Origin of the sequence: Rhodopseudomonas palustris, assembly GCF_003591005.1 — a bacterium.
Classification (GTDB): Bacteria; Pseudomonadota; Alphaproteobacteria; order Rhizobiales; family Xanthobacteraceae; genus Rhodopseudomonas; species Rhodopseudomonas palustris_K.
In genome coordinates this window covers 1-82,374 of sequence record NZ_QYYD01000026.1, presented here as the reverse complement: position 1 = coordinate 82,374, position 82,374 = coordinate 1, and the positions used below count along the sequence as shown (strand labels likewise).

The window sequence follows — 82,374 nt, the reverse complement described above, 5'->3', positions numbered from 1 at the left end:
CCCCCCCCCCCCCCCCCCCCCCCCCCCCCCGCCCCCCCCCCCCCCCCCCCCCCCCCCCCCCCCCCCCCCCCCGGGGGGGGGGGGGGGGGGGGGGGCCCCCCTCCACAACGGGAGCCTTGCCTTGTGGCTACCCCCCACCCCGACCCTCCCCCGCAAGGGGGGAGGGAGCGCCAGCGCCGTGCCTGCTATCAGCATGAACCGAACTACTCCTCGCGCGGCGCCAAATCGCGCTTGCCGTGGTAGCGGCGAGCGGGGCCGCGCGAGGGGTCGCGGGGCTCGCCGCTGCCGGTGCGCTCGACCTTGACCTTGCGGCCCTTGCGGTCCTCAACGGCGCCGCGCTTGGTCGGCGGCTTCTTCTTCGGCGGCGCCGCGACCTCTTCGCCTGCGGCGACGGCGCGCGCCGGCCGCTTCGGCTTGATCTCGCTCGGCGACGGGCCGACGAAGTCACAGCCGGCGAGCTCGATGATTTTCTCGCCGAGCTGTTCGCGCAGCACCCGCGTCTTCACTTCCTCAACTTCGCCCTCGCCGAGTTCGAGCAGCTGGAACGGCCCGTAGGACACGCGGATCAGCCGGTTCACCTCGAGGCCGAGATGCGCCAGCACGTTGCGCACTTCGCGGTTCTTGCCTTCGCGGATCGCGAACACCAGCCAGACATTGGCGCCCTGGTCGCGCTCCAGCCGGGCGTCGATCTCACCATATTTGACGCCGTCGACCTCGATGCCGTTTTTGAGCTCGTCGAGCTGCGCCTGGGTGACTTCGCCATGGGCGCGGACGCGGTAGCGGCGCAGCCAGCCGGTCTCCGGCAATTCCAGCGCACGCGCCAGCCCGCCGTCATTGGTGAGCAGCAGCAAGCCCTCGGTGTTGAAGTCGAGCCGGCCGATCGAGATCAGCCGCGGCAGGTCTTCCGGCAGATGATCGAACACCGTCGGCCGGCCTTCCGGATCGGCATGCGTGGTCATCAGCCCGCGCGGCTTGTGATACAGGAACAGCCGCGTCCGTTCGCGCTCCGGCAACGGCTTGCCGTCGATGGTGATGACGTCGGACGGCAGCACGTCGAGCGCCGGTGAATCGATCACCTTGCCGTTGACGGTGACGCGGCCCTCGGTGATCCACGCTTCGGCGTCGCGGCGCGAGCACATGCCGGCGCGGGCCACGACCTTGGCGATGCGATCGCCCGGCTTGGCCGACGCCTTGGCGTCGCGGCGGTCGGGCTTGGCGCGACCGGGCTTCTTGTCGAACTTGCCGCGCTCGCCGGCGGGCCGCTCGCGATAGGCGCCGCGGCCGCCGAACGCCGGCCGCTTGGCGAACACCTTGCTGTCGTCTTCATTGTCGCGGCGCGGCCGCTCGAAACCGCGGCCTTCGCTGCGCGGGCGATCGGACGAACGGCTCTCGCTGCGCGGATGCTCGTGCCAGTCGCCGCCGCGCTCGCGGCGTTCGAAATTCGGCCGCTCGTCGCGCCCGAACCGCGGCCGCTCGCCGCCGCGGTCTTCGCGCGGCCGATCGGACCGCGGCTTGTCGAAGCGGCCGCGTTCGGCCCGGTCGCCGCGCGTCGCCGGCGCGCTGTCGCGCTTCTGCCAGGGTTTGTCGTCGCCGCGATCGGCGCCGCGCTGCGCGCGATCGCCAAAGCTCTTGCGCGGTCCGCGATCCGGCGCGCCGCGGCTGAACTTCTTGTCGCCACCGTCTCGCGGCGCGTACGGGCGCTTGTCGCCGTCTTCGCGGCGCTGATACGGCCGCTTGTCGCCGCCCTCGCGCGGCTTGCGATCGCCGAACGGTTTGTCGCCGAATTTCTTGTCGGCGAAGCGGCCGGCCGGGCGGGCATCGTCGCGGTCGCGGCGAGGCGCGCGGTCGTCGCGCTTGAACGGGCGATCACCACCACGATCGTCGCGCGGCGGACGCGGCGTGTAGGCCCGCTTTTCGCCGCCCTCGCGCGGGCCGAAGCTGCGCTTGTCGCCGAACTCCTTGCGCGGCCCGCGCTCAGGCCGATCGCCGCCGCGGGCGGGACGCTCATCGCGACCAAACCGCGGACGCGGCGCGGCGCCATCGCGGCGCGGCGCGCGATCGTCGCGTTTGAACGGACGGTCGCCGCCGCGATCGTCGCGCGGCGGACGCGGCGTATAGCTGCGTTTCTCACCGCCTTCGCGCGGGCCGAACGAGCGCTTGGTCTCACCGCCGAAGGATTTCTTGGCGTAGGGCCGATCGCCGCGTGCCTCGCCGCCGCCTTCGGCCCGCTTGGCAAATTTCTTCTCCGGCCCGCGTGCGGCGCCCGACCTGCCTTTGCCGCCGGCGCCCTTCGCGCCGAACCCACCCTTGTCGCCTAAACTCCTGCCGCCGCCCGCAGCCTTGCCGCCGCCGGGCCGATCGCGACGGCCGCGCGCTGAAGCGTTGTTTTTGTCGGTGTCGCGGGGCATGAGTGGTCTTTCTTCAGGGATCCGTCGGGATCGGCAATGGGGCTCAGGCAGGAAACGGGCTCGCGCCACGGTCGCTCGCGCTCTCCTCGAACGCGCAGGGGCCACGCTAAACCGGCATCCACATGTGCTGAATGGGCTCTCCTAGCAGAATTTTTCCGGCGAGACGAGCCATGACCACGCACTCTTTCATGGATTTGGCACTGCAGGCGGCGCAAACCGCCGCGGAGATGGGCGAAGTCCCGGTCGGCTGCGTCATCGTCCGCGCCGGCGCAGTGATCGCCACCGCCGCCAACCGCACCCTGACCGACCGCGACCCGACCGCCCACGCCGAACTGCTGGCGATCCGCCAGGCTGCTGCCATCCTCGGCAGCGAGCGGCTGACCGATTGCGATCTCTACGTCACACTCGAGCCGTGCACGATGTGCGCCGGCGCGATCTCCTTCGCCCGCATCCGGCGCCTCTACTTCGGCGCGTTCGATCCGAAAGGCGGCGCGGTCGAAAGCGGCGTCCGCTTCTTCGGCCAGCCAACCTGCCACCATGCACCGGAGATCTATTCCGGCGTCGGAGAACGTGAAGCCGCGGCGTTGCTGCGGGGGTTTTTTCAGGCAAGGCGGTGAGGACGGGGCGCGCCGCCTGGCGCAAGGTGATAGGTTCGCGATGGCTCGATGCCTCGCGAAGCGCCCCTCACGGATACGACAATGCGGACTGTAGTCATCACAGGACTAAATTCCATAGACCGATCGCCGCATTGCTGCGAGGCACTCAGCAACTAAGCTGAGCGCTTGCCAAAATCATTTTTGTATATACAGTAATTACTCAGAGCCCGTTTCATGAAGATCACCTTTGATCCGGTGAAGCGCGCCGTGACGCTGCGCGACCGAGACCTGGATTTCGCCGATGCCGCTGAGGTGTTTGCCGGGAAGTGCCTATACATACCCGACAACCGGTGACTATGGCGAGCTTCGCATCATCACTGTCGGTCTCCTGCGCGGACGGATGGTCATCGTTGTCTGGACACCGCGCAGCGAAGCTCGCCACATATTTTCGATGAGGAAGGCCAATGACCGTGAAAAAGCGACCTTTGGGCAGCGACTTGCAGAAGGTTGATACGCACGTCATCGCCGCCGAAGAATACGAAGAGATCCCGGAATTAACGGACGAAGATCTTGCCCGCGCCGACCTGTATCACGGCGGCAAGCTAATCAGTCGCGGCCGGCCGAAATCCGCAGCCCCTAAACAGGCAGTCTCGCTGCGGCTCGACGCCGAAGTGCTGCGCTGGTTCAAGAGCACCGGCCCCGGCTATCAAGCGCGGATGGGCGAGGTGTTAAAGCAGCACATAACGCGGAAGAAGGCGACGGGGAAGAAGGCGTAGCGCAGATGGAGCTGCGCCTCACCCAACCTGCGCGCTGCACCGCGTGCGGACACGAGGCTATGAATCGAGCGCCCGCTTGCTGCGCCGCTACAACCACTTCTTCCACTTGAAGAACATGTACGGCACGATCGCCGCGACCAGCATCATGCCGAGCGCCATGGTGTAGCCGTGGGCCCATTCGAGTTCGGGCATGAACTTGAAGTTCATGCCATAGATCGAGGCGATCAGCGTCGGCGGCATCAGCACCACGGCCATCACCGAGAACAGCTTGATGATGTTGTTCTGCTCGAGATTGACGACGCCCAGCATGGCGTCGAGCACAAAGGTGATCTTATTGGACAGATAGCTGGCGTGGTCGGTCAGCGAGATTACGTCGCGCTGCATGGTCTTGAGCTGGGTGCGGCTGTCCTTGGGCCATTTCAGGCCTTCACCCTCGACGGTGAGGAAGGCAACCAGGCGGCCTATGGATACCAGGCTTTCGCGGACCTTCGAGACCAGGTCGCCCTTGCGGCCGATCGCGATCAGGATATCGGAATAGCGTTTCTGGTGGCCGGTGCGGGCCGAGCCTTCCGGCTCGAAGATCTCGCGGCTGACGTCGTCGACATCGGCGCCGGCGCGCTCCAGAATGTCGGCGCAGCGATCGATGACGGCGTCGAGCAGTTCGAGCAGCACGGTTTCGCCGGTAGCGTTGTACGACGGGGTGCGAGCCAGCCGGTTCTCGATCACCGCGAATGGCCGCGGCTCGTCGTAGCGGACTGTCACCAGGCGGCGGCCGGCGAGGATGAAGGTGACCGGCGACAGCCGCGGCGAACTGGTGTCGGCACCGCACATCAGGCTGGCGGTCATGTAGCGCGCGCCGTTCTCGATATAGAGACGGCTGGAGATCTCGATTTCCTGCATGTCTTCGCGGGTCGGCACCGCGATCCCTGCCAGCTTCTCAACCGCCCGATCCTCGTCCGGAGTTGGCCGGTCAAGATCGATCCAGACTGCTTGTTCCGGCAGTTCGCCGTCCTCGAGCGGGGCGGCCCGCTTCAGCGCAGCGTCGAGGGGGGCGAAAAGTGCGAGCATGGCAACTCCGGGACAGAGACGGACGACGATCGCCGGCATCGTGCGACCGTCACTGCGCAACGCGACCGGGTTTGGCAAGCGTCAATGCACAGATGCCGCGAACCTTGCCGAAGCCGATGACGCGACTGTGACATGATCACGCCGTTTGCGACTGCATCTGCACAGCGATTAGCCAACCACCCATGCGTTTGAGGCATAAATATCACAGCTCGACTTCCGTTGCGCCACAGCGCGTTCTGCACGCTGGAAACCCTCGGTCATTCAGCGATAATCAAGATTGTGGAATCATGATTTCGCTGGAGTCGTGAAGCCGCTGGGGTCGCGCCGGGAACGGCCACCCAGCGCAGAAGATCGATTGGAAGAGAGAATGGCGTCGATTGCATCGAAACTGGGACTGCTGGCGGTAGGTTTGCTGCTGTCGGGCTGCATGCAGACCACCTACCAGGCTGCGCCGGAAGCGACGCTGAAGCCGAACGACAAGGCGCAACTCGCCAAGGCCCGCTACGCCAAGGTCTCGGTGCCGGAACCGTATCGCCGCGCCATTGTCGACTATCACCGCAAGGAGACGCCCGGCACGATCGTGGTCGATTCCGACAACCATTATCTCTATCTGGTGCAGGACGGCGGCAAAGCGATCCGCTACGGCGTGACCGTCGGCGAGGAAGCGCTGGCGTTCTCCGGCATCGCCCGCGTCGGCAACATGGCCGAATGGCCGAAGTGGACCCCGACCGCGGATATCCACAAGCGGATCGAAGGCCTGCCGGCCTCGGTCGCTGGCGGCGTCGATAATCCGCTCGGCGCCCGCGCGCTGTATCTCTATCAGGGCAACCGCGACACCCTGTTCCGCATTCACGGCACCAACCAGCCCGAATATATCGGCGCCTCGATTTCCTCCGGCTGCATCCGCATGACCAACGAGGATGTCATTGACCTGTACAGCCGGGTCAAGATGGGCACCATCGTGGTGGTGCTGGAGCCGAAGCAGGGCGACTCGCCCTACAATTCGAAGATGGCCCTACAGGGCGGCAGCGGCACCGCGACGCAGTAAAGCGCCGCCCCCGGCCAAGCCACAGATTTTCGAAAGGCGCCGGTTCTCCGGCGCTTTTTTATTGCGCAATCCCCCACCCGCACGGCGCGCCCCCTCTCCTGCTTGCGGGAGAGGGCTGGGGTGAGGGCGACGCAGGCATTGAACTCACGACTCGCGGAGCGGAGTGCCCTCACCCGCCGCGCTTCGCGCCGACCTCTCCCGCAAGCGGGAGAGGGCTGGGGTGAGGGCGACGCAGGCATTGAGCTTACGACTCGCGGAGCGGAGTGCCCTCACCCGCCGCGCTTCGCGCGTCGGCCTCTCCCGCAAGTGGGAGAGGTGCGCCGTGCGCGCGGCGCGGCTCTTTTCCGTCGCTCTTGCCGGCCGGGCTGAGGCTAGCGCCGCTCGGAATGCCGCTCGCCGCGCGGCTTTTTCGGCTTGGCTTTGGCTTTGGATTGTTTGGCCGCCGGCGGAGGCCCGGGCTGAGCAGCTTGCTCGCCCTGCTCCGACTCGGCCTGCTCCGGCGGTGCATTTTCGGGCTGAGCCTGCTGCGGCAAGCGGTTGCTGTCCTGCCGCTGGTCGGCGGCGACTTCGCGCGGCGGGGCCTCGTCCGGGCGTGGTGCCGGCAGCAGCGGCGCAATCTGCGGCATCGGCTCGTGCACGTCCCATTGGCACATCCGGTAATCATTACGCCGCTGTGCCAGGTCGATGTGGATGTGGTCCTCGTGATAGCCGTCGGAGCCGGGACCGAGCACGGTGGCGAAGCGATCGCACATCGACTGGCGCACGCTCTCGCGGACCCCGCGCGGGCTGACCGGATCGGTGAGCGACACCAGGCGCCCGCTGGCGAGCTTGAGGCCACGAATATCGATGGCGTTGGCTTTGCCGTGCTCGCTGAGCTTGGCGCCGCGCTGCCGGTTGCGGCCACGGCATTCGTAGGAATCGAAATTGTCGAGCGCGGCGAGCCGCGACTCCAGCGAACTTGCGAGCGGCGCCACGTCGGTGCGCACCCACTCCGCCAGCGCGCTCGCCATCGGGCAGCGCAGGATGGCCGCGGGCGTGACCGCGATCCGACTGCCATCTGGCAGCACCACTGCTTCGAGCTTGACGAGATCCGTGCCGCCACAACCGCCTGGGCCGGTGATATCCGGAATGCTCGGCGCGATTGCGATCTGCTCCGTCAGCGCCAGCCGGCACGCGCTCGGCGCCTGCGGCTGCGGTGCCGCGGTCTCGGCCTGCTGCGGCCCCCCGTTCGGCTCGCCGACATCCGGCTTGTCCGTCGCGGCGGCGCGCTCCGGCTGCGGCGCCGTGGCCGGGCGCGGCTGCGGCAGCGGAATCCGCTCGCGCGCCTCGGCCCCCGGCGCGCTCAGCGTCAGCACCGCGATCAGCAGGGCCAGCGCCGGCGCTTTGCCGCGGAACAGTTTGCAACAGAACAGTTTTCCGCGGCCCGGGAGCGCGCTAATGTCGCCCGCAATCCCGAGGGGATAACAATCAGGAGGAAATTTCGGATGCTGGGACTGATGCAAGACTGGCCTTTGCTGTGTCATCGGATCATCGAGCACGCGGCTCGGATCCACGGCAACCAGGAGGTGGTCACCCGATCGGTCGAGGGTCCGATCGTCCGCACCACCTATGCGCAGATCCATCAACGGGCGCTGAAAGTCAGCCAGATGCTGGACCGCGCTGGCATCAAGCTCGGCGACCGCGTTGCGACGATCGCCTGGAATACCGCCCGGCATTTGGAATGCTGGTACGGTATTATGGGAATCGGCGCGATTTGCCATACGGTCAATCCGCGGCTTTTTCCCGACCAGATCGCCTGGATCGTCAATCACGCCCAGGACCGGGTGATGATCACCGACCTCACCTTCGTGCCGATCCTGGAAAAGATCGCCGACCAGATGCCGAGCATCGAGCGCTTTGTGGTGCTCACCGACGCCGAGCACATGCCGCAGACCACGCTGAAGAACGCGGTGGCCTATGAGGAATGGCTGGAGGAAGCCGACGGCGATTTCGAGTGGAAGACGTTCGACGAGAACACCGCGGCGGCGATGTGCTACACCTCGGGCACCACCGGCGATCCCAAAGGCGTGCTGTATTCGCACCGCTCCAACGTGCTGCACGCGCTGATGGCCAACAACGGCGACTCGCTCGGCACCCGCGCAAGCGACACGATGCTGCCGGTTGTGCCGCTGTTCCACGCCAACAGCTGGGGCATCGCGTTCTCGGCGCCGTCGATGGGCACCAAGCTGGTGATGCCCGGCGCCAAGCTCGACGGCGCGTCTGTGTACGAACTGCTGTCGACCGAAAAGGTAACGCACACCGCCGGTGTTCCCACCGTGTGGCTGATGCTGCTGCAATACATGCAGAAGGAAAAGCTGACGCTGCCTCACCTCAAAATGGTGGTGTGCGGCGGCTCGGCGATGCCGCGCTCGATGATCAAGGCATTCGTCGACATGGGGGCGGAAGCCCGTCATGCCTGGGGCATGACCGAGATGAGCCCGATCGGCACGCTCGCGGCGCTGAAGCCGCCGTTCGACAAGCTCGAAGGCGACGCCCGGCTCGACCGGCTGTCGACCCAGGGCTACCCGCCGTTCGGTGTGCAGATGAAGATCACCGACGATTCCGACAACGATGTTGCGTGGGACGGCAAGACGTTCGGCCGGCTGAAAGTATCGGGCCCGGCGATTGCCAAGGCGTATTACCGGGTCGACAAGGAGATCCTCGACGACGAGGGCTTCTTCGACACCGGCGACGTCGCCACCATCGACCAGGACGGCTACATGCGGATCACCGACCGCTCCAAGGACGTGATCAAGTCCGGCGGCGAGTGGATCTCCTCGATCGACCTGGAAAACCTCGCGGTCGGCCACCCCAAGGTGGCGGAAGCCGCGGTGATCGGCGTGTATCACCCGAAATGGGACGAGCGCCCGCTGCTGATCTGCCAACTCAAGCCCGACGTCACCTGCTCGCGCGACGAGATCCTGCAATACATGGACGGCAAGATCGCCAAATGGTGGATGCCCGACGACATCGTCTTCGTCGACGCCATCCCGCACACGGCGACCGGCAAGATCCTGAAAACGGCGCTGCGCGACCAGTTTAAGACCTACACGCTGCCGGGCGCGGCGGCGTAACGACTATCTATCAGAGCGCGGGCTCACTGCCCGCGTCGCCCTCACCCCAGCCCTCTCCCGCAAGCGGGAGAGGGAGCGCGCTGTGCTCTGCTCCCCTCCCCCTTGCGGGGAGGGGTCGGGGGTGGGGGTCCCCAGGCACTGCTTGCGCGTCGCCCTCACCCCGGCCCTTTCCCACAAGCGGGAGAGGGGGCGTGCTGTGCTTGGGGCGGAGCTGCGTTGCGAGAATTGACGCTGTTAGTTCAGCCCAACACCGGCAGCGTCCGCACGTCGTAGCCGCTGCTGATGCTGCGATTCAGGACTGGGTCGCTGAGTTCGTAGTCGAAGTGCGTCGCCGGGCGGATGCCGCCTTTGGCGGCGAAGGTGCCGCCTAGCATGGCGGCGCCGTCGGGCATTCCGGCTTTGCCGAATTCGCGTTCGATCAATTCCATCGGCGGCAGCATGCCGGACAGGGTGCCTTCCTGATACAGCACGCGTTCGCCGCCAATCGTCGCCCATGAGCGCAGCACGAGTTGGTCCCAATGCGCCGCGACATCATCAAACGCCCACAACAGCGGCGCCACCGGCTTGTCGCACATCTGCTTGGACACGGTGATGTTGTAGGTCTCGACCTTGCGGTCAGTGTGGTCGGAGCCGACGCCGACATAGAGCTTGCCGCCGGACCTGATCAGCACGAATTCGACTTCGCCGCTGGAGTTCTCGTCGCTGACTTCGATCGCGGTGCGCGTGGTCAGGCGGGCGGCGGCAACGCGATAATAAATCGGCGTCGAGGCTGGCGGCGCGATGCCGAGTTCTTCGAGTTCCTTGATGTGCTTGTCGCGGGCCACCGGATCGCGGCCGGTCCAGCCGGCGATGATCAGATCGCCGATCTGGACCGATCGCGGCACTTCGCGACCCTGTTCGTGAACGACGAAGTCGATGGGAGCGGCATACATGAAGGGTTCTCACAGGATGAGGTGGGGAACGGCGCCGTGCGGGACTGATCGTTCCGCACGGCGCGCATGAGCCGGACGAGTAGACTACTCGCCCTTGCGGGTGTCGAGCAAAGTCCAGTGCTGATCCTTGGCCTCGACCACGTAGATCGGCTTGATCGAGTCGTGATCGTCGCCGAACGAGATCGCGCCTTCGAGCGCCGCAAAGCCCTTGATCTTGGCGAGCGCATCGCGGATCGCGGTGCGCTCCGCCGCGGCCTTGTCGGGCGCGCCGGTGACGGTCGCGGTCTTCATCGCTTCGGCGAACAGATAGACGATGTCGTAGGCCGAGGCATCCTGCTGGTTCGGCTCCTGCCGGGTCATGCCGGCAGCGGCAGTGCGCTTGGCGAACTCTTTCGCAAACGCCTTGGTCTGATCGTTGAGCTCGGCGAAGAAGGTGGTGCCGATGGTCATCAGCTCGCCGGCGCCGGCCATGCGCTTCGGCAGGTCGGGATCGGCGACGGTGGTTCCGGCGATCAGCCGCGCGGTGACGCCCTGGCGCTTCAGCTCCTTGGCGAGGTTGACGGCAGCCTCCGGCGGCGCGCCGAGGCCGATGATGTCCGGCTTCATCTGCGCGAGCTGCGAGACCTGCGGCGACAAGTCGAAGGCGTTGTACTGGAAGTCGACCGCGCCCTTGCTCTCGACGCCGTATTTGCTGAACAGAACCGGCAGCACGGCGGTGCCGACCGACTTCGACACGGTGTCGTCTGTAGCGAACGCGGTGGCGCCGGTCTTCATCGGCAGCTTCTTGTCGCGCAGCGTCGCCAGCACCTCGTCGATGACCGTTTTCTCGTCGCGGGTATTGCGGAACGCGTAGCTGAAGCCCTTGGTCAGGCCCGGCGCCGACGACGACATCGACATCTGCACGATGCCGAGACGCTCTCCGGCCGGGAACGCGACGCGGACTTCACCGGACGAGAACGGGCCGATCACCGCCAGCGCTTTGTTATCTTCGGCAAACTGCCGCACCGCGAGCGCGGCCTGCTTGGGATCGCCGCCGGTGTCGAACTTCACCAGCTTGATCTTGTTGCCGCCGACGCCGCCCTTGGCGTTGATCTCGTCGACCGCCATGTCGACCGCGACCTCGTTGGTGTTGGCGAGGCTGACATAGGGGCCGGTCTTGGCCATCGAGAAGCCGAGTACCAGATCGGCCGCCTGCGCGCCGCCTGCGATGCCGCCAATCAATCCGAGGGCGACACCTGCCGCCGCGACGCTATACGCTTTCATCAACCCCTGCTCCTGTTGTTGTTAGTGAGTGCCCGCTTGCATCTGCCGGGATGGTTCGGAAGTCTCGTCGCTGCCGCCGCCGAGATAGGCGTCGAGCAGCCGGCGATCGTTACGCAGCGTCTCGCACGGACCGGCCACCGCGACCTTGCCGAGTTCGAGCACCGTGGCGCTGTGCGCCACCGACAGCGCCTTGCCGGTGTTCTGCTCGACCAGCACGATGGTCAGCCCGCTGCGGTTCATCTCCTGGATCAGCTCGAACACTTTCGAGACAAACAACGGCGACAGGCCGAGCGACGGCTCGTCCAGCATCAGCACCTGCGGGCGCGCCACCATCGCGCGGCCAATCGCCAGCATCTGCTGCTCGCCGCCGGACAGCGTCGCCGCCGCGACGTGGCGGCGCTGGCCGAGATTGGGGAAGCGCTCGTAAATCGCATCGATCTCGCTGCGCACCGCGGCGCGGTCGCGGCGCAGATGCGCACCGAGTAACAAGTTTTCTTCGACCGTCAGCGACACCAGCACCTGGCGGCCTTCGGGGACCAGCACCAGGCCGCTTGCGAGCCGAGTGTGCGGGCGCGCGCGCGACAAATCAGTGTCGCGGAACTGGATGCGGCCGCGCGCGGCGGGCACCGCCCCCATGATGCCGAGCAGAAGCGTGGTCTTGCCGGCGCCGTTGGCGCCGAGCACGGTGACGATCTCGCCCTCCTCGACGGTCAGCGAGACGCCGTCCAGTGCCGTGACGCCGCCATAGGCGACGGTGAGATCGGAGACGGAAAGGATCGCGCTCATGCCGCCTGCTCCGCGCCGAGATAGGCGGTGCGCACCACCGCATCGTGCTGCACCACCGACAGCGGACCCTCGGCGATCTTGCTGCCAAAATTCAGCACCACGACGTGATCGCAGATGGTGCCGACGAAATGCATGTCGTGCTCGACGATGAGCAGCGTGATGCCGCGCGCCTTGAGCGCTTCGAGATGCGCGGTGAGCGCCTGGGTCTCGACCGGGTTGAGCCCGGCCGCCGGCTCGTCGAGCATCAGCAGCGAGGCGCCGGCGAGCGTGGCGCGGACGAGATCGATGCGCTTGCGGATGCCGTAGGGCAGTTCGCTGACCATCGAATCGGCGTAGGCGCCCAGCCCCATCTCGTCGAGCGCCGCGACGACTTCGCGCCGCCAGCGATGATTGGGGATCAGCCGGAACGGCATCAGCAGATTGAGCAGGCCGGAGGCGCGGACGTGCTGGCCGACCAAGAGGTTCTCCCACACGGTGAGATGCTGCATCAGCCGCACGTTCTGAAAGCTGCGGGCGATGCCGAGCCCGATGCGGCGACGCGACGCCATGTGGGTGATGTCGCGACCCTCGAACGACACCGTGCCCTGGTCCGGCAGGAACACGCCGCTGACCATGTTGAACGCGGTGGTCTTGCCGGCGCCGTTCGGGCCGATCAGCCCGACGGTCTGACCGCGCGCCACCGAGAAGCTGAGGTCGCGGATGACGTGCAGGCCGCCGAACGATTTCGAGACGTTCTGCAAGTCGAGCAGCGGAGCTTCCGCGGTCATGGCTGCACTCCTGCTGGCTTGCGCCTAAACAGCCGGCCGAGGCCGCGCAGCGACGACGGCGTCACCAGGCCCTGCGGCCGCACCGCCATGAAGCCGACGATCAGCACCGCGAACAGCACGTAGCGCCACGCCTCGCCGGCGCGCAGCAGCTCCGGCGCCAGACTGAAGAACAGCGCGCCGACCAGCGGGCCCCACACCGTCTGGGTGCCGCCGAGCAGCACGTACAGCACCGTGTAGATGCTGAGCTGCACGCTGAAATGCTGCGCCTCGATGAAGCTGAAATGATGCGCATAGAGTCCGCCGCCGATGCCGGCGATGGCGCCGCCGAGCACGAAGGCGGCGACCTGCAGGCCCCAGACTTTCAGGCCGAGCAGATCGGCGACCAGGCGGTCGTTCTTGATCGCGGTGAGATACAGCGTGAAGCGGGTCTGCGACAGCCCGACCACGAACAGCACGATCGCGGCAGTGACGGAGAACACCGCGACCGGCGACGCGTAGGTCGAGACCGGATAGCCGGCGGCGGCGCCGACCACTTCGAGATTGAGGAACACCGCCGAGATCACTTGGCCGAGCGCGAAGGTGGCGAGCGCGAGATAAATGCCGTGGGTGCGCAGGATCGGCACCGCGACCAACAGCGCCAGCGCACCGGCGGTGACGCCGCCGGCCGGGATTGCCGTGATCAGCGACCAGCCCATTTCATTGGTCAGGTACGCCGCCGTATAGGCGCCGATCGCCATGAAGCCGGCGATGCCGAGATTGAGCTGGCCGGCGACCAGCGGCAGATACACCGCATAGGCCGCCATGATGTTGAAGCACAGGATGATCAGAACGCCGGTCTGATAGCCGCTCATCACAGCTTCTCCCGGATCGCCGGCTTGCCGAACAGCCCGTGCGGCCGCAGGATCAGCAGCAGTAGCAGGGAGCCATAGACCGCAATGTTGACGGTGTCGGCGCCGAACGCCGAGATCGAGCCAACTTCGATCAGGCCGATAATCAGCCCGCCGATCACTGCGCCCCAGACGCTGCCCATGCCGCCGATGATCATCGCGGCGACGCCCTTGAAGCCGACGCCCTCGCCCATGAACGGCGACACCTGCAGATAGCTGAGCGCGAACATCACGCCGCCGAGCGCGGTGAACAGCGCGGTGAGTACGAAGATCTTCGGCACCAGCCGGCCGACATCGATGCCGAGCAGCACTGCGGTGGAGCGGCTCTCGGCGATCGAGCGGATCTGCCGGCCCAGATTGGTCTTGCCGAGCATGAACGACAGCCCGACCACCAGCGCGAAGGTCAGCACCAGGCTGATCGCCTGCGCGGCGCCGATGACGAGGCCGCCGATGCGGAAGTTGAAGTCGCCGAGCAGCGACGGAAACGTCTGCTGATCGGAGCCGACGCCGACCAGCGCCAGATTCTCCAACAGCACAAGGAAGCCGAGCGAGGACACCAGCGGCACTTCCGGATCGGCGCCGCGGGTGCGCCGATAGGACAACAGCTCAACCGCGAGCGACACCAGCGCCGCCGCGGCGAGCGCGCCGGCGATCGCGAACGCCCAATGCCAGCCCTTGGCGAGCAGTACCCAGCTCACCATGCCGCCGATCATGAACAGGCCGGGGATCGAGAAGTTGAGGAAGTTGAGGATGCCGATCGCCAGCGTGAACGACACCCCCACCAGCACATAGATCGAGCCGAGCATCAGGCCGTTGATGATCTGTTGGGTGATCATGTCAGGCCCCCGCGGCACCAATGACTTAAAGGCGTGCTGGTGAAGATGTCCGTCATCGCGCGCCTTACACCGGGTCGAAGTAGTGCAGTTCGAACAGCACGCAGCCGGTCTCGGACTTAAACGGACCGTGGAACGCGCCCGGCGGACGGCAGGCGTATGTGAACGGCTTGAAGCTCTCGCCGCCATTGCCGTTCTCGTCATTGCCGACCGTCAGGTCGCCGGACACCAGGAACACTTCTTCCCAATACTCGTGCACGAACGGCTTGGTGGTGAACTCACCCGGCTCGAACCGCAGCAGGCGGCTCCGCGAACCGCGGCGGTTCTCTTCATCGAGCCCGCCCGACAGGATCTTCTGCTGGATGCCCTTGGGATAGCCGGCCGGGACTTCCCAGCCCGTGCTCATGTCGACGGCACGGAATTCGTCATGGATCTTGTTGACAGGCATAGTGCGTTCCTTGGTTCAGGCGGCTTGCGAGGTCTTCAGCTCGTCGGCGAGCTGATAGCTGGACAGCATATTGCTGACGAGGCCGCCGGCGCTGTCCCAATCATAGGTGCGGAACGAGTGGTTCTTGGTGACGAAGGTCGCGCCCGCATAGAACATCTCGTATTGCTGATGCCGCGAGGCGAATTCCGAGCCGACTGCATCCCAGGCCAGCTTGTAGAACTTGACCTTGTCGAGCGCGCTCGCCGCCGGCGATTGCTGGGTCTTTTCGACCAGCGCGGCGATCTCCGGATTGGCGAGATCCTGCACCGAGGACGGCAACATGATCATGCCGCCGCCGGCGAGCTCGCGCAGCGTGTTGAGGATCTTGGAATAGAGCTGCTGGGTCAGCGTCTGCGCCGCGTACAGCGTGTGGCGGTCCGGCACGAAGTAGCGGCCGTAATGGCTCCCCTTGATTTCCATCGCGGCCACAAAGGCGTCGACCATGCCGCCTTCGGCGGCGAGCTGACCGAGCGTTTCGCGAACCTGCGGAAAGCCGATCACGCCGTTGGTCTCGGCGATCCGCCGCGCCATGCCGATCAGGAAGCGCACCTTCACGGAGAGCCGGATCATCGCCTGATAGTTCTGATAGACGTGCGCCGGGGTGGCGTGGAACTGCTTCTGGCACATCTCGAGGTTCTTGTAGACGAAGACGCGGTCCCACGGCACCTTGACGTCGTCGAAATACAGCACCGCGTCGTTCTCGTCGAACCGGCTCGACAGCGGATTGTCGAACACCGACTGCGACGATTCCTCGTAGGACTTGCGCGACAGGATCTGCAGGCCCTTGCTGTTCATCGGGATCGCGAACGACAGCGCGTAGATCTCGTCGCCCGGTTGCAGCGGCTGAATGCAGGTGACGAACACTTCGTCCGCCATGATGCCGCCGGTCGCCAGCATCTTGGCGCCGCGCACGGTGATGCCTTCGGCGTCCTGATCGACCACGCCGGTGGTCAGGAACGCGTCCTTCTGCTGCGCGGCGCTCTTGGAGCGGTCCGCCTGCGGATTGATGATGACGTAGGTCAGATACAGGTCACGATCGCGCGCGTAAGTGTAGTAATCGGCGAGCGCCTTGGCGCGGTCCTTGTCGTAGGCCTCGAACTGATCGAGCCCCATATACATGCCGGCGATGCAGGAGGCGACGTGATCGGGCGCGCGGCCGAGGAAGCCGGCATGCAGGGCGCCCCATTCTTCCAGCGCGACGCGGCGCTGGCGCAGCTCTTCGAAGGTTTCGGGCAGCTGCCAGATGCGGTTGGCGCGGCCGCCCGGCGTCGCATAGGTCATCAGTTCGCGATTGGCCTCGTCGGCGGCGAAATCGAACAGCTTGCCGACCGACTGGATGGCGTTGCGGAACGCCGGATGCCGCGTGGTGTCGTCGACCCGCTTGCCGTCGATGAACACGGCGCGTCCGTCGCGCAGGCCGGCGATATGTTGTTGTCCTGTCTTCATCGTCACACGCTTCCTTATGCTGCGCTCGCCCGGGTCAGTAGTGGATCGGCAGCGGCCACATCGGCTCGCTGCCGCCCTGCCGGCTCAGGCTCTGATACTTGCCGCGGAAGAACACCAACGGCTCCTCGTCGTCGCGCGCACTGAAACGCACCACACGGCCGACGAAAATCACGTGATCACCACCGTCATATTGCGCGTAGGGCGCGCATTCGAAATGCGCGATCGCGCCCGCCAGCAGCGGCGCTTCGGCGTGACCGATCGAATGCGCGACGTTGCTCCATTTGTCGGTCGAAGCCTTGGCAAACTGGTTGGACAACGCCTCCTGGCCGCGGCTCAGGATATTGACCGCATAGCCTTCGGCGATCTGCATCGCCGGCAGGCTGAGCGCGCGGCGATCGACGCTGAACAGCACCAGCGGCGGATCGAGCGACACCGAATTGAACGAACTCATCGTCATCCCGATCGGCGCGCCGGCCTCGCCGCGCGCCGTGATCACGGCGACGCCCGTCGCGAACTGCGACAATGCCGATCGAAACTCGCGGACACCCTGCGACATTCACCCTCGCTCTAATACCTTTGATCCAAAGCTATTATAAAAAGCTAGTCAAGCGCGAATGCGAGGCAGTGGCTGAGAAAAGATGCGGCAGTGCGACATGAATTTGTGCAGGCGCCGGCGCTGAAAGCGCCGGAAACGCGGGCTTAACTTTGATCGCAGGGTGCGGAGGGGTGCGGCGTCAGCGCCGCCGCGACATTTTGCGCGTGGATTCGCCCGCCTGTGTCGACGGCGCGGTGAGGAAGCTCATCAGCGTCACCGCCTTGTCGCCGCAGGCGACCAGCCGCGCCATCATCGAAGCGAGCTGACGGAATTCCGACGCGCTCAGGCAGTCGAACAGCGCATCGTTCACCGGGGCCTGGATCTCGACGAGCTGCTCGAGCAGCTTGCGCGCCTTCGGCGTGACGGTGAGTAGCACGCGGCGACGGTCTTCCTGATTGGCGCGCTTGTGCACGAGGCCGGCCTTGACCAGTTTCGAGACTTCGATGGTGACGAAAGCGCCTGACAAATGCAGATGCTCGGCGATTCGGCTGACGCCGACGCCCTCCTCGCCCTGCAGATGCGCGATCGAGATCAGCGTGGTGTAGGCGATGCCGGAAATGCCGAGGCAATCGCCGAAACCGGCGCGGCATTGGTCGACGCGCGCGCTGAATGCCAGAAAGTCGTGAATGAAGGTGCGAAAGACTTCGTCATCGCCCTTCGGCATCAGCTCTGATTTGGATACGGTCGCGCGGCGCAAGGTGACTGCTCCCCTGGATGTGCGGCCGAGGCTGGCCGGGCGGGATAGGACCTTGTGGTACGGAATGCGACGATTGTACAGGTTTGCTACGCGGCCCATGCTGCGAGACGGCCAAGCTTCGTTGCCGACATCGCAATCTCTGCGAAGAGTTTCGGCACGCCGGGCCGTGGATCAGCGTCTTCAGTCGAGCACATATGTCGACCACGCAGACCGGAGCTGCCGTTCGGCAGCCCCTTCGCTTGCTGCGTGAGAAACCCGCTCAGGCGACGGCCTGAACGCCGGGCTGGTTGGAATTTGCGCGGATCGCAGTGATCGTTTCGTCGATGGTCAGGATCTTGGCGAACGCCACGCCCAGCGTCGCCAGCGTCGCCTTCTTGATTTCCTCGACGGTCAGCCCGCCAGCGGGAAAGGTTTCGGTGCCGTCGCTGGGGAAGAACACATGATAGTCCCGCATCCCCGCTTCGCGCGCCGTGGTTTCGCAGCAAATATTGGTGCAGATGCCCGTTACGATGATGCTGTCGATTCCGTTCGATCGCAGGATCTGATCCAGATCGGTGCCGGTGAACGAGCCGTAGCGAGGTTTGTAGAGCATGATGTCCCGGGGTCCGACGTCGACTCCCGGATGCAGCTTCGCCGTCTCGGTGCCTTCGTTGATATAGCCGGCCCTGACCGGCTCGATCAGTTCACCCATCGTGCCATGGTTCGAGCCGTCCGCGCGGGTGACATGAAGCGTATGGATCACCATCATGCCTGCCTCGCGGCAGGCCGAAGCCAGCCGGTTCACATGCGGCAGCAGAGCCACGCCGTCGGGCGCCGCGAGGGGCGTGCCCTCGACGAAAGCATTCTGCATATCGACGTTGACGAGCGCGGTCCTGGACGGAATGAGTTTGTAGTCGGCCATCTGTCACCTCCTGAGGCGAGGTCAACATACAGCCGGCCGGAATTTGTTTTCAAGTGAAAATATTTCGGTTTCAGATATTATCGGTTTGCGGTCGCGTGCGCTCAGGCATTGCCATCACGACCGGGGACGTAATCTGGACGGATCGAGAGCTCGCGGTGCGGTAGCCGACATCTTCGAGCGCGCAAAGATCGAACCCCCTCGCCTCCACGAGATGTATAGGCGCACCGAGGTGGTTGGATTGCATGCGGCAGTCGCCGCGGGGAGTCGAGATCGCCAAGCCGTCAGCGAACGCCTGCATCTTGTACAGATCGAGACTGCCAGCCTGCTCGGCGAGCGCCACAAGCAGATGCAGGCCTTCGTAACAAGACACGCCGAACCGGTTCGGGACAGGCGCGCCCGGTCCGAACCTTCGACGATAGCTGTCGCGGAAGCGCCGCCCGGAATTCGTCCGCAGATGATTGGTGAACCCCGCGGTCGAATACATGTTGTCGACGGCGTCGGATCCGATCGCCAACAGAGTATTCTCGCAGAGCACGGGGGCCGCTCTGGCGATCTTGCGGTGGAGTCCGGCCGAGCTGAATTGGCGATTGAACACAATGGCGTCCATCCCGACGAGATAGATCAGCACCGCGTCGCAGCCGCTGCGCTCGATCCGCCGCAACGTCGCGTGATAATCGGCGGTGGCGAGCGGCAGATATTCCTCGCCGACGATCTCGCCGTCCGCCTGCGCGATATAGTCCTTGGCGATCCGGCAGGACTTAAGCGGGAAACTATAGTCGTTGGCGACGATGAACCATTTGCGGGCGTCGCGATTCGAGCGAAGCCAGGCAATCAGCGGATCGAGCTGCTGGACCGGCGTCTCGCCGCACATGAACACGCCGAACGCATACTGATCGCCTTCGTAAAGCGTGGTGTAGACATAAGGAATGCGGCCTCCGATCGCGCCGACCAGAGCGTCTCGATTGGGACTCACATGAGAGCCGATCATCGCTCGGATGCGGTGCTGTTCGATCATATGCGACGTCTCGGCGACGACGCGCTCCGGACCAGCCCCGCCGTCACCAAACACCAGGTCGAGACGACTTCCAAACAAGCCGCCGCGCGCGTTGATTTCTTCGACCGCAAGCTTCGCACAGTCGATCGAGGATGGACCATAAAGACCGATCGGCCCACTTTGCGGCGTCATCAATCCGATCTTGATCACGCTGCCGCTGCCCGTGCGCATCCTGCACCCCTCCGCGAAGATGGCTTCGCTATCCAATTTTCGTGCCAACCACAAACCTTCTATCAGCTCCCTTCCGCCAATCAGGTAAGCTACCGGCGCTGGAAAACTGATTCCGAGGATGATTGAGACGTCGATGCCCCGGCCCAACCTCGAATACATGCTCGCCGTCGCCAGTCACCGGATGAGCCAAGCCCTTGCGGCGGAACTTGCGGGCCACGGCATTGCACTCGAACATTGGCGCATTCTCACGAATCTCGCCGACGACGCCGGCTGGACGATGACCGAGCTCGCGGAGGCCGCGCTGCTGAGTATGCCGACCGCGACCCGCACGGTCGATCACATGGTCGGAGAAGCCCTGATTTATCGCGCGCCTCACGGCAGCGATCGACGAAAGGTCGTGGTCTTCATCTCCGACAAGGGGCGCAGCCTTTGGTCGCAGATCAGGCTGAGCGCCGACCGGTGTGAGCAATCCATCGTCGAGCAATACGGCGACGTGTGGATCAAGCAACTCGTGAAGCGGCTGGAGCACGTGGCCGAAGCCGGCCAAGCAAAGCCGCGCCGATGATTGGACTGCGGCCGGAGACGAGACGGATGCTGGAGACCGATGCGTTGCGGCACGCGACTGACCTTTACCGCTGCGACGTTGCGCAGCGGAGTCCCGCCGACGCGGCGAACGTCGGTTCATCGACGGCCCGTTGTGGTTCGCTGCATCTCCACGCGTCATGCCCAGCCTTGTGCCGGGCATCCACGCCTTGCTGACGGAAATGCAACAAAGGCGTGGATGGCCGGGACAAGCCCGGCCATGACGGAGTTTGTGAGCAACCTTAGCCAACTGGAAAGTAAACGAAGTCCGGCCCGGGTCTTGAGTCAGGCTTTCAGGGCGAGCAGTCAGTGCATGGGAAACGCTTGGCGTTCACCACAACCCGGGCAGCAGCCGGAAGCGCGTCGCCGCCGCGTAGTCGGCGTAGCCGGGCAGTTCGCGATGCAGCGCCTCGTCCTCGCGCGCGCTGCGCCACACGAACAGTGCGATGATCAGCGCGGCGGGGAGCAGCGCCCAGGCGGAGCCGAGCATCAGCGCGGCGGCGGGCAGACCAATCAGCGTGCCGAGATACATCGGATGGCGGACGAAGCGATACGGCCCGCTCTGCACCACCGCGTGCGCACGGTCGCGCTGGATGCGCACGGTGCTCTCGGCATGCGTGTTGACCAGCAGCGCCCAGGTCGACAGCGCCGATCCGGCCACGAACAACAAGATGCCGGGCAGCGCCGTCCAGTCCGGCAGCGGCGCCCAGCCGAACCGGCCGGCGTCGAGACCGGCGACGATCGGCATCCCCGCGATCAGCGGCAGAAACAGCGCGTAGAACAACCGGTCGAACGGCTCGGTGTCGCCGCGAAAGCCTTTGGCACGCGCCGCCAGCACCGCCGGATCGGCGCGCAGGACCACCGCCGTGCCAACCACCGACGCCGCCACGAACACGGCCGCGTACAGCCACCCGCGCCCCCAATCGAGCCGGCCGGCCCCAATCAATGCGAGCGCCGCATAAGCGCTCGACCCCAGCGCAGTGCGCATCAGACGGCGCCACGGCTTCACTGCGGGCGAACTGACCTCTGACGACATCGCTCCCGTCCTTGCTACGAGCAAGCTGCGCAACTCTGCCGCTCAGTGTGCGACAGCAACGTCGAATGGTCTTTGATCGGCGTCGGCTCCGTCTTGGTGGCTGGCCGTCGCGGTGCGGTCCCGGGCCGAGGCGGCGACCAATCCGGCCTTGAAATCCAGCGCCTGCCATGGTCTCAACAGGCGTTGCATCGTGGGACGTCTCGCTGGCGGTGCGGCCCTAACCCGGCAGAACGGACCCGATGGCGCGCAGGTTTTCCGCTCCCTATCAGATGGAGCCCGTGTCGAGCCTGGCGGTGTGGGCGCGCCGGCTTGCGGTGTTCGCAGCGATCGCCGCCGTGGTGTCGACGCTGGTGGTGCGGTTCGATTTCCTCGAAGTGCGGCCGGCGATCGCCACTTTCTTTGGCGCGCTGGCGCTGGCCGGACTGTCGATCGTGCTGGCGCTGGCCGGCTTCGCGGCGATCTGGCAGAACGGCTCGCGCGGCATGGCGCGCATCCTGCTGGCGCTACTGATCGATGTGATGATCCTGGCTTACCCCGCCTATCTCGGCTGGAAATATCGCAGCCTGCCGAAGATCCACGACATCACCACCGACGCGATCGATCCGCCGAAATTCGAGACGCTGGCGCGGCTTCGGGTCGGCGACGGCGTCAACACCGCGGTCTATGCCGGGCTGTATTCGGCCGAGCTGCAGCGCGCCGCCTATCCGAGCCTGGAAACCGTGCAGGTCGACCTGCCGGTGCAGCGCGCCCATGACATCACGCTCAATCTAGTCAATCGCCGCAAATGGCGCGTGGTGGATTCGCGACCGCCGCAGCCGCCGCGGCGCGAGGGCCATATCGAGGCGGTGGCGCGCACCGAGGTGATGGGCCTGCCCGAGGACGTGACGATCCGCATCCTGCCCGACGGCGACGGCGCCCGCATCGATATCCGCTCCGCCTCGCGCTACTTCGAAAGCGACCTCGGCAGCAACGCCACCCGGATCGCCAAGCTCAGCGAAGACATCACCACCGCCGCGGAGAACGCGCCGGCGCCGAAGCCGGAGCCCGAGCCAAAGCAGCCGGCGAAGGGCAAGGCGGCGCCGAAGAAGTAACGGGAGCGCCGACCTCGCGCCGCAGCGCGCTCCCTCTCCCGCTTGCGGGAGAGGGTTGGGGTGAGGGCGACACGAGCACGGACTCAGCGACTCGCGAGAGGAGTGCCCTCACCCGGATCGCTCCGCGATCCGACCTCTCCCGCAAGCGGGAGAGATGGCGCTGGGCCGGTTGCGGGTCTCTGCCTCACAGGAGCTGTAGGATGGGTTGAGCGCAGCGAAACCCATCAAGCGTTCGTGCGGGGGCGATGGGTTTCGCTTTCGCTCAACCCATCCTACGAGGCAGCGGCTGTTACTTCGCCAGCCTGTACCGGCCACCGATCAGCGGATCGCCGTCCGTCGCAACCACGCCGCGTGTCACCAGATCTTCGAGATGCGCCAGCACCGAGTAGCCGGCGGCGCCCATCAAACGCGGGTCGATGCCGATATAAATGGCACGCACCATCGTCGGGATGTCGGTCTCGCCCTTGGCAAGGCGGTGCAGGATCGAGGCTTCGCGGGCGACGCGGTGGCGCTTCAAAAAGCGCGAGTAGCGCGGGCCTTCAAGGATCTCGGCGCCGTGGCCGGACAGATACAGTTGCTCGTCGCGGCCGATCAGGCGGTCGAGCGACGTCATGTAGTCGACCATCGAGCCGTCCGGCGGCGCGACGATCGAGGTCGACCAGCCCATCACGTGATCGCCGACGAAGATCGCGTCGCGGTCCGTCCAGGCGAACGCCATGTGGTTGGCGGTGTGGCCCGGCGTCGCCACCGCCGCGACCGCCCAGCCGTCGCCCTCGATCACGTCGCCGTCTCGGATGGTGACGTCGGGCCGGAACGCGCGGTCGGCGCCGGATTCGGTCGACACCGTCTCGCTCTCGAAATACGGCCGCGACGCGCGGTGCGGGCCTTCGGCATAAACGGTGGCGCCGGTGGCGGCCTTCAGGCGCGGCGTACCGGGCGAGTGGTCCTTGTGGGTGTGGGTGACCAGGATATGGGTGACGGTCTCGCCCTTCACCGCATCGATCAGCGCCTGCGCGTGGGCTTCGTCGTCCGGGCCGGGATCGACGATCGCAACCTTGCCGGTGCCGATGATGTAGCTGACGGTGCCGGTGAAGGTGAACGGCGACGGGTTGTTACACAGCACGCGGCGCAGCCCGGGCCGGATCTCCTCGACCACGCCGGCTTGCAGCGGGAAGTCGCGATTGAACGGAACGTCGTCGGAACTGTCGCTGGCGTCGCTCATGCGCTTCCCAACCATAATGTTGTTGTTAGTTTGTAGGATGGGTTGAGCGGCAGCGAAACCCATCTTGGTCATCGCGTGATGGGTTTCGCTGCGCTCAACCCATCCTACGCGTTCGTCATTCCGGGGCGCGCCACCGGGTCCGGCCTTCAGCCGGCCCGATGACAGGCTCCGCGCGAGCCCGGAATCCATAACCACCGCCGGGAGTATGGATTCCAGGCCTGCGCCCAAGAAGGCGCATCCCGGAATGACGTTGAGAGGTGGTGCTCACCCGTCTTACGCGAACGCCTGCAGGCCGGTGATGGCACGGCCGAGGATCAGCGCGTGGACGTCGTGGGTGCCCTCGTAGGTGTTGACCGTCTCGAGGTTCTGGGCGTGGCGCATCACGTGGTACTCGATCTGGATGCCGTTGCCGCCGTGCATGTCGCGGGCGACGCGGGCGATGTCGAGGGCCTTGCCGCAATTATTGCGCTTGACCAGCGAGATCATCTCCGGCGCGAAGCGGCCCTCGTCCATCAGCCGGCCGACGCGCAGGCTGGCCTGCAGGCCGAGCGAGATCTCGGTCTCCATATCGGCGAGCTTTTTCTGCACCAGCTGGGTGGCGGCGAGCGGGCGGTTGAACTGCTTGCGGTCCAGCGTGTACTGCCGGGCGCGGTGCATGCAGTCCTCGGCGGCGCCCATCACGCCCCAGGAGATGCCGTAGCGGGCGCGGTTGAGGCAACCGAACGGCCCCTTGAGGCCCGAGACGTTGGGCAGCAGCGCGTCTTCGCCGACCACCACGCCGTCCATCACGATCTCGCCGGTGATCGACGCGCGCAAAGAGAGCTTGCCGCCGATCTTCGGCGCGCTGAGGCCCTTCATGCCCTTCTCGAGGATGAAGCCGCGGATCTGATTGTCGTGCGCGGCGGACTTCGCCCACACCACGAACACGTCGGCGATCGGCGCGTTGGAGATCCACATCTTCGAGCCAGTCAGCCGATAGCCGTCCGCGACCTTCTCGGCCTTGGTCTTCATGCCGCCCGGATCCGAGCCGGCGTCCGGCTCGGTGAGGCCGAAGCAGCCGACCCACTCGCCGGAGGCGAGCTTGGGCAGATACTTCTTGCGCTGGGTCTCGTCGCCGTAGGCGTAGATCGGATACATCACCAGCGACGACTGCACCGAGTTCATCGAGCGATAGCCGCTATCGACGCGCTCGATCTCGCGCGCCACCAGACCGTAGGCGACGTAGCTTGCGTTGGCGCAGCCGTAGTCTTCCGGCAGCGTGATGCCGATCAGGCCGAGGGAGCCCATCTCGTTGAAGATTTCGCGATCGGTCTTCTCTTCGAGATAGGCCTGGCTGACGCGCGGCAGCAGCTTGTCCTGCGCGTAGGCGCGCGCGGTATCGCGGATCATCCGCTCGTCTTCAGTGAGCTGATCTTCCAGGAGCAGCGGGTCGTCCCACTTGAAGCTTGCGGGAACCGGCTTGTCCTTGGTTTGCGCGCGAACGCTCATGCAGTGGTCCTTTCAGACGTTTCCGCCGTCTCGGGAGATGTGACTTTTGAGGGTAAGACCTGGATCAGGAGCCTTCAAGGTGCTCGTTGCCGACGATCTCAATGCCGAACCCCGACAGCCCTTTGTAGTCGAGCTGCGACGAGGTGAGATGCCGGATCGAACTGACGCCGAGATCGCGCAGGATCTGGGCGCCCACGCCGATCTCGCGCCATTGCCGGTGACGATCGGCCTCGGCTGATTTCGGCTCGTCGATCGGCGCGACAGGAACGCCAGCAGCGCCGTCGCGCAGATAGATCAGCACGCCGGAACCGTTTTTCCTGAAGTGATCCAGCACCGCTTCCATCCGGCGCGGGCCGGTGAAGATATCCTTGACGATGTTCGGCTTGTGGAACCGCGTCAGCACGTTCTTGCCGTCGCCGATGCCATTGTAGACGCAGGCGAGATGCGCAATCTCGTCGAACGGAGAGCGATAGGCATAGCCCTGCATCGGGCCGATCGGGCTTTCCATCGGGAACGTGGCGACGCGCTCGATCAGCTTTTCTCGCGCCTGGCGATGCGCGATCAGGTCGGCGATGGTAACGAGCTTGAGGTTGTGCTTCCTGGCGAATTCAACGACCTGAGCACCCTTGGTGACGGTGCCGTCGTCGTTCATCAGTTCGCTGATCACGCCGACCGGCGGCAGGCCGGCGAGCCGGCACAGATCGACCGCGGCCTCGGTGTGGCCGGAGCGCAGCAACACGCCGCCATCGCGCGCGATCAGCGGGAAGATGTGGCCCGGACGGGCAAAATCGTTGGCGCCGGCGTTGGGATTGGCCAGCGCGCGGCAGCACGAGGCGCGCTCGTCGGCCGAGATACCGGTGCCGTTGTCGGGCTTGTAGTCGATCGAGACCGTAAAGGCGGTGGTGTGATTGCTGTCGTTATGCGCCACCATCGGATCGAGCCGGAGGCGGCGCGCATCGTCCGACGTAATCGGTGCGCAGACGATGCCGGAGGTGTGGCGGATGATGAAAGCCATCTTCTCGGCCGTACACAACGAGGCGGCGACGACGAGATCGCCCTCGCCCTCGCGGTCGTCGTCATCGGTGACGACGACGATTTCGCCGGCGGCGAAGGCTTGCAGAACGTCCTGGATCGGGTGCGCCATGGGTCACTCTCTGGAACAAGTGCCGTCCATATGACGCAGCCCGCCGGGCGACGCAACCCGCGCCGCTGCGAGGCCGCCTGCACCTGTCGCACAGCGGAATGCAGGTGGGGCACAGCATGCCGTCGATCCGCCCGCGGAGCACGGCAAGCCAGGCAAGCACGATCCCTCCCCGCAACGCAGCCCGCTCCCTCTCCCCGCTCGCGGCGCGCTCCTTCGCCCCAAGCACGGCGAGCTCCCTCGCCCCGCTCTTGCGGGGAGAGGGTTGGGGTGAGGGGCGACGCGGGCAGTGACTCTCAGCGTTTGTCGCGACAAGCTGACGCTCGGCCGCGTGAAGACGCCCCCTCACCTGGATTGCTGCGCAATCCGACCTCTCCCCGCGCGCGGGGAGAGGTTAGTCCGTGCGCGGGGCTGGATTGCTTCGCGGAGCCTGTCATCGGGCGGCGCTCTGCGCCGACCCGTTGGCTCACAATGACGGCGAGCGGTCTTGCTACTCCCCCTTAATTCCCGCGGCCTTGATCACCTCGCCCCATTTGCCATGCTCAGCCCGGATGAATGCGGCGAAGTCGGCGGCGCTGGTGGGGGATGGTTCGGCGCCGAGGGTGCGGATCTTCTCGACCGCGGCGGGATCGCGGAGCGCTTTGACGAACGCCGCGTTGAGCCGCGCCAGAATGTCGGGCGGCGTCGCGGCCGGCGCCACCAGGCCAAACCAGCCGACGGATTCGAAATCCTTGACGCCGAGCTCGGCCAGCGATGGCACGTCGGGCAGGAAGCTCACCCTCTTGGCGGCCGAGACGCCGAGTGCGGTCAGCCGGCCGTCGCGGATCAGCTGCTGCGACGCCGGGATATCCAGCACCGCAAGCGGGATGTGGCCGGCGAGCACGTCGGTCGCGGCCGGCGCCGTGCCGCGATACGACACCAGTTGCAGATCGATGCCGGCTTTCTGCTCGAGCAGCGCCGAGGTCAGATGCATCGCCGTGCCGTTGCCGCCATGGCCGATCGACAGCGCGCCGGGCTTGGCCTTGGCGGTGTCGATGACATCCTTGAGCATCGGCAGCTTCGCCGATGGTGACGACACCACCACGAACGGGATCTTCGCGAGCAGCGTCACCGGCGCCAGATCCTTCAACGGATCAAAGTTCATCGCCGACGGATTGAGATGCGGATTGACGGTGAGCACGCCCGCCGCCGCGACGCCGAGCGTGTAGCCGTCGGGCGGCGACTGCACCACGGCGCCGATGCCGATATTGCCGCCGGCGCCGGCGCGGTTCTCGATCACCAAAGGCTGGCCGAGATCCTCGGCGATCGACGGTTGCAGCGCACGCAGCACGATGTCGGCGCTTCCGCCGGGCGGAAATGTCACGATGATCTTGATCGGATGATCCGGATAGCCCGCGCGCGCCGCCGACGGCAATACGAAGCCAGCGATTAGCAGGGCCGCGATCAGCAGCGGGTTCCGGCGCGGTTGGTATTGCCTCGGACGGCGAAGCATCTATGGTCCTCCCCAATGATGTTGTTTTTAGTAAGCGGACGGTGACGATGCCCGATCACTCCACGTCGTATTCTGCCTCCGAGTCAAGCGTCGTCATTGTCGGCGCAGGACCTGTCGGGCTGACGCTGGCGATCGATCTGGCGCAACGTGGCATCAAGGTGACCGTGGTGGAGACGCGCAGCGCCGGCGAGCCGCCGAGCGTCAAGTGCAATCACGTTTCGGCCCGCTCGATGGAAGTGTTCCGCCGGCTCGGCGTGGCGCAGCAGCTGCGCGACACCGGTCTACCGGCGGACTATCCGAACGACTGCGCATATCGCACCACGGCGACCGGCATCGAGATGTCGCGCATTCCGATCCCGAGCCGGCGTGATCGCTACACCGCGACCGAAGGGCCCGATACACACTGGCCGACCGCGGAACCGCCGCATCGCATCAACCAGATCTATCTCGAGCCGGTGCTGTTCGCCTATGCGGCCGCCACCAGCGGCGTCACCATCCTCAATCGGACGGCGTTCGAGAGTTTCGTGCAGGACGAGCACGGCGTCACCGCCAGCCTGCGCAGGCTCGACGACGACGAGACCTTCACGCTGCGCGCCGACTACCTGGTTGGCTGCGATGGCGCGCGCTCGCTGGTGCGCAAGGCGATCGGCGCGCAACTCTCCGGCACACCGGTGATCCAGAACGTGCAGTCGACCTATATCCGCGCGCCGCGGCTGCTCGGCATGCTCGGCAAGCCGGCCTGGATGACGCTGGCGCTCAACCCGCGGCGCTGCGGCACATTGGTGGCGATCGACGGCCGCGAGACCTGGCTGATCCACAATCACCTCAACCGCGCCGAGGAAACCTTCGACACCGTGGACCGCGACTGGTCGATCCGCACCATCCTGGGCGTCGGCGAGGACTTCGAGTACGAGGTGCTCAGCAAAGAAGATTGGGTCGGCCGGCGGCTGGTCGCCGACAAATTCCGCGACGGTCGGGCCTTCATCTGCGGCGACGCCGCCCATCTGTGGATGCCGTATGCGGGTTACGGCATGAATGCCGGCATCGCCGATGCTACTAATCTTGCCTGGCTGCTCGGTGCCGTGCTGCAAGGCTGGGCATCACCCGACATCCTAGACGCCTACGAGGCGGAGCGACTGCCGATCACCGAACAGGTGTCGCACTTCGCCATGGACATGGCCGGCAAGGTGCTGGGCCAGCGCCGTGCGGTGCCGCCCGAGGTGGAAGCGGACGGTCCCGAGGGCGACGAAGCGCGGCAGCGCGTCGGCCAGGCCGCATACGATCTCAACGTGCAGCAATATTGCTGCGGCGGGCTGAACTTCGGTTACTTCTACGATCGATCGCCGATTATCGTTTCCGACGACGCGTCGCCGCCGGCCTACAGCATGGCGGACTTCACGCCCTCGACCGTGCCGGGCTGCCGCATGCCGTTCTCACGGATGCCGGACGGCCGGCCGATCACCGATACGCTCAGCGCCGGCTACACGCTGCTGCGCCGCGATCCGGCGATCGTCGTCGACGCGTTGATAGCGCCGCTGCGCCGCGCCGGCGCGCCGATCGAAGTCATCGACATCCCCCCCGAAACCGCCGCGCTGTACGACCACGCCCTGCTGCTAGTCCGCACCGACCAACACATCGCCTGGCGTGGAGACATGGTGCCGGCGGATCCAGAAGCACTCATCGATCAGCTGCTCGGCCGCAAGGTGAAGCTGGCGCGAGCGGCGTAGTTCGCACGATGGCATGAGGCCTCGCCCCAAGCACAGCGCGCTCCCTCTCCCGCTTGCGGGAGAGGGTTGGGGTGAGGGCGACGCGAGCAGTGAGTCGGTACGGTCGTAGGATGGGTTAGGCGCTCTTGCGCCGTAACCCATCAAGGCCCTCACCATGGATGGTGGGTTACGCGCTTTGCGCTAACCCACCCTACGGCCTGGTACGAAGGGGTGAGGTTTCGCCCAACTATGCCGGTGTCGCCGCCGCCTTCTTCTTCGCGAACTGATCATACGCTTCAACGGCCTGTGCGGCGTACATCACGCTGGGGCCGGCGCCCATGTATATCGCCATGCCCATCGTTTCCATGATCTCGTCGCGGGTGGCGCCCTGTTTCACCGCGGCTTCGGCGTGGAAGCCGATGCAGCCGTCGCAGCGCGTCGCGACCGAGATCGCCAGCGCGATCAGCTCCTTGTTCTTGGTGTCGAGCGCGTTGGCCTTGAGCGCCGCCTGCGCGATCGCCGAGAAGCCCTTCATCACATCGGGCGCGCCGGTGCGGACTTCGCGCAGGGCCACCGACAATTCGCCCGTCAGATCGATCCAGTTCTTGTGCATGGTTTCACCTGAATGAGAACACTCCCGGATCGGCCTTGACCGATTCCGGGAGCGATGACGAACGCGTCGATCAGGACTGCTTGGCCGGGCAGGTCCGGATGCCGAACAGCGTGTAGGCCGGGCAGAAACCGACCGCGGCGGTCAGCAGCGGCACGACGCCGACCCACGCCCAGATCGGGCCGCCGGTCAGCGCCCAAGTAATCAGGCCGATGCCGACGACGGCGCGCAGCAGACGATCGATCATTCCGACATTGGTGGTCATGGTGTTTCCCCTCGCTTGGTTGAGTGACGCTGCCTGTCTACGGCGCGAGGGGATAAGTCGTCTGTGACGAAGTCACCGGGCCGAGAAATTCAATGCCCGGCGGCAGCGCGCAGCGGCGCGGCGTTGCGCAGCTCGACCCGGCCGCGGCCCAGGCTGACCCAACCGCGGCGCTCGAACGTCTTGAGCTGGCGGCTGACGACCTCGCGGGCGCTACCGATCTCGGCGGCGAGTTGCTGATGGGTGATCGACAATTCGCGGCCGCCGCCGGCCAGCGTCAGCAATCGTGCCGCCAGCCGCGATTCGATCGACGCGAAGGCGACGTTCTGGATCACCGTCATCAGATCGGCCATCCGCGCCGCCTGGGCGCCGAACACGAAGCTGCGGAATTGCGCCGAACGCGCCATCAGATCATTGAAGGTCGCGGCCGGCAGCGCCATCGCGTGCACGGGCGTCTCGGTGATGGCGAAGGCGCTGTAGGCGTCGGAGGCGAGCAGCGCCAACGTCGTGAGGATGCAGATGCTGCCGGGGCCGAGCCGGTACAGCACGATCTCGTTGCCGTCGGCATCGAGCTGATACACGCGGACGCCGCCATCGATCACCAGGACGAAGGCGTTACACGGCTCGCCTGGCGCATACACCGTCGTGCCGGCCGGCGCGTTCATCGCCATCGCGCCGGCGGCGAGCGGCGCGCGTTCGCCCTCCGGCATCGTGGCCAGTGCGGGAAATTGCTTCAACCAGTCGAGATCCGGCACAGGGCGTCCATCCACAGCGGGTCGGAGCGATCGTATGATCGACGCACGGCTTCGTCCAATTGATCGGCATCAATGCCCGCGGCGCCGAACCGCCGCTGCTGCGCCCGGCGTGGGTGCTGTGCTAGATCGACACTCCCGATGAACAGGAATGGACAGACGATGGCTCTCGGACTGGGCAATAAGCTGCAGAACTGGCTCGACGGCCACGGCCTCGGCGCCATTATCGGTGCGGTGCTGGCGGTGATCGTGACGCTGGCGCTGATCCTGGTCGTCGGAGGCTATTGGCTGGTGATGCCGTGACCAGCGCCGCTTTGGCGGCGCTGAAGGTCCATGGCGGGCGCGTCGATCTCGCCGCCTTGGCCTATCCGGACGCGCCGCGGCCGTGGATCGACTTGTCGACGGGCATCAACCCCGTTCCCTACCCGATCCCGCCGCTGCCGCCCGAGTGCTTCTCACGGCTGCCGCTCGCCGCCGAACTCGATCAGCTCTGTGCCGCCGCGGCGGCAGCTTATGGCCTGCCGCGCGGCGCCGTGCTGCTGCCTGCGCCGGGCAGCGAAATTGCCATCCGGCTGGCACCGCGAGTCCTCGCAGCGCACGGCGTCAAGGTCGGCATCCTGACGCCCACCTACAGCTCGCACGCCGCCGCGTGGCGCGCAGCGGGCGCGCAGGTGCACGAACTCGCCGCCCTGCCCGACGCCCGCGCTGGGCTTGCGGCGCTGGTGATCGTCAACCCGAACAACCCCGACGGCCGCGCCTTTGACGCCGCGGCTTTGAGCGCGTTCGCGCAGCGCTGGTGCGCGGCCGGCAAGCAGCTGGTGGTGGATGAGGCCTTTGCCGACGTTCGGCCGAAGCTGTCGCTACTCCACGAGCCGGCGCTGCCGCGCGGCGTGGTGGTGCTGCGTTCGCTCGGCAAGTTCTTTGGCCTGGCGGGGCTGCGGCTCGGCTTCGTCGCGGTCGATGCGCGGGACGCCGGACCGTGGCGCGACCTGCTCGGCGACTGGGCCGCCTCCGGCCCCGCCTGCGCGATCGCGACACGGGCGCTGCGGGACGACAGTTGGATTACGACCACGGGCCGGCGCCTGGCAGCGGACCGCCTGCGATTGGATGCAACCCTGGCCACCGCCGGCCTGACCGCGTGCGGCGGCACCGATTTATTCGGGCTATATGAAGATCGCGACGGCCGCGACCTGGTCGACGCCTTCGCCCGCGCCGGCATCTTGATCCGCGGCTTTTCCCACAGCCCGCAGCGCTATCGCTTCGGCCTGCCGGTCGATGAAGCCGCATGGCGGCGGCTGGCGCAGGCTTGCGCGATGCTGATAACAGCGCCGACCGCTAGCGAAGCCGCAGTTTAACCCACGGCCTCTCACCATCGTCATGCCCGGGCCTGTCCCGGGCATCCACGCCTGACGGCGCTGATATCAAAAAGGCGTGGATGGCCGGGACAAGCCCGACCATGACGGGAAGAGGTTGTGCCTAGCGGCCAGCCGACTGACGAGCAGCAGAGGCACTTAAGCCGCGCGGCGCATCGAGGGCTTGCGGAGCGGCGGAGCCGGGGCCCTGGCGACGGCGCGGGAGGCGCGGCGGTCAAAGGCGTCGCCCATCGTTAGCAGCACGAGGCCCGAGAGGCCGGCGGCTGAGCCGAGCAGGCCGAGCGTGATCACCAGCGGATAGCCGATCAGATAAATCGCGCCGAACAGCAGCACCGCCATGTTGAAGGCGAAGAAGTACTTCGCCTCCGGAGTGCCGTGCACCGCATCCTTGGTCAGCCAGCCGATCACCGGCACATAGTAGAACGCTCGGACCAGGGCTTTCACATCTCTCTCCCGTGCTGTCGCGGCCGGACCTGGGCGGCGCAATCGCTACCGCCTTGCAGTCCGAATTGATCAGTTATCAATCCGCCGCAGCGCAGCAATTGTCAACGCAGAGCGGGATACCTCCGTATTCATCCGGAGGTCAAAAGCCGAACGCCAACAGAGACTTAATGCTCGTAGCCTGAGTCAACTACTGGGACCGTGGAGGCGCTTGTCCATGCTGACTAAAGCGTAGCCGCCGCAGTGAAGGCGCCGGCACATGACTGTCATCCCCGCTCGCCAGCCGCCCGGCGCTTCGTCGCGATCTGCTCGGCCTCCTGCGTCAGCAGCCGCCGGTCGGGCTTGTTGGTGGCCGACAGCGGAATAGCCGCGCGGAATTCGACAAAGCGCGGATGCGCAAAGGCCGGACCATTGGCGATCGTGAAGGCTTTCACCGCGGCCTCGTCGACATCTCTGCCGGCCTGCTTCACCACGAAGGCGAACGGCAGCGTGCCCTTGATGTCGTCGGGTACCGGGACGACCGCGGCCTGATGGACCCCAGGCATCCGCTCGATCAGCTTCTCGACCTCGCCGGGCCAGACGTTCTCGCCGCCGACCACGAACATGTCGTCGGCGCGGCCGACGAAGTGGAAGAAGCCGTTGGCGTCGCGGCGCATAATGTCGCCGGAGCGATACCAGCCGTCGTGCATCACCTCGGCGGTCTTGTCCGGCCGGTTATTGTAGCCCTCCATCAGCATCGGGCTTTTCATGTAGAGCACACCCTCGTCGGGCGACGCCCCCTCTCGTAGTTCAACCTGCGCCCCGGCGATCGGATAGCCGAGCGCGACGTCAGGCCGCTCAACTCCGTCCGGGTGTGGGCCGAACACGCCGGGACCAGCCTCCGTGGTGCCGTAGGCATTGTTGATCGCAGCGCCCGGAAACAGGCTTCGAACCTTGTCGACCAGCGCCGCCGTCAGCGGGGCCGAGCCCATCGTGACGTTTTTGACCGACGAAAAGTCGAGCGTGCCGAGCAGGTCGTGCTCGCGCGCCAGCATCGCCAGCATGGTCGGCACAGAGGTCAGCCAGGTGACGCGGTAGCGGCTGATGGCTTCGGCATAACGCTTCGCGTCGAACGCCGGCAGCAACACGAACGACGCGCCGACCATCAGCGCCATCTTGACGCTGATGGTCGCGTTCATGTGGAACATCGGCGCCGCCACGATGTAGCGATGCTGCGAGCGGTCCTCGCCGAATGTGCCGGCCTCCATGAACCAGCGCTGCGAGGCGTGCGACAGCAGCACGCCTTTCGGCAATCCAGTCGAACCCGAGGTATAGAGGATCATCGCCAGTTCGCGCCCCTGCGGCTCGAACGCGGCGAACGCTCCAGGATCGAGTAGCGCGGCGTAGCCATCCGGCGCTTCGAAATCGATCCCCAGCACTCCGTGCGGGACCAGCGCGGCGCGCTCGGCATCGTGGAACACCGCGCGCAAGTCGGCGTCCTTGACGATGTAGTCCACAGTCTCGCGCGCCAGCTTGAAGGAGATCGGCACCGCCACCATGCCGGCCCGCATGATGCCGAGATAGGCGGCGATCAGCGGCGCCGAGTTGAGCGCCATGATGCCGACGCGGTCGCCCGGCTTCAGTCCCTTACGCAATAGACCACGTGCCACCGCATCACAGGCAGCATCGAGCGCTGCATAGGTCACCTCTGCCGGCTGCTCCCACCGGCTGAGATCGACAATCGCGACCTTGTCGGGATCGCGCGACGGATCGAAGCAGCAGCCGAGATTGCGGGACGGCGAGGACATGGGGAAACTCCGGGTAACTATCCAAACATGTAGTCAGCGCACGTCATGGCCGGGCTTGTCCCGGCCATGACGTGGAGAGGTGGGCGCGAAGACCGAGGCGCCAACCTCGCTGCAGAGAGTGAGACGTGGATGGCCGGGTCAAGCCCGGCCATCACGCATTGAGAGGTGCGTGCGCGTGCCGGGCCTTTAAACGTGCGGACGCACGCCACGGCAGGACCGCCGTTTACTTCTTCACCAGCGGACAGGCGCTTTCCGATAGCGGGCGGAAGGCCTTGTCGCCCGGGATGGTCTCGAGGATGGTGTAGAAGTCCCACGGGCCCTTGGAGTCGGCCGGCTTCTTCACTTCCGCCAGATACATATCGTGCACCATGCGGCCGTCGATGCGGATCCTGCCGCCTTTGGCGAAGAAATCGTCGACCGGCATCTCGCGCATCTTGGCCATCACGGTCTGGGCATCGAGCGTACCGGCGGCGGCGACGGCCTTAAGATAGTGCATGGTCGACGAGTAGTCGCCGGCCTGGGTCGAGGTCGGCATCTTGCCGAACTTGTCCATGAAGCGCTTGGCGAAGGCCCGGGTGTCGTCGTTCAAATCCCAGTACCAGGCTTCGGTGAGCAGCAGTCCCTGCGCGGCCTGCAGGCCGAGCGCCTTGGTGTCGTTGAGATTGATTGCGAGCCCGACCACCTGCTGCTTGCCGTCGCGGCCGATACCGAACTCGGCGGCCGACTTGATGGCGTTGATGGTGTCGGCGCCGCCATTGGCGAGCGCGATAACGTCCGAGCTCGAGCTCTGCGCCTGCAGCAGGAAGGAAGAGAAGTCGGACGTGTTGATCGGGTGCTTGATGTCCGCGACGATCGTCCCACCGGCAGCTTCGACGAAGCGCCGGCTGTCGTTGGCGAGCTGGTGACCATAAGCGAAGTCGGCTTGCAGGATCGCCCACTTTTTCTTGCCGCGGCTGACGACGGCGTTGGCGGTGCCGCGCGCCAGCGCATAGGTGTCCCAGGTGTAGTGGATGCTGTTCGGCGTGCACTTCTCGTTGGTGATCACCGACGTCGAGGCGCCGTTGACGATCGCAATCCGATCCTTCGCTTTGGTCAGCTCCATGACGCCGAGCGCGACCGAGGAGTTCATCAGGTCCGCGAGCATCACGACGTTCTTCTCGTCGATCCAGCCTCGTGCCAGCGATAGCCCGATATCGGCTTTGTTCTGGTGGTCGGCCGACAACACCTCGATCGGACGGCCGAGCACCTTACCGCCGAAATCCTCGACCGCCATGTTCACCGCAACGACGGCGCCGGGGCCTGAAATGTCGGCGAACAAGCCCGACATGTCGGTGAGGACGCCGATCCGGATCGGCGAATTATCGGCCTGCTGCGCCGAGGCGCTGCCGGAGAAGCCGGCAAGCCCGAGCGCCGCTCCAAGGGCCAACGCGGCAGCACGCCTTGTGATCATCCGTTCAGCTCGTATCATCTTGTTTTCCAATCCTCCGAACTTTCGCATGTTCCAGCCGGACGCCGCGTTGATAGGGCCGGTCAAGAGCACGATCTCGTGCAGATCGGCTCACATTCAGTCAAGCTCATGATCCCTCACTACGATGATCGCCACACGGAATATCAATGCGGCGAAATCGCTGAGGCGGCATTGTGTCACGATTTCACCAGAGCATGGTGCCACGGAGCGTCGATCAGCCTGAGTTGAGCCCGAGGAGCGGCCCTCATCCGCGACCTTCGACAACCGCGCCGGAACGTGTCTATAAAGAACCGCAACCATCCATGCAGGGTGGACCAACGCGATGATCACATCGGGAGGACGATACGATGCAAGTGGCTTATGTGCCCCGCCAGACCCCCTACACGCTGTCGCCGGAAGACGAACTGAATGACCTGCGGATGTCGGAAAAGGTCCGGCCGCTGTACGACCACGTCAAGAAGTTCATCGCCGAGACGGTCGAGCCGATGCAGCATGAGTTCGAGATCGCGGAAGCGAAGAATCCGAACCGCTGGTCGTTCTCGCAGGAGCAGCTCGATCTGCTCGGCAAGGCCAAGGCGAAGGCCAAGGAAGAAGGCCTGTGGAACTTCTTCCTGCCCGACGCCGAAACCGGCGAAGGCCTGAACAATCTCGACTACGCCTATATCGCAATCGAACTCGGCAAGGCGCCGCTCGCCTCCGAAGTGATGAACTGCTCGGCGCCCGACACCGGCAACATGGAAGTGCTGGAGCGCGTCGGCACGCCGGCCCAGAAGGAAAAGTGGCTGAAGCCGCTGCTCAACGGCGAGATCCGCTCGGCCTATGTGATGACCGAACCGAACGTCGCATCCTCCGACGCCAAGAACGTCTCGACCTCGGCCGTGCTCGACGGCAACGAGTGGGTGATCAACGGCGAGAAGTACTACATCTCCGGCCTCGGCGACCCGCGCTGCAAGATCATGATCGTCATGGTCAAGACCGATCCGACCGCCGCGCCCAGCAAACAGCAGTCGCAGATCCTGGTGCCCGTCGACACCCCCGGCGTCGAAGTGATCGGCCCGATGCACGTGTTCGGCCACGATCACGCGCCGCGCGGCCACATGCACATGCGCTTCAACAATGTGCGGGTGCCGAAGGAGAACATCCTGCTCGGCGAAGGCCGCGGCTTCGAGATCTCGCAGCTCCGCCTCGGCCCGGGCCGCATCCATCACTGCATGCGCACCATCGGCAAGGCCGAGAAGGCGCTCGACCTGATGGTGGCGCGCGGCCTCACCCGCGAAGCCTTCGGCAAGAAGATCGCGCATCTCGGCGGCAACATGCAGATCATCGCGCAGGCCCGCTGCGAGATCGAGGCGATGCGCCTAATGGTGCTGAAGGCCGCCAAGGCGATGGACGTGCTCGGCAACAAGGAAGCGCGCGTCTGGGTCAGCATGGTCAAGGCCATGGTGCCGGAGCGCGCCTGCAAGATCATCGACCAGGCGATTCAGATGCACGGAGCCACCGGCATCTCGCAGTGGACCCCGCTGGCCGAAATGTACACCGACGTCCGCCACCTCCGCTTCGCCGACGGCCCGGACGAAGTGCACTGGATGGTGGTCGGTCGTCACGAACTGACGCTGTAGAATCGACCGCCAACGGTTTGCTCCATCGCCTGGAGACGTTCTCTCGGTGGCGGTTGCATCGAACCACGACATGCCCGGCCTCGTGCCGGGCATTCACGTTACTGAAGGAATTGCGAACAAGGCTTGGATGGTCGGGACGCGTCCGGCGATGCAAGATCGCGTGAGCAAACTCAGCGATTTGCGAACTGGCTGAGAACTGCGACGCGCACCTTGAGCCAATGCTCTCCGGGTAGCGGCTCAGTACGATGGATACGGACTAGCGCTTGCAATGTTCGGGCTGGCGATGGCGGCCCTCCGCGCATCCCAGCCCGAACGTCATTGTTGCGGCGCCCCGGGCTTAGCGGCCGGCTGGCTCCCTTTCGCCAGATCCCGCAAGCGTTTGCGTGCGGTCTCGTTGCCCGCGCTGGCAGCCAGCTGATACAGGCTCAACACATCGCCTGGAATATCCTTCGCGCCGCGACGCGCGAGCTCGGCGTCGGCCAACGCCACCTGGGCTTGCGGAATCTTTGCATCGGCCGCCTTCTTGAGCCAGACCAGCGCTCCGGCTGGGTCCGCAGCGCAGCCGACGCCTTTCTGCATCATCACGGCCACGTTGTATTGGGCGATCGGGTGACCCAGCTTGGCTGCACGTTCGTAGTAGCCGAACCCCTTTTCGACTTCCGATTTCCCGTCTTCACGGCGGCAGAACAGCACCCCGAGTTGGAAGAATGCCGTCGCCTTGATTTGCGCCGTGCCTGCGTTGGCCGCCTGCTGGAGGGCCGCTTCGGCCGCTTTGGAGTCGAAGAATTCCGAGCCTTCGCTCATCAGGCATATGCCTTTGGCGAGAAACCCTTCGGGGTGCCCGAGTTCTCCTGCTTCACCGTACAGCCGCAGCGCTTTGCCAATGTCGGATGGCGCCGCTGCGCCCTTCGTCAACAACTGGGCAAGCCGCAATTTTGCCGGACCATGTCCGCTCTCGGCAAGCCGATCGAGGAGATCGCGCGCTCTTGCCTCCTTGCCGCCCAGGACAAGCACCTCCGCCACGGCGAGGACCGATTTTGCATCGCCCGGAGCAGCGGCCCTCTCGAGCCACTTGGCGGCCTCATCCTGATCGATGGGCGCGTCTTTGCCGGTGAAGTACAAGCGCCCGAGTTCGAGCTGCGCCTGACCGATCCCGGCCTCCGCCGCCTTGCGCAGCCAAAGGGTTGCCCGCTGCAGATCAGGTTCAACGCCGCGGCCATTCAGCAGCGACTGGGCGATCTGGTGCGCCGCCGTCGGATGTCCGCCCTCCGCGGCCTTCTCAAACCACTTCGCTGCCAGACGCTGGTTGGGGGGCACCCCAGTTCCATTTGCATAGAATCGGCCGAGAACAAACTGTGACGTGGCGTCCCCTTTCTCCGCAGCCAGAGAGTACCATTCGGCCGCTTCCGTCAGGTTCGGCTCGGCACCAAGTCCTCGGGAGTAGAGCTCTCCAAGTTTGATCATCGACGGAAGATGCCCGCGCCGTCCCGCCTTTCGCAGGCAGGTCTCTGCCTTGGAAATAGACTTCGGGACGCCAGACCCCTCGAGATACATCTCGGCAAGGCTGAACAACGCATTCACGTCGGAGTGGCGGGCCGCCTCCTGGAAGTATCTTCCCGCCGCGACGAGATCTCTGGCAACACCCTCACCGTTTCGGTGCAGATAGCCGAGCGCCGTTTGGGCACGGACATGACCATTTGCGGCAGCTTGCTTGTACCACTCCGCCGCGATCGCGGCGTCCTTCTCGACGCCGAGTCCCTGGTAGAAGATGTCGCCAAGCCCGAACGCAGCACTGGCCGCGCCCTGTTCGGCCGCTCTCTCGTACCAAGCCCGAGCCGCCTCAAGATCGACATCGCAGCCACGCCCCGCCCGCAGAAGGTCTCCCAACATGGCCTGTGCATCTCGCAAACCGGCCGCGGCGGCCTTGCCGATCCAGGCGAAGCCGGTTTCCGGTGCTTTGTCGAGATACTGTCCGGCGGGAAACACGGTGGCCGTCGCGGACGACTTGCTTTTCGGCGTGCCGTCATCCGATTGCGCAACGGCACGCGCGGCCCCGAAGCCCTGCATCAGGATCTTGCCGAGCTCGAATTGCGAGACGGCATCGCCGCCATGGGCGGCTTTCTCGTACCAAGACACTGCGTCGGGGACCGATCGTGCGACCCCCTTCCCTTCGTGATAGAGCTTGGCAATCAGAGCTGTGGCTTCGATCGAACCCTTTTCGGCAGCTTCTCGCCACTCATAAAAGGCCTCGACGTGCGCCCCACGTTCGAAAGCCGCCTGGCCACGCTCGACGAGGACCGCCGGCCGCAGCAAGCGCGCCCGAACGCGCGCGACGCGTTCCTGCAATCGTCGAACCGACACCCTCATTGCGGTTCGCGCATCGCCTGGCCAAGCCCGCGCATCATATCGCCGATCACATACATGGCGACCGATCGCTTGCCGACATTGATGTGGGCCGACAGTGTCATTCCGGGAATGAGTTTGAAGTTCGCCGGCACGTTGCGGAAGTTCATGGCATCGACGGAACAACGCGCCTTGTAGTAAGCATCAACCGGCTGGCCGTTGTCGTCCGTCGTGAAGGCGCCTCCGCTGATCCAACGCAGCTTGCCCTCCGCTGTCCCGTGCTCGATGTAGCGGAAAGCGTCGATCTTCAGGGTGCAACTGTCACCTGGCCTGACAAAGCCGACATCACGAGAGAGGATCTTGATTTCAGCATCGAGCTTGGTGCGCAGCGGCATCATCGTGATCAGCGCATCGCCTTGTTTCAGCACCGAGCCTACCGACAATTTTGCAAGAGTGAGTACCACCGACGGCTCGTCGGCGGTCAACCTCACCAGATCCTGATTCCGCAACGCTTTTTCATATGAAGCGCTTGCCGTGTCGAGCAGGCTTTGCGTGCTCACCAGGTCTTCGCTCAGCTTGCTGCGCCATTGTTCGATGAATGCGCGTCGGTCGGCCTCGAGCGACTTGAGCTGGTTCTCGGCCTCGATCAGGCTGTTGTGGGTGAAATCGATCTGTCTCTGAATTTCCAGGCGCGCATCTTGTGAAAGGTAGAGATTCAATTTCGAGCCGCTGCCGCTTTCGGCCAGCGACGACCGCATGTCCTCGATCTTCTTCAGCACGTCGTCCCGCTGCGTGTAGCGCTGATCCTCCTTCCGCAGCTTGTCGATCGTGGCCTGCATTTGCCCGATCTTCGAATCGAAGCTCGCCACCTGCGCGGCGTATTGCGCGTTTCGTTGATCGTACAACGCCTTTTGAACCGTGGCGTAGGCCGCGAAGTCGGGATCATCCTGCCGTGGAAACTCCAGCGGGCCGCCACTCAGTTCGGCTTTGTCCCGAGTGAGTTGCGCCTGCAAGCTTGCGACCTGCTTCTTGAATTGAAGCAGGTCGGCGGAGGTGAAGGTCGAGTCCAGCGTCGCAAGCAACTGCCCACCCTTGACCTCTTCACCCTCCCTCACATTGATCGACTTGATGATCGACGGATTGAGCGCCTGCACGACGCTGATCGACTGGTCGACCGGAACGATGGTGCCGCCGGCGCTCGAAACCACCCGATCGAGCGACGTCAGAAACAGTATCGCAATCGTTGCGACCAGCAGAGAGAACAACACCCACAAGGTCGCGCGGGCAATCAGCGGTTCCGGTGCTTCGCGGATCGAGTCCGTTTCGGACTGAAACTGCCGGACAGTAGCTGCGGCAGCGGAAGGGCTACGAGACAAGGGCGGGTCCTCCGCTGCTGCTGCGCGTCCGCGTCGGACTGCTGATCGCGTGGCTGTTCTGCTGATGCCAGAGGCCAGAGTAGATGTCGTTTCGCGCCAGCAACTCGTCGTGACGCCCGATGTCGTCGATCGCGCCTCGATTGAGCACCAGAATGGCGTCGGCTTTCACCAGCGACGACAGCCGATGCGAGATGATGATCAACGTCCGGCCGCTCGCAATGCGGGAGATGTTCGCGTTCACGATCGCCTCGCTTTCGGCATCGAGCGCGCTGGTCGCCTCGTCCAAAATGAGGATGGGAGGATCGACGATCAGCGCCCGGGCGATGGCGATACGCTGACGCTGGCCCCCGGACAAGTTGGGCGATCCTTCGAAAATGTAGGTCTCGTAGCCTCGTGGCAGCTTGTCGATGAACTCTTCGGCGCCCGCCAGACGGGCCGCGTTGACAACCTCGTCGAAGGTGGCGTCCGGCTTGGCCGCTGCGATGTTGTCCCGAATGGTCCCGGTGAACAGGAAGTTTTCCTGCAAAACCACGCCGACGTTTCGGCGGAGATGATCGACGTCGTATTCGCGGACGTCGATGCCGTCGATCTTGATCAATCCGCTGTAGTCGGAGTGCAGACGCTGGATCAACCGGGTGATCGTGGTCTTGCCCGATCCGCTCTTCCCCATCACCCCCATGGTGGTTCCGGTCGGAATCTCGAACGAGACATCGTTCAGCGCCGGTGAGACCGCGCCCTTGTACTTGAAGACGACGTTGGAAAATTCGACATGGCCGCTCAGAGGCGTGCGAACACCATGCCCGGAGCGCCCTTCTTCGGGCGGCTGATTGACGAGCTTACCGACGATGCCGAGCGCGGAACGCGCTTCGTCCAGCTGGTTGACGAGTTGCGCCATCTGCATCAACGGAGCCGCAACACGATGCGACAGCAACAAGAAGGCGAACAGGGCGCCGACATACCAGGTGTCCGTTGTCGAAATCGCCATGTAGACGCCCACGGCGAGTGATCCGCTGACCGCCAGCCGCTCCAGTGGGCGAACCACGGACTGGATCGAGACAGCCGCTAGCCCTTCCGCAAGCCTGGCCCGCGCAACGCGGGCGACATGCACGTCCCACATGTGCTTCTGCCGGGAGTCCAGGGCCAGCGACTTGATCGTTCGGATGCCATTGAGGCTCTGTACCATGAAGGCGCCTTGAGCACCTTCCGCCGCGATCACAGCCGAGGACCGCTTTCGATAGTACGGCAGCATCACGATCAGCCAGATCACGATCAACCCGACAAATCCCAGAACGATGAACGTCATCAGGGGACTGAAGAAGAACATCACCGGGATGAAGAAGATCAGGGTGGTCGAGTCGAGAAGGGCGCCGAACAGTTGTCCGACCAGGAACGAACGAATGCGGAAGACCTCCCGCATGTCTCGCGCGACCAGACCGACTTGCGTTCGCTCGAAGAAATCGATCGGAAGACTGAGCACTTTCTCGAAGATGTAGGTCGACAGCTTGACGTCTATCCGGGCGGTCAGCTGGTGGACCAAAAATTGCCGCAGCACGAAGAACAAGGTCTCGAACACGATCGCGACTGCCATCGCAATGCAGAGAACCGCAAACGTACTGAAGGCCTGATAGAAGATGACCTTGTCCATCAGCAAGCGCCAGAACATGATCGGCGCAAGGCCCAGGAAGCCGAGCGCTAACGCTGCGATGGCGACGTCCCGAACGATCCGCCTCTCACGGAACACCAGCGCCGTGATCATCCCCAGGCTGAACGGCTGGGTTTCGTCGGAAATCTCGTAGTCCCGCTTGGCGAGCACGACCTCGCCGGTCCAAACCTGCTCGAACCGGATCCGGTCGATCACCAGCAGGGAGTCTTCCTCCAGGGTGGGGTCCTGCAGCACGACGCGCGGATTGTTCTCGTCGCCATCGAGGCGGAGCAGCACCATCTTGGTGCCGTCCTGCAGCGACACGATCAGGGGGAACGTCTTCGTCGCGCCTTGCAGATCATACCAATCGAGCTTGACGGCCTTGGACCGCATTCCCGAATTTTCGGCGCAACGGACGATCTGCGCGGCAGACACCTCGCTGCCGTCGAGCACATTATCGTGAATCAGCTGGGATACGGTGAGGTGGAGGCCGTGATGCTTGGCCACGATCACCAGAGCTTTCAGGCCGGACGAGAGCTGCTCGACTTCCAAACCAACGTCATCTTCTCGATCGAGCGCAACCGGCTTGGTCATCTGAATAGTTCCTCACCACTGCGAGCAGCCTAAAAAAACGTCATCTAACCAATAGATTACGTCGACGGTATTATAGCAGAATACTCCGCCCGCGGGAATGCCCTTGCAAATCGAGCGGCCGCGACAGGCATCGCGGTCGGTCAAAGAATGATCGCTGCGCGAGGATCAACGGTCCCGACCTGCACCAAAGCCGCGCTACTTAGCGCCCGCTCCTAACAGCGGGCGCCGCCGCCATCGGGCATGATCGCCGCCGAGCCTGCTACGACCTTGCGAACTACGCCCGCCCGGTCGCCGAGTCTTCCAGTTCGCGTCCGGCCGATGAGCCCGTTGCCTCGAAATCGAATTTGAGAGGGGCGAGCTCCTTGCTGATCGCCTCGGAGTCGGCCTCCGGCATCAGCGCCAGCGCCCGAAGTTCGAAATGGGCCGCCCGAACCAGAATCTTGTCGAACCCTGCCATCCTGAGCAGGTTCCCGAGCCGCTGCGCCGTAAAGCCGGTTCGGTGCGCCATGGCGAGCCGTCCATTTTCAATCGCCCGCGAATGCCCATACAGCATATCCAGCGGCCGGATCGGACCCGCGGGTGAATTATACGCGACCGTCGTCATACCCTTCTCGACGATGAACTTCGCCACGGCAGTGAGATCCGGGCACAGAATGATCGCAAATCCGGTCGGCCGCAGAATGTGATGGAAATGGCTCAAGGCTGGAAAGACCTCGTGGGCGTAGAGATGTTCCAGCACGTGCGACGACCAAACACCGTCGAACGAGTTCTCTCCGAAGAACGACGACAGATCGGAGATCGACCCCTGAACGTGCGGCTTGACCTCCGGATCGATATCGAAACGAACCTCTTCCCACCGGTCTCCTTCGATGAGCGGACTCAGCCGTTGAGCGGGTCCTGATCCAGATCCGACGTTCAGAATTTTCTTCATTTCAATTCTCGCATGGGACCAAGCGGAGGGCGTCTCCAAGCTACGCCTTGCCGCTCCGATTTCCGAGGGGTTCGAAACCCTATAACTGACTCGGCCGCGACACAGGCTAAAGTATGGTCGCGATATCGCGGTTCCACAACCGTAGACAGCCACGTCCGGGCAGGCGATGAAGCCGCAGCGGATCTATCAGCCCCAACCGTCGTGCCTCCGGGTCGATTCTCTGAGCCACCATCCGGGCCTATGCGCGAGCCGCCGTTGCTGTTCGCGATCACAATCTGAACGAACGCGAGCAATTACTGGGCGATCTTCAGCCAGGGATGGCGCCGCTCCAGCTCCGCCACAACCAGCGCTTTGTTCCTCGCGACGTCTGTCTGCGTCTTCAGCATCGACTGGCCATGGACCCGGTAGCGAGCCAACACCTCCGGGACCGCGACGCCGATCAACCCAAGCTCGACCAGCTTGCACCAGAAGTCATAGTCTTCCCACCCGTACTGAATGTGGTCGTACCCACCGACACCGCACCAGGCAGCCTTCCGCACCAGCGCCATGGCGTCGATGAAATTGCCGCCGACGAGGCGCTCGGCCAGGAATGGGCCCTGATTGAAGACGCCTTCGCTCTCTCCGAACATCGCGATCTCGGGAAACGCGAAGGCCCCGCGTGAGTGCCTCAACTTCTCAAGACACTTCGTCGCGCAATCCGGCAGCAATTCGTTGTCGGCATCGAGCGGCAGCACGAAAGCCGTCTCGGAATTCGCAAAGCCGACGTTGCGTGATCTCGCCAATCCGGAGTTCTCGTTGTTCTCGATCAGAAGGGTTCGGTTGAAACGCTTGGCGTTCTTTTCCAACCAGCTTGCGGCGACGGCTTGGGACTGGTCGGTCGATCGATCATCGACCACCACGAGATCGATCGGCCCGAGCGTCTGGCGGCCGACCGACTCGAGCGCATGCTCGATATAGCGGGCGTAATTGTACAGTGGGATGACCACCGTAACCTCTGCTTCCTTCAGCTCGTCGCGCTTGAACACAATCCTGTGGTCGGGAATCTCCGGTCGACGCGAGGCCATCTCGTCGCGCAGTCGAATTCCATGAGCAGGCCGCGACTGCTGCTTCAGATCCGCCCGATCCAGAATTTCACTGACCAGTTCGATGCGCCGCTCCGGTCCGTACTTCCAAAGCGCGTCATGAAAGGCATCGCGCGCCATCGCGGCGCGAAGCGCCTCGTCGTCGAGCAAGCGCGAGATCTTGGCGTACCATTCGTCTTCGGTCGCCGCCAGAAAGCCGGTGACCCCTTCGCGAATCGCAGACGCATACACGTTGGTCGGGCTCGCAATCGTCGGCACGGAAACCAAGGCGGCCTCGAAGTATTTCAGTTCGCTCTTCGCCTCACAGAACGTGTTGCCCGCCTCGAGCGGCACGATGTTGATGTCGAATCGCGCAATCTCTTCGGGCAGATCGGCGAGACCAACGGCCTCCCTCCATTCGATCCGGTCTTCCAGGCCGGACAGCTCCGGGAACTCGTGGGGCCGAACGATCGGATCTTGATTGACGCAGAACATCACCAGCCGCACGTCGTCACGCTCGCGCAGGATCCGCGACAGTGCGCCGACCGCGACCCCGAAATCGCGCTGATGCGTGCGCGTTCCAGCGGCGTAGCCGATGCGCAGCAGACCGTCGCCGGCTTGGGCACCCCGCAGGCGGACGCTGCGGCGCGATCGTTTCAGCGTGCCCTCGTCGAATCCGTTCGGCAGAACGACGGCTGGCTTCTGATAGCGGCGCATCCGTTCGGCCAGGTAGGACGTCGGAGCAACGCCGAAGTCGCACTCCAGGAACGCGTCACGCACTTGCCCGAAGTGCGAAACCACGGAGGCTTCCGAAATGCCTTGGCTGCGGATGCCGTCGATCGTTTCGACGCTGACGATCTCCGGCTCGATCATCAGATCGTCCACGTCGAACAGGATGCTCGCGTCACGCGCCCGCGCCTCGGCTGCCGCTCGAGCGAGTCTTTCGCTCGAACGCGCGCGCCAGACAAAAAGCACGTCCCCGGGCGGCGCGTCGACCAGATGGGCGTCGTCGGTCACGATTGTCGTTTTACAACCGAGCACCTCGGCAGCGCTGGCAAATCTCGCCACGCGGTACATGTGGCCCGGAGTTTCCGGCTCGCCGGAGTACAGCACGATGTGGCGGGCGCCGCTCGCCTCCGGTTTCCCGATCGCGAGGATATCGTTCGCTGTCCGCAGCAATTGGGGCCGTCCGCGCTTTCGCCGAGCCCAGCTTGCGGCACTTCGTAGCGGCGATGTCAGCCACCATGAGCTGCTGGAGAACACCTCATGGATCCGACCGGCTTCCATGGCCAGCCGATGCCTCGTATCGGCGAGCTCGGCGGCCTGCTTCGCCAGGCGTTCGGTCAGCTCGGCCTCCCGCTCGATCGATTCGGTCAGCTGCATCTGAAACTGCCGCTCATGCAATTGCAGTTCCTGCTGATGCAATTGCAGCTGCTGCTGATGCAACTGAAGCTGTTGCTGAGCGTCCTCCTCCAGCCGCTGTATCACCTGGTGCTGCTCGGCGATGGTGCGCTCGAACTTGCCCTTCTCTTGCTGGTACACGCTACGCTCGGATTGCAGAGCATACCGGTCGTTGATGACGCTGCCGAGATAAGCATAAACGGATCGGATGAGGTTTCGCTCCGTTTCGTCGGCTTCCAGCAGCGCGCGCATGCCGTCGGGCTGGTTCGGACCGACAGCGAGAACGCCCAATCCATGCCCGTGAAAGAACTCGAACGAAGGGTAGGCGGATGTGATTTCTTCCCAGAACCGGAAAACTCCAAAGTCCCGTTCTCTGACGTTGGTGTCGTGGAACAGCACCACGGCGCGATCGGAGAGCTTCGGCAACCAGGTGTTGAAGTCATGACGGACATCGTCGTAGAGGTGCCGCCCATCGATGTGCAGCAGATCAATGCTGCCATCGGCAAACTTGTCGACCGCTTCGTCGAAGGTCATTCGTAACAGCGTCGAGAAGCCGCGATAGTCCTGGTCGTGGGCCTGCTTGAGGGTCTGGAAGACCTCCTCCCCGTAAAACCCTGCGTGAAAATCTCCCTGCCAGGTATCGACCGCGAAAGCTCTCGCGCCGAGATTGAGCCCTTTGATCGCCTGGCAGAAGGTCAGATACGAGAAACCGAAATCAGTTCCCAGTTCGACGACCAGCCGCGGCGAAGTCGCCTCAACGAGCCAAAAACCGAAAGCTCCGTGCTCAAGCCAAGCGGAGACTGGAAGGTAGGCCGGCCGCCACGTCGATGTCTGCGAAATGAACGCAGGTCGCGCATTGCGGGTACGATCTAGATTCATCGACTGTCTTCCTTGGCGTCCTGCGCCCTTAATCGCTCTGTTGCTGTCGACGCTTGTAGCAGACCACACCGCAACTGCATCGTACTAATCAACCTTGTTCCGGGCGATCAGCAGCAACCGACTTCCGGACGAACGCAACGGCCGGGCCGATGTCCGAAAACGCTCCAACGTCGCCGGCTTGATTTTTCCACAACTCAAGGTTGATATCGCTATTCACTTCCTCAACGAGCCCCTATTCCTGACTCAGCAGAGCCTGAAATTGCGGCCAAGATCGGGTTTCAAAATCGAACCGATCGACCACCGTCTGCCGCGCAGCCTTGCGAAGCTTCTGGAAACTCTTTGGCTTCGAGAGCACCTCGATCGCGGTTTCAGCGAGCTGTTTCGGATCACCAAACTGAACCAGCAAACCATTGCGCCGGTCCTCGATCACTTCCTCGACAGGCGCAGTGCTGGATCCGATCACTACGCATTCCGACGCCATCGCTTCGAGCATCGACCACGACAGCACGAACGGATAGGTCAGATAGACGTGCGCCGACGAGATACTCAGCGCGTTCAGATAGTCTTCATAAGACACCCGACCGAGGAAGTGGACGCGATCCATGGGCAATTGATCCGCCACTTCGTCGAGGTAGATTTCCTTCCAGCGGCGGCCATCCGGAGGGGGGGCGCCATACGAGGTTCTGTCGCCGCCGATGATCACCACCTGTGCTTGCGGACGTGCGGACAGAATCTTTGGCAACGCCCTCATGAGGATGTGATATCCCCGATACGGCTCGAGATTGCGGGCCACGTAGGTAATGACCTCGTCGCGTGACGTCAGCGTTCTGCCGTTGTCGAGACGAAGTTCTGCTGCGCCATTCCTTCTGATCTTCGCGGTGTCGATGCCGTCGTGAATCACTTTGATCTTGGCTTGGAATTCAGCCGGGAATAACGACCGTTGCCACTCGGTCGGCGCGATCCCCGCCGTCGAAGCCACCAGCGAGATCAGCGTCGCAGCATTCTTCATTTCCAATCCGACCCGATTGGGAAGTCCGAACCGCACGGCCTGATGGTCGAAGCGAAAGTCGTTGTCCGACCGATAGAAATATTCAGAATAACAGTATAGCCGAGCCCGCGGAAAGACTTCCCTCAACGGAAGCACTTCACCCCATCCAGGATGACCAAATATCACATCGGGGACAAAGCCCTCGTCGCGAGCAGCGACCGCCGCATAGAGAACAGCCTCGGCGCGGCGACTCTCCAAATCGAACCGACGTGCGAAGGGATGCACATCTGCGATGCCGTCGGACGAAATCGAGTACTTCTTCATCTTCAGGCCGGAAATGCCGCGGGCGCGTACCGTGCCAATGCCGGCGAGAGAAAAGCCATCAAGTTCCTGCAAGCGTTCGATCAGCCTGAGATATTGCCCCGGAAGATTATTGTGAACAAAAAGCACGCTCGTCATCGGTTCTATCGAATTCTCACCTGGTCAAACTCGTCGAGCGATCACGATGCGACGGCGACTTCCACCATCCTCGGATGATGGAGACGCCTCGGTTCGAGATTTCGCGGCGGACATGCCAGTGCGGTGAATGGTGTTTCATCCAAAGCCAGCAAGGGATTGTAGTAAGGGTCGTCGAGAGCGTCGATCCAGCGCTCGCGCAGCCGTTGCAGTGACAATTTGAACTGCGGCGCCTCCGCATTTACGGCTCCGCGGGACGCCGACTCGAGATGTAGCAGGCGTGCATAAGGCGTCACGACAATGCGCTTTCCGAGCGCCCGCAGCTTGAGGCAATAGTCGACGTCGTTGTAGTCGATCGGAAAATAAGCCGAATCGAGACCTCCGACGGCGAAATAGTCGGCTGTTCGAGTTATCAGACAAGCCGCGGTGACCGCACTCGCCTGTCGCGCAACGCTCAGTAGATCGGAATAGCCCGGGTCTCCCCAAATTCGCTCGGTGCCGACGTGGACAGCGGATTGCTTGGGTCCCAGCACAATGCCCGCATGTTGCGTGACACCACTCGGCAGCGACAACAAGGCGCCGACAGCTCCGACATCAGGCTCGGACAGCCTGCCGATCATCTCCTCCAGCCAGTCGTCGTCGAGCGCGTAGATGTCATTGTTCAACAGACAAACTCGATCGCAATCGATTTGGCCAACCGCGCGGTTCATGATGTCGGCATAGTTGAAGTATCCGGGAACCCGGATCACCGACACGTCATCGGCCGCAATCCGGTCGAACAGCTGCAGCGTTTCGGCGTCGGTCGAATCGTTGTCGGCCACGACGACTTTGGCGCCGTTACGCTTCACGGCGCCGCGAATGCTCTCCAGACACTTACGCAATAGACGCGCCTGATTGCGCGTCGGAATGACGATCGCGGTCGTCCCCTGCTCGGGACGACGTGAGACGCGAACCGCCGGAAACATCGAGCCGCTGCCCGGCCGGAACTCGGCAGATACGTCGCGCTCTGAAAAATGCCGGATCCCGGCAGCGAGCAGCCTGGCGGCCTCCGCTTCGATGTCGAGCGCCGGCAAGATGCCGGCGCCGCCCGGCACGTGCACAACATCGACTTGCGTCGGGCCGATCACGAGCGCCAGGAGCAGATCGTAAACATTTGTGGCGGCATTCCGGCGAAGCAATTCGACTACGCGGGCGCGTGATGCAACAAACAAATGGGCGCAGTAGCCTTGCTCGACGAGCCGCTCATAATCGAAGGACGTCAACGCAATCAGCCTTTGGCTGCCATCTGAGGCGGCGACGATCAGATCGGCGTAGGCGAAGGCGGCGTCGGGCGCGTCGCGAAAGGCACCGACCAGGCGCTGCAGGCCGCTCTGCGCAAATGCCAGTCCCGATGTGACGAACACCACGCAATCCGCGTCGGCTTCACCGTCGAGGAAGTCGACAAAATCGCTGGAGAACTCCCCACGTAGATTCAATGAAACAACGCTCGCCGTCCAGCGCTCGGCCGTGTGCTGCAGACTCTGCAGGGTGGCCTCGCAATTGTTTTCGCCGAGGATGGCGACGATCGGACTGCTGTCTGCCTTTTCAACGAGCTTGCACTGCTCGTCGATGAGCGGATGGATCATACTATAAGAGGTGAATGGAAGGGAGCGGGGAAACAGCCGCCGAAACTGCTCGATTCGGAGCCGCTCCGCGCTGACGTCGGACAGCGTGTTGACCAGTTGTTCAAGCCTGTCGCCATACGCGACGAACCTGAGCGGACTTCCCTTCAGCTCGTTCCCGGCACCGTCGACGACGCGCAACGTTCGCGCTCGTCCGTCGGCAAAACGATGCGGGAGGTGAAAGTCGAATCGCGGAACGGCCAGCCCTTTTTCACGCCCCTCCTCCAAATTCGCCCATTGCAAGGCCTGCCCCTGATGGACGACGTGCCCGTCGAGCAATGCGGTCACCATCTGCCTGCTCCGCTTGGCGTCGGCAAGCCAGCCTGCAATCCGCAACTCTCCCAGCCACTTCACCTCGCCTGTGGCGGAATGAGTTTCGGGCTCGGAAAGCGCAATCGGGATCGCTTGACCCAGCGAGATTGCAGTATTCGCGATCCTGGCTTCAATGAACTCGAACCGGCCGAGCGTTTCAGGGGCGAAGTCGACCGAGAAGCCGTAACATCCATCGCCCTTCCCGGACGCGACGAGTTCGTCGCTGGGCATGGTGCAGCGAACCAGAGCCAGCGGCACCCCGTCGCCCAGGATATCCACCACATGGCGCAGCGTCAGATCGTCCTGATCGACCACGTACCCCGTGAATGATGTGGGACCGCTCTGTTCAAAGCGGACCAACAAGCCCGTCGCGGCTCCGCTCACGACGCGATCATGCAACATCGCTCGCCTCGCGACCGGCACCAACCAACCAAGATGATAATCGATCTGCCAACACAGCAGGCGGCATCGCAGTATCGAGGCGAAGGTCACCTGGCGGGACGCGTGGAGTGAATGGCCAGACAAAGCGCGCGGTCGGCAGACCAAGTCGGCACGCTTGTTGAAGTTTACTCCATCCGAATATCGGCTGAGGCAGGTAGATCAGCAGTCTTTGAAGCCGATAGATGTCAGTCAGCGCAGCGATTTCATCGGCACTCGTGGGACCGAGCACAAAGACATTGCCGAGCGTCATGAGACAATTGTCTTCGAGGGTACTGCCCAGCACGAAGAACTGAAGGTTCTGAACGCCGCTCAATCGCCGCATGACCTCCACGAACGATTTGAAGGTGGATGGACAATGCTCATTCAGAACCACGCCGCATCGGACGGTTGGGCTTTCCGAAAAGCTCACGCTGAATTGGGTGACGACTTTCAGATCCGGCTCGGTGTCGATTCGGTCCGATCTGATCCGCTTCTGCGCCAGGAGAGCTCGCGCCTCGTCATTTGGCGCGATGTAACGTCCGGACCCGGCAGGGGGTGAGCCGGCGGCTCGCGAAATCTTGCGGTCAGCGTGGCGTGACGACTTGCTGGGTCCTTCGATCCAGGTCCGTAGCTCCGCCGAGGCCTCATCTGCAATGAAGACGTCGGAGGGCTTGTCAAACATATTGAGACGCTGGATCACGTCGAGCATCAGGCGCGACGATCCGCAGAATTCGAAGCGAGCGATATCGAGATCCGAGATGTAAGCGACTAACGTGTCGATCTCGCCCGCGGAATCGAGATTGAACTGGAGCGATTGATAGCCGTCGCGCGGAGAGCGGATCGTCGCCGATCGCGCCGAAGCCGAGATGATGCAGGTCAGAATTGCCAGACCCTGCTGAACAAGGTCCTGCGCCCTTCGAGTAGCGATCTCGCCGGCGAGATCGTCGGGCGCCATCAGCAAACGGTCGAAACGTATCGTCCTCAGCAGCTCCTTCTCGATCTTCCCGCGAGATTCGCGAAGAGGATCGGATTTGGCGAACGCGACGCTTTCGTTGTTGTAGGCGGGAAACCTGTCCTTGAGCTTCTTGAGGTTGCGCATCACCAATGAGCGCTTCTCTCCCCCGAAGGAGCGTGACCCTGCGTGTCCGACATAGATCCAGGGCGCACAAACGTTGCGCAGCCCGTTTTCGCGAGCACGAAGGCAGAATTCCACATCCTCATAATATCCGCGATCGTACAGGTGAGGCATCCCTCCGACCGAATCGAGACAGCGCCGCGTCACGTAGAGGCAGAATCCAATGCCGTTGGGCAGATCCACGAGAACGTCGCGATTAACCTTCGCGGCTCGGTCGATGTCGGCTATCGCCTCCGACGTGCGGAGCTCGTTCACCTGAAACGGTTCGGGAAAGCTGGTGTACTCGCCATTGTTGGATAGCGGGGTGACGGTTCCGATATCGGGTGACGAACGACCGGCAATCGCCAGTTCGTCGAGCGCCCCCGCGGGCAACACAGTATCTGCATTCAGAACGAGAACGTCGCCACGCGGAACGATCGACAGCGCCCGGTTCACGGTGGCGGCGAAGCCGAGGTTCAGTTCGTTGTGCATCACCGTGAAGATCGGCTCTTCGGCACACTGGTGAAGCAGCTGCTGGATTTGCTCGTCCGGACTGGCATCATTTACCAGCACAGCTACCGTCCTTTTCGCCACCGCCAGCTGCGGACGAAGACTGTCAAGACAATCGCGCGTCGCCTCGAAGTCGTTGTAGATCGGGACGATCACCGTCAGGTCCGCATCGATCACCGAATCGGATGATCGAGGCCCCGCGATGGAGCGCTGTTGCTCGGTCGGGTAGCTGCTCACTTTGCAGAGAGAAATATCGTCGAACTCGATCGAGAGATGAAGAGGTCGGCGAGCGGCGTGAAGCGGAAAATGGATCCGGCCATAGTGGATGAAGATTTCTGCCCAATCGGGAGCCCGTTCAGAACGGACCGCCAGGGTTTCGTCGCTGTGGCCATCGCAAATCTTCAGACTGATCGAGTCAGCGCCGTCCCAGGTGACCCATCCGACGAATTCGTCCGCCACGATCTGTCCCGCTGCGACGATTTTGCTGCCTGCCTGTTTCAGCGCTTTCAAGGCCGGCGCCAGCGTTCGGTCCTGGTCGGGACATAGTCGAATCAATTGTTCGGCGGCCCGCACGCGTGTGGTGGTGTCCTCGCTCCACAACAGGAGGCGGGAATTCGTATGAATGTTCTCAGGGTCGAGTTCGAGTGCGAGATCGAGAGTCTCGGCCGCGGCGCCCGCGAAGCCTAATCGCGCAAGAATGTCCGCCTTGAGGCAGAGCAGATCGGCTCGCGCTACTCCAATTCTGCGAATTCGATCAATCAGGACAAGCGCCCGGCGCAGATCACCATTTTCATAAGCACGAACGCCCAAGCGCTCGAGCTCCTGGCAATCGTCAAACGAGCGATCGGACCTGAGAGGATTATGAACTAACCAACCCGCGGGTTCAGCGAGGAAAGCCATCTCGCTCAGCCCTCATCCGCAGCGGATGTCCAATATGCCTGCGTCGATTGTCAATTTGAACACAGCCGCCGCACTATCGCACGACCTAACTAATGAGAGAGGCCCGCCATGGCGGGCCTCTGATTTCCGATCAGCCTAGGTTCAGCTGATGTTGTTGGTCTGATCGTTGAACTGGATGGTCTCGACGTTCGTGACCGTGAGGGTCGATCCGTTGGTGAACGCGACCGTCGTAACACCGTCCACCGTCGCGACCTGAGCGGTGGACTGCGACGCGTCGATATACAGCAGATCGTTGCCGGCGCCGCCGTCGATCGTGTCGGATCCATCGCCAACATTGTAGCCGATGACGTCGTTGCCATCACCCGCCACGATGCTGTCGTTGCCGGTGCCACCGAAGATGGTGTCGTTGCCGTCGCCGCCGATCAGCGTGTCATCGCCGACACCACCGATCAGATAATCATCGCCGGAGCCGCCGTCGAGGCTGTCATTGCCGTCATCGCCGAACAGGGTGTCGTTGCCTTCACCGCCGGTCAACGTGTCATAGCCCGTGCCACCCGCTACCAGGTCGTTACCCTCGCCGCCGATCAGGCTGTCGTCGCCGGTGCCGGCAGCGAGGATATCGTCGCCTTCACCGCCGTCCAGCGTATCGTTGCCGGCGTCGCTCCACAGCTGATCGTTGCCTTCGCCGCCGCTCATCGAGTCGTCGCCGTTGCCGCCGACCAGGATGTCGTTGCCTTCGCCGCCATCGAGGGTGTCGTTGCCGTCATCGCCGAACAGTTGATCGTCGCCCGTTCCGCCCATCAGCGAATCTTCGCCGGATCCACCGGCCAGAAGGTCGTCGCCCTCTCCGCCCGACAGAGTATCGTCACCGCTGCCTGCGCCGACCGTATCGTTACCGGCACCCGAGTCGACGTAATCGTTCGTCGAGCCGCCGCTGCTCGTGAAGAAAGTGTCGCTGCCGCCGCCGCTCACGACAACCTTCGGGCCGTAGCCGGAGATATCGGCGCTCACGTTATCCGATGTGTTGAACGAGAACCCCGTGGCAGCCGGAGAGAACCCGCTGTACGAACCACCGGACGTGTAATTGTAGATGTCCGCCGGAGTGGACGGATCTACGTTTTCCGCCAGAGTAGCCGAGCTCCCACCATTGAAGGCGCCGGTCTGATCCAGAGCTGCATTCAGCGCAGCAAGCGTATCCGGCGGCAAGGTCGAATAGGAGCTCTCAAACTGCTGTTCCGTGATGTCGTATGTCGCCATTATTATCTCCAGACTTTTGCACCAAGCAACTTACTAAACGGTGGGAGAAGATCTGAAGACCTTCACCCGCGAACCCTGCACCGGTCTTATCGAGCGATCGTCAGCCGGCGATGACGATTTCATCAAGCCTTGATGACTGCCGTTTGCACGCGCAGCCCATGCCGGCGTAACAGCGACCGACAATCCAATCAAAGGCTCTCGTCCAGTCGGACCCAGCAACTGCACTGACGACCCGACCTTTTCGACGACCTGTGAACCGAGAAACAGAGCGCGCGCGGTGATCTCGTAGTCCGCATACGGCTCGTCGATCTCGATCTCGATCCCGACGAGCGCGAGCGCGCGCCGCTTAGTTCCGGCATATTCACCGAGAGAAACGAAGTCGCGATTGAGGTTCTTCGCTCCGTCGCGCAGCTTCTTGTCTTCGTACCTAACCCGGTATCGAACACGGATACGCGACCCGCCATCCTCGGGAATAAGAGCGACCCCTTCGATCCGAGCGGGACTTTCGGGGCCGGCGACCCATTGGCCACCCGCCACGGTCACATCGCCCCTGCCAGCCACGTGGCAAAGTAGTTTCAGGGCAGGAGCTGCATGCTGAGATTCACGGCGCGCCTCGCCCACCGCCTGCGCGCGCAAACGGGGAAGACTCGGCAATTCGGCAGGAAGGTCCGGCGCATCCTGGGCCTCAAGAGGATCGGGCCCAAGCCGCTTGATCTCGACGGTAGCCTCAACAGAACCACCTTCATACCGGGGATGAACGGTGATCGTGACCGCCGCAGGAACCGCAGCGTAAATTACGAGGCAGTCTTTGACCTGCCGCAACTGCCCAAGCGGCCGGCCAGGGCATGAAACAACAGAAATTCCGGGTAGAGAAGGATCTTCGGCTTTCACCACCACCGTGGGCGGCGCCGAAGCGTCTGCAGCTTGGGCGTAATCAGCCACGAAGAGCCCTGGCTGCACAAAAACTCGGCGTGTACGGGAGCTTGTATCGTTCATGATCGCTACCCGTGCAATTCCTTAAATTCCGTTCATACCTTCACTTACCCGTGTACCTCAAGAGCCACAAACGGGCAACTCCAAATTGCGAGTTCCAAGCATTATCACTATCTTACTGCATGTGCTCAATTGCACAGAAGGGTCTGATGGAGTTCCGAAAAGTTGAAATTTGGCTCAGGGCGGCCACGGCCTGCTCCGGATCGGGGTGGAGCGGTAGACGGACGGGTCGGATACCGGTGCTTCGCGAGTCGATGGCCCATCTGGCGCGCGAGAGGCCCATAATGGCGGGCACAACTGGATACCGATGTTGCAGCGCAATAAGTTCGCTCGGCATTGCTGCATTCTCATTTGGGGCGGCGACTGACAGCCGACCGCCTGGTCCGAATCGCCCGACGAGGACGCATCATCGAACCGGGAGCGGGAACCCAAACGGTCCGACTTGCGGCGTTCCGTCGCAGATCGAGAGCCTCGGAAGGGTGTGGAGTTCCCGATCGGACAAGGGCGTGCTGGAACTCCTATGCCCGCTCCAATTCCGCATTGAAGGCGGTTCGCGGCGCCGCGCGCCCTCTCCCGCCGATCGTCCGGTTCTCACGTCATGAACCGCGCGATACCTTCGCGGATGCAAGCCAGAATCTCCTCCTGACGCTCTTCGAGTCGTGAAACCGGGCCGCCGACTCCGAGAACGAGATTGCGTCCGGCGTCACGCTTCGGCAGCAGGACTGCGATCACCCCGGCGTCCTGAACGATGATGTGCTTCGAGAACATGAAGCCGGCACGCCGGATTCCGTTGACGATTTTCATCAAGGCTCCGAGTTCGAAGTGCTCCTCCGGCGGGCACACGGCATTGATACGGCGAAGCAGACGTTCAATCTCCCCGTCGGGGTGGCCGCTGAGGAGCGTGCGGCCGATCCCGCTGATCGCAAGCGGCCGAACATCCCCCGGCCTCACCTCGAAACGCAGGCGCTTTCTGGTTTGCAGAGCGTAGATGTACTGCGCATGCAGATCGGATTGGGTGCTGATGCTGACCAGTTCGTCGAGTTGTTCGTGAACGAACTCGACGAGGGCGAGAATGGCACTGTCGCCGAACAGCCCTGTGTCGAGCCAGCGGCCCATCTGGGAGATGCGCATCGTCGGCATATAGGTGCGATTGTAGCTATCGTAAAAAAGGTAGCCGAGCATCGCCATGCTCTTCAGCAATGCGGCCGCACTCGACGTCGGATAGTCGCACTTGGCCGCAATTTCCTTCAACGAAATCGGGCGCTTGACGTCATCGAAGTACTCGAGGACTTCGAACACCCGCTTGGCCGACTTGATGCTGGAATCTGTCATCTGCCCATACGCGGAATTTTCGACCAGCCCAGCGCTCGACCGGAATCGGTTCGGCGCTGAACCGCTCTCGAGTTGACGACAGTCTAGACCGGCGCAGCCGCGGCCGCCACTGCTTTCCATATCCATGGAAATGGAATTATATATCTGGAATATGGTGGACTCGTCGACCGGTCGATTTTAAGGTCGACCTCGGCCGTCCAGGCCGCGGCGTCGCAGCCGCAGAGAAGCAAAAAGCGCCACCGCAGATGGCGCAGGCTTGCAGGGAGGCGTCATGGAGCCGGGCATGGAATTGTCTGCCGCGACGGGATGATCTCGGCCGAGCGCCGCCTGCGCGCCTCCGCCATCAAGTCTCAACGCCACGTTTTTCGACATCAAACCATCGGGCTGGCGACGGCCCCTGTGCGGGCGCGCGCGCCGCGGCGGCAACATCTCTCAACATAGGATCGGCCTGCATGGACTATCGATTGCCCGAAGGCAGTTGCGACTGTCACTTCCACATTTACGGCCCGTTCGATCGCTTTCCCGCCGGCGACGAGGGTCGTTTCACAGCCACCAAGCCCTTCACGATCGAAGACGCCTTCGCGGTGTGGGACAGGCTCGGCATCACCCGCGGCGTGATCGTTCACGCCGTGGGATCGGGCGACGACAACGCCGTCACCTACGACGCGCTGCGCCGCTATCCCGACAGGCTTCGCGCCGTGGCCATCCTGCGGCCGGACGTCTCTGATCGCCGGCTCGACGAACTCACCGACGCCGGCTTCAAGGCGGTGCGGATCACCATGATCCGGCAGGACGGCAAGCCGGTGTCGACGCTTGGCACCAGCTACGACGATCTGGTGCAACTCGCCCCGCGGGTCGCCGAGCGCGGCTGGCATGCTCAGCTCTGGATCGAGAGCTCGGATCTGGCTGAAGCCGCCGACAAGCTCGAGAAGCTGCCGCTGAACTACGTGATCGACCACATGTCGCGGACCATGGCCGACAAGGGTCACCAACACCCCGATTTTCGAGCCTACACCGAGCGGCTGAAGACCGGCCGCTACTGGACCAAGATTTCCGGCGCCGACCGCAATACACGGATCGGCCGGCCTTATGCGGACACGGCGCCGTTCATGCGGGCGATCGTCGAGGCCGCGCCCGACCAAGTGGTGTGGGGCAGCGACTGGCCGCATGTCGGCCACACCGCCGAGACTATGCCCGACCTGCAGGACCTGCTTCGCCTGCTGCACGAATGCGTGCCCGACGAAGCCGTCCGGCGGAAAATCCTGATCGACAATCCCGCCCGTCTCTACAACTTCTGACGCCGACGAGGATCCTTTGGACAACCACAACAGGGCGCCGCTCGACGGCGTGATCGTGATCGATCTCGGCCAGGTGTACCAGGGGCCATATTGCGGATTCTTGATGGCCCAGGCCGGCGCCACCGTCATCAAGGTCGAGCCGCCGAAGGGCGAGCCGGTGCGTCACCGCGCCCGCATCAGCAAGGGCAACGCCGTGCCGTTCGCGATGCTGAACGCGAACAAACGCAACATCAGCCTGAACCTGAAATCGCCCGAAGGCGCCGCGATCCTCAAACAGCTGGCGGCCAGAGCGGACGTGGTAATCGAGAACTACGCGCCGGGCGTGCTCGATCGGTTGGGAGTCGGCTATGCCGCCCTCAGCGCCATCAATCCGCGGCTGATCTACGGCTCGGCCACCGGCTACGGTCTGTCGGGTCCCAACAGGGACAATCTGGCGATGGACCTTACCGTGCAGGCGGTGTCCGGCATCATGAGCGTGACCGGATTCGCCGATGGCCCCCCGGTCAAGGCAGGTCCGGCGATCACCGACTTCATCAGCGGCGTGCATCTGTACGGCGGCATCATGACCGCGCTTTACGATCGGGAAAAAAGCGGCCGCGGCCGGTTGGTCGAGATCGCGATGGTCGAGACGGTGTATCCGGCGATGGCCTCCAATCTCGCTGACGTATTCAATCGCAAGGCAGCAGCGCCGCGAACCGGCAACCGCCATGGCGGCCTCGCCGAGGCGCCCTACAACGTCTATCCCGCGTCCGACGGCTACGTCGCCATCATCAGCGTCAATGAATCGCACTGGACGGGATTGACGCGAGCGATGGAACGGCCGGAACTGGCGGACGATCCCCGTTTCAAAACCGTGCTCGACCGCCTCAAGCACATCGACCTGACCGACCAGATCGTGTCGGAGTGGTCGTCGCGGCTCACCCGCGACGAAGTTACCGAACTTTGCCGAGTCAATCGCGTGCCCTGCGCCGCGGTCCGCGACTTGCGCGAGGTGACGGAGGACAAGCACCTCCATGCCCGGGGCATGCTGCGCGAAATCGAACATCCCGAATACGGCGACATCCTTGTGCATCGCAGCCCGGTCGTACTTCACGACACGCCGACGCCGGATTACGCGCCATCGGCACGTCTCGGTCAGCACAATGCCGAGGTACTGTCGGAGTATCTTGGCCTTTCCGAAAGCGAGATCGACGCGTTGCGCCACTCCGGCGCGATCGCGCAAGCGTGACGATGAGGGCGCCGCGACCAAGGTCGCGACGTGTGTTCGGCGACCTACAACTCTGAGGAGGAATGAAGATGGTCAAGCTGTTCGAGCGTATGACCTTGCGCGGCGTCGAACTCGACAACCGGATCGTTGTCTCGCCGATGGGGATGTACTCGGCGGAGAACGGTTACGTCACGCCGTTCCATCTCGTGCATTACGGCAAATTCGCCATGGGCGGAGCCGGGCTGGTGTTCGTCGAACAGACCTCGGTCAGCCGCAAAGGCCGCATCACCAACGGCGACCCGGGTCTGTGGGAGGATGGCCAGATCGACGGCATGCGCCAGATCGTCCACGTCATCAAATCCCACGGTTCGAAGGCGGCCATCCAGATCAACCATGGTGGTCGCAAATCCAGCCAGCAGCGCGCGTTCCGCGGCAACAGCCATCTGACCGATCGCGACGTCGAGATGGGCGAGGAAACATGGGTGCCGACCGGGCCGTCGGACGTCCCGTTCTCGGACGGCTTTCAGACTCCTGTTCCGCTCAGCAAGGACGGGCTCGTCGGCATCCGCGATGCGTTCGTGGCCGCTTGCCGCCGCGCCGTGCTCGCCGGCTTCGATGTCATCGAACTGCACATGGCGCACGGCTATCTGCTGCAATCCTTCCTGAGCCCGCTCGCCAACTTCCGCACCGACGAGTATGGCGGCAGCCTCGAGAACCGCATGCGGTTTCCGCTCGAGGTGACGCGCGCCGTGCGCGACGCGCTGCCCTCCTCCACGCCGCTGTTCGTGCGCATTTCGGCGACCGACTGGATCGACGGCGGCTGGGAGATCGAGGACAGCGTCGTGTTCTCGCGTGAACTGAAGGCCCTGGGCGTGGATCTGGTTGACTGTTCGACCGGAGGCAATCTGCGCGCCGGATCCACCAACGCCAATCTCGGCCGCGGCCCGGGCTACCAAGTGCCGTTCGCCGAACGCATTCGCCACGAAGCCGGGATCGCGACTGGCGCGGTCGGCATGATCCGAACCCCGGACTTCGCCGAGAAGGTCCTGCAGGACGGCAGGGCAGACCTCATCTTCATTGCCCGCCAGATGCTGTTCAATCCGTTCTGGGCGTTGCACGCCGCCGAGCATTTCGGGCTGACGGGCAATTTCGAGAAGTGGCCGGAGCAGTACGCGTGGTGGCTGGCCAAATGGGGCGGCGCCCTGCGGGGCAACGGCGAACGGCTGGATGGATTTGAGCAGTTTCGTGAGGCGGCCGAGTGAGGTTTTCGGTCGCATCGCAGCATCGAACGTAAGTTCGAGCCGATAAAAAACTACACAGGGAGGATAAGGACATGAGATCACTATTAGCGGCATCGATGGTCGTGCTGAGCTTCGCTTCGGCGCACGCGCAGGCGCCGGCGGCGAAGCCGGTCAAGATCGGCGTTCTCAACGATCAGTCAGGACAATACGCCGATGCCGCGGGACCGGCCGCAGTCGAAGTCGCCAAGATGGCGATCGCCGATTTCGGCGGCAAGCTGCTGGGGCAGCCGATTGAAATCGTCGCTGCCGATCATCAGAACAAGACCGACGTCGCCTCGGGGATTGCCAGGCGGTGGATCGACACGGAAGGTGTCGACGTCATCCTCGACATCGGCAATTCCGCGGTCGCACTGGCGCTGTCCGACCTGGTTCGCGACAGAAACAAGATGATGATCGTCTCGTCAGCGGGCGCCTCCACCATCACCAACGAGAAATGCTCTCCCAACACGTTCCAGTGGACCTACAACACTGCCACGCTGGCGCGCAGCACGGCGAAGGCGCTGCTCGGACAGGGCGGAAACGAATGGTTCTTCCTGACCGCCGACTATGCATTCGGTCACGCATTCGAGGCTGACGCCTCCGCCGTGGTCAAGGCGAATGGCGGCAAGCTGGTCGGCGCGGTGCGTCATCCCTTCAATACCAGCGACTTCTCGTCCTTCCTGCTGCAGGCGCAGAGCTCCGGCGCCAATGTGCTGGCGCTCGCCAACGCCGGCGGCGACACCTCCAATTCCCTGATGCAGGCGCACGAATTCGGGCTGCTCGGCCTCAAGAGCAAAATGAAGGTGGCGGCGCTGCTGTTCCAGATCACCGACGCCAAGTCGGTCGGTCTGAAGAACATGCAGGGTTTGTATACGTCGGAGGCGTTCTACTGGAATCGCAACGACGCCTCGCGTGAATTCGGCAAGCGGTTCTTCGACAAAGTCGGCCGCATGCCGACCCAGGTCCAGGCCGGGATGTACTCGGCAACCAAGCACTATCTGAAAGCCGTCGAAGCGGCCGGAACACTCGACAACACCGCGGTGCTGGCGAAATTTCGCTCCCTGCCGGTGAACGACTTCTTCTCCGAAAAGGGCTATGTCCGCGAAGACGGTATGCACATCCACGACTACTATCTGCTCCAGGCCAAGCCGGTGGAGCAGTCGACCGGACCGTGGGACTTCTACAACGTCGTTGCGACCGTCCCGGCCGACGACGCCAACATCCCACGCGAGCAGAGCAAGTGCCCGCTGATGAAGAAGTCCTGATCGTATCCAAGCCAACTCGTGCTTCGAGCGGCAAACGCTGCACTGCCGTTCGAAGCACACAATCGCCCGACGTCGACGGCGCGTTCTGCAAGTGACTGGTGGCCTGACCATCAAGGTCAATGCCGAGCTGATCTCGAGCGTCAACAATGGCCACAGCGACGAGACCGCCGCGCAGCTGGCTGCCAGGGCGCGCGATCGACACAGCCGCTGACCCGCAGCACCCTTCCCTCATCTGCCAGCGCACGGCCTGATGCATCCCTGCGGCGTACGCGCCGAGGTGGAATGCTATCAGCGCATCTTCCACAACCGCACCGAGAGCCGCGCTTTGGCCAGTGCGATTGCGGACCTCGCCGACTGAACCGCAGATCCACGCCGTGCAAACGCAAAAGGCGACCCACCCCGGTCGCCAATTCCACCAACTAAGTGCCTGAAACAAAATGGTAGCGGGAGAGGGACTCGAACCCCCGACCCCAGGATTATGATTCCCGTGCTCTAACCAGCTGAGCTACCCCGCCACGGCGTTTCGGCGGTGTCGTTGACGGCACCGAGCGAACGCGCGGCATATAAGGAGGCGCGCCGCGGGCTGTCAAGCAATCGCCGCCGGCCGCGTGGTGCAAAACCTTATTTCGGCTGCACATTCTGGTCGCCGCCGGGGGAGCCCGGTGGTGGAATCACCCGCATGGTTCCAGCGTCGGGCGCTGGCGTGTGCATTTCGGGGTCGACGCCGGCCGGCGGGCACAACACGCCGTCCGATCGGGCAAGCTTGTCCCCGAGCGGCTCCTGCGTCTTGCCCGTGGTCGTACCAGGAGACGTGGGACTTGGCGGATCGATGCGGGCAGCGCCCGGCGGACATTGGGTCGCCGGCGTCTGCGCCGGGTTGGCCGGCGTTTTCGGCGGAGCCTGGGACAGCGCTGGAGCCGCGGCCATCGTCAGGCAGACGAATGCGAGTGTGATTGTCCTGGTCATGCGCGACAACGATAGGATCGCCGCACAGTTCCGCGTCGGCTCAGAGCTTGCGATAGCGGATCAGCGAGAAATGCCCCATCGGCGGCATCGGGCGCCGCTCGGCCAGTTCCACCCCGCCGTGCCGCCTGGCCCAGTTCACCAGCCGCGCCCACGGAAATTCTGGACGCCAGCCGAGCCGCCGCGCCAGCGGCGCGAATGCCAGTTCGAACACCTTGCGCGGCCCGCTCTCGGCACCGATGTGATTCACCAGGATGAGTTCGCCGCCCGGCTTCAGCACCCGGATGAAGTCGTCGAGCGTCGCTTCGGGATCCGGCACCGCCGTGATGACGTATTGGGCCACGACCGCATCGAAGAAGCCGTCAGGGAATGCGAGGTTCTTGGCGTCCATCACCGCCAGCGTCTCGACATTGCTGAGATTCAGCGTGCGGACGCGCTCATGCGCCCGGCGCAGCATGGGCTCGGAGATATCGACACCACACAGCTTCGTGGTCGGCGAGTAATCCGACAGCGACAGTCCGGTGCCGACGCCGACGTCGAGCACGCGGCCGCCGATCGCATCCGCCACCGCGATGGTCGACTGCCGGCCGCTGTCGAACACCTTGCCGAACACCATGTCGTAGACCGGCGCCCAGCGCGCATACGCCTTGGCGACGCCTGCGCGATCAATATCGTTCCCCATACCCTGCCCCGAAATTTCCTAACCGCGCATCGCGGCCAAAGCCGGCGAGGCCAACGCCTCGCGCGTATCCCCGATCGCACGCGGAGCGGCGCTCTTGATGAAACCGCCACCAAGCACGCGCGCCTGACCTTCGGCTGCGTCGTAAAACACGCAGGCCTGGCCGGGCGAGACGCCTTCCTCGCCGGCAACCAGTTCGACCTCGTAGCCGTCACCGACGGCGCGCAGCCAGGCCGGCTGCGGCGCGCGGGTCGAGCGCACGCGCACGAACAATTCGAGGCCGCCGCCGACCGCCTGATCCAGCGCACCATCGCCAATCCAGTTGACGTCGCGCAGCACGATCCGCTCCATCCGCAGCGCCTCGCGCGGGCCGACCACGATGCGCCGCGTCGCGGCGTCGAGCCGCAGCACATACAACGGCGCGCGCGACGCGATGCCGAGACCGCGGCGCTGGCCAACGGTGAAATGCACGATGCCGGGATGGCTGCCGAGCACGCGGCCGTTGAGGTCGACGATATCGCCCGGCTCCATCGCGTTCGGCTTCAGCCGCTCGACGATATCGGTGTAGCGCCCGGTCGGCACGAAGCAGATGTCCTGGCTGTCGTGCTTATCGGCGACCGACAGACCGAACTGCCGCGCCAGCTCGCGGGTCTGCGGCTTGGTCATGTCACCGAGCGGGAAGCGCAGGAAGTCGAGCTGCTCGCGCGTGGTGGCGAACAGGAAGTAGCTCTGGTCGCGATCGCGGTCGGCGGCGCAGATCAGCGCACGCGATCCATCCGGCAGGCGACGTGACGAGACATAATGACCGGTGGCGAGCGCCGAGGCGCCGAGTTCGCGCGCAGTGGCGAGCAGGTCGCGGAACTTGACCGAGCGATTGCACTCGATGCACGGCACCGGCGTTTCGCCGGAAGCGTAGCTGTCGGCAAAGCTGTCGATCACCGACTCGCGAAACTTGCTTTCGTAATCGAGCACGTAGTGCGGAATGCCGATGCGCTCGGCCACCATGCGGGCGTCGTGGATGTCCTGGCCGGCGCAGCAGGCGCCCTTACGATGCATCGCGGCGCCGTGGTCGTAGAGCTGCAGCGTAATGCCGACCACGTCATAGCCCTGCGACTTGAGCAGCGCCGCAGTCGCGGACGAATCGACCCCGCCCGACATCGCCACCACCACGCGGGTATCCTGGGGGCGGCCTTCCAGATCCAGGCTGTTGAGCATACTGTGAGTCATAAGCTGCAGTCGCGCGGAGAGCCGCGGCGACCAATCCTTCCGCCTGTTCCGGAGGTGGCAAACCGGATGTCCGCAAACTTCGATGGTGCCGGTCTTTAATATAGTCGGCCTTCCGGAGGCGCAATGCGCCGGCCGGGCGTTTCGCCATCGGCCCCGGGGGCAATTCTTGCCGGGCGGGCAGAAACGGCGCGGTGCAGCGACCGTGAGCGGCCGCCTCTCTGAACTTATGTATCTGAAATCTCGTCGCTTCATAAAGGTTGAGAGCTGGCCCACTCCTTGCTCAAAGCGCTTGGAACAGTGTTAGAGCACACCCATGTTGAATGCTTCCTCGGACATCGCTTCGGCCGCGCCGCCCCCGGTGCAACGTCCTGCCGCCCGGCAGGACCGCGCGACCTCCGACAGCTTTGCGTCGTTGGTCGACAGCAATACCGAGGCGGCCGCCCCACCGGTTCCGATGCCGAACGCCCGCTCCACGAAGGGGGCGAACGATACGGCGGCCCATCCTGGCCGCAGTGATCCTGCCAACCAAAGCCGCTCACGGGATCGCAGCAACGACGGATCTTCTGCTCAGCCGGCCCAGAACGCCGCGCAGCAAAGCGAGTCGACAGCGCCGAAGGCGGCCAACTACGGCAAAGTCGCTCAGAGCGATGACAACAAGCCGGCGGACGGCGTCAAAGCCGGCGACGACGCGAACAGCACGGACACCAGGACAGCCGACCCGGCTCAGCAGGCCGACGCCAATGCCGCCGCGACCCCGGCTATCATTCCAACCGTTATCGTCTCCATCGCGACGACGACGCCAGCCGGCCCGACGGGAGCTTCGATCGGCACGGCCACCGACACAGCCGCCGGCCACGGCCCGCTGACCATCGCCGCAGCCGCCTCCCTAAAAGCACAGGGAACCATCGCAGATCTCGCCGCAGCGGCGCAGCCGGCCGAGACCGGTACGGTCGCAGGCACCGCGGCGACCACCGGCGGTGCCGCCGATTCCCGGCTGGCAATGCTGGCCGCCGAACCAGGCAGCGGCACGAAGATAGAGGCAACGCACGGCGCAAGTCCGGCCGCGCCCCCGACTCCGCCCGCGAGCACGGAAGCTGCCGCTCCCGCAGCAGCGCATGGCCAGCCGCATACTGACGCTGCGAACTCTCAAAACAATCCGGCCTCCCCGACCGCAACGACCGACCGCGCGATCGACCAGGTCGACGCGCAGTCAAAGCCCGCTGCGCATTCGCATCATGCCGATGCGCCAGCGCAGCCGGCTCTGGACCCAGCCACGCAGCAGCTGCAAGTCCAGACCGCTCATTTGCCGCAGGCCTCCACCCTCACCCAGCAGACCGCCACGGCGCCGCAGCTCACCGCCGCACTTGCGACCAATGTGCCCGTGCCGGTGCAGGATCTCGCGGTTACGATCGCAGCGCGGGCCAATGCCGGCGCCAGCCGGTTCGATATCCGGCTGGATCCTGCCGAACTCGGCCGCATCGATGTGCGCATCGAGGTCGACCGCCACGGCCAGGTCACGTCGCATCTTACAGTCGAGAAGCCGGAGACGCTGGCGATGCTGCGGCAGGACCAGACGCAGCTGCAGCGGGCGCTCGACAATGCCGGGCTGAAGACCGGCGACAGCGGCCTGCAGTTCAGCCTGCGCGATCAGTCGTCATCGGGTCAGCAGGGACAATCCCAGGACAATGGCCGCCACGCGCAGCGGCTCGTGATCCGGGACGAGGAGCTGCCGCCGGCGGTCGCCGCGGGACGCAGCTACGGCCGCATGCTCAGTGCGAGCGGCGGCGTCGACATCAAGATTTGAGGAGTTCGCCATGTCGGTCGATTCAACCACCGCTGCCCCGCCGGTCTCGTCGCCAAACGCGAACTATACGTCGACCAGCAGCGGTTCGTCGGGCTCCTCGCCGGGGATCGCGGACAATTTCCAGACGTTCCTGACGCTGCTCACCACGCAGCTCAAGAACCAGAATCCGATGGATCCGCTCGACACCAATCAGTTCACCCAGCAGCTGGTGCAATTCGCCGGCGTCGAACAACAGCTCAAGGGCAACGAGACGCTGGCCTCGCTGCTGAAGCTGCAGACGACCGCGCAGGCGTCCGAGGCGATCAATTTTGTCGGGGCCAATGCGGTGGTCGACGGGAGCAAATCGCATTTCGACGGCAAGACCGCCGGGTGGTCGCTGTCGACCGACAAGCCGGTGAGCGCCCAGGTGTCGATCCAAAGCTCGACCGGACAGACGGTCTACACCGGCAAGTTCACCCTCAATGCCGGCGCCAACCAGGGCTTCACCTGGGACGGGCGCGGCAATGACGGCACGGTGTGGCCGGAAGGAGACTACACGCTGTCGGTCAGCGCGACCGACGCGGCCGGCCAGAGCGCGACGGTGTCGACCCAGATCCAGGGCACCATCAACTCCGTCGATCTGACGAAATCGCCGCCGCTGCTGTCGATCGGCAGCCAGACCTTCACGCTCGATCAGATCAAGAAGGTAGTGCAGGCAGCCAAGTAGTTCGCCTGCGCCGGCGGTCGGCCGGCGCGGCAAATCCCGCTGCCTACTGCGCGAGCTGATCGGCGAAGTATGCGATCGTCTTGCGATACACCAGCGCACGATTCCACTCGCGCATCGCCTCGAAGTTCGACGTGCCCTCCTCGTAGGAGCCGCCGGCGCGCCAGCCGTTGGTCTTCAGCAGATTAGCCGTCGAGGCCAGCACGTCGGGCACGCTGTGGCGCAAATCGACGTGGCCGTTGCCGTCGAAATCGACGCCGTATTTGATGTAGGACGACGGCAGGAACTGGGTCTGGCCGAGTTCGCCCGCGTAGGCGCCGACCATGTCGCGCAGCGGCAGGTCGCCGCGCTGCACGATCTTCAGCGCCGCGAGCAGTTCACCCTGGAACAGCTCGGTGCGGCGGCAGTCGTGCGCCATGGTGGCGAGCACGCGGAACACCGGCAGCTTGCCCATGTCGCCCTTGCCGAAATCCGACTCCAGCCCCCAGATCGCCACCAGAATTTGCGGCGGCACACCGAAGCGCTGCTCGATCCGCGACAGCAGCGAAGCGTGGCGCAGCATCATGGCCTTGCCGGTCCTGACCCGGCCGGCGCCGACGCGGGTCGAGACATATTGCTCAAACGTCTTGTTGAATGTGCCGCGCTGACGGCGATCGAACGCCAGCACCGCCGGATCCGGCGAAACACCGCCAAGCGCCTGAGCGATGACGTCCTGCGAAATTCCCGCCTGCGAGGCTTCGGCCGACATGCTGGAGATGAAGGTGTTGAAATCACCTCCGCAACGCGCGGCCTGCGCGGGCGCGGCGGCGAGCAGCGCTAGGACGGCGGCGCAGGTTGCGAGAGCGGGACGCAAATTGACCATCTGACGCTGTTCTCCAGGGGGAAGGGATTGTTCAGGATGCCTAAGGATGCGGGATTGCTATGACAATGCGGCGAATCTAGCATTTCCGCAGCGCGGTTGCGAGATCGGCCGCCGAATCCCATATCTGCGAAACTCCAGTATGACGGCGACCCGATGATCAGCGGATGAACGACAGGCCCGCTGATGAGCCGACCTTCAGCCTGTCCAGCAATGAGGACCGCATCATGTCCTGGACGCTTCTGCGGCAGCCGCTGTTCCGGCTTCTCGCATCAACCTCGCTGCCGGCGTTCGCCTGGCCGCATTGCTGCTTGGCGGGCTGATGTGGGTCAATCCCGGGCATCTGCGCGAGCTGATCCTCGCGGACGCGTCGCCCGGTACCGCTTTCGGGCTGCTGCTGTTCGGCTTCGTCATCACGTTCGGCAGTGCCGCGATGGGCTCCGCCCTGATGGCGATGAGCGCTGACGCCGGCAGCGATCGCGGCAGGCGCCTGCCGCTCGATCTCATCGCCGGCGCGCAGCCGATCCCAGTGCGGGTCGAGAGCGCGGCGCAGCTGCGACGGCGCCGGCTGCGGGGCTGAGGCGCCCGGTTAGCACGGCGCGTCGCATTCAGCACACCACGTCGTCGCCCGGCTTGTCCGGGCGATCCAGTATTCCAAAGTGCTTGTGGTGTGCGCTTCGTTCAACAACCTGCCCTCTGCCAAACTGGATCCCCCGCATGCGCGGGGGATGACGGTCGTGATGTGGCGCTGACGCCGCCAACGAACAACCTCCTCAGGCGGCCTTGCGCTGGTGTTTGCCTTCGCGGATCTCCTCGATGATCTTGGCCGAGAACGCCTCGAGGTCGCCGGGGTTGCGCGAGGTGATGACGCCCTGGTCGGTGACCACCGCGGAATCTTCCCACTTGGCGCCGGCGTTGATCACGTCCTGCTTGATCGAGTTGTACGACGTCATCTTGCGGCCCTTGGCGATGCCGGTGTCGATCAGCAGCCACGGCGCGTGGCACACCGCCGCGACGGTCTTGCCGGCGTCGTAGAACGACTTGATCAGCTTCAGCGCGTCCGGGTTGACGCGCAGCAAATCCGGGTTGATCTGCCCGCCCGGCAGCACGATCGCGTCGTAATCCTCGGCTTTGACCGAGCCGAGCTGCTTGTCGACCTTGACCGGGCGGCCCCAATCCTTGAGGTCCCAGCCTTTGATCTCGCCCTGCTCGGGCGACACGATATCGACCTGCGCGCCGGCGGCTTTCAGACGATCACGCGGCACTTCGAGTTCCGACTGCTCGAAGCCGTGGGTGGCGAGAATGAGGACGCGCTTGCCATCGAGCGGATTGGCCATGGCTGTATCTCCGTGTTTTGCTATGCGGCGCCCCCGCCTGCGGGCCTAATCGACGACGCAAGTGATCGTTCCGGCCCCGCGTCGGACGCTGCAGCCGCCGTCTGGCTCGGCCAGAACACCGCCAGCCAGACCGTCGGCACGCCGTCCGCCGTGGCCTCGACGCGGTGGCGGCAGTGCGCCGGGAGATCGACCCAGACGCCGGGCACCAGCGCCACCTCGCGTCCGTCGTCGAACCGCAGGATCGCCGAGCCGGACAACAGCACGACGAACTCGTCCTCGGCCTGGTCGTACCAGAAGCCGTCGGGGCTCGATTGCCCGAACGAGACGATGCGCTCGATGCGGACGCCGCCGCGCGCCAGCAGCGTGTCGAGCGCTTCGTCCGGGCCGGCGGGCGGCAGCGGCTGCAACAGATCACCGGTCTGCATCGACCACCCTCCTCAATCCGGCTGCCCCGCAGTGCAGCGCAATTTGACGCCTGTTATCAAGGCAATTGGCTTGTGTTTCGCCGCAGCCCGTTTCATACCGCAACGGCCCGCGCCGGCCGAAACGCCTGCGCGTTCTGCCCGGCGGCTGCGCTCGACCAACGGACGATCCGGCCGCTCCCGCCTTTTGTCCGGCGTCAAAGAAGACGGCGGCCGTTCGGCGTCGGATCCCGGCGGGGCGCGTACGGAGTGCTCTGGACCGGCGGTCCTCACTCAGCCATCGTGACCGGAGTTTTCCGTGCGCCCTGCCGTCATCGCCGCGACCGGCCTCTACACCCCGCCCGACAGCGTTTCCAACGCCGAGTTGGTCGAGGCGTTCAACACCTATGTGGCGAACTTCAACGCGGCCCATGCCGACGCGATCGCGGCCGGCGAAATTCAGCCGCTGGCGCCGTCGTCGAGCGAATTCATCGAGAAGGCGTCCGGCATCAAGTCGCGCTACGTCGTCGCCAAGCCCGGCATCATCGATCCCGCCATCATGCGCCCGGTGATCCCGGAGCGGCCGAACGAGGAGATCTCGATCCTCGCCGAGATCGCCCTCAAGGCGGCCGAAGAGGCGCTGGAGCGCTGGGGCAAGCCGCGCGAGAAGATCGGCGCGGTGCTTTGCGCCTGCTCCAACATGCAGCGCGCCTATCCGGCGATGGCGATCGAGGTGCAGAACGCGCTCGGGCTCGGCGGCTTCGCGTTCGACATGAACGTCGCCTGCTCGTCGGCGACGTTCGGCCTGAAGACCGCGGCGGATTTCGTCGGCGGCGGTTCGGTCGACGCGGTGCTGATGGTCAATCCGGAAATCTGCTCCGGCCATCTCAACTTCCGCGACCGCGACAGCCACTTCATCTTCGGCGACGTCGCCACCGCGGCGATCGTCGAGCGCGCCGACGACGCTGATGGCGGCTGGGACATTCTCGGCACAAGACTGAAGACGCAGTTCTCCAACAACATCCGCAACAATTCCGGCTTCCTCAACCGCGCCGCGCCGGAAGGCCGCGACAATGTCGACAAGCTGTTCGTGCAGCAGGGGCGGAAAGTGTTCAAGGAAGTGGTGCCGATGGTATCGGACATGATCATCGACCACGCCCGCGAACTCGGCCTCGATCCGCACGCGCTGAAGCGGCTGTGGCTGCACCAGGCCAATATCAACATGAACGAGATCATCGGCCGCAAGGTGCTGGGCCGCGACCCGACGCCGGAGGAAAACGTGATCATCCTCGACGATTACGCCAACACCTCGTCGGCCGGCTCGATCATCGCCTTCCACAAGACCTCGGACGATCTCGCACAAGGCGACCTCGGCCTGATCTGCTCGTTCGGCGCCGGCTACTCGGCCGGCACGGTGTTCGTGCAAAAGCGCTGAGCGCGCGGCCCGCGCCGGCTCATGACGGCGCCGCGTCGCGGGGCCGGGCGGCACGGGGTGGGTCACGCCGATGGCGTGAGAGCGCGCTCCATTCGGCAGAATCACTGCCGTGATCCTGAGAGCCCGCCTCAAAGCGTAGGCCAAATCCTCGGCGACATTTTGCAGTCGGTTAGTTTGCTCGCAAAGTCCGTCATGGCCGGGCTTGTCCCGGCCATCCACGCCTTTTCTGCATGTCCGGCGGCAAGGCGTGTATGCCCGGCACAAGGCCGGGCATGACGCAGTGCCCGAAATCAGAGGGCGTATTTTCGGCCAGGCGCCGAGGTGCCTGATGGGCCGCGCTGTGCGCGGCGCTGCGGGCCTCGAAGGATGAGCCGCGAACACCTTGGCCGCATCCTTCGAGGCGCGCTGCGCGCGCACCTCAGGATGACGGCTCCGCACTCGAGGAGGCGTCGTTGCTTCGATCAATCGATCGAGCGCATCAGCCGGCCGCATCGAATTCGATCCGCGCGGTGGTGCCGTGCGCGGCCTCGTAGCTGATCGTGCCGCCGAGCTGGGCGGCGAGGCTGGTGATGATCTTCATGCCGAGGCTGCCGCCGTCGGCGGGGATCGCGCCGGGGACGCCCGGACTCATCCCCCGGCCGTCATCGGCGATTGTCAGCACCATGCGGTCGCCAGCTTGCACGAGGCTGAGCGCGATCGAGCCGCGGCCGTCCGGAAAGGCGTGCTTCAGCGCGTTGGTGATCACTTCGACGGCGATCAGCGACAGCGGCGTCAGCCGTGTGAGATCGAATTGCACCGGCGGCATGTCGATGGTGACGCGAACATCCTTCGCCCCCGCGGCCTCGAGCAGCTGCGCGCACAGGTCGCGAAAGAAATCGCCGACCGGGCGGCTGACGCTGGCCGGATCGTGCAGATAGCGGTGGATACGCGACATGGTGTCGAGCCGCACCCGGGCGTCGTCGAGCGCCGTCAGCATCGCGGCCGGATCGTCGCCGGCGCGCTTCTTATAGAGCCGCAGCATCGCCGAGACGAACTGCATGTTGTTGGCGACGCGGTGCTGCAGCTCCTGGAACATCGTGCGCTGCTGCTCGTACAAGAGCGCCGTCTCCTCGGCGTCTTCGCGCAGCCGCGCCGCCGCCTGGTGCATGATGTGGATCAGCGCTATATCGACCGCGACGATGAACAGATAGAACGCCAGCGCGATCGCGGTCGGCGACGTCATCTCGAACGAATAGAACGGCGGGATGAAGAAGTACCAGGCCGCCAGCCCGCTCAGCACCGCGCAGACGATGCCGGGGCGCAGCCCGAAGAAGAACGCGATCAGCACCACCGCCGGGAAGAACGTCAGATACGGAAAGCCGGCCGGCAGCGCCGGATCGATCACCAGCCGCACCAGCAGCGCCAGCGCCGTGGCCACCACCGCGGCAAGATCGCCGACCACGCCCAGCGTGCGCAGCCGCCGCGTGGCGTAAATGATGTCCCAGACTTTCAGCCGCGCCACTGCAAACTCGTTGGATTCGTCTCGATCCGCGCAGTCTATGGCGGAAACGCCGGCAAATGCCCAGCGCCAGCCGCCCCGCCCGCCGCAGCGCCAAACTGTCGCGCCCGCGCCGCGGCCGTCGGGACTGAGCTGTCCGGCGGAGGCTGGGCTGGTTCGCAATCAGCGCTCGGGCCGGTGGTTTCCTGCGGCCGGTCGGCGTGCAGGCGCTCCATCCCTTGCGCCAGCGATGGGCGTCGGGACCACACGATTTGGGCCGGCGCGCAATGGCGATGCAGATGGGGCGCATCTCCGCCCCGGCCCGCACCGCACAGCGTCGTCGTCCACGCGTCGGTCGGCGGCTCCATAGACCCCGCGGCCGAGCCCTCCGGACTCACTGCCCCGCGGCCCCCTGCCGCCTTCCCCCGCGCGCGACGCTGCCGCGTCCACCGCACCCGCCCCGCGACAAGTGACGATCGCGAGCCGCCCCTCGGGAGTGGAGCGGGATGGATAGGAATACAAAGCAAATAGGAATCTTGTCGAGGAGACAAAAGCGTGCAGAAGAACTCCACGTCTTGCTTCGGAGGAGCGGTCAACTCATCATTCCCAGTCAGATTCGCCCAAAGAGATTAGCAATGCCAAAGACGTTCGAGCAAGCCCATCTGCAGGCGATCGCCGACGCATTGGGAGACACAGAAATCGGGCTCACGGGTTCGGAAATAGCTAACCTACTAAGTGCGTGTGGGATAAACGACGTCGCGCCAACCCTGTCAAAACGACATCGCTTGTACAATGCCTTTGCGCATCTGCAAAATGCGAAGCAGGATCGCGTCCCGATCCTCGCTTTCATAAGACGCGCGATGAGGCCGGCACGGTTTGTTCGGCAACAAGAACGCTACGAACCCATGCGAAGACACCTGAATGTTGCGCTGGCATTTGCCGGCTTGGCGGTAAAGGAATCTGGAGAACTGGTAGGCGTTGAGGAAGCGGACACTTTAACAGAAGCTAAACGACGGGCATCCGAACTCCGTGGCGATCTTGAGCTCAGAAACGTGCATCCCGATGTATTGCAATTCTGCAAAGAGGAGCTGTTGGCAGAGAATTACTTTCATGCGGTTCTCGAAGCGGCAAAAGGCGTCGCCGACAAGCTACGCGAGCGGTCAGGCCTTTTCGATGATGGAGCCACACTCGTTGATCGAACACTAGGGGGCACTCCACCGCTTCTAGCCATCAATGACTGGAGTACAGAGAGCGAAAAGTCAGAGCAGCGTGGATTCTGCAATCTCGTGAAAGGGCTATTTGGCATGTTCCGCAATCCCATGGCACATGCTCCGCGGATAAATTGGGCAATTAACAAGGAAGACGCCGAAGAGGTTTTTACGCTGCTTTCACTTGCCCACAAACGCATCGACTCATCTCGGATGCTGCCGAGGGTATAATCGTCGACATTTTCGATGAGTCCGGAAGGAATAGAATAAACACCGATCCTCCTTTGGAACGTGGGATCAGACAATCGCGACTCTCACGGAAGGCGCGAGACGCCGACATGCAATGGGCACACTTCTGTTGCCTGAACAGTATCTAAACTGCAGCTTGTGCAATTAGAAAACTGCCTCGGATATGATCATATGGCCAAACGAATCCTCACGATCGGGATCGAGCTCGCTTCTCCGAACGTCGAAGGCTGCGAATTTGTAGACAGAATCTCTCTTCTTGATTGGGACATTGTGTTGTTCAGGCCGGTAATTGACCAGCGATCTGTCGCAAATCCCGGATTGCGCTTCGCTGCATCCGGGCTACCGACTTGCCGAGTCCGTGCTCGTGTCGCCCTCACCCCGGCCCTCTCCCGCAAGCGGGAGAGGGAGCGGGCTGCGGCTCTGCTCCCCTCCCCCTTGCGGGGAGGGTCGGGGTGGGGGCGCGGGCACTGAGCCTGCGTCGCCCTTCCCCCGGCGCTGCGCTCAGTCGGGCATCAAGGCTTCGCTGCCTTTCGGTCTATCATTCCGCCCGCAGGCGGCCAAGCTAGGCCATGCCGGCGTTGGCGGGTTTCAATACCGTGCACAGCCAGGACATCGATCCCTGGGACGTTTTGGCCTCGTCGACGACCGTCAGCTTGGTCTTGGCTTCGCGCAATACGGCGAGCGAGCGACGCGAGTTGGTGTAGGTCGATACGATGATGCAGCCGCCGGGCTTGAGCGATCGCGCGTATCGCTCGAGCGAGCCGACCGGGTCTTTCAGGTAGTACAGCGACTCGTTGAACACGATGACGTCGAAAAGACCGTCCGGCTCATGAACGTCGCCGTCGCCCTGCGCGAAATGCGTGCGATCGTCGTTATGACATTGCAATTGCCGGATCGCCACCTCCGAGATGTCGATCCCGACATAACGCTGATAGCCGAGCGCCTTGAATCGGCTGAACAACACGCCGTCGCCACAGCCGACATCGAGATATTCGCCGCCACCCCGGAATGCATCCATGTAGCCGATGATCGTCCAGTAGCGGCTGTTTTCGTGCAACTGCGCGATATAGGCCCAGCGGCCGTCGCCGTATTCGGCGTCCCAGGTCGCCTTTTCCTTCGGACTATCGCCGAAGCCCTGCGCCCGCTCCCATTGCCCGACCGCACGCTCCAGCACCCGCCCGAACGGCAGCCGCGCGAGCCCGAACGCGTAGTGGGCCGCACGTACCCGTCGCCAAAAGTGATATTTGAGCGTCGCAGGCATCGGCAAATCTTGCATCGTCAGCCACCAAGTGGCAAGCGCCGGCCCAAGCGTCCGTCGCGACAGCGTGACGCAGACATTGCTGCGGCGTCGATAGTCGCGAGCAGCGGCCCGCCGTCCGGAATTGCACAGTCAGGGCTTGTGTCGCCCCAGCCCACTCCCGCAAGCGGGAGAGGGAGCGCGCTGCGGCGCGGGGTAGGGTCCGGGGGGAGAACGTCGGGGATGGTAAACGATGCGTGCTACGCCGCGCGGGACTTGTCCTTGATGCGCCGGATCTCGCGCATCTGCGCCGAGAAATCCTCCAGCGCCGCGACGGCGCGCTCGCTCAGGCCTTCGCGGGGAAATTCCCGTACCAGCACTTCCAGCGCTTCCCCGATGCGGCCGAGCTGGCGACCGTAGGAGCCGACCTCTTCGAGGATCTGCGACTCGGTCTGCGGCGCCGAGGAGCGGCCGAGATTGATCGACAGCAGGCTGAACTGATTGCCGAACACGCTGGTAAACCAGCGCCACGGATTGATCACCTGCGCGACGCCGCCGGACAGCGGCGCGGCGCCGCCGCCTGCCGTCGGCAATTCGGGATCAGTGAACGACACGGGCGCGAGCATCTGGGCCATGGGAGCCTCCCTGCAATGACGTTGGTCAGCACAAACGCCACGATGATAGCCCAAAGCCGCCGCCCCGGCGTCCGGTTATGCACGGTCAACCTGGGCGGCGGCGGGGTCCCGGGACAAGCCCGGGCATGACGGCGTACTACAGGTCAGCTTCCCGCCCGCCGTCGAGCAGGCCCCAGACCTGGCGGGCGATCATCAGGTCTTCGTCGGTCGGGATCACCCAGACCGCGACTTTGCTGTCGGCGCGGCTGATCCGGCCTGCGCCGGAGACCGCCGCATTGGCATCCTCATCGAGCGCGACGCCGAGCCATTCGGCGTGGGCACAGGCGCGGCGGCGGATCTCAGGAGAGCGCTCGCCGATGCCGGCGGTGAACACCACTGCGTCGAGGCCGCCCAGCGCCGCGCTCAGCGAGCCGAACTCACGGCCGATGCGATAGACGAACAGCGCGATGGCGTCTGCGGCGCGCGGGTCGTCGCTCGCCAGCAGCGTGCGCATGTCGTCGCTGATGCCGGAGACGCCGAGCAGGCCGGACTGGCGATACAATAGGTCGCTGATCGCCTCGGGCGTCATGCCTTTCTGCTGCAACAGATACAGCACCACGCCGGGATCGAGCACGCCGGTACGCGTGCCCATCACCAGGCCGTCGAGCGCGGTGAAGCCCATGGTGGTGGCGACGCTCTTGCGCGCCCGCATCGCGCACATGCTGGCGCCGCCGCCGAGATGCGCCACGATGATGCGGCCTTCAGCGAGCTCGGGGCCGACGACGTCCGGCAGCCGGCTCGCGATATACGCGTAGGAGATGCCGTGGAAGCCGTAGCGCCGCACGCCTTCGTCGGTGATCGCGCGTGGCAGTGCGTACCAGGTGGCGAGCTTGGGCAGGCGATGGTGAAACGCGGTATCGAAGCAGGCGATCTGCGGCAGCTTCGGGTGCAGCCTGGCCAGCGCCTCGATCGCCGCGACGCTGTGCGGCTGGTGCAGCGGCGCCAGCGGGATGTAGCTGCGCAGCCGCTCGATCACGCCGGCATCGACCCGCGCCGGCGCGTCGAACTGATCGCCGCCGTGGACGACACGGTGCCCGGCGGCGGCGATCCGCCGGTCGGGGAAGCGCTGTTCGATCCAGCCGAACAGCGCCGCGATGGCGTCGTCATGGCCGGCGCCTTGCGGCAGATAATCGTCGTGCAGTGTCGCGCCGTCGCGGTCGACCACCTTGTGGTGCGGCCGGTGGCCGAGGCTGCCGATGCCGCCTTCGCAGATCAGGCACTCCTGGGTCGGCTCGGTATGCGCCTCGTACAGCGCGAATTTGATACTGGACGAACCGGCATTGAGGACGAGGAGAACGTCGCTCATGCGGTCCCTCCGGTCGGCAGGCTGGGCAACGCGGCGGCTCTGTGGCGCGCCAGCAGCAGGGCGATCGCACAGGAACTGAGCCGGGCCAGCGTCTTGTCGGCCCGGCTGGTGAGGATGATCGGCACCCGGGCGCCGAGCACGATGCCGGCGACGTGCGCGCGCGCCAGATATTCCAACTGCTTGGCCAGCATATTGCCGGCCTCGAGGTCCGGCACCACGAAGATATCGGCGCATCCCGCGACCGGCGAAACGATGCCTTTGGTTTTGGCGGCCTCCACCGACACCGCATTGTCGAAGGCCAGCGGCCCGTCGAGAATGCCGCCGGTGATCTGGCCGCGCTCCGCCATCTTGCAGAGCGCCGCAGCATCCAGCGTCGAGCGGATGCTCTCGGTGACGGTCTCGACCGCGGACAGGATCGCCACCTTCGGCTGCCCGATGCCGAGCGCATGCACCAGGTCGATCGCGTTCTGGATGATGTCGCGCTTGTCGGTCAGCGTCGGATAGATATTGATCGCCGCGTCAGTGACGAACAGCGCCCGCGGGTAGTCCGGCGCATCGATCGCATAGACGTGGCTGATGCGCCGCGCGGTGCGCAAGCCGTGCTCCGGATCGACCACCGCGCGCATCATCTCGTCGGTGTGCAGCGCGCCCTTCATCAGCGCCTCGACCTGGCCGGCGCGGGCCATCGCGACCGCCGCAGCGGCCGCCGCGTCGCTGTGCTCGGTGGCGACGATCTCGAAGGACGACAGGTCGAGATCGGCCTGCCCCGCTGCGGCCCGGATTTTCGCGACCGGGCCGACGAGGACAGGCACGATCAGTCCGGCACGGGCCGCCTCGACCGCGCCGAGCAGCGACGGCGTATCGACCGGATGCACCACCGCGACCCGCAGCGGCTGCAGGCCCTGGGTCATCTCGATCAGCCGTTCGTGCCGCCGCGCCGCCGGATGCAGATCGAGTTCGGGCAATTGCACGCGCGCGCGCGAAATCTTCTCGCTCGGGGCGATCACCTCGGCGAGACCGACGATCACCTCGTCGCCGTTCTGGTTGGTGGCGCGGCAATCCAGCAACAGCCGCTTCTTGGCGTCGTTCTTTTCCTTGACCTTGACGCACACCGTGACGGTGTCGCCGAGCAGGACGGGTCGGACGAAGCGCAGCGACTGGTCGAGATAGATCGTGCCGGGGCCGGGCAATTGCGTACCAAGCAGCGTCGAGATCAGCGAGCCGCCCCACATGCCGTGCGCCACCACCTGATGGAAGTGATCGCTCTTGGCGAAGGCGGCATCGACATGCATCGGATTGACGTCGCCGGACATCACCGCGAACACCTCGATGTCGCGATAGGTCAGCGTCCGCACCAGGCTCGCGGTGTCGCCCACCGCGATCTCGTCGTAGGTGCGGTTCTGGATCTGCTCCATGAATTTCTCCAGCCGGCGCTCAGCCGACGACGTGATAGCCGGCGTCGATATATTCGATGTTGCCGGTCAGGGCGCGGGCAGCATCGCCGACCAGGAAGGCCGCGACATGACCGACATCCTCGATGCTGACCAGCTGATGCGCGGGCGCGCGGGCGCGGGTGCGCTCCATCAGTTCGTCGAACCGGCCGATGCCGGACGCGGCGCGGGTTTTCAGCGGCCCCGGCGACAACGCGTGGACGCGGATCCGTTTCGGCGCCAGCTCGGCCGCCATGTAGCGTACCGAACTCTCCAGCGCGGCCTTCACGGGGCCCATCAGATTGTAGTCTTCGACCACCTTCTCGGAGCCGTAGAACGTGACGGTGAGCAGGCAGCCGCCATCCGGCATCAGCGGCTCGGCGAGCCGCGCCATGCGGATGAAGGAGTGGCAGGACACATCCATTGCCATCGCAAAGCCGGCCTGCGAGCAATCGACTACGCGGCCGTGCAGATCGTCCTTCGGCGCGAAGGCGATCGAGTGCAGCAGAAAATCGAGCCGTCCCCAGCGCGCGGCGATCTCAGTGAACACCGCTTCGAGCTGGCCCGGCTCGCGCACATCGCAAGGCAGCACGATGTCGCTACCGAGTTGGTCGGCGAGCGGCGCCACATAGGGCTTTGCCTTGCCATTGAGGTAGGTGACGGCCAGTTCGGCGCCGGCATTGCGAAACGCCTGGGCGCAGCCGAACGCGATGCTGTCGGCGTTGGCGATGCCGACCACCAGGCCCTTCTTTCCTTGCAGCGTCATGCGACATCCCCGATCCAACGTCTGGTCAAATCCCTACCGCGTTCGGTGTGTCATGCCCATGACTGCGGCCGTTCGACCATCGACGGATGCATGCGGGCCACAGGGTGATCGGCTGCGGACGTCGGCATACTACTTCGCGAGTTGCCGCCGCAGCTTGAGCAGTTCCTTCCGCCGCGCCGGCGAGGTCTCCGGATAGGACATTTTGAGCGCCTCCATGGTTTCCAGAATGACCTGCGACACGATCAGCCGGGTGTTCTGCTTGTCGTCCGCCGGGACGACGTACCACGGCGAGTCGTCGGAACTGGTTTCGGTGAGGCAGTGCTCATACGCCTTCATGTAGTCGTCCCAGTATTTGCGCTCCTCGATGTCCGCTTCGCTGAACTTCCAGTTCTTGTCGGGCTCGTCGATGCGCGCCAGGAAACGCTTGCGCTGCTCCTCCTTGGACAAATGCAGGAAGAATTTGACGATCCGGGTGCCGTTGGCGTGCAAATGTTTCTCCGCGTCGCGGATCGAGCGGTAGCGTTTGTGCCAGAATTGCTTGCCGAATTCCGTGCCGTTCGGCACCGCCTCGCTGAGCAGGATGTTGGGATGAACTCGGACGATCAGCACCTCCTCGTAGTAGGAGCGGTTGAAGATGCCGATGCGGCCGCGCTCCGGCAAATCGCGGGTGGTCCGCCACAGGAAGTCGTGCTTCAGCTCGGTGGCGCTGGGGTGCTTGAAGCTGAACACCTGGCAGCCCTGCGGATTGACGCCGGACATCACGTGCTGGATCGCGCCGTCCTTGCCGGCGGCGTCCATCGCTTGGAAGATCAGCAGAATGGCGTGGCGATTGCTGGCGTAGAGCAGTTTTTGCTGGTCGGCCAAGCGGGCGACGTGGCTGCGCAGCATTTCCTGGTAGTTTTCCTTGGATTCATAGTACGGGTCGACCAGAGTAGGCCACTTGTCGAGGTCGACCTTGCTGCCTTCCTCGACGCGATACTGCTTGGTCTTGATCTTCATCACGTCTTTCCACTTCCCGTCGGACCCGCGTGAGCGGGCTCTCGGCGGAATATAGCCCTCTCTGGCTTGAAGAGCACCCACCCCTCCGCCGTCAATGACGGTGCCTGGGAGAGCACCCACCTCTCCCCCTCATTCCGGGGCGCCCGCCCTTCGCGGGCGAACCCGGAATCCAGAGGTTGTGGAAACGCCGGAGTCGCAGAACCCATCGAGATTCCGGGTTCGCGCTACGCGCGCCCCGGAATGACGGTGCCTGGGGAGAGCACCCACCTCTCCCCCGTCAATGACGGTGCCTGGGGCGACACCCCACCTCTCCCGGTCATTCCGGGGCGCCCGCACTTCGCGGGCGAACCGGGAATCCAGACGTTGTGGAAACGCCGGAGTCGCAGAACCCATCGAGATTCCGGGTTCGTCGCTCCGCGACGCCCCGGAATGATGGGGTGGACGGCCCCCGAACGGCATCGATGTGCCAGACTGAGGTTGTCGTAACTTCAGACGAGGGAGC

Annotated in this window: 70 protein-coding genes, 1 tRNA gene and 1 pseudogene; 21 read left to right on the top strand and 51 right to left on the bottom strand. The window is 64.3% G+C overall.

Annotated elements, in window-relative coordinates; all coding sequences use genetic code 11:
- Window positions 1–203 precede the first annotated feature (203 nt).
- On the bottom strand, window positions 204–2,408 hold the full coding sequence (locus tag D4Q52_RS21560; RefSeq protein ID WP_119858625.1) for a pseudouridine synthase: 2,205 nt from the start codon (window positions 2,406–2,408) through the stop codon (window positions 204–206).
- A 170-nt stretch (window positions 2,409–2,578) separates the two neighbouring features.
- Here D4Q52_RS21560 and D4Q52_RS21555 point away from each other — a divergent pair, with 170 nt between their 5' ends.
- The 4 genes from D4Q52_RS21555 to D4Q52_RS21545 all read left to right on the top strand — a co-directional run bounded on the left by D4Q52_RS21555 (window position 2,579) and on the right by D4Q52_RS21545 (window position 3,780).
- Window positions 2,579–3,025, top strand: a complete 447-nt coding sequence (locus D4Q52_RS21555) for a nucleoside deaminase (protein WP_119858624.1) — start codon at window positions 2,579–2,581, stop codon at window positions 3,023–3,025.
- Window positions 3,026–3,238: 213 nt separating this feature from the next.
- Window positions 3,239–3,358: a BrnT family toxin gene (locus D4Q52_RS26840; protein WP_234831281.1), complete on the top strand. Its 120-nt coding sequence runs from the start codon at window positions 3,239–3,241 to the stop codon at window positions 3,356–3,358.
- Entirely contained in the window at window positions 3,306–3,515 is a 210-nt protein-coding gene (locus D4Q52_RS26970) for a BrnT family toxin (protein WP_349627421.1), read from the top strand. The genes D4Q52_RS26840 and D4Q52_RS26970 overlap by 53 nt, the downstream gene beginning before the upstream one ends.
- The gene (locus D4Q52_RS21545; RefSeq protein ID WP_119858623.1) at window positions 3,469–3,780 is read left to right on the top strand and encodes a BrnA antitoxin family protein; all 312 of its coding nucleotides are present in this window, start codon (window positions 3,469–3,471) and stop codon (window positions 3,778–3,780) included. Before D4Q52_RS26970 ends, D4Q52_RS21545 begins: the two co-directional genes overlap by 47 nt.
- Before the next feature lie 87 nt (window positions 3,781–3,867).
- Here D4Q52_RS21545 and D4Q52_RS21540 read toward each other — a convergent pair whose 3' ends face one another.
- Window positions 3,868–4,848 (bottom strand): magnesium transporter CorA family protein, encoded by a 981-nt coding sequence (locus D4Q52_RS21540; RefSeq protein WP_119858622.1) that lies wholly within the window; start codon window positions 4,846–4,848, stop codon window positions 3,868–3,870.
- A 367-nt stretch (window positions 4,849–5,215) separates the two neighbouring features.
- On the opposite strand from D4Q52_RS21540, the gene D4Q52_RS21535 reads away from it, so the two are divergent.
- Entirely contained in the window at window positions 5,216–5,896 is a 681-nt protein-coding gene (locus D4Q52_RS21535) for a L,D-transpeptidase (RefSeq protein ID WP_119858621.1), read from the top strand.
- 371 nt (window positions 5,897–6,267) lie between these two features.
- On the opposite strand, the gene D4Q52_RS21530 is transcribed toward D4Q52_RS21535, so the two are convergent.
- Complete coding sequence (locus D4Q52_RS21530; protein WP_234831279.1) at window positions 6,268–7,251, bottom strand: extensin family protein; 984 nt, start codon at window positions 7,249–7,251, stop codon at window positions 6,268–6,270.
- A 129-nt stretch (window positions 7,252–7,380) separates the two neighbouring features.
- Between D4Q52_RS21530 and D4Q52_RS21525 the strand changes: the two genes are divergently transcribed.
- Window positions 7,381–9,009, top strand: a complete 1,629-nt coding sequence (locus tag D4Q52_RS21525) for a fatty-acid--CoA ligase (RefSeq protein WP_119858632.1) — start codon at window positions 7,381–7,383, stop codon at window positions 9,007–9,009.
- 239 nt (window positions 9,010–9,248) lie between these two features.
- Here D4Q52_RS21525 and D4Q52_RS21520 read toward each other — a convergent pair whose 3' ends face one another.
- The 12 genes from D4Q52_RS21520 to D4Q52_RS21465 form a co-directional block, all read right to left on the bottom strand.
- On the bottom strand, window positions 9,249–9,941 hold the full coding sequence (locus D4Q52_RS21520; protein WP_119858620.1) for a DUF2848 domain-containing protein: 693 nt from the start codon (window positions 9,939–9,941) through the stop codon (window positions 9,249–9,251).
- 84 nt (window positions 9,942–10,025) lie between these two features.
- Complete coding sequence (locus D4Q52_RS21515) at window positions 10,026–11,204, bottom strand: ABC transporter substrate-binding protein (protein WP_119858619.1); 1,179 nt, start codon at window positions 11,202–11,204, stop codon at window positions 10,026–10,028.
- Window positions 11,205–11,225: 21 nt separating this feature from the next.
- Entirely contained in the window at window positions 11,226–11,990 is a 765-nt protein-coding gene (locus tag D4Q52_RS21510; protein ID WP_119858618.1) for an ABC transporter ATP-binding protein, read from the bottom strand.
- On the bottom strand, window positions 11,987–12,757 hold the full coding sequence (locus D4Q52_RS21505; protein WP_119858617.1) for an ABC transporter ATP-binding protein: 771 nt from the start codon (window positions 12,755–12,757) through the stop codon (window positions 11,987–11,989). The genes D4Q52_RS21510 and D4Q52_RS21505 overlap by 4 nt, the downstream gene beginning before the upstream one ends.
- Window positions 12,754–13,608, bottom strand: a complete 855-nt coding sequence (locus D4Q52_RS21500; RefSeq protein WP_119858616.1) for a branched-chain amino acid ABC transporter permease — start codon at window positions 13,606–13,608, stop codon at window positions 12,754–12,756. The genes D4Q52_RS21505 and D4Q52_RS21500 overlap by 4 nt, the downstream gene beginning before the upstream one ends.
- Entirely contained in the window at window positions 13,608–14,480 is an 873-nt protein-coding gene (locus tag D4Q52_RS21495) for a branched-chain amino acid ABC transporter permease (RefSeq protein WP_119858615.1), read from the bottom strand. Before D4Q52_RS21495 ends, D4Q52_RS21500 begins: the two co-directional genes overlap by 1 nt.
- Before the next feature lie 64 nt (window positions 14,481–14,544).
- The gene (locus tag D4Q52_RS21490; protein ID WP_054163648.1) at window positions 14,545–14,925 is read right to left on the bottom strand and encodes a cupin domain-containing protein; all 381 of its coding nucleotides are present in this window, start codon (window positions 14,923–14,925) and stop codon (window positions 14,545–14,547) included.
- Between the two features lie 15 nt (window positions 14,926–14,940).
- A complete protein-coding gene (locus D4Q52_RS21485; RefSeq protein WP_119858614.1) occupies window positions 14,941–16,410 on the bottom strand; it encodes a 4-hydroxyphenylacetate 3-hydroxylase family protein in 1,470 nt (489 codons plus the stop codon).
- A gap of 34 nt (window positions 16,411–16,444) precedes the next feature.
- Window positions 16,445–16,966, bottom strand: coding sequence for a flavin reductase family protein (locus D4Q52_RS21480; protein ID WP_119858613.1), 522 nt, complete (start codon window positions 16,964–16,966; stop codon window positions 16,445–16,447).
- Between the two features lie 178 nt (window positions 16,967–17,144).
- Window positions 17,145–17,669: a MarR family winged helix-turn-helix transcriptional regulator gene (locus D4Q52_RS21475; protein WP_182915402.1), complete on the bottom strand. Its 525-nt coding sequence runs from the start codon at window positions 17,667–17,669 to the stop codon at window positions 17,145–17,147.
- A gap of 292 nt (window positions 17,670–17,961) precedes the next feature.
- A complete protein-coding gene (locus D4Q52_RS21470; protein WP_119858611.1) occupies window positions 17,962–18,603 on the bottom strand; it encodes a cysteine hydrolase family protein in 642 nt (213 codons plus the stop codon).
- Between the two features lie 70 nt (window positions 18,604–18,673).
- Window positions 18,674–19,987, bottom strand: a complete 1,314-nt coding sequence (locus tag D4Q52_RS21465) for a substrate-binding domain-containing protein (RefSeq protein ID WP_119858610.1) — start codon at window positions 19,985–19,987, stop codon at window positions 18,674–18,676.
- On the opposite strand from D4Q52_RS21465, the gene D4Q52_RS21460 reads away from it, so the two are divergent.
- Window positions 19,962–20,393 (top strand): MarR family winged helix-turn-helix transcriptional regulator, encoded by a 432-nt coding sequence (locus tag D4Q52_RS21460; RefSeq protein ID WP_182915401.1) that lies wholly within the window; start codon window positions 19,962–19,964, stop codon window positions 20,391–20,393. The two genes, D4Q52_RS21465 and D4Q52_RS21460, sit on opposite strands and share 26 nt — an antisense overlap.
- A gap of 348 nt (window positions 20,394–20,741) precedes the next feature.
- Here the strand turns inward: D4Q52_RS21460 and D4Q52_RS21455 are convergent, their stop codons facing one another.
- Window positions 20,742–21,446: a methyltransferase family protein gene (locus tag D4Q52_RS21455; RefSeq protein ID WP_119858609.1), complete on the bottom strand. Its 705-nt coding sequence runs from the start codon at window positions 21,444–21,446 to the stop codon at window positions 20,742–20,744.
- Window positions 21,447–21,685: 239 nt separating this feature from the next.
- On the opposite strand from D4Q52_RS21455, the gene D4Q52_RS21450 reads away from it, so the two are divergent.
- Window positions 21,686–22,537, top strand: a complete 852-nt coding sequence (locus tag D4Q52_RS21450) for a DUF1499 domain-containing protein (RefSeq protein WP_119858608.1) — start codon at window positions 21,686–21,688, stop codon at window positions 22,535–22,537.
- Window positions 22,538–22,826: 289 nt separating this feature from the next.
- On the opposite strand, the gene D4Q52_RS21445 is transcribed toward D4Q52_RS21450, so the two are convergent.
- The 4 genes from D4Q52_RS21445 to D4Q52_RS21430 all read right to left on the bottom strand — a co-directional run bounded on the left by D4Q52_RS21445 (window position 22,827) and on the right by D4Q52_RS21430 (window position 27,880).
- Window positions 22,827–23,759 (bottom strand): MBL fold metallo-hydrolase, encoded by a 933-nt coding sequence (locus D4Q52_RS21445; RefSeq protein ID WP_119858607.1) that lies wholly within the window; start codon window positions 23,757–23,759, stop codon window positions 22,827–22,829.
- A gap of 273 nt (window positions 23,760–24,032) precedes the next feature.
- Window positions 24,033–25,247 (bottom strand): acyl-CoA dehydrogenase, encoded by a 1,215-nt coding sequence (locus D4Q52_RS21440; protein WP_054160599.1) that lies wholly within the window; start codon window positions 25,245–25,247, stop codon window positions 24,033–24,035.
- A 64-nt stretch (window positions 25,248–25,311) separates the two neighbouring features.
- Window positions 25,312–26,391, bottom strand: a complete 1,080-nt coding sequence (ribB, locus tag D4Q52_RS21435) for a 3,4-dihydroxy-2-butanone-4-phosphate synthase (RefSeq protein ID WP_119858606.1) — start codon at window positions 26,389–26,391, stop codon at window positions 25,312–25,314.
- A gap of 487 nt (window positions 26,392–26,878) precedes the next feature.
- The gene (locus D4Q52_RS21430; RefSeq protein ID WP_119858605.1) at window positions 26,879–27,880 is read right to left on the bottom strand and encodes a Bug family tripartite tricarboxylate transporter substrate binding protein; all 1,002 of its coding nucleotides are present in this window, start codon (window positions 27,878–27,880) and stop codon (window positions 26,879–26,881) included.
- 47 nt (window positions 27,881–27,927) lie between these two features.
- Between D4Q52_RS21430 and D4Q52_RS21425 the strand changes: the two genes are divergently transcribed.
- Window positions 27,928–29,607, top strand: a complete 1,680-nt coding sequence (locus tag D4Q52_RS21425) for an FAD-dependent oxidoreductase (protein WP_119858604.1) — start codon at window positions 27,928–27,930, stop codon at window positions 29,605–29,607.
- A 226-nt stretch (window positions 29,608–29,833) separates the two neighbouring features.
- Here D4Q52_RS21425 and D4Q52_RS21420 read toward each other — a convergent pair whose 3' ends face one another.
- From D4Q52_RS21420 to D4Q52_RS21410, 3 genes are all read right to left on the bottom strand, one after another.
- Window positions 29,834–30,199, bottom strand: a complete 366-nt coding sequence (locus tag D4Q52_RS21420; protein ID WP_119858603.1) for a carboxymuconolactone decarboxylase family protein — start codon at window positions 30,197–30,199, stop codon at window positions 29,834–29,836.
- 70 nt (window positions 30,200–30,269) lie between these two features.
- Window positions 30,270–30,461, bottom strand: a complete 192-nt coding sequence (locus D4Q52_RS21415; protein ID WP_119858602.1) for a YgaP family membrane protein — start codon at window positions 30,459–30,461, stop codon at window positions 30,270–30,272.
- An 89-nt stretch (window positions 30,462–30,550) separates the two neighbouring features.
- A complete protein-coding gene (locus D4Q52_RS21410) occupies window positions 30,551–31,168 on the bottom strand; it encodes a Crp/Fnr family transcriptional regulator (RefSeq protein WP_119858630.1) in 618 nt (205 codons plus the stop codon).
- Window positions 31,169–31,372: 204 nt separating this feature from the next.
- Between D4Q52_RS21410 and D4Q52_RS26570 the strand changes: the two genes are divergently transcribed.
- Window positions 31,373–31,513, top strand: a complete 141-nt coding sequence (locus D4Q52_RS26570) for a hypothetical protein (RefSeq protein WP_182915400.1) — start codon at window positions 31,373–31,375, stop codon at window positions 31,511–31,513.
- The gene (cobD, locus tag D4Q52_RS21405) at window positions 31,510–32,565 is read left to right on the top strand and encodes a threonine-phosphate decarboxylase CobD (protein WP_119858601.1); all 1,056 of its coding nucleotides are present in this window, start codon (window positions 31,510–31,512) and stop codon (window positions 32,563–32,565) included. Before D4Q52_RS26570 ends, cobD begins: the two co-directional genes overlap by 4 nt.
- Before the next feature lie 156 nt (window positions 32,566–32,721).
- Here cobD and D4Q52_RS21400 read toward each other — a convergent pair whose 3' ends face one another.
- The 3 genes from D4Q52_RS21400 to D4Q52_RS21390 form a co-directional block, all read right to left on the bottom strand.
- Window positions 32,722–33,027 (bottom strand): hypothetical protein, encoded by a 306-nt coding sequence (locus D4Q52_RS21400; protein ID WP_119858600.1) that lies wholly within the window; start codon window positions 33,025–33,027, stop codon window positions 32,722–32,724.
- Between the two features lie 263 nt (window positions 33,028–33,290).
- The gene (locus tag D4Q52_RS21395) at window positions 33,291–34,811 is read right to left on the bottom strand and encodes a class I adenylate-forming enzyme family protein (RefSeq protein ID WP_119858599.1); all 1,521 of its coding nucleotides are present in this window, start codon (window positions 34,809–34,811) and stop codon (window positions 33,291–33,293) included.
- A gap of 223 nt (window positions 34,812–35,034) precedes the next feature.
- Window positions 35,035–36,261, bottom strand: coding sequence for an ABC transporter substrate-binding protein (locus tag D4Q52_RS21390; protein WP_234831278.1), 1,227 nt, complete (start codon window positions 36,259–36,261; stop codon window positions 35,035–35,037).
- 365 nt (window positions 36,262–36,626) lie between these two features.
- Between D4Q52_RS21390 and D4Q52_RS21385 the strand changes: the two genes are divergently transcribed.
- A complete protein-coding gene (locus D4Q52_RS21385; protein WP_119858598.1) occupies window positions 36,627–37,898 on the top strand; it encodes an acyl-CoA dehydrogenase family protein in 1,272 nt (423 codons plus the stop codon).
- A 315-nt stretch (window positions 37,899–38,213) separates the two neighbouring features.
- Here D4Q52_RS21385 and D4Q52_RS21380 read toward each other — a convergent pair whose 3' ends face one another.
- From D4Q52_RS21380 to D4Q52_RS21325, 11 genes are all read right to left on the bottom strand, one after another.
- Window positions 38,214–40,265, bottom strand: coding sequence for a tetratricopeptide repeat protein (locus D4Q52_RS21380; protein ID WP_119858597.1), 2,052 nt, complete (start codon window positions 40,263–40,265; stop codon window positions 38,214–38,216).
- Window positions 40,262–41,617 carry an HlyD family type I secretion periplasmic adaptor subunit gene (locus D4Q52_RS21375; RefSeq protein ID WP_119858596.1) on the bottom strand — a complete coding sequence of 452 codons (1,356 nt, stop codon included), beginning with the start codon at window positions 41,615–41,617 and terminating at the stop codon, window positions 40,262–40,264. The genes D4Q52_RS21380 and D4Q52_RS21375 overlap by 4 nt, the downstream gene beginning before the upstream one ends.
- Window positions 41,607–43,853, bottom strand: coding sequence for a peptidase domain-containing ABC transporter (locus tag D4Q52_RS21370; protein ID WP_119858595.1), 2,247 nt, complete (start codon window positions 43,851–43,853; stop codon window positions 41,607–41,609). Before D4Q52_RS21370 ends, D4Q52_RS21375 begins: the two co-directional genes overlap by 11 nt.
- 274 nt (window positions 43,854–44,127) lie before the next feature.
- A complete protein-coding gene (locus tag D4Q52_RS21365; protein WP_119858594.1) occupies window positions 44,128–44,784 on the bottom strand; it encodes a class I SAM-dependent methyltransferase in 657 nt (218 codons plus the stop codon).
- A gap of 293 nt (window positions 44,785–45,077) precedes the next feature.
- Window positions 45,078–48,125 carry a class I SAM-dependent methyltransferase gene (locus tag D4Q52_RS21360; RefSeq protein ID WP_119858593.1) on the bottom strand — a complete coding sequence of 1,016 codons (3,048 nt, stop codon included), beginning with the start codon at window positions 48,123–48,125 and terminating at the stop codon, window positions 45,078–45,080.
- A gap of 232 nt (window positions 48,126–48,357) precedes the next feature.
- Window positions 48,358–49,572, bottom strand: coding sequence for a glycosyltransferase (locus D4Q52_RS21355; RefSeq protein ID WP_119858592.1), 1,215 nt, complete (start codon window positions 49,570–49,572; stop codon window positions 48,358–48,360).
- Window positions 49,573–49,613: 41 nt separating this feature from the next.
- Window positions 49,614–51,944 (bottom strand): glycosyltransferase family 2 protein, encoded by a 2,331-nt coding sequence (locus tag D4Q52_RS21350; RefSeq protein ID WP_147407840.1) that lies wholly within the window; start codon window positions 51,942–51,944, stop codon window positions 49,614–49,616.
- Window positions 51,934–54,396: a glycosyltransferase gene (locus tag D4Q52_RS21345; RefSeq protein WP_182915399.1), complete on the bottom strand. Its 2,463-nt coding sequence runs from the start codon at window positions 54,394–54,396 to the stop codon at window positions 51,934–51,936. Before D4Q52_RS21345 ends, D4Q52_RS21350 begins: the two co-directional genes overlap by 11 nt.
- 231 nt (window positions 54,397–54,627) lie before the next feature.
- The gene (locus D4Q52_RS21340) at window positions 54,628–55,743 is read right to left on the bottom strand and encodes a calcium-binding protein (RefSeq protein ID WP_119858589.1); all 1,116 of its coding nucleotides are present in this window, start codon (window positions 55,741–55,743) and stop codon (window positions 54,628–54,630) included.
- 33 nt (window positions 55,744–55,776) lie between these two features.
- Window positions 55,777–56,685 (bottom strand): hypothetical protein, encoded by a 909-nt coding sequence (locus D4Q52_RS26285; RefSeq protein WP_147407839.1) that lies wholly within the window; start codon window positions 56,683–56,685, stop codon window positions 55,777–55,779.
- 642 nt (window positions 56,686–57,327) lie between these two features.
- The gene (locus D4Q52_RS21325; protein ID WP_119858586.1) at window positions 57,328–58,068 is read right to left on the bottom strand and encodes an IclR family transcriptional regulator; all 741 of its coding nucleotides are present in this window, start codon (window positions 58,066–58,068) and stop codon (window positions 57,328–57,330) included.
- Window positions 58,069–58,520: 452 nt separating this feature from the next.
- On the opposite strand from D4Q52_RS21325, the gene D4Q52_RS21320 reads away from it, so the two are divergent.
- From D4Q52_RS21320 to D4Q52_RS21305, 4 genes are all read left to right on the top strand, one after another.
- Complete coding sequence (locus D4Q52_RS21320) at window positions 58,521–59,366, top strand: amidohydrolase family protein (protein ID WP_119858585.1); 846 nt, start codon at window positions 58,521–58,523, stop codon at window positions 59,364–59,366.
- A gap of 16 nt (window positions 59,367–59,382) precedes the next feature.
- Window positions 59,383–60,594 carry a CaiB/BaiF CoA transferase family protein gene (locus D4Q52_RS21315; protein ID WP_119858584.1) on the top strand — a complete coding sequence of 404 codons (1,212 nt, stop codon included), beginning with the start codon at window positions 59,383–59,385 and terminating at the stop codon, window positions 60,592–60,594.
- A gap of 68 nt (window positions 60,595–60,662) precedes the next feature.
- Window positions 60,663–61,835, top strand: a complete 1,173-nt coding sequence (locus D4Q52_RS21310; RefSeq protein WP_119858628.1) for an NADH:flavin oxidoreductase/NADH oxidase — start codon at window positions 60,663–60,665, stop codon at window positions 61,833–61,835.
- 71 nt (window positions 61,836–61,906) lie between these two features.
- Window positions 61,907–63,118 (top strand): ABC transporter substrate-binding protein, encoded by a 1,212-nt coding sequence (locus tag D4Q52_RS21305; RefSeq protein WP_119858583.1) that lies wholly within the window; start codon window positions 61,907–61,909, stop codon window positions 63,116–63,118.
- 438 nt (window positions 63,119–63,556) lie between these two features.
- Here D4Q52_RS21305 and D4Q52_RS21300 read toward each other — a convergent pair.
- The 4 genes from D4Q52_RS21300 to mnmA all read right to left on the bottom strand — a co-directional run bounded on the left by D4Q52_RS21300 (window position 63,557) and on the right by mnmA (window position 65,975).
- Window positions 63,557–63,633 (bottom strand) — tRNA-Met (locus D4Q52_RS21300).
- A 106-nt stretch (window positions 63,634–63,739) separates the two neighbouring features.
- A complete protein-coding gene (locus D4Q52_RS21295; RefSeq protein WP_119858582.1) occupies window positions 63,740–64,084 on the bottom strand; it encodes a hypothetical protein in 345 nt (114 codons plus the stop codon).
- A 40-nt stretch (window positions 64,085–64,124) separates the two neighbouring features.
- Window positions 64,125–64,763, bottom strand: a complete 639-nt coding sequence (locus D4Q52_RS21290) for a class I SAM-dependent methyltransferase (protein WP_119858581.1) — start codon at window positions 64,761–64,763, stop codon at window positions 64,125–64,127.
- An 18-nt stretch (window positions 64,764–64,781) separates the two neighbouring features.
- On the bottom strand, window positions 64,782–65,975 hold the full coding sequence (gene mnmA, locus D4Q52_RS21285; protein ID WP_119858627.1) for a tRNA 2-thiouridine(34) synthase MnmA: 1,194 nt from the start codon (window positions 65,973–65,975) through the stop codon (window positions 64,782–64,784).
- Window positions 65,976–66,300: 325 nt separating this feature from the next.
- Between mnmA and D4Q52_RS21280 the strand changes: the two genes are divergently transcribed.
- Entirely contained in the window at window positions 66,301–67,791 is a 1,491-nt protein-coding gene (locus D4Q52_RS21280; protein WP_119858580.1) for a flagellar hook-length control protein FliK, read from the top strand.
- Window positions 67,792–67,801: 10 nt separating this feature from the next.
- Window positions 67,802–68,497, top strand: a complete 696-nt coding sequence (locus D4Q52_RS21275) for a flagellar hook assembly protein FlgD (protein WP_119858579.1) — start codon at window positions 67,802–67,804, stop codon at window positions 68,495–68,497.
- A gap of 43 nt (window positions 68,498–68,540) precedes the next feature.
- Here the strand turns inward: D4Q52_RS21275 and D4Q52_RS21270 are convergent, their stop codons facing one another.
- The gene (locus tag D4Q52_RS21270) at window positions 68,541–69,356 is read right to left on the bottom strand and encodes a lytic murein transglycosylase (protein WP_119858578.1); all 816 of its coding nucleotides are present in this window, start codon (window positions 69,354–69,356) and stop codon (window positions 68,541–68,543) included.
- Between the two features lie 224 nt (window positions 69,357–69,580).
- On the opposite strand from D4Q52_RS21270, the pseudogene D4Q52_RS21265 reads away from it, so the two are divergent.
- Window positions 69,581–69,933, top strand: a pseudogene (locus D4Q52_RS21265) (hypothetical protein).
- A gap of 193 nt (window positions 69,934–70,126) precedes the next feature.
- Here the strand turns inward: D4Q52_RS21265 and D4Q52_RS21260 are convergent.
- Window positions 70,127–70,690: a type 1 glutamine amidotransferase domain-containing protein gene (locus D4Q52_RS21260; protein ID WP_119858577.1), complete on the bottom strand. Its 564-nt coding sequence runs from the start codon at window positions 70,688–70,690 to the stop codon at window positions 70,127–70,129.
- A gap of 20 nt (window positions 70,691–70,710) precedes the next feature.
- Window positions 70,711–71,115 (bottom strand): cupin domain-containing protein, encoded by a 405-nt coding sequence (locus D4Q52_RS21255; protein WP_119858576.1) that lies wholly within the window; start codon window positions 71,113–71,115, stop codon window positions 70,711–70,713.
- A gap of 295 nt (window positions 71,116–71,410) precedes the next feature.
- On the opposite strand from D4Q52_RS21255, the gene D4Q52_RS21250 reads away from it, so the two are divergent.
- Entirely contained in the window at window positions 71,411–72,526 is a 1,116-nt protein-coding gene (locus D4Q52_RS21250; protein ID WP_119858575.1) for a beta-ketoacyl-ACP synthase III, read from the top strand.
- A gap of 478 nt (window positions 72,527–73,004) precedes the next feature.
- Here the strand turns inward: D4Q52_RS21250 and D4Q52_RS21245 are convergent, their stop codons facing one another.
- Window positions 73,005–74,027: a sensor histidine kinase gene (locus D4Q52_RS21245; protein ID WP_349627420.1), complete on the bottom strand. Its 1,023-nt coding sequence runs from the start codon at window positions 74,025–74,027 to the stop codon at window positions 73,005–73,007.
- A gap of 611 nt (window positions 74,028–74,638) precedes the next feature.
- Here D4Q52_RS21245 and D4Q52_RS21240 point away from each other — a divergent pair.
- Window positions 74,639–75,442: a TIGR02391 family protein gene (locus tag D4Q52_RS21240; RefSeq protein ID WP_119858574.1), complete on the top strand. Its 804-nt coding sequence runs from the start codon at window positions 74,639–74,641 to the stop codon at window positions 75,440–75,442.
- A 580-nt stretch (window positions 75,443–76,022) separates the two neighbouring features.
- Here the strand turns inward: D4Q52_RS21240 and D4Q52_RS21235 are convergent.
- From D4Q52_RS21235 to D4Q52_RS21210, 6 genes are all read right to left on the bottom strand, one after another.
- Window positions 76,023–76,721 (bottom strand): class I SAM-dependent methyltransferase, encoded by a 699-nt coding sequence (locus D4Q52_RS21235; RefSeq protein WP_182915398.1) that lies wholly within the window; start codon window positions 76,719–76,721, stop codon window positions 76,023–76,025.
- Between the two features lie 236 nt (window positions 76,722–76,957).
- Window positions 76,958–77,332 (bottom strand): hypothetical protein, encoded by a 375-nt coding sequence (locus D4Q52_RS21230; RefSeq protein ID WP_119858572.1) that lies wholly within the window; start codon window positions 77,330–77,332, stop codon window positions 76,958–76,960.
- Between the two features lie 136 nt (window positions 77,333–77,468).
- The gene (locus D4Q52_RS21225; RefSeq protein ID WP_119858571.1) at window positions 77,469–78,677 is read right to left on the bottom strand and encodes an acetate/propionate family kinase; all 1,209 of its coding nucleotides are present in this window, start codon (window positions 78,675–78,677) and stop codon (window positions 77,469–77,471) included.
- On the bottom strand, window positions 78,674–80,092 hold the full coding sequence (locus D4Q52_RS21220) for a bifunctional enoyl-CoA hydratase/phosphate acetyltransferase (RefSeq protein ID WP_119858570.1): 1,419 nt from the start codon (window positions 80,090–80,092) through the stop codon (window positions 78,674–78,676). Before D4Q52_RS21220 ends, D4Q52_RS21225 begins: the two co-directional genes overlap by 4 nt.
- A 19-nt stretch (window positions 80,093–80,111) precedes the next feature.
- Complete coding sequence (fabI, locus tag D4Q52_RS21215) at window positions 80,112–80,873, bottom strand: enoyl-ACP reductase FabI (protein ID WP_119858569.1); 762 nt, start codon at window positions 80,871–80,873, stop codon at window positions 80,112–80,114.
- Between the two features lie 129 nt (window positions 80,874–81,002).
- Window positions 81,003–81,872, bottom strand: coding sequence for an ADP-polyphosphate phosphotransferase (locus tag D4Q52_RS21210; protein ID WP_119858568.1), 870 nt, complete (start codon window positions 81,870–81,872; stop codon window positions 81,003–81,005).
- Between the last annotated feature and the right edge of the window lie 502 nt (window positions 81,873–82,374).

What these genes read in the sequence shown, in the direction of transcription:
- D4Q52_RS21560 (WP_119858625.1), bottom strand. Translation starts at nt 2,408, where the DNA reads ATGCCCCGCGACACCGACAAAAACAACGCTTCAGCGCGCGGCCGTCGC.
- D4Q52_RS21555 (WP_119858624.1), top strand. Translation starts at nt 2,579, where the DNA reads ATGACCACGCACTCTTTCATGGATTTGGCACTGCAGGCGGCGCAAACC.
- D4Q52_RS26840 (WP_234831281.1), top strand. Translation starts at nt 3,239, where the DNA reads ATGAAGATCACCTTTGATCCGGTGAAGCGCGCCGTGACGCTGCGCGAC.
- D4Q52_RS26970 (WP_349627421.1), top strand. Translation starts at nt 3,306, where the DNA reads ATGCCGCTGAGGTGTTTGCCGGGAAGTGCCTATACATACCCGACAACC.
- D4Q52_RS21545 (WP_119858623.1), top strand. Translation starts at nt 3,469, where the DNA reads ATGACCGTGAAAAAGCGACCTTTGGGCAGCGACTTGCAGAAGGTTGAT.
- D4Q52_RS21540 (WP_119858622.1), bottom strand. Translation starts at nt 4,848, where the DNA reads ATGCTCGCACTTTTCGCCCCCCTCGACGCTGCGCTGAAGCGGGCCGCC.
- D4Q52_RS21535 (WP_119858621.1), top strand. Translation starts at nt 5,216, where the DNA reads ATGGCGTCGATTGCATCGAAACTGGGACTGCTGGCGGTAGGTTTGCTG.
- D4Q52_RS21525 (WP_119858632.1), top strand. Translation starts at nt 7,381, where the DNA reads ATGCTGGGACTGATGCAAGACTGGCCTTTGCTGTGTCATCGGATCATC.
- D4Q52_RS21520 (WP_119858620.1), bottom strand. Translation starts at nt 9,941, where the DNA reads ATGTATGCCGCTCCCATCGACTTCGTCGTTCACGAACAGGGTCGCGAA.
- D4Q52_RS21515 (WP_119858619.1), bottom strand. Translation starts at nt 11,204, where the DNA reads ATGAAAGCGTATAGCGTCGCGGCGGCAGGTGTCGCCCTCGGATTGATT.
- D4Q52_RS21510 (WP_119858618.1), bottom strand. Translation starts at nt 11,990, where the DNA reads ATGAGCGCGATCCTTTCCGTCTCCGATCTCACCGTCGCCTATGGCGGC.
- D4Q52_RS21505 (WP_119858617.1), bottom strand. Translation starts at nt 12,757, where the DNA reads ATGACCGCGGAAGCTCCGCTGCTCGACTTGCAGAACGTCTCGAAATCG.
- D4Q52_RS21500 (WP_119858616.1), bottom strand. Translation starts at nt 13,608, where the DNA reads ATGAGCGGCTATCAGACCGGCGTTCTGATCATCCTGTGCTTCAACATC.
- D4Q52_RS21495 (WP_119858615.1), bottom strand. Translation starts at nt 14,480, where the DNA reads ATGATCACCCAACAGATCATCAACGGCCTGATGCTCGGCTCGATCTAT.
- D4Q52_RS21490 (WP_054163648.1), bottom strand. Translation starts at nt 14,925, where the DNA reads ATGCCTGTCAACAAGATCCATGACGAATTCCGTGCCGTCGACATGAGC.
- D4Q52_RS21485 (WP_119858614.1), bottom strand. Translation starts at nt 16,410, where the DNA reads ATGAAGACAGGACAACAACATATCGCCGGCCTGCGCGACGGACGCGCC.
- D4Q52_RS21480 (WP_119858613.1), bottom strand. Translation starts at nt 16,966, where the DNA reads ATGTCGCAGGGTGTCCGCGAGTTTCGATCGGCATTGTCGCAGTTCGCG.
- D4Q52_RS21475 (WP_182915402.1), bottom strand. Translation starts at nt 17,669, where the DNA reads ATGCCGAAGGGCGATGACGAAGTCTTTCGCACCTTCATTCACGACTTT.
- D4Q52_RS21470 (WP_119858611.1), bottom strand. Translation starts at nt 18,603, where the DNA reads ATGGCCGACTACAAACTCATTCCGTCCAGGACCGCGCTCGTCAACGTC.
- D4Q52_RS21460 (WP_182915401.1), top strand. Translation starts at nt 19,962, where the DNA reads ATGCCCCGGCCCAACCTCGAATACATGCTCGCCGTCGCCAGTCACCGG.
- D4Q52_RS21465 (WP_119858610.1), bottom strand. Translation starts at nt 19,987, where the DNA reads ATGTATTCGAGGTTGGGCCGGGGCATCGACGTCTCAATCATCCTCGGA.
- D4Q52_RS21455 (WP_119858609.1), bottom strand. Translation starts at nt 21,446, where the DNA reads ATGTCGTCAGAGGTCAGTTCGCCCGCAGTGAAGCCGTGGCGCCGTCTG.
- D4Q52_RS21450 (WP_119858608.1), top strand. Translation starts at nt 21,686, where the DNA reads ATGGCGCGCAGGTTTTCCGCTCCCTATCAGATGGAGCCCGTGTCGAGC.
- D4Q52_RS21445 (WP_119858607.1), bottom strand. Translation starts at nt 23,759, where the DNA reads ATGAGCGACGCCAGCGACAGTTCCGACGACGTTCCGTTCAATCGCGAC.
- D4Q52_RS21440 (WP_054160599.1), bottom strand. Translation starts at nt 25,247, where the DNA reads ATGAGCGTTCGCGCGCAAACCAAGGACAAGCCGGTTCCCGCAAGCTTC.
- ribB (WP_119858606.1), bottom strand. Translation starts at nt 26,391, where the DNA reads ATGGCGCACCCGATCCAGGACGTTCTGCAAGCCTTCGCCGCCGGCGAA.
- D4Q52_RS21430 (WP_119858605.1), bottom strand. Translation starts at nt 27,880, where the DNA reads ATGCTTCGCCGTCCGAGGCAATACCAACCGCGCCGGAACCCGCTGCTG.
- D4Q52_RS21425 (WP_119858604.1), top strand. Translation starts at nt 27,928, where the DNA reads ATGCCCGATCACTCCACGTCGTATTCTGCCTCCGAGTCAAGCGTCGTC.
- D4Q52_RS21420 (WP_119858603.1), bottom strand. Translation starts at nt 30,199, where the DNA reads ATGCACAAGAACTGGATCGATCTGACGGGCGAATTGTCGGTGGCCCTG.
- D4Q52_RS21415 (WP_119858602.1), bottom strand. Translation starts at nt 30,461, where the DNA reads ATGACCACCAATGTCGGAATGATCGATCGTCTGCTGCGCGCCGTCGTC.
- D4Q52_RS21410 (WP_119858630.1), bottom strand. Translation starts at nt 31,168, where the DNA reads ATGCCGGAGGGCGAACGCGCGCCGCTCGCCGCCGGCGCGATGGCGATG.
- D4Q52_RS26570 (WP_182915400.1), top strand. Translation starts at nt 31,373, where the DNA reads ATGGCTCTCGGACTGGGCAATAAGCTGCAGAACTGGCTCGACGGCCAC.
- D4Q52_RS21395 (WP_119858599.1), bottom strand. Translation starts at nt 34,811, where the DNA reads ATGTCCTCGCCGTCCCGCAATCTCGGCTGCTGCTTCGATCCGTCGCGC.
- D4Q52_RS21390 (WP_234831278.1), bottom strand. Translation starts at nt 36,261, where the DNA reads ATGATCACAAGGCGTGCTGCCGCGTTGGCCCTTGGAGCGGCGCTCGGG.
- D4Q52_RS21385 (WP_119858598.1), top strand. Translation starts at nt 36,627, where the DNA reads ATGCAAGTGGCTTATGTGCCCCGCCAGACCCCCTACACGCTGTCGCCG.
- D4Q52_RS21380 (WP_119858597.1), bottom strand. Translation starts at nt 40,265, where the DNA reads ATGAGGGTGTCGGTTCGACGATTGCAGGAACGCGTCGCGCGCGTTCGG.
- D4Q52_RS21370 (WP_119858595.1), bottom strand. Translation starts at nt 43,853, where the DNA reads ATGACCAAGCCGGTTGCGCTCGATCGAGAAGATGACGTTGGTTTGGAA.
- D4Q52_RS21365 (WP_119858594.1), bottom strand. Translation starts at nt 44,784, where the DNA reads ATGAAGAAAATTCTGAACGTCGGATCTGGATCAGGACCCGCTCAACGG.
- D4Q52_RS21360 (WP_119858593.1), bottom strand. Translation starts at nt 48,125, where the DNA reads ATGAATCTAGATCGTACCCGCAATGCGCGACCTGCGTTCATTTCGCAG.
- D4Q52_RS21355 (WP_119858592.1), bottom strand. Translation starts at nt 49,572, where the DNA reads ATGACGAGCGTGCTTTTTGTTCACAATAATCTTCCGGGGCAATATCTC.
- D4Q52_RS21350 (WP_147407840.1), bottom strand. Translation starts at nt 51,944, where the DNA reads ATGTTGCATGATCGCGTCGTGAGCGGAGCCGCGACGGGCTTGTTGGTC.
- D4Q52_RS21340 (WP_119858589.1), bottom strand. Translation starts at nt 55,743, where the DNA reads ATGGCGACATACGACATCACGGAACAGCAGTTTGAGAGCTCCTATTCG.
- D4Q52_RS21325 (WP_119858586.1), bottom strand. Translation starts at nt 58,068, where the DNA reads ATGACAGATTCCAGCATCAAGTCGGCCAAGCGGGTGTTCGAAGTCCTC.
- D4Q52_RS21320 (WP_119858585.1), top strand. Translation starts at nt 58,521, where the DNA reads ATGGACTATCGATTGCCCGAAGGCAGTTGCGACTGTCACTTCCACATT.
- D4Q52_RS21310 (WP_119858628.1), top strand. Translation starts at nt 60,663, where the DNA reads ATGGTCAAGCTGTTCGAGCGTATGACCTTGCGCGGCGTCGAACTCGAC.
- D4Q52_RS21305 (WP_119858583.1), top strand. Translation starts at nt 61,907, where the DNA reads ATGAGATCACTATTAGCGGCATCGATGGTCGTGCTGAGCTTCGCTTCG.
- D4Q52_RS21295 (WP_119858582.1), bottom strand. Translation starts at nt 64,084, where the DNA reads ATGACCAGGACAATCACACTCGCATTCGTCTGCCTGACGATGGCCGCG.
- D4Q52_RS21290 (WP_119858581.1), bottom strand. Translation starts at nt 64,763, where the DNA reads ATGGGGAACGATATTGATCGCGCAGGCGTCGCCAAGGCGTATGCGCGC.
- mnmA (WP_119858627.1), bottom strand. Translation starts at nt 65,975, where the DNA reads ATGCTCAACAGCCTGGATCTGGAAGGCCGCCCCCAGGATACCCGCGTG.
- D4Q52_RS21280 (WP_119858580.1), top strand. Translation starts at nt 66,301, where the DNA reads ATGTTGAATGCTTCCTCGGACATCGCTTCGGCCGCGCCGCCCCCGGTG.
- D4Q52_RS21275 (WP_119858579.1), top strand. Translation starts at nt 67,802, where the DNA reads ATGTCGGTCGATTCAACCACCGCTGCCCCGCCGGTCTCGTCGCCAAAC.
- D4Q52_RS21270 (WP_119858578.1), bottom strand. Translation starts at nt 69,356, where the DNA reads ATGGTCAATTTGCGTCCCGCTCTCGCAACCTGCGCCGCCGTCCTAGCG.
- D4Q52_RS21260 (WP_119858577.1), bottom strand. Translation starts at nt 70,690, where the DNA reads ATGGCCAATCCGCTCGATGGCAAGCGCGTCCTCATTCTCGCCACCCAC.
- D4Q52_RS21255 (WP_119858576.1), bottom strand. Translation starts at nt 71,115, where the DNA reads ATGCAGACCGGTGATCTGTTGCAGCCGCTGCCGCCCGCCGGCCCGGAC.
- D4Q52_RS21240 (WP_119858574.1), top strand. Translation starts at nt 74,639, where the DNA reads ATGCCAAAGACGTTCGAGCAAGCCCATCTGCAGGCGATCGCCGACGCA.
- D4Q52_RS21235 (WP_182915398.1), bottom strand. Translation starts at nt 76,721, where the DNA reads ATGCCTGCGACGCTCAAATATCACTTTTGGCGACGGGTACGTGCGGCC.
- D4Q52_RS21230 (WP_119858572.1), bottom strand. Translation starts at nt 77,332, where the DNA reads ATGGCCCAGATGCTCGCGCCCGTGTCGTTCACTGATCCCGAATTGCCG.
- D4Q52_RS21225 (WP_119858571.1), bottom strand. Translation starts at nt 78,677, where the DNA reads ATGAGCGACGTTCTCCTCGTCCTCAATGCCGGTTCGTCCAGTATCAAA.
- D4Q52_RS21220 (WP_119858570.1), bottom strand. Translation starts at nt 80,092, where the DNA reads ATGGAGCAGATCCAGAACCGCACCTACGACGAGATCGCGGTGGGCGAC.
- fabI (WP_119858569.1), bottom strand. Translation starts at nt 80,873, where the DNA reads ATGACGCTGCAAGGAAAGAAGGGCCTGGTGGTCGGCATCGCCAACGCC.
- D4Q52_RS21210 (WP_119858568.1), bottom strand. Translation starts at nt 81,872, where the DNA reads ATGAAGATCAAGACCAAGCAGTATCGCGTCGAGGAAGGCAGCAAGGTC.